Raw genomic sequence first — 88277 nt, 5'->3', positions numbered from 1 at the left:
TAGAGCACTGGATGGGCTAGGGGGGCCCAAAGCCTTACCAAACCTAACCAAACTCCGAATACCGAGGAGTATGAGCACGGCAGACAGACGATGGGTGCTAAGGTCCATTGTCGAGAGGGAAACAGCCCAGACCACCAGCTAAGGCCCCTAAATCGTGGCTAAGTGGGAAAGGATGTGGGGATTCCAAAACAACCAGGAGGTTGGCTTAGAAGCAGCCATCCTTTAAAGAAAGCGTAATAGCTCACTGGTCTAATAGAAACCCTGCGCCGAAAATGTAACGGGGCTCAAGCCACGTGCCGAAGCTGTGGGTGCATACATTGTATGCGCGGTAGCGGAGCGTTCCGTAAGTCTGCGAAGGAGATGGGGTGACCCTCTCTGGAGATATCGGAAGTGCGAATGCTGACATGAGTAGCGACAAACAGTGCGAGAAACACTGTCGCCGAAAGTCCAAGGGTTCCTGCGCAAGGTTAATCCACGCAGGGTAAGCCGGCCCCTAAGGCGAGGGCGAAAGCCGTAGTCGATGGGAACCAGTTGAATATTACTGGGCCTGCCAGAAGTGACGAATGCGAGATGTTGTCTGTTCTTAATGGATTGGACAGGCTTTTGGAGCATTCCGGGAAAGAGCTCTGGCATATAGACCGTACCCGAAACCGACACAGGTGGACTGGTAGAGTATACCAAGGCGCTTGAGAGAACGATGCTGAAGGAACTAGGCAAATTGCTCGTGTAACTTCGGGATAAGCGAGACCCGTATGTGGGCAACCATGTGCGGGTGGCACAGACCAGGGGGTAGCGACTGTTTAGTAAAAACACAGGGCTGTGCGAAGTCGAGAGACGACGTATACGGCCTGACGCCTGCCCGGTGCCGGAAGGTTAAGAGGAGATGTGAGAGCATTGAATTAAAGCCCCGGTAAACGGCGGCCGTAACTATAACGGTCCTAAGGTAGCGAAATTCCTTGTCGGGTAAGTTCCGACCTGCACGAATGGCGTAACGACTTCCCCACTGTCTCCAGCATCGGCTCAGCGAAATTGAATTCCCCGTGAAGATGCGGGGTACCCGCGGTCAGACGGAAAGACCCTATGAACCTTTACTGCAGCTTTGCAGTGGCATCAGAGACATTCTGTGTAGGATAGGTGGGAGGCTATGAAGCATGGGCGCCAGTCTGTGTGGAGCCATCCTTGAAATACCACCCTGACTGTCTTTGATGTCTAACCGCGACCCGTAAGCCGGGTCCGGGATCCTGCATGGTGGGCAGTTTGACTGGGGCGGTCGCCTCCCAAAGTGTAACGGAGGCGCGCGATGGTGGGCTCAGGTCGGTCGGAAACCGACTGTCGAGTGCAATGGCATAAGCCCGCCTGACTGTGAGAGTGACAGCTCGAACAGAGACGAAAGTCGGCCATAGTGATCCGGTGGTCCCACGTGGACGGGCCATCGCTCAACGGATAAAAGGTACTCTAGGGATAACAGGCTGATCTCCCCCAAGAGTCCACATCGACGGGGAGGTTTGGCACCTCGATGTCGGCTCATCACATCCTGGGGCTGGAGCAGGTCCCAAGGGTTCGGCTGTTCGCCGATTAAAGTGGTACGTGAGCTGGGTTTAGAACGTCGTGAGACAGTTCGGTCCCTATCTGCCGTGGGTGTAAGAGACTTGAGAGGATTTGTCCCTAGTACGAGAGGACCGGGATGAACATACCTCTGGTGCACCGGTTGTCGCGCCAGCGGCACCGCCGGGTAGCTAAGTATGGACAGGATAACCGCTGAAAGCATCTAAGCGGGAAACCTACCTCAAAACAAGGTCTCACAGGGCCGTGAAAGACCATCACGTCGATAGGCTGGGTGTGAAAGCGTGGTAACACGTGCAGCTGACCAGTCCTAATCGCCCTTGATTATTCACATCAACGCCGCTCTCCCTAACAGGAAAGCAGCATGCACATACATAGCAGTCATCCACGCATCCAAAGCGTGTCTCTCATCTCATCCTCCTCATCCTCCTCAACCCGTCTCACTCATTAAGAGAGACAGGGCATGCACCAGCCTCTCCACCCTGCAAAGGGTGGGCCAGATGACCTGGTGGCCATGGCGGGAGATTTCCACCCGATCCCTTCCCGAACTCGGCCGTGAAACGCCCTAGCGCCTATGATACTGCAGCTTAAGCTGCGGAAAAGTCGGTCGCCGCCAGGTCTCCTGATCCACCCAAATCAAACCTGTAACAATAGGGGGTCAAGTCACTCATCCCCCACCAGCGCGGGGTGGAGCAGCCCGGTAGCTCGTCAGGCTCATAACCTGAAGGCCGCAGGTTCAAATCCTGCCCCCGCAACCATCACAATCATACTCAATCTGACAGGCTCCTCTGCTCATAGGCCACAGGTTTCAACCGTCACGGTTGCCTGGCATCGGCGTCACTTTCGTTGAGACGAAAGTCACATTCGGATACTTGGCGCTATCAAACCACGCATCCCCCTTCAACTCACGATTGAGGACATTGTTCGATGTCTCGATTGAAGAAACTGGCACAGTAACGGTGAGAGTCGATTTTGAAGGATCAGCGCTGTCGAGATGGAGCTTCCCGCTGGCCTGTCTGAACATCCCGGAAAAGGGCGTGAAACCAAAATGCAGGACCGAAAAAACGATCTGCGTATGGGCAGGCTCAACTTTGTAGTCGCCAGAAGCGACCTTCGGTGAGTCGGATAGTGCATAGGGTGCAGACAACATTGTGCATGAGGCGACGAGCACGGCGCCTAAACGGTTGAATCGCGTCATAAGATTTCCTCGATTATTGATCGCTTAACATTGGCATAAGAAATAGTTGATCATATGCTGTTGGAAAAGCGTTCCACAATGTTTAGACCTGCCGAAGTAGGCGCGTCAATCCTCCAATGATCGCAGTAAGCCCATAGCCTCAATACGTGCGTAAGCCGCTAATGAAACCATGCAGGTGATTTCCTGCCGCGTAATCATGTCTCGAAACCGCGACAGAGTTACGGTGTGGCAGTTCAGATCGTCCTCCGTCTCCTCCCGTGAAACCGGGCCTTGTGTCAGGTTTTTCGCGAGATAAATGTGGCCCTTCTGCGTCGAATAACCGGCCCCCTGCCACATGGAACCCGCATATAGGAGGTCCTTCGCGACGAGTCCAGTTTCCTCTCGAAGCTCCCCAGCGGCCACAACCTCCGGCGCGACGTCGGGACGTGTCTCCCACATGCCCATCGGCAATTCGCACAAACGCGCATCAATCGGGTAACGATATTGCCAGACAAGTGTCACAGTGTGTTCAACGCCATCATGCCCCAATGGCAGGATGACGACGAATTCCCCCCCCGCTCAACAACACCATAGAGCCCCTCTTTCCCGTTCGGACGACGGATAATGTCCTCTCTGACGGCTGTCCAAGGGTTTTGATACGCCATTCGCGTCGAAAGAACCTCATATTTCGGTAGGGGCGCTTCGTTTCCACACATTTGTTTGCTTCCGCCAAAGTTCAGCTTCTGTTTATCAGACTGCCACTCCCCTCGATATCAATCAATATTCGTTAAATATTGTTGGCGGACCTCATTGCCTGATCAAGGTCGTAAATCAGGTCATTCTGATGCTCGATTCCAACGGAAAGACGGAGGAGCGCGTCCGTAATTCCTGATTGCGCTTTCTCTTCTGCGCTTAAACCGATGTGAGTCGTGGTGGTGGGGTGAGTGATCATCGTTCGAGTGTCTCCGAGGCTCGTGGCCCGAGAAATAAGTTTAAGATTGTGAACGAGAGCCCAGGCGGCATCTCGATTTCCTGCGATTTCGAAACTAAGGACGCTCCCCCCCCTCCGAATTGTTGCTTCTTAATTAATTCGGCTTGCGGGTGACATTGACTACCTGAATAGAAAATCGATTTGACGTATCTTGAGTGATGAAGGAAGTCTGCGATTGCACGCGTGTTCTGTTGGGCTTTCATGACTCTGATTGCCAAAGTCTCAATACCCTTCAAAATGAGCCACGCTTCGACAGGTCCAAGACAGGGCCCGAGGGAACGCAAGACCTCTTTCAAAGGATTGATCAATAATTTTGAGCCAGCAATAGCGCCCGCTACGCAGCGACCTTGATCGTCCAGATATTTGCCCGCTGAGTGCAATACGAGGTCAGCCCCCAGAGATATTGGATTCTGAAGAACGGGTGTCATCAATGTATTGTCAACGACAAAGACACTTTTGTTCGACCGCGCGCATTGTCCGATCATTCTTATGTCAGCCACAGTTTGCCGTGTATTTGAGGGCGTCTCCGCAAATATAATCGCGGTCTGCTTATCGATGGCTTTAGCCCATTGATCATTGTCGGTGGGGTCGACAAAGCGAGTTTCCACGCCGAGTTTACCAAAATAATGTGAAAATACGTGCTTAGTTGTGCCGAAAACGTCTCGGGAGCACACGATATTGCTCTCTCGAGTTAGAAAGGCATGCCCTAAAGCCGTGATCGCACTCATTCCTGAGGAGAACATGACGCCCTCCTCCGCATGCTCCAAAGCAGCAATTCGTGCGCCCAGAGCGTCGACCGTGGGGTTGGATAAACGGCTGTATACATTTCCGTGATCGCGCTCTGAGAAACGCCTATGGGCCTGGTCTGCGTCGACGAATCTGTAGGGAGAAGTAAGTGAAATCGGCTCGCAATGAAAATCCTCACATAGGGAGTGCTGACCATGTCTCACTGCGCGCGTTTCGAAATTGGCGCGATCTTTAGAACATCTCTCGACTAAGTGGTTCATCTTCTTATTACTCCATTTCTGCGGGTTCGGAGGGAAGGGCTTAGGGGATAGCGGGTTGCGAAGCAAGCAAGCGCTGCGATGAGGGTTAGAGAGGAGAGAATGAGGATGTGGAGGAAGAAAGCGTGCAAATTTCGGATGGTCATAAAGCCGAAGCCGAGAGCGATTACCCCTCCGATCTGATGGATGAGGAAGAGCATTCCGAAAATGGAACCGTGCCGACGCGAGCAGAAGACCTCAAGTGACACGGCCGACGTCATCACGACTGAACCGAGAAAGCTCACCCCGAAAACGATGCAAAAGGTCATCGCGGTCAAAGGAGAATAAAGAAATGCGAAAAGTAAAAAGCTCAGTCCTTTAAGAGAATAAAAAGCTCCAAGATATTTCAGTTTATGCAATCCGTCCGCAAGATAACCGGCGATGAGTCCGCTGATGATTTCGAGAAGTCCCAGAACCGAAAGACTTGATGCCATGACCCATGATGTTGCGTTCTGCATCTGCCATGGCGGGACGAGTAAAGCGTCGATAAAGGACATCGTCGCGCCGCAACAGAAAAATCCAGCGCCTAAAATGGCGAAAATGCGTTTTTCGTGAGAATTCCAGTGCGCAGAGCGTGGAAAAAGGAACTCTCGTTTGAGGTCGTGGCACGGCGCTTCGTTCGGCCTCCACGAAAACTCTCTGAATACAAAAAGTAAGATGATACCGAGCGAGGCAAAGGCCGCCGATTCATAGCGAAAACTATCCTGCCAATGAATTGAAGTCTGCGCTAAGATCCAGACCGGAGCGAATATAACGTAACCGACGGCCGCACCATTGATAACAAGAGCGTAACTGAAACCGGTCTTCCCGCGCTCAGATACTTGATCGATTAGCACGGATAATGGAACGTAGCTGATGCATGTGAGAGCGAAAGAGGCGCAAAATCCATAGAGCAACACAAATGATATCGGATTTTCAGAACCTGGAAGGGCAAGCAGCACGACTGAAGCGAAAAATGTTCCAAAAATCAATATCCGTGCTGTGCCCCACCGATGACTTAGTGACCCGATCAAATAAGAAAATAGACCTTGGGACAAAGCGAAAATTGTCGGAGCGGCATCAATAAGATGTGTTCGACCGTAATCATCAGATATGCGGGAATAATACGCGAATATCGGAAGTTTCATATTACTTGACATGAGCATGATCAGAAAACCGCAAAGGATGAATTTTATTATCATGCTCCCACTAGATTGGGTTAATGTGTCAATGATGGGCGCCAAGTCGGGCATTTAAAGCGAAGTTTTTCTCGAATCATCGAAGATGACTTTAATTCGTCTTCGACACTCTTCACAGCAACAATCTGCCATAAACCACACGCTCAAAGCCACGTAACAAGCTTGTGTTCACCGCCCACGGCATTGATGACTTGCCTTCATGGTTCGGCACGAAATTCCCACGCCTGCCCTCAAAATATGCTAAACTCGTCACCCAACATATTTCACATGCAGTCAGACGAGATTGTTCAGCTCATCGCCACAGCCAGGTGTTACGTCTCGGCGTATTATCCACATCGATATGGATGCGTTTTACGCATCGGTTGAACAGCGTGACCAACCTGCACTTCGTGGGCAGCCCCTTGCTGTTGGGCGGGCGGAGGAGGGACGTGGGGCGGCGGCGGCCAGTTATGAGGCGCGGGCTTACGGGGTGCGGTCAGCCATGCCGTCCATCGTGGCGCGACGCGCTTCCCCGTCTATCATGCCGTCTCCGCGCAGATCCATGAGATCTTCCGACGTTATACCGCCATCATCCAGCCTCTTTCCCTTGATGAGGCCTATCTCGACGTTACGGAAGCCGCATCGAAATATGGTTCCGCCACCGCAATTGCCGAGGCGATACGTGAGGATATAAGGCGTGAGACGGGGCTGACCGCATCGGCCAGCGTCTCATATAATCGTTTTTTGGCAAAACTCGCATCCGACTGTCGCAAGCCGGATGGTTTGTTTGTCATTACCCCCGCTCAGGGGCCGGACTTCGTCGCCCGTCTTCCCGTATCTCAATTTCATGGCATCGGCCCGGCGACAGCGCGGCGCATGGAAGCCCTCGGGATCCACACGGGGAAGGACCTGCGCCAGGTTTCCCGAGACATGTTGCGTGCCCATTTCGGCAAGGTCGCGAATTTCTACTATAATATCGCGCGCGCGATTGATGATCGACCTGTTGATCCGCACCGCGTCCGGAAATCAATCGGCAGCGAGACGACCCACGCGCATGATATTCACGATCTTCCCGCGGCGGAGGAAGCACTCTCGGATGTAGCGGATCGTGTGTGGGTTGCTTATATAGAGAAAAATCTCCACGCGCGCACCGTCACACTGAAAATCAAATTTTCCGACTTTCGAATAATTACGCGTGCGACTTCCCTCAAGGAATTTGTCAGCGAAAAATCCATGATGTGGGAAGCTGCCCTGCATTTATTGCAATCAGAAGCCCCTTTTCGCATGGGGATCAGGCTTTTGGGCTTTACTCTTTCCTCCTTTACCGGAGCGGAAGCCACGCACAACCCGCAAATGACGTTATTTTAACCCGGAAGCCGCCTGCCGCGTTACCACGGCGCCTTCATCGGACTCTCCTTGGTCCCGGCATCAGGGACGCCGCTATCATGTTAAGATTGCAAGACGTATTCGCCCCTGTGAAGCCGAGATTGATGTCATCATGAAACAGGGTATAAGTTTTTGATGCTTTCCCGACGTTTACCGTTTTTGCGCTTCTCCCGGCACAGCCTTGTGCCGGTCGTGAGTTTCAATTTCATTGCTTATCTGATTGTCGGCCTTCCCATAGCTGTCATTCCTCTTTTCATGGTTGAGATCCTGCATTTCAACACCGTATGGGCGGGGCTCGCTGTCTCCCTCCAATATTTCGCGACGTTCGCCTCCCGGCCCCAGGCAGGTAAGCGCATCGATTTACGCGGTCCCAAAACAGTCGTGATCGCCGGGTTGGTGCTCTGCGTATTTTCAGGTGTTTTATTGCTCCTTTCCGGACTCATGGCACATCTCGCATTTTTATCGCTCTTCACGCTCTTCGCCAGTCGATGCGCGCTGGGCTGGGGGGAGAGCTGGACGACGACGGCCCCCATCATCTGGAATATCCGCCGGGCCGGGCCATCACGTACCGCGCAGGCTATTTCCTGGAATGGCGTCACCTCCTACGGGGCATCGCCATCGGTGCGACGATCGGCGCGCAATTCTACCATTTTGGCGGTCATTGGGGTGGGTTCATCCTCATCGGCACTGTCTCCATCCTCCTACCCCTCATCGGGGCTTTTTATGCGCAGGGCATTCCCAAAGTGATTCCGCTTCCGACGGGTAAGGCGCCGATGCCGTTCTGGCAAGTTTTTAGGCGGGTGCTCCCGCTCGGTGGTCTCCTGTCCTGCGGGGCGGTCGGGTTCGGTGCTATATCTTCGTGTCTCCACCTTTATTATGCGGCCCGGCAATGGCCCGGTGCGTCCCTGGCGCTTGCGATCTTTGGCCTGGTCTTTGTCTGTGTGCGCTTCATCTTCACGCAGCAGATCGCGCGCTTTGGCGGGGCGCGCGTGGCGATGATCTCCCTTCTGGTAGAAGCGATGGGCCTGTTGGTGCTCGCTTTCTCCGGCACCGTCATCTCGGCATTTTTTGGTGCGGCGCTGACGGGGGTCGGTTTTTCCCTCATTTTTCCGGCGCTGGGCGTTCTCGCGGTGGAAAGCGCCGGCGCGGAAAATCGCGGGGCGGCGCTCGGGGCTTATTCGGTCTTCTCCGATCTGGCCATCGGCCTGTCAGGTCCCATTCTTGGCCTGGTGATCGCGCTCGCGGGATATGCGGCGTTGTTTATCCTCACAGCCACCATCACGACACTCGGTGCCGTCACCCTTCTGGCTTTGCAGAAACATTTAAACCAGCGCATGGCCTGAGAGCGCGTCGCTTCATCCCGGCTCATTCCGCACCCCTGTTTGACAGGTTTTTTGTTTGCGTGCTGCAATAAGCGGTGTGAACGCGCAATTTCGGAGGGTGCCTCATTATGGTAAGGTCTGCTTCTGTGTTTTGTGGTTCCCGCCTGAGTGTCGGGAGCGCGTTCGCAGATCTGGCGGCGCATCTCGGCGCAGGGCTGGCACGGCAGGGCATCACCCTTATTTATGGCGAGGCAAAAAGTGGCCTGATGGGCGTGCTCGCTGACGCGGCTTTGCAAGAGGGTGGGGCGGTCATCGGTGTGATCCCGACTTTTCTGCATCATCGGGAAGTCATGCACGAGGGTGTGTCTGAATTGATCCTGACGCCATCTCTGCACACGCGCAAACAGGTCATGTTGGACCGGGCGGAAGCCTTCATCATTCTTCCCGGCGGTATCGGCACTTTTGATGAGTTATTTGAAGTCTTGACATGGCGGCATCTTCGACTACATGACAAGCCGATCATCATCCTGAATTATCATGGATGGGCCGATCACTTACTCGCAAGTCTCAATGGTGCCATCGCGCAGGGTTTCGCGGACCCGGATATACAGACATGCTATGAAGTCATGTCAGATGTCGACGCGGTTCTTTCACGCCTCAGCACGGTCTGACACGCAAAAACATTGCCGATCATTTAAGAAATCAGAATGATTAAATCGCGCCCGGCCTCTTGCACTTCGCGCCCTGGAGTTATATAGCCCTGCGACATGTCGGAGTGTAGCTCAGCCCGGTAGAGCACTGTGTTCGGGACGCAGGGGCCGGAGGTTCGAATCCTCTCACTCCGACCATATCTTCTCTCGGTGAGTCGCCCCAGGAGGTCAGTACCCTACCGAAGCGGGAGGTTTCTTCCGCGGCCCTCATCCTCAGACGCCGCGTCGGACGATTTGTGACGTCGGCGCGTTTGTCTTTTTGATGAAAATTGGAGGGCCAAAATGAGTGGAAGCGTTTTGTGGTCGCTGACGCTTTACGCGGTGGCGTCTCTTGTGACGCCTGGACCAAACATGCTTCTGGCCTTCGCCTCAGCCGTGCATTTCAGTATAAAACGCCTGTGGCCGCAGATCCTTGGCGTTGTTCGGCTTCCTCGTCGAGTTATGGGCCTGTGGCCTCGGTCTGGACGCGTTGTTCAATATGGTGCCTGTCGCCCGGCAAGTCCTTAAATTTTTGGGTGGTGGCTATCTGATCTTCCTCGCCATCCGCATCGCGACATCGCCTGTGAACCCGACGGTGAATACGGCGCGCAAGCCACCAATGACGTTCATTCAAGCGGCAATGTTCCAGATCGTCAACCCAAAAAGTTGGGTGATCGTGTTGGGTGGCATCGCGCTTTATGCAGATCCCGCGCATCATTATGCGTCGATGTTGATCATCAGCCTTTTCCTCGGGCTTGGCACAATTCCGGCGGTTGTTATCTGGGCTGTCGCCGGGATCATGACAAAATCCTATCTTTCCCGCCCCCGCCGGTTACGTTATTTCAATATTGCCATGGGCCTGCTGCTGATCGTCGCCGTAGTGCCGATGCTCTATGAGCCCTGAGGCAGGATAGCAGGCACGGTGCCTGTCACGCTGAGTTTCCGGGGATATTGACGTCCGCCCGTTGAACCGTGTCAAATCACGGATGGTCAGTTCTGCTCGGAGGTCATCAGCGAAATAAATGTCTCAGAAGATCATACCTATTGTACTCTCTGGCGGTTCCGGGACACGTTTATGGCCTGTTTCCCGATACAGCTTCCCAAAGCAATTTTGGCCCCTCATCTCGCAGCAAACCCTGATACAGCAAACCGTCCTGCGTGGGCGGGCGGTGAGTGACGCCGCGCCATTGATCATCTGCAATGCCGCGCATCGTTTCATCGTAGCGGAACAGATGCGACAAATCGGCATCTTGTCACCACGCATTGTACTTGAGCCGGAGGCGCGCAATTCCGGCCCGGCCATCGCCGCCGCCGCTTACCTCCTTGCGGAGGAAGATCCAAATGCCATCATGTGGGTGATGGCCGCCGATGCCCTGATCCGTGATGAGAAAGCCTTGAAAGACAGCCTCGACCTGGCCGTCAAAGCGGCTCAGCAAGGCTATATCGCCACATTCGGTATCACGCCGGACAATCCGGAGACAGGTTATGGTTACATTGAGACGGGCACGCCCCTTTCGATACACGCCTCTAAAAAAGATGCCTCCGTTTTTCATGTCCGGCGCTTTATCGAAAAACCGACCCGCGACGCGGCAGAGGCGTTGATCCGCAGCGGTCACGTGCTCTGGAATTCCGGCATGTTTGTCACGAGCGCGGCCACATTTATTCGGGAAATCCAGCGCCACGCCCCGGCCATTGGGGAGGCGACGGAATCTGCGGTGCGGGGCCGCAAGCGCGACCTTGATTTTGAGCGTTTAGATGCCGAAGCTTTCGCACGCTGCCCCTTGATTTCTGTCGATTATGCAATCGCGGAAAAAACGGAATGTGCCGCTGTTGTCAAAAGCCATTTCGGCTGGTCGGATATCGGGAGCTGGGACGCCGTCTGGAAAGCGCAAGACAAGGACGCGGCGGGTAACGCCACGCGCGGCGACGTTATACTTGACAACTCCCATGATTGCCTGGTTCAGACGGATGGCCCCCTGATCGCTCTTGCCGGGATGGAAGATACGATGGTTGTCGCCACGGAGGACGCGGTGATGGTGACAAGGCGGGGCCAAGGGCAGGAAGTCCGGAAGATTGTTAAAAAGCTGGAATTCCTGGGACATCGCGCCGCCACATCGCACAGGAAGATCTACCGCCCCTGGGGGCATTATACGTCTCTTGCTAGAGGGGGGGCGTTTCAGGTCAAGCAGATTTTCGCTCACCCGCGTGGAAAATTGTCACTTCAGAAGCACCAGCATCGCGCGGAGCACTGGGTCGTTGTCAGCGGAACGGCGACGGTAACGCGCCACGCCGATATTCTGACAATTTCAGCGAATGAAAGCATTTACATTCCCGTCGGCACGCCCCACCGGTTGGAAAATCTCGGCGCGGAACCCTTGATTGTGATTGAGGTGCAGACCGGCCTTTATCTGGAGGAAGATGACATTATCCGCCTCGACGATATTTATACACGCGAGGAAGCACAGAGAGACTGAAGAAATCGCCCGTCACAATGTCGCTTATGGGGCCTCAAGGTCATAGCGCAGAAACATGAAAGCGCCGTGATCCTTTTGCCCGGTGGCCATGACAAGCCGAGCGCCGTCACCTTCCTGATAAGTGAGAGGATGACCCCCGGCGCCATATTGTCAGGGTGCGACGATGCCCACGACCAATCGTCAGCTCCGCGCCGGGAGTTGGTGTCGATTGCGGCGTAAAATTCAGAGCGCCCTGCAGGGACGGCACGAGAAATACCAGCCCCTCCGTCGATTTGAGCATAAAATGGAGGCGCCGCCCGGCGCAGAAAGCGATAACCGGCCGATCGGGCGCTTCTTCAGATGTTTCAATGACACGCTCCGCGGCATGATACCGCAGGTGAAATTCCTGATCCGTCACGATCACCCAGCGATGCCATAAGGGGATGGCGGTCTCTGCGCGCTGATAATCGCGGGCGGCATACATCTCTGCGAGGAACACAGCGCGTTCGGCGTCATTCCGCCGTGCGGCGCGGTAAAGCTGGTCATGTCGGATCTGAGACCAGATCGCGCCACTTCGGGCGATTTCTTCCTCCGGCAGTTCGGTGCGCCGTTCCGTCACCTCAAGCGAAGACTGAATGAGGAATGGGCAATGAAGACGCGCCTCGCCCTCATCTTTCACAAGGCCGCCAAATCCGGTTTCGGTCATGCGTTGCGTGTGCTCAGCATGTTCATATCCGTAACCTGTGAAGCGTGAGTCCAGATAACCGACATGATCAAGCGCCTGCTGATGGAAAACGGCGCATTGCCCGGAGACATTCGTCGCGACAAAAAGGTCCGCGCCCGTGCCTGCGCCGCAGATAATATTCTCCCCCGAAACGTCCGGGAGGTAGAGATTTGCGTGTCCCAGCTTCTGGCCAGCCTCAATCCATGGGGTTTCCCAACCATCCGCTGTGGGGAAAGTATCGTCTTCAAGCAGGATGATGACCTGACAGGATTGCATGACTTTCAGGTAATAGAGCGCACGATTTTTGTTCCAGGCGATGCCGCGGTGGCCACCGAGGATGAAATCGCAATCAAGTGCGCGCAGCGTTTCGGCGGTCTCGTCAGCGGAGCCGTCATCAACGACGACCAGATGGTGATCCGCCTGCGTGTGTCGACGCACGGCCGCCACCGTCTGTTTCATGCGCTCCGAGCGGTTATAGGTCGTGATGCCGATACCCAGTTTTATCGAAATGACCCGGCTCCTTTTTTCATCCGTTTATGCCGTGCGCTAGCCCGCCCGCTTCGTGCTTGATCGTCGCGCTGAAATCAAATTCGCTGCCAGCGAAAATGAGGGCGTCCGGTTCCGCCTTATAGATAACCTTCGACGAAGGCACCGATCAGTTTGAGAAGCTTTCAATCGCCGGACGGGCTAGAGAAGTGATGAGGGATATCGCCGCCTCATCCGCATTGAGACATGGCACCACGCTGAAATCCTGCCCTCCGGCCTGAAGGAATTGGTGGCGGAGTTCATTGCCGATTTCGTCAAGCGTCTCAAGGCAATCTGCGAGAAAGCCGGGCGTGATGACGGCGATACGGCGTACATTCTGTCGTGCGAGGGCCTCAACGTAGGGCGCTGTGTAAGGTTGAAGCCACGCCATCGGCCCGAAGCGCGATTGAAACGTCATGGGCATGAAGTCCGCCGCCGCGCCCATCTCCGCCCGCAAGGCGTGTGCCGTGCGTTCACAATGCGCGGCATAAGGATCACCCTGCGCGATGCATTTTTGCGGCATACCATGAAACGAGATCACGATGCGCTCCGGTTTATAAGTGAGGGCCGCGAGATGCGCGCACAGGCTCGATGCAAGGGCCTTGATGTAAAGGGGATGATCGGGAAAAGCCGGAATTGTGCTGATGGCGGGCTGATTTCGCCGCTTCATGAGCGTGCGGAAGAGGTGATCATTCGCGGTTGCCGTCGTGGCGGCGCTGTATTGCGGATAAAGGGGAAAAGCGACAATACGCGTGCACCCCGCCGTCAGAAGGGCGTCGACGCCTTGGCTTATCGATGGTGTGCCGTAGCGCATGGCGACTGAAACGGCGACATCCGGCCCCAATCTCGCCGCGACCTTCTGCACCTGCGCGGCGCTGATGACACGCAGCGGGCTTGCATCCTGCGCCTTATCCCAGATGCGTTTATAGGCCGCGCCACTTTTAAACGACCGCCGGGGGAGGATGATACCATGGAGCAGAGGTTGCCAGATGGCAGCCGGCGCCTCAATCACGCGGCGATCGGAAAGGAATTCACGCAGATAGCGCCTGACGGTGAAATATCCTGTCCCGTCAGGGGTGCCGAGATTAATGAGCAGCAACCCGACGCGATGGGTCGGTGGAAAATCGTCTTTAAGTCGCGCTGATGTCTCCATGACGAATATCTTGCATTGACCTGAACATTAGGCAAGTCACGAGAGGGAAGGTATTATGCCAACGATGACGCATGGTTGTTTAAACGGCCAGGCGCGGCAACCGCTCCGCTCACGGTGCCATGACCTGTAAACGGGGCTAAGTGTGATGATTTGACCGGTTGCGCATGTGGCCAACCATCAATGTTTCACAAGACCCATAGATATAAGGGTTTCAGCAATCTGAACGGCATTCAAGGCCGCGCCTTTTCGCAGATTATCTGAGACGCACCAGAGCGCCAGGCCGTTTTCAACCGTCTCATCAATACGAAGACGCGAAATATACGTCGCGTCCTCCCCCACACATTCAATCGGCGTGACGTAACCGTCATCCTCTCGCTCATCACGGAGGATGATCCCGGGGGCGGCGCGCAAGGCTTCCCGTGCGGCTTTAAGATCGATTTTATTTTCAAACGCGATATTTACCGCTTCAGAATGGCCGATAAATACCGGCACGCGCACGCAGGTCGCCGTCAATTGAATATCCGGGTCGAGAATCTTGCGCGTCTCGACCGCCATTTTCCACTCTTCCTTCGTCGCGCCATCCGGCATGAATTTATCAATATGTGGAATGACATTGAAGGCGATCTGCTTCGTGAACTGGCTGATACGCGGTGCGTCGTCGACAAAGCTGCCTTTGGTCTGCACAAACAGTTCATCCATCCCTTCCTTACCCGCGCCGGAGACAGCCTGGTAGGTTGAGACGACGACGCGCTGGATCCTGAACAGATCATGCAGCGGTTTCAGCGCGAGCACCAATTGGGCTGTCGAGCAGTTCGGGTTTGCGATGATGTTGCGGCGGGCTTTCTTGAGTGCCTCGGGATTCACCTCGGGCACGACCAGCGGCACATCCGGCTCCATGCGGAAATGTGACGTATTGTCGATCACGATGCAGTCAGCCGCGGCCGCGCGCGGGGCATGAAGGGCGGAGATGGCGGCGCCGGGGGAGAAGAGCGCAATATCCCAACCCGTAAAGTTAAAAGTTTCAAGGTTCTGAACCGTGAGGATCTTTTTATCCCCGAATGAGACTTTCTGCCCCGTAGAGCGCGCGGAGGCGAGTGCGGCGACTTCCGACGCCGGGAAATCGCGCTCAGCAAGGATACGAAGCAATTCCCGCCCGACTGCGCCGGTCGCGCCGACGACCGCGACTTTATATGTCATGATCTTAAACCTGTTTCCTGAGTCGACCTCGGCCAACTTCCCAACGTCAAAATGACGGGCCCTTTATGAGGGCTTAGAGATAATGTCGGCGCGATTCATAACGGGCTTTCACGCGCCTTGCCATATATTTCGGCGTTTTTGCCTATCGTCGCACCGTGCATAACTGCATGTGTCCCATCCGAAAATATCACCCTCAGGGGAGAGGGCTTAACGTTCAGTCACGGGGGTTTTTATCGCTTGACCTCAGGCGCAAATCTCAAAAACACGTTACGTTACTGTGAAGCGTTATGGTATCGCGCGGTAGTCTTGCAACGACCACGTGTTACAATAAAGGCGATAAAGGGCGGGGACCTCACGGGACCTGTCGGAACGACGGTTAAAACAGCCAGGGAGGGCTGACTCAAATGGGCAGGGATGGGTTTATACCCGATGCGCTTAATGGTGCGAATGCATCCTATCTTGCGGATTTACATAATCGCTGGCTGACAGATCCTGCGAGTGTCGATCCTTCCTTCGTCCCCCTCTTTGGCGCTTTGGGGGGCGGCAAGACTGAAACCGTCGCCAATGGTCATGGCGACTCCGCACCATCCATGGTGCGTCTCGTCCGTCCGGACACAGTGTGGGACGCCTTGCCGGACTGGGCGGAGAAGCCATCTCTTCTGGATGAGGAAGTCGTTAAAGCGCAGGAAGCCGCCCCCGCCTCACCCGATGGCGCGCTCATCAGCGCCGCCCGGGACAGCATCCGCGCGATGGAGCTGATCCGCGCTTACCGTGTTCGCGGGCACTTCCAGGCGGTTCTCGACCCGCTTAATCTGAAAACAGCACCCGTCCATGCTGATCTTGATCCGGCCTCATACGGGTTCACGGCGGCCGAAATGGAGCGGCCTATTTATCTCGGGCATTTCGCGGAAGATCTTCTGCCGGACACGCCTGCGCCCACCATGCATGTCCTCCTCGCCGCGTTGCGTGAGACATATTGCGGGCCGATCGGGTTTGAATATATGCATATTCAGGACCCTGAGAAACGCCAATGGCTCCAGAGCCGGGTTGAGGCTGATAACTGGCATCATCTCTTCAGTGCAGCACAAAAGCAGGAAATATTATCCCAACTGACCGCGGCTGAGGGGTTTGAGAGCTTCTGCCACCGACGATATAGCGGCACGAAGCGTTTCGGGCTGGAAGGGAGTGAAGTCACGATTCCGGTCCTCCATGGATTGATGGCCCGTGCCTCCATCCATGGCACGCGCTCCGTCTCATTGGGGATGGCGCATCGTGGTCGCCTCAATGTTATGGCGAATGTCGTGCAAAAGCCTTTTGCGGCCGTCTTCTCGGAATTTGCGGGAGGGTCATTCAAACCGCAGGATGTGCAGGGTTCAGGCGATGTGAAATATCATCTCGGCACGGCGGCGACATTGCAGGTTCAAGGGCGCGATATGCGCGTCACACTCCTGCCGAACCCCTCACACCTTGAAGCGGTCAATCCGGTTGTTGTCGGACGCGTGCGCGCCTTGCAGGATCTTGATGGCTGTGTCGGGCGCGAAAGCCGCGTCGCCCACCTTGCCATCCAGATCCATGGCGATGCGGCCTTTGCCGGCCAGGGCGTTGTGTATGAGACGATGGCCATGTCGGAGTTGGTTGGTTATCGCACGGGTGGCACTGTTCATCTCGTCATTAATAATCAGATCGGTTTTACGACGATGTCCGCCCATGCTTATTCGGGCCTTTATTGCACGGATATCGCCAAATCGGTGCAGGCGCCGATTTTGCACGTCAATGGAGATGAGCCGGAAGCGGCGGCTTATTGCGCCCGCCTTGCGGCGGATTTCCGCACGCAATTTGCCAGTGATATCGTGATTGATCTCGTGACCTACCGGCGTCACGGTCATAATGAAGGTGATGAACCCGCCTTTACGCAGCCGACCATGTATAAAGCGATTGCCGCGCGTGAAACGACGCGGGCACTTTACGCGAAGCGCCTCGTACGTGAGCGCGTCGTTACGCAGGAAGAAGCCGACCGTACTTTGTCCGACTTCTTCACGCGGATGGATCGGGAATATGAAGCGGCGAAAAGTTACACACCCCGTCGGGAAGATTGGCTTGATTGCCGGCAGGACCCGACGCGCCTTTCCGACACGCCGTTGCGGGAGCAACCTGTTACCGGGATTTCCGCCAAGACGCTGAAAGCGATCGGCGCTGCCCTGACGCGTGTGCCGGATGGGTTTTCGATGCATCCGCGTCTGAAACGAATCTTTGACGCGCGCCGCAAAGCTTTTGAAAGCGGTGAGGGTTTCGATTGGGCCACGGGGGAAGCCCTGGCTTTCGGCTCTCTCTTACTCGAGGGCCATCATGTTAGACTCTCGGGAGAGGATTGCCAGCGTGGCACATTCAGCCAGCGTCATGCTGTGCTGATCGACCAGCTCAATCAAGAGGAATATGTTTCCCTCAACCATATCGGGGGCGAGCAGGCGCGCATTGAAATCTATAATTCCCTGCTGTCCGAATTCGGCGTGCTGGGATTTGAGTATGGTTACACATTGGCGGCGCCGGACTCGCTTGTCCTGTGGGAGGCGCAGTTCGGGGATTTCGCCAATGGGGCACAGGTTATTATTGACCAGTTCATCTCCTCGGGTGAGGTCAAATGGCTGCGCAGCTCCGGGCTGGTGCTGCTTTTGCCACATGGATATGAGGGGCAGGGGCCGGAACATTCCTCAGCGCGGATTGAAAGATATCTTCAACTCTGCGCTGAAAATAATCTGCGCGTCTGCGTGCCCTCAACCCCGGCCAATTACTCCCATGCGCTGCGGCGGCAGATCATCCGGCCATGTCGCAAGCCGCTGATCATCTTCACGCCGAAATCCCTTTTGCGGCATAAAAATGTCGTTTCCTCTGCGGCCGATTTCTCAGCGCGTCAGCGCTTCAGGACGGTCATCAAGGATGAGCTGCGCGATGTTAAGGCTGCGGACGTCAAACGCGTCATTCTATGCAGTGGGAAAATTTATTACGACCTCGCCGCCTATCGGGATGAAAATGAGGTCAGGGACGCGGTGCTGGTGCGTGTTGAGCAACTTTACCCCTTCCCCACAAACAGGCTCGCGGAAGCGCTTGCGCCATACCCCCATGCGCGCATCGTCTGGTGTCAGGAAGAGTCGCAGAATAGTGGTGCCTGGCACTTCGTTGATCGCTATATTGAGTCGGCAGCAAATGGTGTCGGGTACAGTGCCCCGGGCCCCATTTATAATGGGCGACTTCCCAGTGCCTCTCCGGCGACAGGGTTACTGAAAGAGCATGAGCGCCAGCAGAAAGAACTCGTTGCCAGCGCCCTCTCCGCGCCGATTGATGGGTAAATAGATCGGGCAACCTCACGGCTGCTCGTTCACTCCCGATTCAAGCGTGTCAGAGGTGGCGCAGTGGTGCCTATAGGTTCAGAGGGCGATCGAAAGCGAAAGCGGCGAGGGCGGCTTCTTTTACCGCCTCCGACAAAGTCGGGTGCGCGTGGCAGGAAAGGGCGATATCCTCGGCACTGGCCCCGAAATTCATGGCTAAAGCCGGTTCCGCAATGAGTTCGCCCGCAGACGGGCCGATAATATGGATGCCGAGCAATGTATCTGTCCGCTCACATGTCAGGATTTTGACGCTGCCCTCTGTGTCGCAATTGGCGCGCGCACGGCCATTCGCCATAAACGGATAGGTCCCGACGCGATAAGTGGCGTTCTGCGCTTTCAGCGTTTCCTCTGTCGCGCCAATCATGGCGACCTCCGGGTGCGTGTAGATTACGCCCGGGATCAGGTCGCGCCGGATGTGGTGGGGATGACCGGCCAGATGGTTGGCCAGGGCGTAACCTTCTTCCTCCGCCTTATGTGCCAGCATGGGGCCAGGGACAACGTCGCCGATGGCATAAATGCCGGGGCAGGACGTGTTGAAATTCTCGTCAATAATGATGTGCCCGCGCTGATCGCGCTTGATGTCCAACGCCTCAAGGCCGAGTCCTTCCGTGACGGGCCGACGACCCGTTGCGATGAGGAGCGTATCGCATGAGAGCGCCTCCTCCCCTTCCGAGTCCGTGGCGGCGTCTGAAGGGGTGACGCGGACAGTAAGCCCATCCGCGCGTTTTTCCACCTGCGTGACCTTGGCATTGAGGCGGAAATTAATGCCGAGTTTCTGCAGGCTGCGCGCCAGTTGCTTGGACATATCCCGGTCAAAACCCGGCGCAATGTGATCCTCAAATTCGACGATGGTGACGTCCGCGCCGAGACGGCGCCAGACACTGCCCAGTTCCAGCCCGATCACGCCCGCGCCAACGACGATGAGGTGACGCGGCACGTGAGGGAGCTTCAGCGCGCCCGTGGAGGTGACAATCTGTTTCTCATCGATGTCAATGCCGCCAAGCGTGGCGGGCGCACTGCCTGTGGCGATCACGATTCGCTTTGTGCGGACCTCCTCTCCATCAAGGACAATGCAATTTGGCGACTTGATGGTGGTGTGGCCGGTCCGAAACGTCACCTGATATTTCTTGAACAGGAAAGCAACGCCTTGAACGGTTTCCGAAACGATGCGGTCCTTATTTGCCATCATCGCGGCAAGATCGGCTTTAACCTCGCCACATTGAATACCCATTTTAGGGAAGAGATTGCGCGCTTCAACAAGGCGTTCCGTCACGTGGAGCAGCGCTTTGGAGGGAATGCACCCGACATTGAGGCATGTCCCGCCCGCCTCCTCGCGTTTATCCACGCACAACACTTTGAGGCTCAGCTGCGCGGCACGAATGGCGCAAATATATCCGCCCGGCCCCGCGCCAATCACAGTGACATCAAATTCCTCACGAAGGCCGGGGATGGTCGCGGACGGTTTTTTCACGTCTGCTTCGATGCCTTTTTCCTGAACGCGCGCCATCGGTCAGATATCCAGCAGCAGACAATGCGGATCCTCAACCAGCTCCTTGACCCGCACGAGGAAACTCACCGCCTCACGCCCGTCAACGATGCGATGATCGTAGGAGAGCGCGACATTCATCATGGGCCGAATGACAACCTGCCCATTGACGGCGATGGGGCGGTCCTGAATGACGTGCATACCAAGAATGCCCGATTGGGGGGTGTTGAGTATCGGCGTGGAGAGGAGGGAGCCGAAAACGCCGCCATTTGTGATGGTGAACGTGCCTTCCGCCAATTCATTAAGTTTGAGATTACTGTCTCGCGCCCTCTGGCCGTAATCCTTGATTTTGCGTTCAAGCTCGGCAAAATCAAGTTGGTTGGCATGGCGGATCACCGGCACAACCAGGCCGCGTTTACTCCCGACCGCAATCCCGAGATTAATATCCTGACGGTAGATGATGTCGTTACCCACGATCTCCGCATTTAATACCGGGAAGGTTTCAAGCGCCTTGATCACCGCACGTGCGAAAAACGACATATATCCCAGTTTAACGCCGTGCTTCTTCTCAAATGTTCCACGGTAAGTGTCACGAAGGTCACGCGCGACGCTCATGTCGATTTCATTGAAAGTCGTCAATATCGCGGCGGTATTCTGCGCGTCTTTCAGGCGGCGTGCGATGGTCTGGCGCAACCGGCTCATCGGCACGCGCTTCTCGCGGCCCATCACCGGGTCTCTGGCGGATGTGACCTCTATATCGACGGGTCTTGAAGCGGCCTCAGCACGCGGCAGTGAGGGTGCCTGCGGCGCAGCGTTCAATGTCTGCGCGGGCGGTATCTGCTCCTGTGACTTGTCCAAATGGGATATGACGTCCGCTTTAGTGATACGGCCATCTTTGCCAGTGCCTGTATCCATTGCCGCGGCCGCAACGCCATTGGCTTTCATCATTTTCTCAGCCGCCGGGAGGGGGGCTTTGCCCGCCTGAGGAAGTCCTGCGTCACCGGTCGATTCAGGCCGTGATGGCGGTGCAGAATGTGCCGTTGACGCTTTTTCCGTGCTGCTTTGCGCCTGCTGTGAGCGCGGCGAGAGGCTCAGCCCGTCCTGCCCTTCCATATGGCCCAGTATGGCGCCGACCTGCACATCATCGCCGGCTGCAACGCTGACGGTTTTGAGGACGCCGCCACATGGCGCAGGCACGTCAATGCTGATCTTGTCCGTTTCCAGTTCAGCAATCGGTTCGTCACGCATGATGGCGTCACCGGGCTGTTTGAGCCACCGCGTGACAGTCGCGGAAACGACGCTCTCTCCCAAGACCGGAACCCTGATTTCCACCGTCATAACCCCTCCCTTTGCGACGCACCTTGTTGATGATCATTCATCCATGTTTCGGGCTTTTAACGCGCAAGATAACCGATATGGCAAGACACTACATCGCGCACCGTCATTTTACCATCATTGGAGGCGGTGCGGCGGTAAACTCGCCGATATAGGTGCGATGTAAAATCGATTTCAAGTGATTAAGCAAATCTTCCACATTTACGGGTTCAGCGCGGCGATGAAATTTTTCATTGCGTCGAAACCGCCATTTTCCAATACGGAGGAGTGGCCGCCCCTGCGCGCGACAAAAAGATGTTTTGACTCATTGGCGGACTTGAAAACCTGTTGAGCCTGTGATGGCGGAACCGTCCTGTCATGCACGCTGTACATAACCAGAAGCGGCGCATTGACACGCCCGATCAGGCCCTACGTATTCATCCGGTCCGTGATGAGTGTACGCACGGGCAAAAAAGGAAAGCGCTCCGCCCCGACATCCGCCACACTGGTAAAAGGCGAGTCGAGCGTCAGCGCGCCGACAGGGCAGTGCGCGGCGACATAAGTTGCGAGATAAGTGCCCAGAGATTCACCGACAACAACGATATCGGCGGATTTGACGCCCTTCTCCCGAAGATGACCATAGGCGGAGACCGCGTCAGAGGCGAGTTTGACCTCGGAAGGTTTGCCCGGATTAGTGGCGTAACCGCGATATTCCGGCGCGAAGACGCCGTATCCCATTTTCGCGAAAGTCGCAAAACGGTCTGAGCGCCTGTCCAACGTCCCGGCATTACCGTGAAAATAAAGTATGACCGGCCCGTGGTCACGCGGTGGGTGATACCAGGCTGCGAGTTCCAGCCCGTCAGATGTCACGAGCTTGTCCTGCCGGAAATCCGGGCCGACGGCCATCGGGTCCGATAACGCATCATGGGAGGCTGGAAAAACAAACATGCTTTGCTTCATGTAGAAATACCCGATGATTGCCGCGTAAAAAGCGGCCGTCAGGGCAAGAAGTTTTGAGACGAGTCTGATCATGATTGCGTCCTGATTTTGAGGGACAATCATATTGCCTGGGGCGCGCCTCTAGTGAGATCTGACGGCGATACCCCGGCATCAAGATGGGGCCTAAATTTCATGCATCGGCAGCGGATTGACCTTGAGGGCGCGCCGCCGCACGACGTCACAAAGTAAGATTGCGGTGACGCCTACCAGCATACCAATGGCTGTGGAGGATACTTTCTGGGGATTGAGAAAAGCCATGAAGATCCCGCTACTCCCACCGAGACCAAAATTGAGCGTGCCCAGCAGGGCTGCATTGGGACTGATAAAGCCGAGGAAGAAAGTGGTGGCCACTAGTGTGACGCAGACAGGCCAAAGGTTATGCGTCCCGACTAGAGGCTTTCACTCGCGGCGAGAAGGGCCAGGGCGCTGAAAAGGCAGAGGAAGATACCCGCTTCCATGACGCGGACATAACTGAAGCGCCGGGTCAGCTGCCCGTTGATCTGGGTTGCGAGAATGAAGCCCTCCGCATTGACGCCGAAGAAGATCGCAAATTCCCGCGGGGTGAAGGCCAATATATGCTCAAATAACTGAGGTGCGTTGGCGAGATAGGCGAACATGACAAAGCTGCAGAAACTTGTCAGCAACGTGGTGGAGAGGAAAACCGGCTCCCGCAACAGGGACAGATAGCGTTGCAGTACTTCCGACGGCATGATGGCGAAGCGGCGTTCCAGCGGGAGGGTCTCGCGCAATATGTAAAAGGAACCCAGCAGCAGGAGTGACGCGGCGATGACGCAGGCCCAGAAAATCAGCCGCCAATGGCCGAGGGCCAGAAGGAGGCTGCCGAGACTGGGCACCAATATCGGCCCGACCCCGAAAACGAGGGTCAGTTGCGACATCAGCTTCACGGCCTCCCTGCCGGTCGCGACATCTCTGACAATGGCGCGGGGTGCCACGCTGCATATCGCGCCGTCCAGCGCGGAAATAAAGCGCATCAGGCAGAACGCCCCGTAATGATGCGTCATCGCGAGAATGATCGGTGAAACGATATAGACACCCAGCCCGATTTGAAGGGGTCTCAGCCGCCCGAACCGGTCAGAAAGCGGGCCAAGGCAGAATTGCCCGAGAGTCAGCCCGACGAACCAGCAGGTCAAAGTAAGTTGTGCACTACCCGGCAATTGGCCGAGATCGTGCTCAATCTGCCGGAAGGCCGGGAGATACATATCCGTCGATATGGGCCCGACAGTGAAGATCAATCCCATCAGCATGATCTACGCGGTCGAGAATTGACGGGTTTTCTCTGCGTGACCCAGGCTGCTGACAGCGTCCTCGCGTTTAGCAGCTTCTATTTTTCGATTGGGAAGAATCGCGCGGCGCGCGACGTGCTTGAAAAGCGACGGCATGGATCAATACGTATCCAGATATGAGCGGTTCGTTTTATCTGAACGGCGAAGAGGACCGTTCGTCCGTCAGTTGACAGGCATCGGGAAGAAGTCTGCCAGTTAATGATGCGCTGCGCCACTGTTAAAAAAGCTTTCGCTGGTTTTTTGACAAGGCCCGGTCAAGATCAGCGGGCGAGCTATACAAGTGTCATGGGAAGGTGAATGCCATCAATGCGTGACGGGTTGACATCCTCTCAGCGTCACATTTCTCTTGACACGGCATGGAGGCTCGGCAATCTGCGCGGGTCTGGCAGGGTAAAAAGTGCTACGGCGCTGAATATCCGGGCGAAAAGGGGAAGGCTCAATGCGTGTTGCAATGATCGGTGGCGGTTATGTCGGCCTCGTTTCCGGTGCCTGTTTCGCTGATTTCGGCAGTTCGGTCACGGTGATCGAGCGTGATCCCGCCAAACTTGCCATGCTGCGTGACCATAAAATTCCGATTTACGAGCCGAGTCTGGATCAGATCGTGGCACGGAATGTCCAGGCCAGGCGACTCGCCTTCACGTCGGATCTCAAAAGCGCGGTCGATGGCGCGGATATCGTCTTGATCGCGGTGGGTACGCCGACCCGACGGGGCGGCGGCCATGCGGACCTCACCGCTGTGTATGAAGCGGCGCGCGCCGTGGCAATGGCTGCGACAGCGCCGCTGCTTATTGTCACCAAGTCAACGGTGCCGGTCGGTACAGGGCGTGAGGTGGCGCGTATTTTACGTGAGACGCGGCCGGATATTTGTTTCGATGTGGCGTCAAATCCGGAATTCCTGCGGGAAGGGAACGCGATCACCGATTTCATCGAACCGGACCGCGTCGTGATCGGCATTGACCTGCTCGATACTGAAGGCGCGGCACGCGCAGAGGCGTCCATGCGTCAGGTCTATGCGCCGCTGATGGCGAAGAACACACCTTTCCGTTTTGTTTCGCTCGAATCCGCCGAGCTTGCGAAATACGCCTCAAATGCCTTCCTTGCCATGAAAGTCGCCTTTGTGAATGAAATGGCTGACCTGAGTGAGAAGACCGGTGCGGATATCGCGGAGATAACGGCGTGCATGGGGCTTGATCGCCGTATTGGTGACAAATTTCTACGTGCGGGGCCGGGATTTGGGGGGTCGTGCTTCCCGAAAGATACACGCGCTCTCGCGGCAATTGCACAGGATGCTGGTGTGCCGTCGCGCCTCGTGGAGGCGACGATTGCCGCGAATGAATATCGCAAGGAAGCGGTGGCGCGTCGCATTCTCGCACTGGCAGGGGGCGAGATCGCGGGTAAAGTGGTCGCCTTGCTGGGACTGACCTTCAAGCCCGACACGGATGATATGCGTGAGGCAACATCATTACCTGTTATGCGCAATCTGCTGACTTACGGCGCGCGCATACAGGCCTATGACCCGGAGGGCATGGCGCAGGCGAAATCGATGGTAGCTGGCGATGTCACCTTCATGCCCTCAGCGCGCGATGCCATCAAAGGAAGCGACATCCTCGTTTTGCTGACGGAATGGGATTGCTTCCGGAAACTCGAACCTCAGGATGTGATGGGACACATGCGCGGCGATATCATTCTCGATATGCGCGATATTTGGGACGGACCTGCATTTACCGCGGCGGGCGCGGTCTATCATGCAGTCGGGAGGTCACGCGCCGCGTAACGATGAGAGACCGTTCATCCCGTCCAGATTTTAACTGAAATAACCGATTTTGAATGTGTCCACGCGTTGCCGTCATGTCAACAACGTGGCATCATTAAGGGAATATGAGAGGCAGGCCTGAGTTGCTGCGTTGCCGCCCGGCCATCGGGCGGCATGATGACGCAGGCTTTTTAAGTTGGCGTTTGATGAGGAAAACGTAATGTCTCGACGGCGTACCTTCGTTTCGATTCCAGAGTTTAGGATCCGTCGTGCCGGGGTGGTCGTGCTCCTGGGTAGCCTTGTGGCGTCACATCTCACATGGCAGGGGTGGACCTTTGCGCAGGACTCATCCACCTGGGCGGTGGAGGAGGTTACCTCAGCCTCCCATGCTTCGATCGTGTCGCGATTCAGGTCGATCCCAAGCATCCGTGCGCCGTCGCCATTGAAGGGCCATGCCATGGCGTGACGGTTTCATCCCGGGTCGTTCAGGATCAGGGTGCATCGCGTGGGCGCTCACCGCACCGGCATGTCAGGTAGGCCATGGTAATAACACGCTGTCGCTGCGCGTCGGTGGCGATGTTGGCGTGACATTGCATGACAGTCCGCATACGCGCTTCGTCGTAAGCGGGTGTCTGGCATCGCTGGAAGCGAACTTGTCGGATGGTTCCGTCTCCGCGGTGGAGATCGCGTCTCTCGATATCAGCATCCAATGGGTCGGAAAATGTTGCGATCGGATGGTTGGAGCGTGCCTGGCAGGTCGCCGCGTCCGGCGCTACACGGCTTACCGTCAGGGAGGCCGCCCTCGAACGCGCTCTCCGCGACTTTATCCGACCATGCGTCATTGCAGATTGATGGCGGCAAGATTGTCGCTCTGACGCTCACAACGCAGGACGCCGCCTCTGCCCGTGTAAACGGGTCGCTCGATACGGCCATCGTGAGACGGCGAATGGTTCCGGTACGATATCCCTGCCGCTCACGACCGCCCCGTTAGTGCGACATGGGACGGGGAGCATCATACAGTCAAAGCCGGAACCGGCATCTGATGCGGCACACAAGCCAATGGAGGTGGTCGCGACGAAATCCGATCGGGTCCAGTCGGCTGAATCCAAAGGTGAAAATTCCAAATCTGAGGTCCTTATCAAAACGACCGTCGCGAACGATGTTCCGACGCAGGATGACGCGGCGTCACACGCGGCCCACAGACCCCCAGCACTACGCCTCAGGCTTCTTCAGGCCCCGCGTCATCCCAGGACAACGAATCGCCGATCAATGTGTCGGCGACCTCAGCTGTCGCGCCGGTCTGGAATGCGCTGCCGACGACAAATACGCCTCCCGCCGTCAAGGCCATGCCGGGCGAAGCCATGATGCGGCAGGCCCTTCCCGACACGGCGCGCCATGACGCGAAACCTGCGCAGCAAAGTGATGGAAAATCCGTAACGGTGACTGACGGAGCCGCGCACGCGGATCCCGGCAGCGCCCCGGCGTCCGATCCTGCGGGTCGTCATCATTCTGTGACGGTGACGGGGAAAGCGGAGGCGACACATGGGGACGGGCCGCAAACCCCTCCCTCATCCGTGCCGGTAAAGTCTGCCACAGCGGTGGAAAAGCCCCCGGCCAATGCGGCGGACAAGAAGGCGGCATCGACCCGCCAATAAATGCCTGACGCGCGATCACCAGACTGTCCAATTTTCCACAAAAAGGGCCGAGACTTTATCAGAAACATGGCTGATACATGCGCCGCGTGTCGCGTGATCATGCGTCTCCCAGCATGCTGAAGCGTTGAAGGGCTGACGCGCTAGTGAGTTTATTTCACTGCAGGCTTTGACGTCGTCGTGCGGGCGCGTTAGGGCTAAAACAGCATCTCGACTGAAATTGGGGAAACATCATTCTCACCGACTTTGTCTCAGCAATCGGGCGCGCAACCATTTCCATGGTACGTGACGTTGGCGCTCTTGCCATTTTCGCCGGGGGCGGGCTGAGTGGCCTTTTAAGACGACCCTTTTACTGGCGGGTTTTCCTGACGAATTTCTTCGAAATCGTTTATTATTCGCTTCCCGTCGTGGCCTTGGCGGCGATCTTTTCCGGCGGGGTGATCGCGCTGCAATCCTATACCGGTTTTGCACAATATCACGCGCAGGGCGCCATTGGCGGCATCGTGGTGCTTGCCGTCACGCGGGAATTAGGGCCGGTTCTGGCCGGGCTGATGGTGGCGGGGCGCGCCGGCGTGGCGATGGCGGCAGAAATCGGGACGATGCGCGTGACGGATCAAATCGACGCGCTTAAAACCCTTGCCGTTGAAACCGATGCGTTACCTCGTGACACCACGCCTGCTGGTCGCGACCTTGGCCCGGCTTCTTACGTCGTGACGACGCTGAATGTGGTCACAGCGCTGGATGTCTGGGTCGGGCTGGCAAAAGCCGCCGTGTTCGGGTTTCTCATCGCCTTGCTGGGCTGTTATCACGATTACAGCAGTCGCGGCGGGGCAGAGGGTGTCGGCGCGGCGACGACAGCTGCTGTCGTTGGGGCTTCCAACCTGCTGCTGGCCTTTGATTACCTCCTGACAGATCTGTTTTTGACCAATGACATCTCAACCTAAAATCCGCGTGCGCGGCCTCACCAAACGCTTCGGCAATAAAGTCGTGCTGGATGGCATTGACCTTGATATCGCGCGGGGGCACGTCCTTCGTCGTGATTGGTGGGTCGGGCAGTGGCAAATCCGTCCTGCTGTGCTGCATACTCGGTCTGTTGACGCCGGATGAGGGGGTCATTGAAATTGACGGGGAAAATCTCCTGACCTCCACCCGCGCCCGTCGGCGGGAGCTTGTCGCGCAGATCGGGATGTTGTTTCAGAACTCGGCGCTCTTCGACAGTATGAGCGTGCGTAACAATATCGTCTTCGGGCTGATGGCGAAGGGGCGCGTTGCCCGCCAGCGCCCGATCCGCAGTGAGGCAGCCCGCCAGGCGGGGGATATTTACGGCAGGTCGGGTTGAACCCTTCCGTCGGATGCCTGTCCCCCTCCGAATTATCGGGCGGTATGCAAAAACGTGTCGGTTTGGCCCGCGCCATTGCGGGCACACGGGACATTTTGTTTTTTGATGAACCCATAACAGGGCTCGACCCGATTACGGTCGCGATCATTGATGAGTTGATTGTCGATTGCGTGAAGCGCCTCGGCAGTACGGCCCTCGCCATTACGCATGATATGGCGTCAGCCCAGCGGATCGGTGATAAGGCGGCCATGCTTTATAATGGGCGGCTTGTCTGGCAGGGGCCGACATCAAAGTTGCTCGAGAGCGGCAATGCGATGGTCGATCAGTTTACCCATGGTCGGACAGAAGGGCCGATCAAAATGGAATTGCGGCGTTGAACTTATGCGCTTCCAGTAAATGGGGCTGACGCGTCAGATCGGGATGCGGTGCGAAAGGATGTGACGGCTCATGGCAAAAAACCCTCAGCACGGTTTGTCTGCCGAGAATGCGGCGCCGTCTCGCCGAAATGGTCCGGCAGGTGCGATATATGCGGGGCCTGGAACAACATCGAGGAAGAATCGGTTGAGCCCACCGCGCGTGCGCGGCGCGGCAACACCCATGTCGGGCAGCTGCAAGTCACGCAGCTTGATGGCGATACAGCCCCGCCGCCGCGCGTGGAAACGCAGATGGCGGAATTTGATCGCGTGCTCGGCGGTGGGCTTGTTCCCGGTTCAGTCGTGTTGATCGGTGGGGATCCGGGTATCGGCAAGAGCACGTTGCTGCTTCAGGCGACATGTGCCCTCTTCCAGGCGGGGAAGAAAGTCATCTATGTTTCCGGGGAGGAGGCGGTTGACCAGATCCGCCTGCGCGCGCCGCCTCAACCTCGCCGCGCCGAAGCTTGACCTTGCCGCAAGCATCAATGTCGCCGAGATCTCCGCAAAGCTTGAGCATGATCGTGACCATCAAGTCGTCGTGATTGACTCGATTCAAACAATGTGGCTCGACACGGTGGAAAGCGCCCCGGGCTCCGTCGCGCAGGTGCGGGCCAGCGCGTTTGAGCTGATCCGATTGGCGAAAACAGTGGGATTCTCGCTGATACTTGTCGGGCATGTCACGAAAGAGGGCGCTTTGGCCGGGCCGCGCGTGCTGGAGCATATGGTGGATGCCGTGATGTATTTTGAAGGGGATCGCGGCCATCAGTTCCGCATTTTGCGCGCGGCGAAAAACCGTTTCGGTGCGACGGATGAGATCGGGGTTTTCGCCATGACGGATGAGGGTCTCGTTGAAGTGCCGAACCCTTCCGCGCTCTTTCTTGCGGCGCGGCAATATTGCAGGCTCCGCCAAAGCCGGAGATGGCGCGCCGCGCGGTGGTGGGGTGGGATTCCGGTCGACTCAATATGCTTCTCGCTGTAATGGAGGCGCGCTGCGGCCTGCGCTTTATGGGGATGGACGTGCATCTCAATATCGCGGGCGGCCTGCGCGTGACGGAGCCTGCGGCGGATCTCGCGGTTGCCGCGGCCCTGATTTCCGCCCTTTCAGGTAAGCCGACCTCCGCGGGCACGAGTTATTTCGGTGAAGTCGGATTATCCGGCGAGGTGCGTCAGGTGGCGCAGGCCGATCTACGCCTGAAGGAAGCTACAAAGCTCGGCTTTGATGCTGCCGTTCTGCCCCGGCGCAGCTCCGCCGCCGCAAAACGCGCCCAACCGCTGGAGGGGCTTTCGATCCATGAATTCGGCCATCTGAGTGATCTCGTTGCGCGGTTTATTTCGCCTTCCGAAGCCGCGGAGGCGATAAAGGCTGAAGCGACTTGAAAATGACGCTACTGAATGACGTGCCGCGTGGCGGATGACGCGCAGAAATGGCGTTTATGCGCGCTGATACAAATCGAGATGACGGTCAAGAAAAGCCTTTTCCGCGCCTATGCCGCTCCGGTGGCGTCAGAGGATGAGGCGATGGCATTTATCGAGTCCCATCGTGTGCCCGACGCCACGCATAATTGCTGGGCATGGTTGGTCTCGCCACGTTACCGGATGTTCGATGATGGTGAACCAGGTGGGACAGCGGGCCGCCCGATCCTGACCGCGATTGAGGGGCAGGGTTTTGAAAATGTAGTGGTCCTCGTCATACGCTGGTTCGGGGGCATCAAGCTTGGCGCCGGTGGATTGATACGGGCTTATGGCGGGACGGCGTCTCAGCGCCTGCGTGCGGGGGACGCCACGATCTGGGTGAAAAAAACGCGCATCGTGTGTCGCATCCCTTTCAATATTTTCCCTATCATCCAGGCACGTCTGGCAGATTGGGAGGCTGACAGCCTGGAGCAGACGTTCGAAGCTGACGGTGTCAGAATCTGCCTCGCAGTGCCGGATGCCCTCCTTGCGGAGGTGACGACAATCATGAGCGACCTGACCCGCGGCGATATCGCCTTCACTTACCCCGAATAGGCGGTGTTGACACTGATAGATGCTCTGCCTGGCGCATCACTTCCTTAGGACAATAAAGAAGGTATCATAACAGAATATTGATGCTCGGAAAAACAATATTATGGGCGGCGTCGCGCCGTCAGGTTTTAAATTCCCGGTTGAGCGTCAGAATTTTTACTGATTAAAGTTTGTCATGTCACATCAGGTCAGGGCCGTCATGGGAGGCATCCCCGGATCATGCAAGCTCATATGAAAGCGACTTGACGCGTCAGAAGCCCGCGCGCAGATTGGTATCAACAAACTCACATGGAGCAGCAAAAAATGACGACGGCTTTGGTGACAGGCGCAAGTGCAGGTTTCGGGCGGGAGATCGTGCGTCGCCTCGTTCGGGAAGGGATGCGAGTCATCGGTGTCGCGCGTCGTGAGGCACGTCTTGATGCGTTGGCGGCAGAACTGGATGCATCTTTTCTGCCCGCCGCATGCGACATGCGCGATATCACGGCGATCACAAATTTTGAAAATTCCCTGCCCGCGTCCTGGCGTGACATCGACATTCTCGTCAATAATGCCGGTCTCGCTCTGGGCATCTCGAAAGCGCAGGACAGTCATTGGGCCGATTGGGCGCAGATGATTGAAACCAATATTACGGGCCTGACGGCGCTCACCCATGCCCTTCTCCCCGGGATGGGGGCGCGGCGGCGCGGGTATATCGTCATGATGGGGAGCGTCGCCGGGCGATATCCCTATCAAGGCGGTAATGTTTATGGCGCGACGAAAGCCTATGTCGTGCAATTTGCCGCAAATCTTCGGACCGACCTGCTCGGCCTGCCCATCCGCGTGACCAATGTCGCACCCGGCTTATGTGGCGGCAGTGAATTCAGTTCCGTGCGCATGGCAGACGCTGAAGCCGCGGCCGCTGTCTATGCGGGGACGACGCCGATCACCCCTATCGATATAGCTGAAATCGTCTCATGGGTGGTGCAGCAACCCGCTCACGTCAACGTCAACGAGATTGAAGTTATGCCCGTCTGTCAGGCGGCGGGTGGCCTCGCAATTGATCGGAGCACAAACCATGTTGACTGATAAAGAAGCGCGCCAGCTCTCACTGAAATACAGGATTGAGGACGGGAAAACATTCAATCTCCGCAATTATGACCCCGCCGAGCATGGCGACTTCTCCAAGCATGATGCCAAAGCTTGGATGCGCAAGCGGAAGAAGCGCCTTGCCGCGTTTCAGGAAGCGATGGCCGCCGGGAAGACACAATCCGTGCTGATGATCCTGCAGGGCATGGATGCGGCGGGGAAGGATGGCGTCATCCGTCATGTAATGGGCGGTATTAACCCGCAGGGTGCGCGCGTATCAGGCTTTAAACAGCCGACGCCGGTTGAACGTGATCACGGATATTTATGGCGCGTTTCCCGTGCGACTCCCTTGTTGGGCGAGATCGGCATCTTCGACCGCAGCTATTATGAAGACGTGCTGGTCGCCCGCGTGCACAAGGAAAATTTGGACCGTCGCGGACTGGCCGGTAACCCCGATGACCCGTCATTCTGGGACGATCGCTTGCGAGACATCCGGCATTTTGAGACTTATCTGCATCGGCAGAACGTGCATATCGTCAAAATCATGTTGCATATTTCTCCGGAAGAGCAGCAGAGGCGCCTTCTAAGACGGTTGGAAAGGCCGGAGAAACTCTGGAAATTCTCAGCGAGCGATTTCAAGGAGCGTGGTTACTGGAACGTCTATCAGGACGCTTATGCGGCCGCCATTGCCGGTTCCGCCATAGCGCGGGCACCTTGGTATGTGGTGCCGTCTTGATAAAAAAAATGGTTCTCCCGATTGGTCGGGCTTGAAGCGCTGATCGATGTTTTTGAACGCCATCCGCCCCGCATGCCCGAAGCCGCGCCCGAGATCGTCAAAAATCTGGATGCGTTGAAAAAAGCGCTGAAGGAGAGTGAGATCCCCAAAAAAGGTGTCGCGAGGCCGGACAAACTTCTGCCCGACGTGAATGCATCTCGGAAGCGTGCGGCATCATCCAGTCGCAACGTGTTGGCGCACAAAGTGACGTGACGTTTTTTGCGGGCGATGTTCTGCGTTATCGCGCAGGATATCGCCCTGACGGTCAAAGGCCATGCCCATTGAAGGAAAAACCGGGCGCGTGGCGATAAACTCCCTGCGGGGAGAGACACGCATTCATGTAAGGGGCGACCCCATCCTTTGAACGTTGCGCCTTTGGGACGGTGGTGCTGCGTCTGATTTACTTTAAAGCGCGCTTCGCCAGGTGCGTTCAGCGCGCCTTGCCTCGGGTCACTTCTTCCGCAGGGCGCGGACCTTGTTCATGATGTCACTCTCCGACATATAGCCGGGCACGACGCGTTTATGATTGAAGATGAAGGTGGGCGTGCCAGACAGGTCAATATCGTGCGCCTGATCCAGATTGACCTGAATGGCGGCGATAACTTCCTTGCGCGACATGTCCCTAATCAGTCGATCCGCATCCAGTCCGTTCTGTTGCGCAATATCGCGTAAATAGCTGTCAGTCGGCGTCGCATTATCCGTCATCAAGGCGCGCTTCATTTTATCATATCCACCCTGAAGCGCGGCGGCGATGATGGCGCGCGCCTCTGTGAGGCTTTTATCGCTTAGCACAGGCACGATTTTTTCAACAAAACGAATGTTTTTATCTTTCTTCAGCAAGGCGTCGATGATGGGGATGGCCCGCTTGCAGTAACCGCATCGCGGGTCAAAAAATTCGACGATCGTGACGTCCCCATGCGGGTTGCCCCGTACGGCATAAGCGGGTGCGTGTTCGAGCGCGTCTTTCTGCGCATCCAACTGGCTGACCGTTTCTGAGCGCTGCTGCTCCTGCGCTTTGGATTTGAGGCTGACAATGGCATCACTGAGGATAGTCGGATCATCCTTGAGGGCCTGACGCAGAATTTTTACGACTTCCTGCCTTTGAGCGGGTGTAAATATGTCCTGCTGAGGCGCGGCACAGGCGAGGCTGCCCGAGAAAAAGGGTGCGAGGAATAAGGCCGGGATGGCGGTCAAAGGACGACGCATTACGATCCTTGCTTCAAACGGGAGGAGAGATATTTATGTGCCTTGCAGCACAGCGCAATTTTGTTATGGACGGACCTAGTTTAGCCCATTTATCGGCGACAAGCAAAAACATCCGGCGCGCGGCGTGAGTTTAAGTTGCCGACCGGCGCGTACGCCGTTAGACCTGACTCTGTAGGGTGGAGAGTGCATGCGGACCTGCCTGGGTCGGGATGCAGCTTTTTGAAGAATCCCTGCCGGATATATCTGCCATAGCCAGGAGTGAAGCCCCGGTGACGTTCGTAGCGCCTGCACCTTCAAATCGAATTTCTGCCCGAGGGGCCATGCGCCGCGCGCTTGTTGGCGTGACAAGTCTCTGCGTTGTTTTCGGGGTCGCGGCCTGTCATTCAGTTTCCCCGATTGGCCACGCGCTTTTCGGGCATACGACGCCGGAACTCCCTTCCCAATTCGGGTCCGTCGCGGCCGATGAGCCGCGCGCGGCAATGATCGGGCGTGATGTCTTGCTGGCGGGCGGCAATGCGGCTGATGCCGCGGCCGCCATGGCGCTGACCTTATCCGTCACCCTGCCCTCCCGCGCTTCACTTGGCGGCGGGGGTGCCTGCCTCATCGCCCATTCCGGTCAGAAGCCTCAAGCCGTGACTTTCCTGCCTGTTGCGGGGGGCGGTTCAGGGGCGTCGCGGCCCGCCGCCGTGCCCATGATGTTGCGCGGCATTTATCGCCTGCAGCGAGATCACGGGCAGATCCAGTTTGAAGACCTTATGGTGCCCGCCATCACGCTGGCGGAACGCGGAATAAGTGTCAGCTCGCGCCTGGCGGAAGATCTTCAGGCCGTGCACGGCGCTCTTTTCGCCGATGACGCCGCGCGAAATATCTTCATGCGCGGGGAAGACGCACCCCTCAAAAAGGGTGACCGACTGGTGCAGCCGCGTCTCGCACGGTTTCTGGAGCGCACACGCCGCATGGGAGTCGGCGATTTCTATAATGGCGCGTTGGGGACGTTCTTCCTCACGGAAGCCAATCTTGCTGGCGGGGGGCTGAGCCGCGCCGCGATGCGGGATGCTTTGCCAGCGGTGCAAACCCCGATCCGTGTGCAGGGAAAAGATCATATTGTCTGGTTTCTGCCACCTCCGGCCGATGGCGGCCTCGGGGCGGCGGTGGCGCTTCGGGGGGCGGAGTCGGCGCAGGCGGCTGTGGCGGCCTGGCGTGCAACACCTTCCGCGCAGGCCAACGCGGCTTCAGCCCAAGCCTGGGTGGATCAGGCGCAGAATTTTACCGGCGCGTTGCCTGCGCTTCCCGCATCAACATCTTTTACGGTCATGGACCGTTCCGGCGGAGCCGTGGCGTGTAGCCTGACAAATAATAACCTCTTCGGCACCGGGCGTGTCGCGGCCTTGACCGGTATTGTGCTGGCACGATCACCCGAAACCGCACCGCAACCTATGCTAAGTGCTGCCATCGTGACGCGCCAGAAACAGGTGCGCGCAGCACTGGCGAGTTCCGGCCAGAATGACGCTGCGGATGCCTTGGCCAAGGCGGTCAGGGCCGTCAATGAAGGGGCCGCCCCGGCACCGGAGACGGTGCAGGGGCGCGTCAATTTCTCACATTGCGACGGACGTGCCTGCATGGCGCAGACTGACCCGAGGGGCGGTGGCCTGGCTTTGGGTGATACTGTAAAAAAAACGCCGTGATGCGACAGGGAAATCGTTAAAGTTTAGCTTGCGATTAAACTTTTTTGTTTAAACTTTTTTGTTCGTATTTTGTTCTAGATCTGTTGATCCGGTGCAGCTTGATAGATCAGCCTAAGGAAAGGGATTGACCAGGATGGACAAAAACAAGGCTCTGGAAGGCGCTTTAAGTCAGATTGAGCGTGCTTTTGGCAAAGGCTCCATCATGCGTATGGGTCAACGCCCGCATGAGCAGGTTGATGTGATTTCAACGGGTTCGCTCTCCCTTGATATTGCACTGGGCATTGGCGGGCTGCCGCGCGGTCGGATTATCGAAATTTATGGACCGGAAAGTTCCGGCAAGACGACGCTCGCGCTCCACGCCATCGCGGAAGTGCAGAAAAAGGGCGGTGTCTGCGCCTTCGTGGATGCGGAGCACGCGCTCGATCCGGGTTACGCACGTAAATTGGGCGTCGACCTTGATAACCTCCTCCTCAGCCAGCCCGATGCGGGGGAACAGGCTTTGGAGATCGCGGATACGCTCGTGCGATCCGGCGCGGTGGATGTGCTGGTGGTGGATTCCGTTGCGGCCCTCGTCCCAAGGGCGGAGCTTGAAGGCGATATGGGGGATAGTCATGTTGGCCTCCATGCAAGGTTGATGAGTCAGGCCCTGCGGAAATTGACGGGCACAGTCTCCCGTTCCAACACGATGGTGATTTTTCTCAACCAGATCCGCATGAAAATCGGCGTCATGTTCGGTAATCCGGAGACGACGACAGGCGGGAACGCACTGAAATTCTACGCTTCTGTGCGGCTGGATATCCGTCGGATCGGTGCGATCAAGGAGCGTGATGAGGTGACGGGAAATCAGACACGCGTCAAAGTTGTCAAAAATAAAATGGCGCCGCCTTTCAAGCAGGTCGAATTTGACATTATGTATGGTGAGGGTATCAGTAAAACTGGTGAATTGATTGACCTTGGTGTCAAAGCCAATATCGTTGAAAAATCGGGTGCCTGGTTCTCATATGATAGTCAGCGTGTTGGGCAGGGGCGGGAAAATGCCAAGCAGTTCCTGCACGACCATCCTGAGGTTGCGGCTGATATTGAGCGCCGCATTCGGGATCAAGCCGGGGTTGTCTCCGATGCCATGATGGGCACGCCGGAGGAGAAGACAGAGGCCGTTGAAGGGGAATAAGTCCCCCTCACTGATGGATGTCGGCGCTGCTTAGCCTGTCAAGCACGCTTTGAGAGCTCGGGTTCTGTTCTCACGCCATTAGGTGTGCGTACTCATCTCGGAGGGGTGTCGCAGCGCGCTGCAATCAGTGGGACAATTTCAGTCCCTACCTTGCTTCACGGCGTTGGATGTCTTTAAGTGAGAGGGCCGGGGTGCCCGCCTGACGTCATCGCCGCGCCAGCGTGTTTTATCTCAAAAATCAAACGAAATAAGGTGAGATATGACGATGCCTACAAGTCCACGCCTGGCTGCGCTGATCTGCGTCATTTTATGGAGTATGATTGCCGTCGTCGCGAAGACAGGTCAGTCCAGGCTCGATTTTTACCAGTTTCTTTTTCTTTCCAACGTCATTTCTCTTCTCGCAGTGGGTGCCGCGTGCCTGATGACGGGACGACATGTTCGTCGCATTTTGCGTCCCGGATGGCGCGGGATTTATCTTCCCGGTATCCTTGGCATTATTGAACTGTCTTTTTTACCTGGCCCTTTATCGTGGCTATGCGCGCTCTAACGGCGTTATCGTCCTTGTTGCGCAATATAGCTTGCCGCTCATGATCGTCCTTCTCTCTTCGCTTCGGGACGCGCAATGGCCCGGTCGCGTCAAAGCTCTCGATCTCGCCGTGGGTAGTTTCGCCTTTCTCATCGCGGTGACGAAGGGGCACATCACGTCACTCAATATCTCCGACCCGATATCCATCCTGATTGTGCTGGCCGGGGCTTTCTGCTTTGCGCTGATGTCGACCCTCAGTAAGAATTTCGTCTCGGACGCGTTTATCGGGACATTCTGGCTGTTTTTTGCGTCGATGATTGGCTCTCTCATCCTGATGACGTCGTTAAGCCAGCTTCCGCATCTGGAAGACGTCAATCTCGTGTCTGTCCTGACGAATGGTATCTTTATCAATGGTGTCTCTTATATCCTCTGGGTTCTCGCCTGTGCCCGCGGTGATGCCAGCGAGACGGCCGCGCTTATTTTCCTCTCCCCGATCTTGTCGGCGATCTAGCTGGTGATGTTTTTCGGGGAGGTTTTTGTGCCCGCCTATGGCGTCGCTCTCATTCTCATCCTCATTTCGGGATATCTTTGCATGATGCCGCCAAAGCGGGTCGGCAGCCCCGCCGAACACCCCCTTAAAGAATGGTGGGAGGGCGAGCACCTGTGCCCGGCCCCTCAATTGAGGGCTGGACTTTTAAGTATAGGATGATTTAACGAAACTGACGAGGGCGGGGCGCTTCCCGCCGCGCACTTCAGGCTACCAGGCGCCGCTTCCGCACTTTGCGGCTGATTTTATCCCAGGCGCGATAGGCCGCGAGGCCGGTACGGACCAGATTGGGCATGGTGGTTTGACGGCGTAAACGATGGTCGTAATACGCAAAACGCCGGTCATTTTCATCCAGACAAAGCTGCATGAGCGCCGGCAATTTGATGTCGATATCCGTCATCTCTTTCGCGCCACTGACGGTGAAATTATTGTCCTGCGTATATTCGTTGCCGTCCTGATCCATCGATTTGGCAAGGTCCATGCGCTCATAAGCCAGAAAAGCCCAGACTGCCGCTACCCGCGCCTCAAACCAGGGGCGTTTCCACCACGGCATGACGGCGCGATGCCAGGCCAACCAATTCGCAAATAGGAGGATATGCCGACATTCCTCCTGCATTACCGGTTCAAATGTTTCGACCAGCTCCATGGGGAAAAGGCCAGCCTGTTCCGCCAGAGCGAAGAGACCGAAAGCAAAGAAACTATCCACACATTCGGAGAAACCTGTCACCAGATAGGCCCACTCCGTATCTTTAGGGGTGATGTAAGGTGGCTCCGGCGCCATCTTGATGTCATATGCCGCGACGAGGTTTGACAGCACTTCCTTGTGACGATTTTCCTCTCACGCATTGCGTGAGAGCGCATCTTTCATATCCGGGTCATCAATCATATCGGCGTAGGCTGCCATACGCAGCCGCGCCTTCCCCTCTGTCTGGGCGGCAATATCCCAGATCGAGAGGGAGGTGATGCGTTTCAGCGTCACGGGGTCAAGCTCAGGCCATTTGATGACGGAGGGCTTGTACGGATTAAACGTCTCGCGGAACATATCCGCCACTACCTTTTTATGCGCCGCCGACCCGGGTTTAAGGGGGCCTTGCACAGGGCTGCTCCAGTGCCGCGCTTCATAATCCGCTTTAGCAAGCGTCTTCTCAGTCGGTGCATCCGGCAGGTGGGAATAAATTTCTTCAAGCTTACTCATGCGGTGACTCCCCGGTTTGATCAGCGCGGGAGCTCTGACATCTGAGAGATAACGCGCGAGACAAGTCCGTAAGAGATCGCCTCCTCAGCAGAAAGCCAGTGATTGCGATCCGTGTCTTTGACGATTTTTTCATAATCTTGCCCGGTGACCTTGGCAAAGAGATGATTGAGCCTCTCGCGCATTTTTAAAATCTCCCTTGCCTCAATTGCAATATCCGAGGCCGGTCCCCGCACCCCACCTGCGGGCTGATGCAAAAGAAAACGCGTGTTCGGTAGGCAGAAGCGGCGGTCACGATGCCCGGCAGCAAATATCAAGGCACCTGCGGACGCGACCCAACCCGTGCCAATCATATTGACCGGGGCCTTTTCATCCACAAACTTGATGACGTCATGGATCGTGTCACCACTCTCCACATGGCCACCGGGTGAATTGACGTAAACATCAATGGGCTTATCGGACTCGCTGGCCAGAGCGAGAAGGCGCGCCGTCGCGTCCCGCGCAATCTTATCGTCAATGCCGCCGAAAATGAGAACCGTACGCTGCTCAAACAGTTTGTTCTCAACATTGCTCGCGCCCGGGGCGGGGGCGGCTTCCGTATTGCCGCTATCCGGTGTGGCGGGCTCCGGGTCAGCCGAACGAATGGAGGTGGGAGAGGCGCCTTGAAGTCGCGCGACATTGAACTGTGAAGGGAAGTCGGATTTTGCCTGCATACGCACTGGTCCTATCTCACGGTCGGCGGTTGAGCTCGCCATTGTGCCTTCCATGAACGCAGCTCACAAGCCCAAACTCGTTTGCGAAGCCCTGTCGAAGTTCTCATGACGCCATTTAGGCGGGTATGTGGCGCCTCTCAGAATAGTTATCGAGCGGTTAACGGTTATTTTTGCGGGAATTACAAGAACTTTCAACATAGTTTTAAGAAAACCTGATATAATGACTATCTTAATATTGTTGAAATAATATAATTACGCTCTCTAAGCCTAATACGATTCGGTAATAATAATAGGAGGAAGTATATGTCCGTTCCAAAGTCGGGGACCTACACCTTCAGTATCTACGCTCTTCAGGATGGTCATCTGGTGAGTTCCGAAAGTGGCGGTGTGCGCCTTCGGTATCGAATCGATGAAGACACCAATTACAGTTGGAAAAACATCCCCGTTACTTTTAAGGACAACATTATGTATTTTGTGGATGATCGTGGCGTTACTCACGCGATCTCCTACGAACCTGACAAACTTTTCTGGCAGCTTGATTACACCCATGATTCCGTCATTCTGGAGTCCACGAACAGCCCGTTTCGTCACTTCATCCTCTCCGCAGAGCCTTTAGGCGCGCTGCCGCCGTCCCAGATCGTCGATTACGACATGAACAACCATTCATGGACGGCCGGGCCACGTACGTACACCGACCATTACTCGACTGAGGACGCTTTCAGCTCCATCGTCTGCTTTCTCAAAAACGCGCGCATCGCTGTGCCGGGCGGGTTCAAGCTTGTTCAGCATATCCGTCCCGGAGATTGGGTGACGGTGGCGTATAACGGGTCCCGCAATGCAGATCGTGTCATCTGGGCAGGTCGGGCCCGGTGTCACGTTCGCTCCTCCTTGCCGGACAATTTTTCCGGCGCGCCTGTGCGGATCCGTGCCCATGCATTCGGCCCGGGTGAACCGACGCATGACCTTCTAGTGACGGCGGATCACTGCATTTTCTGTGACGGTGCTTTCATCCCTGCAAGGATGCTGGTCAACGGAATCACGATCTCCTATGAGAAGGCCCTTCGCGCCTACACATATTGCCATATTGAGACAGAGGAGCACGCTATTATCGAGGCGAACGATTTGCTGACGGAGAGCTACCTCGATACCGATAACCGCGCGGCTTTCCGGGACTATGAAACTGAAACCGCCCATCACGCGCCTATCAAATACTGGCACAGCGCATCGGCCGCGCCGCTTATTGTCGCACGTAACGTTGTCGAACCCCTCTATTACAGGCTGCAACAAAGGGGATTACAAATGTCCCTCTCGCATCCGTAAGGCAGCGGGCTTTCCCCGCGCTTCATGGAGGGGCATGATACGCATGAAGCGCGCGGTTGCAGACAATATTTGCTCACCCCGCGCTTCATGCGTATCATGCCCGATGTGTGGTGCGCCTGCTGAGTGGCCACGCGCTTGGTTTGGCCGGGAAGGGGCGTGATGTGCGCAAGTCAGAAGCCATGATTAGGCTCCGTTTCTGTCTGATGCTGGGAATGACCGCGCTGTCAGCCTGTGGGCAGAAAGACGCCGTCGAGAATTTTTCCGACCTGACGCATGATTTACAGGGCAGGGTGATTGCCGGCCCCTTATTGCCGCCCCCCGGTTTCGACAAGCCTTACCCGAAAGTCGGGCGTGTGCCTCGCCACACAGTGACCTTTCCGAGCACTGAAGCCCGCAAAACGTTGTCGGAAAAATTGATCGAACAGAGGAATGATGCGCAATATCTGGCCGTGCGCGATGGGTCACTTGTGCTGGACCCGATCTCTCCCTCACCATCAGCATCGCGAAATGCCAAGCGGCAATCGGGTCATCCGGGCGGTTCGGGGCAGGCGGCGTCATCGACCATGCCGGTCGCATCCCCCGAAACACCTCATACTGCGCCGACGCAGGACGCGACAAATGATGATCTGCCGCAAGTGACGCGTTTCGCGCCGCCCCTCATCACGGCTGGTGAAATACCACCCATCCCTGACGCGCCGCCGCCGCCCGTTTTCGCGGGCTTCGCCATTCCCGATACAAAACTTATCATTCCCCCCCTCCCGCAATCCTTCCGCGCGGACCCGCCCGGGGGCCTTGTCCAGTTTCAGGCGACATCGGACGTTCTAGATATGGAGGGGCAGAAATCCATCAATCGTTTGAAGGGACAACATCTCTCCGGCCAGGTCATGCGCATCACCGGTCATGGAGACGCGGTTTCTTTCAGTTTGTCGGACCAGATGGCTGCAATGCATCTCGCTATTCTGCGCGCAAAACGTGTCGGGGAGGCTTTTATGCGGCTGGGCATCCCCGCGCGGGAAATCCGGCTCGCGGCAACGCCGCTTGGCCATGGCGCGCGTGTTGAGCAGGCCGGAGGGTAAGCGCCTGCCTTCCACGTTGCTTATCTTTCCGTTGACAAATGTCCATTGTGATCCCGCTATCAAGGGCAAGCCTATCGCATTTTAGCTGAGTACAGAGAACAGAGCGTTATGACCGAAGAATTTCACCGTATCCGCCGCCTGCCTCCTTATGTTTTTGCGGAGGTCAATAAGGCGAAAGCTGCCGCACGTGCCCGTGGGGAGGATATTATCGATTTGGGCATGGGCAATCCGGACAGCCCGACACCGCCCCATATCGTCAAGAAACTTGTCGAAACGGTGCAGGACCCGCGTACCCATCGCTATTCTGTCAGTCGCGGCATACCGGGCTTGCGGCGCGGGCTCGCTTCCTATTATCAGCAACGATTTGATGTGGCGCTGGACCCGGAAGAAGAAGTCATCGCGACATTAGGCTCAAAAGAAGGTCTCGCCAATCTCGCTTCTGCCATTACGTCGCCCGGCGACACGATTCTGGTGCCGAACCCGTCTTACCCGATCCATCAATTTGGCTTCATGATTGCCGGGGCCTCCGTGCGCGCCATCCCCGCGACACCGGATGACGAGATGCTGCGCGCGCTTGAGCGCGCCGTGCGGCACTCAATACCCAAACCAACAGCCTTGATCGTCAATTTCCCATCCAATCCGACCGCCTATGTTGCGAGCCTGGATTTTTATAAGGAGCTCGTCGCTTTTGCCCGGCGGGAGGAAATCTGGATCATGTCCGACCTGGCTTATTGCGAGATCTATTTTGGCGACACGCCACCACCGTCCATTTTGCAGGTTCCTGGCGCGAAGGATATCGCGGTCGAATTCACTTCCCTCTCGAAAACCTACGCCATGGCCGGGTGGCGGATGGGTTTCGCCGCCGGAAATTGCCGCCTGATCCACGCTCTGACGCGGATAAAATCCTACCTTGATTACGGCGCCTTCACGCCAATTCAGGTCGCGGCCGTCAGTGCCCTGACGGGCCCGCAAGATTGTGTCAGCGATATGCGCGCCATGTATAAGGAGCGTCGGGACGTGTTGATCCGGGGCTTGACGGCAGCGGGTTGGGACGTCCCACCACCGGAGGGCTCAATGTTCGCCTGGGCGCCGATTCCGCCACAATTCGCGCATCTCGGCAGCGTGGCTTTCAGCAAGATGTTGCTGAGTGAGGCCGGGGTTGCGGTTGCGCCAGGGCTGGGCTTCGGGGAATATGGCGACGGGTTCGTGCGGATCGGCCTGGTAGAAAATACGCAACGCCTCCGCCAGGCCACCCGCGCCATCAAGGCATTTCTGCACAAGCATCAAGCGGAAACTTAAGCTAAAAGGCCACCAATCCGGCGCGCAGGCATCATCCTCCCCAATGCCATTCAAGGCGTCGCGGAGTTGATGCGTGCTGGCGGCAGGCGTATGTCAGTGGCTGGTCAATCACGATGGACGCACCTCGCATATGCCGGACGTCCCTTCATTCTCAGGTAAGAGAGCCAAGAGCGTGTCAAACGGGAAAAAAGAACTGCGTCTGGCAATCGCCGGGTTGGGAACTGTCGGTGCCGGAGTCGTGTCACTTCTGCAGGAGAATGCGGAGCTGCTTGCGGCGCGCGCCGGGAGGGTCATTAGGATCGTCGCCGTGTCCGCGCGAGACAGGAAGCGCGATCGCGGGGTAAAGCTGGAGGGTTTCACATGGTATGATGACCCTGTTTCCCTTGCGACCGCCCCGGATATTGATGTGGTGCTGGAGCTGATCGGCGGTGCTGAGGATGCAGCACGCGCCCTTGTTGAGGCCAGCCTTACGCACGGACGGGATGTCGTCACCGCCAATAAGGCGCTGATCGCGATCCATGGCGCGCAACTGTCCCATCTGGCGGCGACACATGATGCGGCGCTTTTATTTGAAGCGTCGGTCGCGGGTGGTATCCCGGCGATCAAGCTTGTCCGGGAAGGGCTCGCCGCTGACCAGATGGAGGAAATTGGCGGAATTCTTAACGGAACATGTAACTATATCTTGACAAAGATGGGTGATTCGGGTGAGGACTTCTCCGAAGTTCTCGCATCGGCTCAAAAGCTGGGCTATGCGGAGACTGATCCTTCAACGGATGTTGATGGATGGGATGCGGCGCATAAGCTCGCCATTCTCGCGGGCCTCGCCTTTGGCCAACCTGTCAGTTTCTCCAGCATCCGGGTGGAAGGGATACGCCATGTCGCATCCTATGACCACCAGTTCGCACGGGAGATGGGATATCGCATCAAGCTGCTGGGCATGGCGCGCCGCCTCGACAAATCGGGTGCCATAGAAGCCTCCATGCGGCCCTGCATGGTGCCGCGTCACGCGCCCATTGCCAATATCAATGGTGTCTTTAATGCGGTCAGGACGCAAGGGCGCTTTAGCGGTCCGATGCTGATAGAGGGCCGTGGCGCGGGTGCTGGCCCGACCGCTAGCGCTGTCATGGCCGATGTGATGGATCTTGCACGTGGGACGGCCCTGCCTGTCTGGGGGACCGCACCACAGCCGGAGCGCGCTTGCGCCCCGATTTCCGCTTTGAGCGGCGCTTATTACCTTCGTCTGCTCGTGCGGGACAAGCCGGGCGTGATGGCCGGTATTGCCTCTGCCCTACGGGATGAACATGTCTCCATGCGGGCCATGTCGCAGCATAATTTCGTGACGCATGACAGTGATGCGCCCCTGAGCGCAAGCGCCCCTGAGCCGGTCGCGCCACTGGCCATCATCACGCATCAGACACAAGAAAGCGCGATGAAAAACGTCGTCGCGCGACTGTCCGATATGCATGAGGTCTTAAATGACACTGTGCTGATGAAAATTGAAAGCTGAAGAGATGCCGAAGCCGTGAACAGTCAACTGCTTGAAAACACGTAATTATTATGTCTACAACGCATGCTGACATGGCCCGGCTTAATGGAAAGGTCCAACATGACTTATTCACCCAATTACAAGGTCACTGACCGAAACCTCGCCCTTGAGCTGGTGCGCGTGACGGAAGCGGCTGCCATCTCCGCCTCCGCCTGGACCGGACGCGGCATGAAGAATGAAGCGGACGGTGCTGCTGTGACCGCGATGCGTTCAGCGTTTGACACAGTGGCGATTGACGGCACCGTTATCATCGGTGAGGGCGAAATGGACGAGGCCCCGATGCTGTATATCGGGGAAAAAGTTGGTAGTGGCGGCCCGAAAATGGATATCGCCGTGGACCCGCTTGAGGGCACAAATTTATGTGCCAAGGATATGCCGAATGCGATGACAATGGTCGCCCTCGCTGAAAACGGCAATTTCCTGCATGCGCCCGATATTTACATGCAGAAGCTCGTTGTCGGCCCTGGCCTGCCCGAAGATCTGATCGATCTCGACGCCCCGATTGAGAAGACACTTAAAGATGTTGCCAAGGCAAAAGGTAAAGACATCACCAACCTGATCATGTGCGCGCTTGAGCGTGATCGGCATCAGGAGCTGATCGCCCGTGCCCGTGAGGCGGGTGCCCGCGTGGTTCTGCTGACCGATGGCGATGTGGCGGCGGCGATCGCGGCCTGCATTGATGATAGCCGGGTTGACCTCTATGCGGGTTCAGGCGGCGCGCCGGAAGGTGTTCTGGCGGCTGCGGCGGTGCGGTGCGTGGGTGGCCAGATGCAGGGCCGTTTGATGTTTGAGGATCAGAGCCAGATCGACCGCGCGAAGGAAATGGCGCCGGGCAAGGATCCAACCCGTAAACTCGGCCTCCATGATATGGCGGCGGGCGACGTGTTGTTCTCTGCCACCGGCGTCACGACAGGCACGCTCCTGCGTGGTGTCCGCTTTATGGGCCCCTCCCTGGCGCGGACGCATTCCATCGTGATGCGGTCAAAATCGGCGACCATCCGCTTCATCGAGGGACGTCACGATTTCTCCACCAAAACCTGGGCCTCGCCTGAAGGGATCTAATTCCGCATTCTATGCGGTTTATTGTCCTCATTTTAACGCTCACTTTAGATGCGGCTCTCCAACGTGCGCATGGCGTCATCTCGAAGATGCTCTACGTCTCGGTCGTGAGGGCAAGGACTTTATCCCGGCGGGCGTCAGAGGATAATCTCATTTGCGCGATCCTGCCTCGGCACATGATGCAGGTCGGCACATTTCTCCATGATTTTTGAGAGCTTCCCACAACGGTTTGAAGACCGTCGGTGCGTCATCGTCTATTTCCCGGGAAAGCCTCACCATTGTCGCATTTCGACAATCCCCGAACCATAAAAACAACCTGAGCGTATGCGAAGGCGCCATCCAGTCTCGTGCCTCCGATTTTGCTTCGTTGGCAAAGCGGGTCGATACCGGGCGGAACGTCGCTGAAGCTTCTGACGTTCCGAGGCAGCCAATGTGAGATTGGTCTTCGATCCCGAGCGTTTATACGTTATACCGTGACGATGTTAATGCAGGAAGATACCGCCCCATCGCCCGCGCGCAACCATGTCCTTGATGTTACGCATAGTGGGCAGGGAAAGGCCTGGGTGTGGCGGCATGAGGCCATGGATGACGCCCTGACGGAACGCGTTAGTTTCGCGATGGCGCAAAAGCTCGGCCTTTCGGAGCTCACCTGCCGCCTCCTGACATCGCGTGGCATTGGCATTGACGCGGCGGAAACGTTCCTCTCGCCACGTCTGCGCGACACCATGCCTGACCCACTCTGCCTCCGCGATATGGATCGGGCCGTCGCCTGCCTGACGTATATCGTCCTGCAACAGAAAGATGTGGGCATCCTGGGTGATTACGATGTGGATGGCGGTTGCGGCACCGCCCTTTTGACAGAGACATTACGCGAGTTGGGGTGCCAAGTGCACACCCATATACCCGACCGCATCGCCGAGGGTTACGGCCCGAATGCGCCGGCCATTGAGGCACTGCTGGAGAAAGGCGCCGCCACCATTATCTGCGTCGATTGCGGCACGGCGGCGATGGATGTGCTTGACCCTTTTTCAGGCAGAGTGCCGATGATCGTGCTGGATCATCATAAGCCGGACGGCGCGCCCTTGCCGCAAGCCATCATCGTCAACCCCAATCGACTGGATTGCGACTCTCAGCTTGGCACGTTATGCGCTGCGGGTGTGGTGCTGATGACGCTGATCGCCGTTTCAAGAAGCCTGGCCGCCGCCGGTTTTTTTGAAACGCGCCGCCGCCCCGACCTGATGTCGAAGCTCGATCTGGTCGCGCTCGCGACAATTTGTGACGTCATGCCGCTTCAGGGACTTAACCGCGCTTTAGTGGCGCAGGGTTTGAAAGTCATGGCGCAGGGGCGGCGTCTCGGCCTGTCCACTCTCGCTTCCGTGGCCGGTGTGGACACGCCGGGAAGTGCGACAGCGTGCGGATTTTTCCTCGGGCCGCGGCTTAATGCGGGGGGGCGCATTGCGCGCGCCGATCTCGGCCTGAAGCTGCTCCTGTCTCAAGACGTCCATGAGGCGTGCACTTTGGCGACGGAACTGGATGACATCAATGCTCGGCGCCGCGATGTGGAATCCGCCATTCTCACCGCTGCGGAGGCGCAGGCTGAGGCACAGATCGCAGGAGGCGCGCGCTTCATTTTTGTCCATGACCCATCATGGCATCCCGGTATTGTCGGGATTGTGGCCGGGCGGCTCAAGGAGCGCTTTAATTGCCCCGTTTTTGTCGGGGCGGAAAAAGATGGCGTTATTAAAGGCTCGGCGCGTTCCGTCCCTGGATTGGATGTAGGCCTGGCCGTCATCAATGCGCGGCAGAAAAATCTTCTCACCACGGGTGGGGGGCATGCCATGGCGGCGGGTTTCGGCCTCCTTGCAGGCCGGGCGGCGGATTTGCACGCCTTTCTGGACGCGGCTTTCACCGCGCAGGCCAGTCAGCCGCGCGTCGCTGTCATGCCGATCGACGCCGTGATGCCCCTCCGCGGTGCCCATGCCGCTCTGGCGCATGAAATTGCGCGTCTCGCACCTTTCGGGGCAGGTAATGATGAGCCTGTTCTGGCCATCCCGCGCCTGCGCTGCGTCAAATGTGATCGCATCGGTCGCGATGGCAATACGCTGCGCGTGATTATGCAGGATGAATCCGGCAATCGGTTGAAAGGGCTTGTCTTCCGCGCGGCGGACAAGGCTTTCTGCGCTTTGCTGGAAGATCGCAGCATGAAGCCCCTCCACATCGCCGGGCATCTGAAATGCGATATGTGGCAGGGTCAGGAAAATCTGACATTTTTTATTTGCGATGCAGCCCCTGTCGGGGCTTGACCCGCAGCCGCGTCTACGATACTCACCCTCACGTCTCAAGTCCCGTTCGTCTAGAGGCCTAGGACACCGCCCTTTCACGGCGGCAACACGGGTTCGAATCCCGTACGGGACGCCATTTTGCGGAGCTTCGGCCGATTTGCGGAAGCCTGCGAAATAGATCGTGCAAGCAATCGGACAATCAAGCAAAGCGTGACGCGGTTGGACATCTGGATCGGACTATTTTATACTTCGTTCCGTCTCAAAGGGATATAATCGGGCGTTCGCGCGGTGCAGTTTTGGGAGGTATGGCGTGGCAAATTCCTACCCATCGCTTGCTTTCGCAAATGAATTCATCAAACGCGCAGAGAAAGAAGATGGCGTCACCCACCTGAAGCTCCAAAAGCTTTGTTTCTTCGCTTATGGCTGGTGACTTTCTGAGCATGAGACACCGATCATGACCCGCCCGCCGGAAGTGTGGAAATATGGTCCGGTTTTTGATGATCTGTATAACATCCGCTCCGGGCATGGTGGCCGAGAAATCAGAGAGTCTCAGAAACTGCGTCCATTTCAAAGAGCGCCTGGTGTCCCGGAAGACGAGAGAGACACGCATCAGCTCATCAATTTCGTATGGGAGCGTTATGGTGGCTACAGCCCTATCAAACTATCCGATATGACGCATGAGCCAGGGACGCCTTGGGAAATCGTAGCCCGGGAAAATAAATATCGCGTCCCGAAGAACACGCCTATACCCGACAATATTATCGCGGACTACTTCAAGAAAATCAGCGCGTCGGCGGGGAGAATGGAGAAGAGGGCGAAGTTCTCATCGATAGTGACCCCAAAGGGACGAAGGAAGATAACCTCTTCTCAAAGGATGACGAACGCAAGTACAAGCTGGAATGCGATTTTCTAGAACAAGTTATTCTTCAACGAAGAAGTTTTGCCGGATAGGTCCTTCCTCGTTACGGTGGGATGGCTGGTAGGCTTAGCCGTAATTGTCCCCGCCCAATATGTTGCGCGACTTTGCGGAAGTGGCCTTAATGCATCGGAATTCATCGCTTTGGTGACGACGACAAGCGGCACCATACTGGGATATTGGTGGATGGTTGGAAGGTTGTTATACGATCGCGACATAAGCAGAAGCTTCTCTCAGGACGCGAAAGGGAAGTGACAGGGTGCAATGTAGCTCTGAAGCAATTTTTCGTGTCGAAGCCATTCTTCATTAAGCTGCATCGACCGTCGAATTTTGTTCAGGCTGCGCCACTTCATGGGCAATGCATCTCCCACGATATTCTGCATCTGAGCTGTGATCTCACCGAAATCATTGGTTCGATCACTCTACCAACTCGATCATTTTGTGCCATGTAAATGGTCAGTCACCTTGATGGTCATTCAGCTAAAAAACCGTCCCTAATCTTGGTATAGAAAAGTCAGCGTAAAGAATTTTAATCTTACACAGTCTTATGCTGATGTGTTAAGATGAATTATTGTATTATAATCCACACGATCCGCGCATAGATGCAAGTATTGAACAATAATTTGAGTTGGACTGATAATTTCGTGTGATGTGAAGTGACAAAAAATATAAAATTCGCTCACCGGGTAAAGGATATGACTGTGTTGAAAACAAAAAAAGTAATCAACGTCAGACCACATTCAGGTTCACGCAGATATGACGATGATGCCAACCCCCGAACGCCTGCGGAAGTCTGATTTCGCGGCTGGCCATCCTCACCGCGTGGTGACAACGCTAGATGCGCTTCTTAAATCCGGCGATATTTCGGATGAGGCTTACACGGCCGCGCGTAAATGGCGACGGGACTACCTTTTTGCCCGTTTTGGATATCAGGAAATCAGCAGTCAGCGTCTTGGCACGTCCTGGTATAAACATGATGAAATTTCATGGTGTATGACGCGCGCGGAAGTGTGGCGCACCCTTGCGGAAATTCGGATGGCAATCGGCGCGGAGGCGCATCGTCGGCTGGAGTGGGGGTTGATCGATGAAGTCAGTTTCACGCAAATAGCGGCCAAAATCATGCCGCTTCGCCGCGTGGATGATGCGCGCAAGCGTGTTTCCGCGCAATTTGCCCTTACCTTATCCCGCCTTGAAGAAGTATATCAGGAGCGTCGGCGTCAGGACGTACTGAAGCGTCGCCTCCCGAATGCGGACACTTGACGACACACCAGTATCGACGTAAAATTAGGTAGAATTTTACAATTGCGACCTTACAATGGGAGTCGCTGGATCAGGCGGCTTTCTTCATTTGTGGATGAAGCAGCTATGATCTCGAACTTCGATGTCTCGTCGATATTGCCGCATAAAATGGCATGCGCATCGTGAGCTGACTTTAATTCTCAAGCTGTCCTCTCGCAGGACTCCCTTTTTGGCGCGCCAGTGCCGCAACCGTTATTCCTGTCGCTACCACCGTCAGCTTCGGAACTCATGGACGTGTTGGAGCGTGCCCTTGCGTGCGTCGCGAAGGTGAGATGGCTGTCAGGACGTTAACGACTTACGCTGAGCGCCTCGTGTCAGACGGGCGGAAAATCGGGGTCTTTCCCCATCAATCCGTGGCGGGTGGCCCCGTTTCCAACGCGGCCGCACCTGACGAAGCCGGGAGGAAATACAGCGTACTCGCACAGATTGGCGGCGTAAATGCGTTTTTCACGCCGTTTGAACAGACACCCGCCTCGACGCAGATCGACGCGTTACAGATCGCGATGGCGCTCGGGCAGCTTTACGGTTTCCGTATCGGTCTGATGGCCTTGCGGGTGGATTAGGAAGGGCAGGGAAGCGTCACGCCGGAAACGGACACCGCGTCCGATAAAAGCACCACGCCCGATAAGAAAGGCAAATGACCGATGGCGATCACAGGTGCGACGTCGGGATACTCAGCCGGCGAACTAACAAACCTGACGCAAATCGAATATGCGCAGGAAGTAACTTATGGCGTCATGTCGACGGACGGCTATCAAATTCTGCGACATGCGGGCGAGACAATCGCGATGCAGTATGTGGTCGCCACGCCGGAAGAGATTAACGCCGCGTCTGAGGATGGCGCGACTTTTCTGACAAGCCGCTCAGCGGGTGGCTCCATATCGGGCCTGCTTTCTTACGGAACTTATGATGATTTCATCGCCGCCGTGATGGGCATCGATTGGATTGATGAAAAATCTTATCGCGTTTCTGGCGGGAACCGCTTGCCAACTTTGCGGCAGGATGGCGACGAATTTGAATTCGAATTGCACGAAGAAACCTCGGTATTTCTTGATTGGCTATCTGTCGGTATCGTGAGCCTGGAGAATTTGTAAGGCGAGGAAATCAAAGTCCCTTATCGCATTCGCGATACAAATCATTCCGATGATTGGCGCGATATTCTCACTTTCGCGCGAAGCGATGGGTATAAAATCCTCTCCGCGACACAGGCCGATAAGTCGTTCACCGGCGGTCTAACAGAAATAATGGTTCAAAGGATTCGATTAGAAGCTGTTACAAACAGCAATATCGGGAAGTCCTTTACGATAAGGAAAAAGATTGGCAGCGCCTACCAGATATTTTCGTGCAATATTGTCACGAAATTGAAATTAGACTTTCAATTGCAGCAGACGCCGACGATCCAGATCGATTTTCTCGGCGCAATCATGAACATTGACGATGTTTCGAGTTACAAGAGCGCGGCACCAGCAACGACGACAGATGTCATGCAGGTAGGGAGTTTCCAACGACTTGAATTCAACGGAATGCCCTTCGACGGGCTGGTCCAATCCGCGACGCTGACATTGACCCGTAATGGCGCGACGTTGGAACAGGGTATTGGGAGCATCTATTCATTAGGGGTCCAATTCGGCCCCTTCAATGCGACACTCGATTTAGAGGTCTACTTCCGTAATGATGACCAGATGGCCCTGTTTTTTCAGGGATGGGCGGCCCCCTCTCATTTATGGTCGCCGGCATTACTGGATATTACGAATTCAAACTGCTCAATGCGGTACCCTATAACGCCTCGGCCCCGATCGACCAGAAAAACAAGTCGATGATCCTGCACATTCCCTTCACCGGCAACCCCTTCCTCGGTGGCGGGACGCTCACCATACGTCGCGTCGGCTGATCGACGCGCCTTTCAGCAAAATTTCAAACGCCGCATAGCACGGCCAAATCATCTGGAGAAAAACATGGTCACGATCAACGCGCTGGCCCGTGATACGCGCGCCATTAATGATGGCGAATGGTTTGCAAGCCCTGATTTCCCCGACGTCAAAATTATGACGCGCGGCTATACGGATAACTATATTGACGCACTCAATAAGCGTATGAAGCGCGCGACCGAAGCGCATCGTTGCACATCGGATACGCTGCCTCAGAATGTTTTGCGCAGCATAAATGCTGAACTCGTCGCCAAATATCTGCTCCTCTATGTGGAGGGGCTGACGGAGGCGGATGGCAAGACGAAACTCGATGTTGAGAAATTGAAGTCCCTACTGGCCCAGCCGGAATATAACCGCCTTCTCGCCCTCTGTTTCGAGGCCGCCGCCGTCACAGTGAGTGCGGATCAGCAACGCGCGGACGTTATGGGAAACTGACAGCCGCCCTCTCCTGGCATCTTCAATGGGACGCTTATCTCGATACGCCTTTGATCTCAGCCATCATTGAGGATCATCCGCGGACGGACCCGGAACCGGAATTTTTCTGGATCTGGCGAGCGTGGCATCGCCTGGCGGCGGACAGGCCACAAAACCCGTTCGGTGTCATCCATCCGATGAATGGCGGCATTATAGCGTCCCAACCCGGCGCAACCCCTTGGAGAATTGTCAGGTCGTGGGCGGATCATCACGGTTTGACACGGGAGGAATAGCAACTTCTCGACCATTGCATCGTCGCGATGGATCGCGTCGCGCGCGATCATTGGGAGCATGAGCGCAGGAAATATGCCCGGTGATAACGTGCACCACCTTGATCGCGGCGATACGGTCAGGCGCGCTTGTCTGGTGCAAGCTTCATCCCCGGCGAGGGCACTATATTGATGATCGGGTCCGACTGCGTCGCCTGACGTAGATCACATTCCCAAGCGTCGCCGTGATCGGCCGCGATGAAGGTGGCGTCACGCTGTAAGTCGAAAGGGCGTGCGGGCGTGATCAGATCTGACGCTTCCCAGGTGTCAGGCACGTCAAACAAACGCGCCCTCTGCCTCTGTTTCCTCCGCCTCGACACGGTCGTGTGATCGAACAATATCAAGAATAAGAAGTGAAAACCGCATCATGACCCAAGATGACATCACGCCTGACACGAAATCAACTGGCGAAGATCTGGATACCCTCCGGGGTAAAGCTGAAAATGTTGCCGCCAGTTTTGACGACATGACCCGCCGCGCCAGTGCTTCAGCACGCGCCCTATCCGCTGAAATGGGGAGTGCGGTCGCCACGCTGAGCGAGAAATTTGCAAAATTGACGCAGGAAGCCACAAATCTGCGCGCGCGTCTTCAGGAACTTGAGGCCCTGCGGGGAGAGATGAAGACGGCAGCTGGCGGGGGCGATGACGCCGATGTGCAACAAGTTGAGTCCCATCTTTTCGCCGCCGCGCTGAAATACCAGCAGGTGCAACGCTCCCTGGATAATGTGGCGCAGGCTCAAAATGCGGCATCAGGTCGTGTGGGGTCATTGGGCGTCATGTCGGGCGGTGCCGGGAAGATCGCGCCCCTGGCAGCGCAGGCTTTTCAAACGCAGAGTCTGCGGCAATCGACGCCGCAACCATCCGCGCGTGCGATGTCAGCGGGCGGCAATATGGCCGCTCTCGCGACACAACGCCAGTTCAGCGACATGTTGCCAAGAACCACGCAGAATTATGCCGGTCTGTCCGGCCGCCTGACACAAGAGACCGGCGACTTCAAGCAGCAGAAATCAGCCATTGATGAGCTCACAAAATCAGTGTCCTCAATGGCAACGACGCTGACAAATTCGGTTTCTCAGGCGTTGGTGAAGTCGTCAGGCAGCGGCGTCACATTTAAATCCGTTCTGGCGCAGATTCAGACGCAAACCATTTCCCTCATCGCGAAATTAAGTGTGGTCAATCCGCTTCTCAATAATATCGATGGCGGAACACGCGGCACGCTCCTTTCGCTCGCGAAGGCATGGGGAAGGGGGCGTCACGCCGCTCTTGACGCTGCGGGGGATTTCAGTGGCGCTGGAATGAATGCTGGCAGCTTTGATCTCGATGCCTATTTCCAATCAGTCCAAAAGGCGAATAAGCGAAGCGATGGCGAATTGCTTGGCGCGATTGACTCTGTCGTGCGCGTGCGCGGCAGTAAAAGCGAGGCGGATCTTACAAGATATCTGGAAGAACAAATGCAAGCTGGCGTTACGCTCAGCCATTCGCCCAGCCTCAATCTACCGAAAGCCACATCGGCATCATCCGGGATACTCGGCGCAATCGGGAATATTTTTGGCTCCCTTCGTCATGTTTTCAGCGGGATTGGGGGTGGTTTTTCGGTGGGTTCGGCTTTGGGGAACATCGGGGGTGGGCGATACGGCAATATGGGGTCGATCATCGGGGCCACGGCGGGGACGGCGATTGGGTTGGCTATTTTCCCCGGTGTAGGCACGGTGATTGGCGGCCTCTTTGGTGGGGCGGCAGGTGGGTTGTTTGGCGGGTTATTCGGGCATCGCAAGAACCCTTATACCATTGCCCAGGTCCAGGCGGGGCCGGATGGGTTCTCTGTCGGTAAAGTCTGGAACCAGGCGCAGACAGACAATATTACCGGGCCGCTGCGCAAGGATATTGACCGCCTCAACACGCAATTTGCGCGGCTCGGCATCCGCGTCGGCGGGGGTTACATTGGTGCGGTGCGGGATGACCGCAATAATAAAGACCCGATGCTCAAAAACGTCGCGCTGGTCGATATCATTAAAAACGCCACCCTGACTTCCGGCAATGCGACCTTCAATCAGGCGCTGCGTCAGGGCCTGACCGGCAATTACGGCGATCTCAATGATTATATGAGCACCATCACGCAGCTTAAGAACATGGCCAAAGTGGTGGATGATCTCAAAGCGCAGTTTGACACGATTTCAACCTTTGTGAACACCTCCATGCCCGACCTGCTCAAGGCACTTACGAGCGGTCAGAAGATGTGGGTCGATCAGATGGCGGCGCTTAAAAAGACCTATGAGGATGCGGCCCAACAGGCGGACTCTTACGGGCTGGATGGCGGCGCCCTGCGCCAGAAATACGAATCCCTCTATGATCAGAATAAAGCCGCGCAGGAAGGCACGCTGAGTCAGAACGCCAATACCCGTAAGGGCGCGCTATCTGAGCGCGACCGGCGATGAGCAGGGTGCGGCTTTGCTGAATTTCGACGTGTCGGCGGCGCAGCAGAGGCAGCAGCTCAAAACATCGTGGGAAAATTATCTCGGCGATACTTATGCGTCGCAGCAGGCCTATATCGACCAGGCGACGCAGCTTGATAAAACCCTCGCCGCTGAAAGGCTGAATATCCAGAAGCAATATGCGGATCAGGCAAAGCAGGCGAGCCTCTCCGCGGCGCAGTCACTGACGACAAGCTTCAGCAGCCTGACGGAATATGCGCGCGAGCTGGTGACGTCGGATTATTCACCCCTCTCAATTCAGGACCAATATAAGGTCGCGAATGACAATGTCGCGAAGGATTATAACGCCGCGATGGCGGGGGATACGGATGCGCTCGGTCGCTTTCAGGGCGATATGGAAGCGACCCTGCGCCTCTCCCAAAAATATTGGGGGTCCGGCACAGGCTATGCGGATGACTTCCAGCGCCTGACGGAGATGCTAGGCGGGCTTTCAGGCGCGGACAGTGACAAACTGACCGCCAGCCTGGTGGAGAAACTGTCCAAAAAGCAGGAGGACGCCATGTTGGCGCTGCGTGATAAAATGCAGGAACTGCTGCAGCAGGTTCAACTCATCCAGGCGCAGCAGAAACAGGCCAGCAATAATGAAGCGCTTCGGCCGAAGCGCGCCTGATGCGTGTGCAACTTGTTGAACTCCACCTCATTCGGAATAAGGCGGTCCTGCCGGAGATGGCGGGGCTTGAAGGTTGGAATGGCCGCCCCTGGGGGCGCTCTCCGCCTACCCGCAAGCGGTGGAAAGCTATGAGACCCTGCGATATTCCGATGCGGGCTATGTGTCGGACGATCATACGCCCTACCCACCTTACGTCATTCAAGGACTGAGCCTGACACGCGCGCTGACCTTCTCAGCCGAGGCGCTGGGCGGCAGTTACAGCGTGGGCGCGGTTGGAAATCGCGAACCCTGATGGCGCGCCCTCCGGCCTTTTGCAAAGCCGTGTCAATGATCACCTCCCCGTTCGCATTCGCGAGGGGCGGAAAGATTGGGACGGTTTGCGGCAGATCTGGCGCGACCCGCCTTATCACGAGACCTCTCCTGTTTTTGCCGGGCTCGGGCGCAACTGGCAGCCCGAGCCAACCGGTTTTGAGGTGCCGCTGCTGGATGCAACATACTGGCTTGATACAGCCATGCCACGCGCAGTTATGGTGGCGGGGGCGGTCTGGATGGGGATAAAAACGTTGTCGGCCGCAGCCACCCACGCCTACGCGGCATGTGCCGCAACATCACCCCGATTTTGATTGATGCCGTCAATCATGTCTATCAGCTCTCCGACGCGGAAGCCGACATCACAATGGTTTATGAAGGGGGTTTTGGTGGGGGGGACGCTTTTGGTGGGATGGTCCATGATATTTACGCCTCACTGCCCTCGCCCGGCCATTACACCATGCAGCGTTCACCCGCCGGCACGTGGCTGCGCCTGGGCACAAAACTCGTCTATGCCATTACGCTCGACGCCACGGGGCGCTTCCCCTCCGGCGCCGCGCCGGGCAAATTGCTGAGCCTTCTCAAACAGATGCTCATAGAAGATCTGGACATTGCCTGCAAACTTCATTGGCCCGGGCTGGGATGACGTCTCAGCCTCCTATGACCCACCGGGGGCTGGTATTGGGATGGCGGGGAGAATGTTTCAGGCCGGGGCGTCTGCAACACGCTTCTTTCCGGATTGGGCATCAGCCTGATCCCGACACGCACGGGCACGTTAAGGCCCTTTCTGATGAGGCGAGTCTGTGATGATGCACAGGGGCTGCTCTATCTCAGCGCCGATGTGATTGCCCGCATTGCCCCCATGCGTCTGGATGCATCGCTGGACCCACCACCCTAGCGCTGGCGCGTCGGCTATGCACATAATTTTACGCGGCAGATCAATCTGAATGACCTCCATCCCCAGATCACGACGGATCAGCGCAATTTTATTGCTGAGTCGGACCGTGCCGCCTTATGGGTGAGCACGACGGTCAAATCGGACTGGCGCGTCCCGTTCGACCCGCCTCTCCTGACAACCGCCCTTGCGCAGGAGAGTGATGCGGCCGCTATTGCCGATCACCTCGGTGACGTCTAGGGCCGACGGCGTCATATGTGGGCGATCGACGTGCCGCGCGATATTGCGATAGGATTTGAGCTTGGCGACATGATCTTCATTCGCGCACCGATACCGGGCGCGGATGACGGCGCGCGCAGCACGGTGATTGGCGAAATGTCGAACGCGGCCGATCCCACCACCACCCTCACCCTATTGGTCTGACAAAATGGAAAATTGTGGCTTTGGCCGGCAGAACCTTGTTCTGACCGGCTCTCTCAGCGCGTCTTCCCAACGCGCGCAATTGCCGGTGACCAACCTCAAACTCTCTCAGGGCGCGGCAAGCCTGGCCTGGCGGACAGCGCCGCAACTTACGTCAAAAAGGCCGGGGATGAGATGACAGGTCAACTTGCGGTGACGGTTACGTATTCCGGCGGGCGTGGGATGGGTGGGCAGTATGATGGCGGTCTGATCAAGCAGATGGGGCCATATCAGCAGATTGGTTCGATCACGGGCCCCTATGATATTAGCAGCCTCTATTGTGGTTATCTCATCCGTCTATACGACGCCACGGGAAGCGAGCACAAATTCTCGTTCAGAAGCGATAATAATGTGTATACGCAGAATGGGCGTCTCTTGAACTTCGATGAGGATATGAAGACGATCACCGCAAATATCAAAAGCCGCGTGGACCAGAAGAGCTACGATGCCAAGGTCGTCGATCTGCAAAATCAGCTCTATCAGCGGCCCGGTGTTTGGGAATATGACTCTACTGATAACCGTGTGATCTGGCTACCCTTTGGCGGGATGATCCAAAGCTTCAAGACGGGGTCCGTCAATATCTTTGATCGGATCAATTTCCCGCAGGTTTTCTCGAACATAACGAGCATCACCTGCACGCTCTTTTCAAATACGGGACAGAGAAGGGATGTGACGATCGGGCGCTTGGATAATGGAGGGTTTTTCGTGATGTCAAATATCGATGGCGGTGAGCTTTTTGTTCAGGTGATCGGGCAGAGGTGACGTTGTTTTAAGGGGAAGGGTGACAAGTTTAACTTTGAATCAGGCCACGCAAACTTTCATCGTTTGGCGACCATGAGTCGAGCTGCCATGACGCGCTCACCCCATCTGACGGAAAAGGTCTCGTTGATATCAAACCACGTTCCATCGTCACCTTGACCATGATTGGCACCCATACAGGAACATTGACATTCGTGACGTAAAGCATGCCGACATCGGTAGGCGCAAACCCCCCTTTCTCTATAAGGCTGTATCACATATAATCTTCGATATTTGTGGAGAGCACGATCAACAAGGTCGTTGAACCAACTTTTTGGGGTTTCCCAATCCCCCTTACTCTCTCGCCAATAGAGTTTATTTCAGTGCTTTACTCGTAACCAAGCCCTATTGTCCTTGGCGTAAGGTAAACGCACGAGAAGTTTCTGTTTTATACCCGTTTGCCGAATGATCACCGGGATTTGAATTTGTCTTGACCAAATACGATTTATGTGAGAGCCCTCCAATTATAAATCCTTTATATTTCCTTAGGACGAGGCATTGGCTTATTTACCCGGGTGGTGTTTGGGACGTCGTAAACATTATTGGAGAAAGCAGATAAGAGGCAGCGGTCTAAGAGAGACGAGATTATATCTTGACAATTTTCACTAGTGCAAACAATTTTCCCTTCACCATTAAACAGTAGTCTTAAATCAAGTCTGGAATATTTTTTTCGCAACTTTTCCATAAAATCAGCATTTTCATAATGCTTTTTCTGACGAATGGAGCACATTCGGCGAAGATGGATTTTGTTTGTTCCAACGAATTCTTTTAGGGGGCCAATATCTTCGAAAATTTGCTGTAAGGTGCTTTCCGACAAAAGTTGCAGAAACTCATTTTCGTGTGCTTGCCGATAGTCCATTATCGTTTCAAAATTCGTTTTGTGAGGAATAATTATTTGATCGTTAAGTATAAAAAAACGATTGTTTTCTTCAGTAATAAACTTGGACTTTTGTCTAAAGTCATTGAGGAGTCTTTGAACACCATATGTATAAAACCTCCTCTTCTTTTCGCTTTCCAATAGCCATTCGTTTTGCTGACAGACGGCAATAATCCATCTTCGCTGACGATTCGATTGACAGAGAATTGTGAATCAAGGATCTGTTTTTCATCTGAGATCTGTCTATGAGGTAACGGATCTGCGGATTGCGATACGACAATGTCAGCGTTCGTTTCGATAGTATCTAGAAGCAGAGCGCTGGTTTCGTTATTCTGCGCCAACAGGCCGTATTCTGATACCTCTTCGATCCGATTGAGCGCTTCGCCAATCGAAAGTTTGAGCGCTTGCTCGAGGTCAGACTCGGTAGCAATCCATCGTTTCGTGAAAGTTGGCGCTTTTCCTCCGGAGTCGCCCTTCTTCCTAAAAACCCACAATGTCAAGTTGGCATTCGTGACGTCAAAATTTTTCAAAGTTTCCAAGATCGTCATCAAAATCTACTCGAACTGATTATATTGATGTTTTGAAATGCACATAGTCTGTAGGTTCCAATCTGCAAGTTTTCCCTCGCCAGAGCGCGTCCTTTAACAGTATTATCGCTGCCTGAGAATTTGTAAGTGACATTGTGAAGCTGCCAACCCAATATGATCAGGAGAGGATTCAGAATTATTTGACCCGATTTGTAGGTAATCATAAAGAGCCAAGCCAGAAAGACACACAAACTCAAAAATTTGCTAGGTGCAGTGTAATCAGTGTCTGTGAAAGATACTATATATGGAAAGGTGTGACTCATGAACTCAGCTGGTGCGCATTCCACCGAATACATGACCACTTCCTGTTTAGCCTTGACAGTTTTCAAAATGATAACAGTTATCACGAAGCACAAGAGCGCGAGGAATGTGCACCATGCGCCGACATCATGAACTTTAGGTTTCCAGAATTCGGCATTAAAGACGCCTCGGAAACCATGATCATTCGATCCAAATTCTAGAGTTCTCAGAAACATGACTACGGTGACGGGAAGATATGAGCCGAGAAAAATGACGATTGCCGTCAAAATTTTGGGCTGCACCATACCCCCTCATGTCCAATCAGAGGTTCATTGCATGAATTCGTTAAAATAAAACAAAATATTTTCTCATAACTGTGGAAAGTTTTTCGTATCGATCATTGCCCACGGACGTGGAGCACTCAACGAACGTCATCACATACAAATTCCGCAATTAAATTCCGATTGCCGATAAAATATACCTCTATTTTTTCTCTTATTAGATGATGACAAGATAAAAAAACGATATATATACTAATTAATCTAGAACAATAAAGCATAAGCAAAAATATTACCATTTACTTTATGGCGTAAATATGCGAATCATATCAAGGTCAATGCTTTCGCATTTTTGACCTGATATTATGTTTATGAGCGAGACGTCCTATGTTTGATAAAGAAGTTGCTGAATTGCAGCGCAAGCTCGTCGATCATGAGTTATATAGTTATATCAGAACACCCGCGAATTTGCGGGTCTTCATGGAGGCCCATCTCTTTGCCGTCTGGGATTTCATGTCGCTCGCAAAGCGTCTGCAGAGGGAACTGACAACCATCACTCTACCCTGATTTCCGCCGCAGGATCCCTTCAAGGCGCGCTTCATCAATGAGATCATCCTGGGAGAGGAGACGGATTTCGGCGTTGATGGTAAACCAGCCAGCCATCTTGAGATGTATCTCGCTGCGATGAAGGACATGTCATGTTCAAGCGTCGCTTTTGAGACATTTTCCGCGTCTCTGCGTCGTGGTGAAACGCTTGATGCGAGTTTCGACCAGGCCGCGCTTCCCGAATATGTCAGGGATTTTGTCCGTTCCACCCTTTCCATCGCGTTGAAGGGGCGTCTGGAGGAGGTGGCGGGCAGTTTCTTCTATGGTCGCGAAGATTCCATCCCGAATATGTTTCAGGCATTATTGGATCATTGGGGCCTGGATCAAGGCAAAGTGCCGCGCCTGGTGCATTATCTGAACCATCATATTGAGCTGGATGGGGAAGATCACGGTCCGGCCGCGAAGAAAATTCTGTCTGATCTGGTCCGCGATGACGCCAGCCGCGATCGCGCCATCCGAACCGCCCGGATGGCGATTTCCATGCGCCTGCATCTCTGGGACGGCATATTGCGCGACCTCAAGGCGCAGGACGGTAGCGCGTCAGAACATGCCGCGAAGCGAGGCCGTCCTTTAGAAGCGCCTTTCAATTCTGCCACGTGGCGGGAGGGGGGGATGTCCTGCTCCCCTCTTCCCGTCTCCATCCAGCAAGTCCGACGGGCCTTCAAAGTTAGTCCATCGACTCGCACATCCTGACTTTATCTTCGCGGCAGAATTTTCTTCCGGGTCAGGGCCGGAGAGGCGTTGCGCCTGACGGAAAACGCTGTGGACATGCGTTGTGACGACTAAAATGAAAAGTTAACGATTGGTTTATTTGATATTGACGGTCGGGAGTGGCGCGGTTTAGCCTGCAACTCAAATAATAATCGGGAAGGAGTTGTTAAGGCTCATGAGTAAAGACAGCAATGTTCTGACAAGTGATAATGTCAGACCAGATCCTTCCAGACGTTTCGGGATGCTTGAACGCCTCAAACTGGCGGCGCTTCGCAGCGAACTTCAGGAAATCTCACGCAACGTCGCATGACGTCAGAAAAGTCATGATTGCGGCGAGCAAAGTCGGTCCCGCCCTTAATTCCGTCGATCGGGCCAATCAGCGTATGTCCTCCCTTGCGGCGCTCGTTAAAAACGGTTGGCTACCGGCTTTCAAACGAGAAGCTGAGTCGTCGTGACGCCCGTGCGCTTTCGGAAGCCTTGAATAAACTCGCCGTGCTTCTGGAGGAACACGGCACGGAAATAAAACGCGCTCTCAAAGAACTATGAATCACGTCCGGTGACGTATCGGGATGCCGATACGTCGTTGCGCCTAAGTCAGGCCCGCTACGTGTAGAGGGCGGCAAAGCGACTGGGCGAACGCAGTAACTCGACCGGCCCTGAAGAGGGGGTGTGTACGGCTGTCATTGCCCTGCTGTAATAACAAGAAGAAACTGCATTTACGTTTCTTAAAGTAAAATCGTGTTTTCGGTACAGTCGTAAAGCCGTAATAATGTGGCATCGTCAATCAACAAGCGGGATGAAGCTTGTGGATCACAGGCGTCGCCATGCAAAAACTGTAAAAGCCGTCCTGATGATCGGCCTTGTGCCGGGCACTCAGATGTTGACGCGTAGCGCCAGTTCTCTTCTCCTTCCCGAGATACAACGTCATTTCGTTGTTTCTGACACGCGGAATAGGACATTTACAGGGCACGTTCGACCTGTTTCTCGCAAGTTTCCTCGCGCTGCCCTGCGCCTTTTTTGTTGATCGTTACGGAAGTCGGTGCGTCCTCAAAAACCTCATCCTGATTTGGGTCATCAGCCACTTAACATGCGGTTTGAGCGCCAGCTTCAGTCAATATTGTTTCTTCAAAATCATCATTGCGGCGACTGAGATTGGTATGGTCCCCGTGATTTACGCCATGACGCCGCAATATACTGGCGCGACAAACTTGATGCTCATTAATGCGTCGGTCGGTGCGCTCATCACTCTAGGTTATGGCGCCGGATATTATTTCAGCGACGCGCTCTTCACGGTGGCCACCCTGTTTGCACCCGCGCGAGGCGATGCGCTTTGGCGCGGGGTAGAGACGGTCAGCGCCCTCTCGGGCTTGATCCGTCTTCTTGCCGTTATGGGTCTTCCCCGGCCCGGCATTGTTTCCGCGGGGTTGAGGCTGACAAGTCGACATATTCCTGGCCGCACGATGCGTCGGGATTCGAAGCGTCGTTTCCTCACCCTTACCCTGCTAGCGGGCCCGAATGCTTTTGCCGCACAAGGCACCATATCCATGATGACTCTGGCTTTCACCGGCGCTTCGGGCTCGACCTCCCCTCTCTGGGACATCATCTTGGCACGATGAGCTGGTCCATCGGCTTTCTTGGCTTTTCCGGTCGCTGCGGCAATAGATAGCGTCGCCCGCCGCGTCTTCAAAGCAAATATCAGGCTTGAAATCATGTTGATCTGCCTGGCTCTGGCCCTACCCTTTATCGGCGCAGCCAGTGCGGTGAGCGATGCGCGTCTCGATATTATTATGATCGGCGCTTTCCTGTTTTTTCCCGGCGTGGCCAATGTTCCGATACCGACGGTGATTCAGGAGGTCACACCGCCATGTCTTCATGCGCGCGTTTTCGCAATATGGTCGCTTTTCATGTCGGCCTTTGGCGCACTTGGCGCGGTGACAATGGGCGTCATCTCGGACCGCCTTTTATCCGGCAAACTCCTCCTTTCCATCTCCATCCTGGCGACCTACGCCCTGGCAATGGCGGTAGGGCCGATGGCGCTTTACCTCTTACATGGAAAAACGCGCGCGGCGGCATCGTTAACAAGTTATGAGCAATAAGGTAGAATTCTACCCGAAATCGACTGAAGAAAATCACTATTTATTGCCGTAACATGGTAAAACCATATTGCGTAGTGATGATTCTCTGCATATTATTTCATCAACCCTCCATAGAAGGAATGCCTCATGCTCAGCAAACCCCCTTCGGTCAGTTTTGAGTCACTCTGCGCGGATGATGCTCTGACGGAGATCCTTATTGATCAGGAACTGGATCGCGTCGTCGGTGGGGCGGAGAGGGCACTATGCATCAGGCAGTATATGGTGGCATACGCGAATTGCTGCGCCGCACGCACGGTGAAGTCCTCAAGCCAACGGTGAAAGCTACGTTTCGCGATGGCGCGGAGGGCGACGATTCGGCATCTCTCCAGATCATTGTAAAGCACCGGGCGGTGGTCCAGCGGCACATAGGCGCGATTCTGGAGAAAATGCGCGGGTCTGAGAAGGGGCTTGCGAAAAAGCAGCGCCCCTTTGCCGCCCTGCCTTCGCCAGGCAGCGAGGTCCGCCACCCTTTCATCAAATTTGAAGTCAATTCCTGTGATGGCGAGGCCGTAAATGGGGCACGCGCCATATGGCAGGATCTTATCCACCAACATGGAGAAAACGATTTCAATCGCGGCCTGGTCAAGCAGCAGGCCGCCATAGTGATGCGCGGCACGACCGGCAAGACCGGCCAGCGGGTTACGTCCGATACCTTTGATTTGCACGTGGTCATCCAGATTGCCGACCCGCACCCCCTCCCCCTACCATTGAAACTGCCCCCGATCCCGCCGTAACTTTCGGCGCCGAGCGTGACGGGCTGTTGCGTGAGGTCGAAGGCGCGCGGATGAAAGTAAGGCCCTCCAACGCGCGCGACCATATTGCGATTTATGCGCGCGATGATACCGCTTTGACCCTGAGCCAAGCGTGACGTCCAGATCAGGGAAGTCGCTGAAAGTGGATAAGCAAGGAATGATGTAAGGGGGGGAGATCGATATCCCGGCTCATGCTTAAGGCCGCTTATAACGGCGTAACTGCCTCTCACGGAAAATATACAGGTGGCGTTCCTCCCGAAACATCGTCTTCTGCATTGTCAGCATCAGGGCGCAATGGAAGCGGTAATGCGGCAAAATAAAGCAGTAAAAGATGCAGATATGCGGGCCGTCATCCCATTCATAGATATAAGCGGGCAGAACACCTTCACGCCGCAGGATTGTCAGGCTCTCGCGGCACAGATGGGCCCAGCACAGATAACCAATGACGTCACCTGTTCCATCTGTCAGAAAATGAATCTGCTCCGTTATGCAGAAAAACCAGATCCCGTTGCGCAAATTCTCCGGCATCTCTGTTTGAGAAGCGATATGAAGGTAAGAGACTCTCCCCATCCGCGTTAATGCACCGTCATCCGGGTTGCCCTCCCGGAGAAGTCTCATAACGCCGCCTCATCTCTGCCCAGGCAGAAAGCGTAGGGAATAATGCAGTCAACGCCATTAATGCCGAGATCAGCAAAAGCGCTTTCGGTGACAGCGCCACAGGGGCAGCCCCGCCAGTCCCGTGCCGTGATCAAGGAGCCACATCGTCATGAGCACCGCGCCGGAGGCGGTGTAGAGAAGGCGCAGCGCGTGATTGCCCAGCCGGGCCGCACCACGGAAAAATCAATCACGGGAAGGATGATCACGGGGCGGCGGCCAGCGTGCGTTGCGCGATGACCTCCGAGGGGAGCTCCCGGCACACGCCGCGCGACTGTGTCTCACCAGTGACGGGCTCAAATAATGTTCGTGTCACGCGCGCTTCGCGATCCTGATGCAGAATAATCAGGGAAAAGAGGCCGGTTTGACATAGAGCGTGATGAACACGGAAAATTTCACTGACCAGCATCGCAATCTCCGCCACGGTGAGTGGCTCTGCGAGATGACGCGCACTTTGCCGCCTATCCAGAAGGTCATAAAGGTCCTAACTATATTTTTCCGTCAGTAATCGCGCCAAACAATCTGCGTCCGGTGGGAAGAAATCGGGGGCATCCTCGCTGATCATCGCTTCCATCAATTGCGAGGTGGTTTGGATATCGTCCTCCTGCGTCGTGGTACGCATGATGTCCAGCGTGAGGGAAGGGTAATGATGGTCGGACGAGACTTCGAGATCCCGGCTGAAATCGATATGCAGGTCGGTGCGTCGTATGATGAAAGGCTTCTGATGGTCATCCAGTGCGAGAAGCAGAGACGTCATCACGACACCGCAATCGAGCATACTGATCCGGTAGGAGAAATCCCCATATTTCCGCTGAAGTCGCTCAATACTGCCGATTACCAAAATCTGCGTCACGCCGCGCTGCTCTAATTTTTCAAGGTGCAGGAAGCGCTCACTAAAATAAGTGAGACCTGTATCATGCGCAGTGTACAGATGGAGGCGTCGAATGGCGCGGTCAGCCCGCTATTCGGCAAGATAGATGAGGGGAGAGGTAATATTCCCCCCACTGGGGGTTCGGCTTCACCCCGTGGTGATGTTCGTGCCGAGGGCCATGTGCAAAACGTCACGCAGCATATCGTCCTGAAGCGCCTGATGGACATCATGTCCCTCCGGCGTAGCGCGCGTGACGGGGTGGGTCTGGCCGGAGGATAAGGCGACATTTCGCGGATGATAATGGCTGAGATAATCCCGCGCTGATCGATAATAAGCCGGTGGCCGTAACGTGGCAGCAAGGTAGAGCCGCGTCTTCTCAAGACTTGAAGATCGCGGGCCGGAGTCTCCCCACATGGGGGAGGTCGCTGCGCGGCAATATGGATCGGCAGCTCGTGAAATGACGGTAATGCGTGCTTGTCAGACGGAAACATCATGCACTTATTGATGGGCAGAAAATCCGTCTTCCGCGCCGCGTGATGGCAGGCAATGATGTCGAGATAATCGAAAATCATCTTTTCAGGAACATCCATGACATCACTGACGCCGAAGGATTTGAGATAGCGCAATGCAGCTTCAGGATGACAGCCGAAATGGGGGATCAGTAACGGTCCGACGATATTACCCTGCAAACAACGCGTCAGAGGGAGAACGGACCGACCTGCATCATGATAGGCCGCGATGCCGCGTGTGGTGCCTTCCGCGTCCCTCAAATCGACGTGCCAGATGATGAAATCCAGAGCCCTTCCCGCAATGTCATCAATGCCACACGCTGTAAAATGATGGTTCGGGCGGGCCAGGGCCGTGTTTCGCAGCATGTCTGACGCCGTCTGAAGGCCGATTTTGCGTTGTTTAAGGGTCTGGCTCAGCGCCTCACCGGAGGACGCGTCGGATTGCTGACTGGCGAGATGACTGAGATAATTTTTCTCAAAAATTTCGACGTGATTTGCGGCGTCGTCTGCACAGCCATTTTCCAACATGCATTGCTGGAAGAGAAGGGCCTGCACCCCGAAAATCGCTGTGGGAGAGAATTCCGGATGGTCCTGAATGATCTGGTCCAGCGATCGCCTGCCGTCAAATAATGCCACGATCCCTGCAACACGATCCCGCAAAATCGGTGCCTTTCAACGAGAAGTGCCCGGCATCGCCGATAAAGCGCAACCCGTCCGGTGGCAGATCAACAATTTCGATTGTTCGGGTGAGACGGGAATATTCCGGCAGCATCAACAATAATTCCCGATCACGGGAGTAAGGTGTTGCAACCTGAAGAATGGATCTGTTTTCAATCATGCTGAACCGTCTTCTTACAGAAACTGTGAGAAATCCTGCGACGGCGCGCAGGCGCTGGGCGCGCGGCACGCGCATCGGTGCAGGGGTGAAAATGCCAGACGCCGGACGCTGCCATCGAAGAAGTGATAAAGGAGGGAATTTTTCCGCGACGCATCCTCATCCCTGACAGCGCGGCGCAGAATGGCGGAAAACATGGTGAGGTGCGATGGCAGGAAGGAAGCGTAAAATTTGCCGCTCAAAGCCGCGCTATCCTGCGTCCAGAGATGATCTTCCAGCGATGACAGATGCGCGAAAAATTTCCTCTCAAAACAGCTTGCACATTCCACTGCATGGGCTCCCTCCAGAAGCGGACTGGCAGCAATGCTCATTTTGGTCAGGAAAATGCAGATGAGCCTTTCGCAGAGGTGCTGTTGACTGAGCTGCGCAAGATGCACGGCCTTGCGATAGGATGATGAGATGATAATCGCGCGATCGCGCAGGACGTGATCCGCATCTTCCGGGAAATCTGTAAGAAGCGCCCGGCGCATGTGGGTCGCAAACAGGTCCTCATCTTCCATGAAAAATCTCATTTCCGACCTCATGCGAAGGGTTGGGGCATCGGGTTGACGTCTCCTAAAGTGAAGGGCCTTCCCAAGACGACGCTGGCTTTCTGAAACAGGCGTGGCGTGCCGAGGTAACGCCCCCGATGCACGCAGGAAAAAGGCATGAGTTCCGGTATCAAAGCGCGCACGACATGAATGCCGGCATCCGATATGTCGTCAGGCGTGATGTCGCAGAGATAGAGGGAGAGCCCCGCCCTCTGAAGCGCGCGGATGAGTTCTTTGAGGCCTGAAAATGACGACTTGGAAGCGCGTAAAGTTGAGAGACGCGTCGATTGTTTCGTTTTCAGGAGGAAATCAAATGCGTCCATGCGGGATGGCGCGGCCATGTAGAGCGCGCCATCCGCAATGGTTGTGCAATCTTCCGGTGACGCGACGGGCGATTTGGTCAACAGATGGTTCTGAAGGGCAAGCTCGACCGAAAAAACTTCGGAGATTGCTTTTCTGATACCTTCCACAGGGTCAAGCTTGGTGGCGCAGCCGACCATTGTCGTGATGTCGTCGCGCAGGGGAAATTGCCGGATGGCGTAGAAACTGGGCGCACCGAACTCACCGTCAGAGACCAGGATGGTAAGGGGGGAGGACGTTCTCTGCGCTTGTCGGACCGTTTCGGCAATATTGATCTGATCGGGATATCATCATCCATGATCAGCTTGCGCAAAGGCAATCGTGCAAGCCAGGTCGTGGCGATGACGTCTCTTTCAATGACCTCCAGAATCGCGGCGAGGATGGCCTTGTCACGTTTAGTATGCGCCGCGACACCGGTGGAAATCGGGAGGCAGAACCGTTCCGTCTCAAGAGGATGGGCGACGAAATGGGTCATCACGAGCGGGACGGATACGATCCTTCGCGACTGACAGCAAAAACCTTTGATCCATCTGATTTCAGCGCCTGCATCGTAATGTCCCAGCAAATCCGGTGATCGGGCAATTTCATCCGCCGAGAAGCGGGGAAATTTTTCAACCGGAATGGCGTCACGGAGCGCTGCGCCTTTCACCAATTTAATATCGCGCGGTGCGCAGACGGCACTTGCGTAGCGCTCGGCACATTCAATGATCGCCTTCAACGCGGCCTGCTGCGTGGAGAAATCGGCACCCCCATCCAGTAATTTGAAGCGGAACTGACCGAATGTCTGATCCTCGATCGATTGCCCCGCCCATCTGGCTCGGGATTCGCGGATGTAACCATATCGGCCGGAAAAAGGGTGACGCCGTAAATCAAACGGACGGTCCACAATGGGGGCGAGGCTTTCCTCCGTCAGGTTTTTTTGATGATTTTGACATCATCCGACCGCCTGTTCTGCAATCTCATTACCCCCGAAACATGTCACCATCGGCAAGTCAAAACTATGAAAATCCAGGAATTTCTGTCAATTTCAAGACCAAAACCAAGTCCCGGAGCGGAAAGAATTTTGATTCAAGCGATTCGGTGCGATATATCCATAAAATAACACTTTTTACCTGACGCATTTTTATGTAAAAGCATTTTATTAGCGTTTTATCAAAATTTTTTATTGCAGATCCTCGGCAGAGAATAACGATGGCGAAACAGGAATCGAGGCCGCTTTTCCGGCAGGAGGCGCTTCAATGGCGTCAGGAAAGCTGGATGGGCGCGACGTGCAAACTGGCGCCGATCTCCGGAATATGGGCCGCGCTGGGGGCAGGCCTGTTTTTCATCGTCATCTGTCTTTACGGCGCGTTTGGCTCGTACACGCGCCGCGTCCACGCGGCGGGCGCTTTGGTGCCAACGGACGGGGCTGGTCGTCATGACGGCTGATCAGACCGGCATCGTCACGCAAATTCATGTGCGTGAAGGCCAACATGTCAAAGCGGGGGACCGACTCTTTTCCCTCGATGTGGCGCACCGGTCAGAAATCGACGTAACGGGCCGGAACGCCCTTGAAACACTCCGGGCGCAATACCGGCTTCTGCAGGAAAAGCGCTGCCTGGCTGAAAAAGACGCCCCGATCGCGCTCTTTACAATCAAGGCGCGTCTGGCCACGCTCGACAGGCAGCGCGCCATGTTGAAAGCCCAGATTGTGCGGGATGAAAAAATCCTGCCCCTTGTTGATCATGCGACGAAGCAGATGCAGGACGCGATCGGGACGCGCCTTGTGACGCAGACGCAGTTTCAGAGCCAGCTCAATGTGTATTTCCAGTCATTCAACGTCCATGCGCAGATGGTGAGGGCGCTGATTGATGTTGAAGGGCAGAGATCCGCGGATCAGCTCAAAATCCTGCAATATCCCATTGAATGGGCGCGCCGGTTGAACGAGATTGACACGCAATTGGCGGATTGTCGTCGACAGATCTCTCAGGCAAGCCGGGAGACTGAGGCCATCCTGGAAGCACGCATTGCCGGGACAATTGACGGGATGATGTCCCATATTGGTCAGCAGGTCGGGAATGACCTGCCATTACTAACCATCCTGCCGGATCACGCCACTTTACTGGCGGAGCTTTTCGTCAGCAGCCGGGCTGTGGGCTTCATCCATGTCGGGCAACCAGTGCTGCTGAAATACGCGCCTTACCCCTATCAGCGTTTCGGTCTTTATCGGGGGCGCGTTGTGGAAGTCACGCGATCCCCGATGCAAGTGCCCTTCGCGACAATGCTGCCGAAAGGGGGCGTGCCGCCGGATGCGCCCGATACGGATCAATATCGCATCCGCGTCGGGCCGGAACGTGGCATTGCCATGGTCTACGGCAGGCGAGAGAAATTGAAGCCCGGCATGAAGTTGGAAGCGGAGATCGCCGTGGATCACCGCCGCCGTTACCAGTGGCTTTTCGACCCCTTCATCTCCAGCGCTATGAAGTTGCGGCAGATCTCCCAAGCGGATGGCGGGGGCGTGACGACGTGAAATTCAAGGCGCTGCAATTCGGGTTCGGGGGGCGCACGCCGGTCATTCTGCAATCGGAGGCTTCCGAATGCGGGCTCGCCTGTCTGGCGATGATCATGTCTTACCACGGCCATCAGATTGACCTCGCGACGTTGCGGCGGGACACGGCGACATCCCATGCGGCCACGACACTCAAATCCCTGATCCAAAAGGCGGGGCGGGAAGATCTAAATGCCCGCCCCTTGAAGCTGGGTCTGCCTTCCCTGGGGCGTTTGACTCTTCCCTGCATCATTCATTAGGATTTCAATCATTTTGTGGTGCTGGTGAAGGTTACGGAAGGCCGGATAACGCTTCATGACCCGGCTTACGGCAAACGCGCCCTGTCGCGAGAGAAGTTTTCACGCCATTTTACGGGCGTCGCTGTTGAATTCTCACCGACGACACGTTTCACCCGGCGTGATGACCGTCAGCTTCTTGATTTCTTGATATACGGGATATGCTGCGCTATGTCCCACGGCTGCCTCTCTCGCTTCTCGCACTTGGCGCCCTCTCTCTTGGGCTGGAAGTCATTGCGCTGATCAATCCCCTATTGACCCAGATCATCATTGATGAAGTGCTCGTGACAGGGGATCAATCCCTGCTCTGGACGATTGCTATGGCACTGGCGCTTCTGCTGGTTCTTCAAGGTGTTTCGCGACATTTCGCGGCTGGTCAATCATGATTTTATCGACACGCATTTCCGTGCAATGGAATTTCAGCCTGTTTTCCCATTTGCTGAAATTGCCGCAGGAATTTTTCACCCGGCGGGGCGCGGGCGATATCCAGTCGAAATTCGGAAGCCTCGCGACCATTCAGCAGACACTGACAACCGATCTGATCCAGAGCGTCATGGATGGGCTTATGGCGGTCGGGATGATGATCATGATCATCATCTATGCGCGATGGTTGTCGCTGATCATCCTCGCTTTTTCCGCGCTGGATTTTCTTCTGAGGCTTTTTCTCTTCAGCCCCTACCGGGATTTGTCCGAAGAGTTGCTTTCCCGGAATGCCGCGCATCAAAGCCATTTTCTGGAAACATTGCGCGGGATGCGCACCATCAAGCTTCTAGCGCTGGAGGGGCGGCGGCGATTTGCCTGGGGCAACCGGCTGATTGACAGCTTCAATACGAATCTGCGTCTGCAACGCTATGACCTGTTTTTCAGTCGTTCTCAGAAGATTTTATGGGGGGCGGATCGTGTGCTTCTGCTCGTGCTCGGCGCGCGCATGGTGCTTTCAGCCGAGATGTCGATCGGGATGCTGATCGCGTTTCTGAACTACCGGGATCAGTTTGCCCATCGTTTTGGCAATCTCGTCAATGCGGCTTTTAAAATCCGTAATCTGAAAGTCCAATGCCACCAGATTGCGGATATCGCCCTGACCCCGATTGACCCTGCGACGGAGAGCTTTCCGTCGCCGTGCATGTCTCGCGTATTGTCCGAAAAAAACGTTCCCGTCATTGAGTGCCGCAATATCGGGTTTCGATATGCTGCGCAGGAAAACTGGGTTTTTCGCAATCTCAATCTGACCATCCCCGCGCAGGCCAGTTTTGCGATCGAAGGGCCTTCGGGGTGCGGCAAATCGACCTTGATGTCTGTTTTGATGGGGTTGATCCCGCCGGAGGAGGGACAAGTTTTCTGGAACGGCGTGGCTCTCACCCCTCAGAACAGGCAGGTTTATCGCGCCCGGATTGCAGGCGTGATGCAGGATGATATCCTCCTCTCAGGCAATATCGCGGAGAATATTGCCAGTTTCGATGAGGAAATTGATTTCACCCGTGTCATGACATGTGCCGCGCAGGCGCAGATACTGGATGACATTGAAAATCTGCCCATGGGTTTTGAGGCGCGGGTCAGTGAAATGGGTGGGACAATGTCCGGGGGCAGCGCCAGCGCATCATTTTTGCCCGGGTCCTCTACCGCCAACCCGATACACTCTTCCTCGATGAGGCAACAAGCCATCTCCGACCCGACAGCGGAACGCCGAATTGAAGCCACGATTGACGATCTCGCCGTCACGCGGGTGATTGTCACACACCGACAGGAGACAGTCGCGCGCGCGGTTCCGCTTCTCGATGGGCGCTGATGCTTCAGGGATCTTGCAGCATTGAGGGAATGGTGCGCCGTGCTTCAAAAGCGTCATGACCCGGCCAGCATCGCGGCCAACCTTGCGGAAGCCTCCTTGAGGCCTTTCGAGGACACAACGAGAATCACATTCTGATCCTTCGGTGTCGATGCCTTGACCTCAAGCTTCTTCGCGGCCTGCAGGCTGAAGAACTGATCTCGCGTCAGACTGAATGGAACGAGGCAGCCATTCGGCATACAGGTGCTGAACGGCACGGAGACAACCTGCCCACCATCGGCATTGATCGAAATACCCTTTGACAAAGCAAGGCCGAAAGGCATGACGACGAGGCTGGCGATCTTATCCTTCTCCGGCTCAAATTGTAGGGTCAGGATCTTCTGATGGCTTTTCTCATCCGCCAATTGCTGCACGAGGGCGCATCTCGGCCCGGTTTTCAGTTTCTGGCAGCTTACCCGCCAGTCCTGATATGTCTCGTTCAGGGCGGTTACCCCGTCCGGCAGGCGATATTCCAGCTTGGATATATCATGAGCGACAGGTTTGGGATGAATGGGCGCCTTCCGGCTGGAAGCGACACTCATCGCCGCATAACCCACGATGCTTGTCACTGTGACAGCGATCAGCAAAGCGGCGATTTCACGCTGTTTTGAATTTTCTCCTTTTCGTCTCCTGTTAATCAAATGAGGGGTCTTCATCTTCAGAATTTGATGACCAGATTGTCTCCGGATGCCGCTATCAATGGCTTGAACGCCATACTGACTGAGGTAGAACAATCCGACATCAATGCGGTCAGTCATTTTCAGACTGATTCCAGCATCCACGACCGCGACATCCGAGGCGAGGCCGGTGCCAAAGACGCTCATATTTGCGTCACTGGATGTCGCGAAATTGAGGGAGGCATGCGGCGTGAGCGGGCCGAAACTGTGACGGTAGCCAATCATCAGTCGCAGCATGATGATGGCATGGCCGATCCGATAGGTCGCTGATGACCGGAGCCCGAAGGTCGAGAAAGTGACGCCCGCCGTCGAGGCCCGCCCGTTGACCGCTTCAGGGCCATAATGCTCACGGAAGCTGCCATTATGGACATTGACGTAAGAGATCCCCGCAAATGGCTCAAAGATCGTCCGGCGGCGGCGGATCCGATATCCGACCTCCCCGAAGGCCTGGGCCGTGCCGGAAAGATATCCCGCATTTAGATGCGAGCCCTGATGAGGCGCGTCCGTTTAAAATATGGAAGGAGGAGTTGCTGTAACCAAACAGGGCGCCAATACGTGCTGTCTCAAAGATCGGCGCATCCGCCCCTATCATGAACCCGGCTGTCGTGTGGTTCATGGTCGCGACATTCTCATTGCCGAAATTGCGTCCGAGACTTCCATAAGCCCGATGCCAGAGAACGGCGCGATCCCGGTAGCAGTGCGGATCCGGCGCGTCGCTTTTCAGTGTTGCGGTCTGCATGGACCCGGATGAAAAAGCCCCCTCACAATCCGCGCTGGCGAGCCGTTCCGCCACGGTCTCGCGCGCTTGATAGGCGTCTTCCACCAAGGCGGTGACGATAGAGGCATGGATTTCACCCGACACAGTGTTTAAGGCATCCCGTGCATTATTCTGATTCAATCCTCTCAAAGCGAGCGCAAGCGGGTTGGTTTCAGGCAGTTTATCCAGTGCGCGGCCGATCGCGATTCCGTTTTGCGCGCGGCTGACCGCGGCAAAGCTGACGCCGCTGCCATCAAGCTTGATACTAACGAGGTTGCCCGCATAAAAAGGCTGGGCTTGAGGAATAAATATTGCTCGCTAATATTGGACTCGAGACGGTCAAACTGGCCGGACAGGGAACCTGTCGCTTCCAATATCGTGTAAGCATTCCGGGCTTTAAGAACGGTGCGTCGGGCAACATTGAAATTGACCATCCTGCCATTGAGACTGACATTTCCGGCCGCTTGGATGCGGTCACTATTGAGGCCACTATAGGTCTTTCCGCCGTCCGTGATGGTCGTGCCGGAAGATTGACCGTTCCCCTTTGCACGGAAAAGGGTGCCGCGGGCCATGGTCAGGTTCTGATTGACCGTCAGCGTTCCGATGGCGCCATCATTGCCGGGAGCGATAATGCCGCCCTGCGTAATCTGCGTCGCTCCGATCGTCCCCACACCTGATAATGTGCCGCCATCCTGCACATTTAAACGGGCCTGCGCCATGTTCCCATTAATGCCGAGGCCGCCTTCTGCACATCGACCTGCCCGGTGAAGCCGGCATTATCACGATTAATGGTGATGTTGCCCGCGCCCGTTTTTGTGAAGCGCCCCGCGCCGGAAAGCGCATTGGCGAGCAAAGCCGCTTTCTGCTGATTAACAATCAGGTGACCCTCTTGGCTGACATCAATGCCGCCCGCGCCGAAGCTGCTCGCCGTGCCCTGTAGGGTGCCATGCGTCACAGCTGTGCCGCCTATGTAATTATTGCGGTCATTCACCGTGGTTGTGCCTGAGCTAGCCTGCTCGACACGGCCTTTGCCATCGATGGATTGCGTCAAGACCAAATCATTGCTGAAATTGACGACGAGCTTCCCGTTATTATGGATGACCGCGCTGCGTGTGATCCGGCCCGAGGTACCACCATCGCCCAATTGCAGCGTGCCGCCGCTGATGGATGTTTCGCCGCGATAATTCTGGTCTTTGGTGAGAATGAGGGTGTCCGCATCTGATTTCACCAGATTTGTGCCGTTAGCGACGAGACTGTCATTAATCACCGTATCAAGAACGGCTGAAATGGAAGCGCCCTGTTGCGTGCCATCCCCCACCCGGATCGTCGTGGTGGCGGTTGTGGCGTAGAGGTCATCGCCCGTGACTTTGTAAACGCCGCCATCATTATTTGCGAATTGCATACCGCGCGTCAGAACATTTGACGCTGCACCATCGTGAGTCGTGTTCCGGACGGTGACCGTGCCAGCCTGCGCGGCGAAGAGCGCGAACGTGCCCTGCATCCATGCGCCATCGCGCCCGCCATTAACATCCGTCCAATTGCCATTGTCGGTCGTCCAGGTGCCATTACCACCATTAACGGTGTTATTGCCTTCCATACCGCCGGGCCCAGGGGAGACAGTGTCGCCATCATCCCAGAAAGTCAGGACATTGTCGCTAACGACGAGATTGATCTGGTGATCGATCGATGTCTGAAGCAGCATTGTCGTGCCGGGAGCGGTCTCGACTGAACCGAGGCGACCATTCGGGCCGATCGTTTCTCCGGCGCCATTGGCGGTGGCTCGATAACTGGCGGTCGGCACGACTCCGGAGAATGACCCTTCATAAGTGTAAATGCGGTAGATCCCCTGGCCCAAGGGCTCCGATCCCTTATTCGGACCTGTGACGTTGATCGTGCCGCTGAAAACGAGATCGCCCTTGACGGCGACGAGGTCATTATTCTGCCCGACCTCAGCATTGGCCTGGCCCAGATTCCAGTTCTGCACCGCATTATAAGCGAGGTTGAGATTGCCGTTAATTTTCAGCGTGCCGACACTGTTTGTGCCTTCACCGGGGGAGAGGGTGGCATTGTCAGCGATGGTGACGTTGCCGCCAATCACGCCCTTACCGCTAAGCTGCGCGCCGGACTGATCACCATCAACCTGCAAAATGCCGGAGGCAACTCTCGTGCCGCCCGTGTAACTATTATTGCCTGAGAGGATGGTCGTGCCGCTGCCGACCTGTGGTTCAGCCGTCCCGCCTCTGAAATGGCCCCGTGCAACGTCACTTTGTCACTGTGATTGATCGTCAGTTCGCCATCATTGGCGATGCTGGCCGTATTGCCGATAAAACCCGATGTGCCCCCATCGCCGAGCGTCAGATGCACGCCGCTGCCAATGGATGTCGCGCCCGTATAGGTGTTCTGCCCTGAGAGGATCTGGGTGCCTGCGGCGATGATCAAGCCACCTGTGCCGGACATGACCTCGGCATAATTATTGCCGAATGTGCTGTTGGCATTCGACAGGGTCAGAGTTTTCTGCCCCAAAATGGTGTTGCTCGTGCCGTCCAGAGCTTTGATGGAAGGCGATAATGTTGTGACATTTGAGATATCGAGCGTGCCATTATTCGCGTTGACATTATCGATCCAGCCGGATGTGCCGCCCTCTCCCAATTGAAGCGTCGCGCCTGAGGCAATCGTCGCTTTCGTCTGGCTGGAGGATTCGTTACCCGCAAGGACCAGTGTCCCGGCATTGACATTGACGGTGACATTTGAAGCGAGACCTGACAGGCGGGAGGGGCGCCGACGATCCAGGTGCCGCTGCCGTTTTTATTGACTGTGCTGAAACCAGTCACCGTATTATTGAGCGTGTCCGTGGCGTCATCGCCAGCGAGGGTCAGGACTGCCCCCGCCAATGCTCCCTGTTACGGTTGAGCCATTAAATAATGTGATCAGATTGACGTATGAGCCGTGTTGTGGTCAGGGCGATATTGCCTCTGACCACCGCTCCCTTATTATTGGTGAAAACAATACGGCCATTGCCTGAGTTGCCGACGACAGTGCCCGTGCCCTGCGTGCTCGCCCGGATCGAGCCATAATTATTGATAGTGTTGTTGCCGCCCGTCGGATTGAACGTCTCACCATTATTGGCGCCGCCTGTCTGGATGATGCGCCCCGTTGATTTGATATTGACGACGGTATTCCCGCCAAATTCAATGACGTTTGGCCCGGTATTATAGAGGCCGATGCCGATACCCGCACCCTGGACGGTGCCGCCGATATTCATGACATTAGGGTTGCTTGACGTCCCCGTGCCCATACTGATGGACACGTTAGACGTGTTGATGGTCGCGCCTTCCTCTAAATTAAGTGTTTTGATACTGTCATTTCGGCCTGCTCCGACCGTACTCGTGATCGTGCCCGCACACGTGACCGTTCCTGACGTGCCGTCACAGGCCGCGAGTGCGGTTGATGCAAGGCAGGTGAGGGAGAGAGATAAGTGCCGTGTGAAAAAAATAACGATATCTATATGTTCCGAAGATCATATTTTCGGATACCTCGAACTTAATGCAAAATATAAAAATTTTTTATGTTAAGTAGCGATAATTACCTTCGTGTGATGTGAACAGTCGAGTCTTCGCCAAGCAAGGACAGCTCGACTGACGTAAGAGTGAAGGCGTCAATGCGATTTGTGAACGACTAATTTCGAAATAAGTGAAAAAATTTCGTTCATCAATGATTAATACCTGAAACTTTTTAAATATAAAAAACGAAAACTTGTATATCATCAGTCGATTTCACTTCGATTTCACATCGACTTCAAAATTTTCCACAATGATGGAAGGGCAATTTTTATTAACCTATAAACTTCGTTAAAGCGGAGTTGAGGCGCAATGATCGGGTTAAATTTGATGGTTTTGGCGCATGATTATTGATGGATCACGCTGTGAATGCGGCGTCGATAAAATCGGGAGTCGTTGCGCGGACAGTCATCGATTTTTTTACCGTGAATGGCGCGGTTAACGCATATAGTCCGCTCGGAGCGGGAGCAAGGCCCGGATATGCCGGATCCACAATGATCTCCGTCCTGTTTCGGGTTAGAGCGTCGCAATGGTTCGCTTTGTTAAACGGCGTGATTAAACTGGTTAGTTACGAAAAAAACACCGTTCAAATTAACATGATGTGGAACGCATGTTCGCGGAGAGTTTGAAGTCCGGCCCACCAGCATCGCCCGAATTTTTTCAATCCGAGCAATTATGTCCGCTCCCGAAGCTGAGTCGAGCTGAGGGCAATATGACTATGGTTTCCAGAGAGCTGTTATATGTCGGTAAAGACGGTGCTCAGGGCGTCGCCGCAGAAGAGCTGAAACCTTCAAGGTCCAGCTCTGCGACCATATCATATTGATTGTAGCCGCGAGCCTTCCGGAGGCTCCTCAGCTTTTCACCGACGTCATGCATCGCAATATAAAATCACAAAAAAAAGAAAAGGAAGTTCCATTGCAGCAATTTTACCCCTTGCGTGAAATGTTCCACTCTGGCACAAAAACAATTGTCGTATTTTTGGTTGTTGGATGCGGGTAATTCTCTCCTCCAATTTCAATGAAGCAAAGCTCTTTAACGAGTTATCAGTCATGGTTTCACTCATTTATAGATACAAACTCTCTCTATCATCGCATCCATTGAGATTTCCTCAAAAATTAAGATACCGGCAGGACGCAAAGCCGGGTGTTTATGCCTTGTCGCATATGCGCGGCGTGGACCATCCGGTTCAATGTCTGAATTCTTCACGCGACGCGGCGTGCGGCATGAGACCGGCCCTGAAATGCGCATCCCGATGGCGCAGGACGGCACGGACGTTGTCAGGGGCGTGCTTTCAGCGGGATGCTGCGGGGGTTTGTGATTTCCTGCGGCCCCATATCAGGGCCTGCGCGCATCACTGTTGATGTCTGCCGCCACCGGCAAAAGCCTGTTGCGCGGTGCAGGGCGCGATGGATGTGTCGAGAAAGTGTCGCTTTGATCTGTGTCGAGTCCTTACGCGCCCGCATAGAGGTGCAGCGCGGGCGCTCTAATTGTTCAGCAGGTGCGGCATCGACAGGGTGCGGATCTCATATTTCAATTAACAAGAAAAGTCTGGAGAGCTAAAAATGAGTTCGGACCTGAAGCAGCGTATCCCGGAAAAAGAAAAAGCCATTTCATCATCCGAGCCGATTACGCCGACAGCAGAGCGCCTCAGTAAATCCGTCTTTACGCGCAAGGCGCCCTTTCGAGTGATCTCAACGGTAGAGGCGCTGTTTAATGCCGGTGCGATACAGGATGCTGAAGTTCAGGCTTCCTGTCGGCTAAGGCGGGATTGGCTTTATGCGCGTTACGGCTATTCCGAAAATCAGGATCCGCCTGTGCGCAGCACGCATCTAGTGCATAACGTTCTCTCATGGCGTATGACGCGCGCCCAAGTGGGCCTGGCTCTGACGGAGCTTCGGCACGCTGTCAAAGTACCGATCTTCAACCTGCTGGAACTTATGTTGATCGATGAGCTAAGTTTTTCAGGCATGGCGCGGGTTTTGATGCCGCAGCGCAGCGATAATGCCGCGCGCAACAAGGTGTCCGCACAATGTACTCTGGCTTTAAGCACGCTGGCGGCCGTTTATGAGGATATGGACCGTGCGCGCAAAATGGGTGCGGCTTTTCGTCACAGCACAAAGGCGCCAATACCACCTCGTTGCGCCCCCCAGATGACACATAAGTGATGTTGATCGCCGAAAAGCGGCAATGGAGGTCGGCGCAGCATGTCGTTTCGCATTTCCGAAATGTCGGGTGAGACGGTGCAGCTGATGTGCGATGTCGCCAGTAGGCGCGCCTTAGCTGGAACGTCCCGCAGCCTTTTGTGCCATGGGCTGATAATAGCCGGCGAAATGCCTGATGCGATACGCGCAATACCGGTTCGGCATCACGAGTTTTCTCTTTGGCGCGCGCGATAACGATTATTTTTAACAGCTCCTAAGCATTTCTTAATTTTTGTTGACCGCGCATCAATCAGCATCTTAATTTTGCGTTCAGCCCTCAGAGCTGAATATGTCTGGAGAAGCAAATTGGACAAAAAGTTTAATTATAAGCCTTCTGCCCATCGGGACGAAATCAGACGGATCATGCGCAGAGCGATTTTGACGCGCTCATCGATAAAAATGGCGATCTAAACAGGTCCGATGTTCTCTCCGATCTCCATGCAATCCGCGAAACGCTCGAAATTTTTTCCAGCGCGCCGAAGAAATCCGGTCGCAACACGATGAGCTGGCTCGCAAACCAGTTGGAGGAAGCATGCGAGCGCCTCGCCGTCATCAATGCGGACGCCAAATGTCCTCTCAACGAGTAGGGACGTGTCACCTCAAAATTGCGGGCGGTTAGCCGGGCATTTTTGACTTGTGAGTTCTCGTCAGTTTTTCATCGGTCACTCAGGGATAGTCGAGGCACGTCGTCGCCTTCGAGATGAAGACGCGACGTGCCGTACGGCAGCGTCAAAGGCCGCCTGCACCCGCCTTAAAAATCCCCGCAATTGCTTCCTGCGCCTCGTCCTGAATCTGTTTCAGATGCGCTTCGCTGACGAAGCTTTCAGCGTAAATTTTATAGACGTTTTCCGTGCCGGAAGGGCGGGCGGCGAACCAGCCTTGGGCGGTGCTGATTTTCAGCCCGCCAATCGGGGCGTTATTGCCGGGCGCGTGGGTAAGTTTGGCGGTAATCGGGTCACCTGCCAGCGCGGTCTCCGAATATTGTTCCGCCTTCAGCGCGCTTAAAATACGCTTTTGATCCGGGTCTGCCGGCGCATCGATGCGGGCGTAAAAAGGTGCGCCAAGTTCACGCGTGAGGTCGGCATAGATCTCGCCGGGCGTCTTGCCCGTTTTGGCGGTGATTTCCGCCGCAAGCAGGCAGAGGATAATCCCATCCTTATCCGTGCTCCACGGCTTGCCCGCACGGTTGAGAAAGGACGCACCTGCGCTTTCCTCGCCCGCAAAGCCCAGTGTGGATGCGGCCATTCCATCCACAAACCATTTAAACCCGACTGGGGTCTCGATAATGTCGCGCCCCAGTTTCTGCCCGACACGGTCAATCAGGGCGGAGCTCACCAACGTCTTGCCGATTTTACAGTCTTTCGGCCAATCAGGCCGGTTCTGGGAAAGATACCAGATGGCGACAGCAAGATAGTGATTGGGGTTCATCAATCCTGCAGGTTTGCAGACAATGCCGTGACGATCCGCATCCGGGTCGTTCGCAAACGCAATGTCAAACTGTCCCGCCATGTTGATCAAACGTGCCATGGCATAGGGGGAGGAGCAGTCCATGCGGATTTTACCATCCCAATCCGCGGTCATGAAGCCAAATTGCGGGTCCAGCTCCCGACTGACGATTGTCGCATTGATACCGAAACGTTCAATAATCGCCTGCCAGTAATCCATGGATGCGCCGCCCAGCGGGTCAATCCCGATGGAAATCTCCGCCGCGCGAATAGCTTCCATATCGATGACGGACCCTAACGCGTTCACGTAAGGCGCGACGAAATCAAAGGTTTTGACGCAACGCGCGGCGCGTGCCGCGTCATAGGGAAGGCGTTTGACGTCTTCCAACCCCGCCGACATAAGCTGATTGGCCATGTCCTGAATCTGCCCGGTGGCTTTGGTATCTGCCGGGCCGCCATGCGGCGCATTATATTTGATGCCGCCATCTGAAGGAGGGTTGTGCGAGGGCGTGATGACGATGCCATCTGCGCGCGGGGCGCTTTCATCGGCATTATGGACGATGATGGTGTTGGAAATGACAGGGGTCGGCGTTAGACGATCATGGGCGTCGATGTGAGTAACGACATTATGCGCCGCCATGACCTCAATCACGGTTTTTTGAGCGAGGGCGGACAGCGCGTGAGAGTCGATTCCGACGAAAAGCGGGCCGGTGATCCCTTCGGTCGCGCGATAACGGCATATGGCTTCCGCGATCGCGGCAATATGGGTTTCGTTGAAACTGCCATTAACCGATGTGCCACGATGGCCGGACGTGCCGAAGCTGACGCGCTGCGTGGCATCAGCCACGTCAGGGTTACGCGCGTAATAAGCGTCCTGCAGGGCCTGAATATCTGTCAGTTCTTCAGGTGGAAGCGTATGACCGGCCTTCGGGCTGATTTGCGTCATGGCAATCCGTCCTTAATATCGGGGGAAGGGAAGGCGCAATCGACAAGCGTCATGGGCGCCGCAACCTTGAATGCCATAATTGCCCGGCAAGCGAAACCCCGCCGGTTGCGCTTGAAATACACCTCATTATTGCAACGGCGGACGCGGCAAATCGTTAAAATCGGGCCAATTTATAGGAATATTGCCATGAGAACGCTTGACGCCCGGAAGTCGGGCACGTTCAAAATCAGTGGAACGATGGAAGTCGTGCGCCTCGGTTTTGGAACAATGCGCCTGACCGGGAAAGGCATTTGGGGCCACCCGCTGACCATGCACGCGCGATTGCCGCGCTTCACCCTTACCGTAAAATCGTCATTGCCACGAAAGGCGGGCTGACACGTCACGGCCCGGACATCTGGAAGCCCGTCGGCAACCCGGATTATCTGCGGCAATGCGTCCTAATGTCGATGCGCCGCCTTGGGGTCAAAACCATTGATTTGTGGCAATTACACCGTATCGGCTCGGACTGCGAAATGAAGCACCAGTTTGAAGCGATAAAATCCATGCAGGAAGAAGGGCTGATCCGGTATGTTGGCCTGTCGGAAGTCGATATCAAAACCATCAAAGCGGCGGAACGGTATTTCAAGGTCGCGACGGTCCAGAATCGCTTCAATCTCGTTGACCGGACATCTGAAGACGTCCTCGAATTTTGTCAGAAACACCATATCGGGTTCATCCCCTGGGCGCCTCTCGCCGCGGGCGCCTTGGCGGATAAGGGCTCTGTCCTTGATCAACTCGCCAAGGAGAAGAAAGCGCACGGCGGGCAGATCGCCCTTGCCTGGCTTCTGGCCCGCTCACCCGTGATGTTGCCCATCCCTGGTTCTGGCGATCCGTCACATGTGGATGACAATATCCGCGCCGTCGATATAAAATTATCGAAAGCGGATATTGAGGCCCTCGACGCGCAAGGGCGGGATGCCTGGGGAAAAATCTCGCAAGGAACGTAAATCCTGATGGTGCCGCCTGATCCGCTCCGCTGCCCTGCCGCGCATAGACGTGGCATGGCGGCGCGCAACACACGGATATTTGCCCCACCCGCCTGATTTTGCTAGTGAGATCGGCCCTGCGCGGCGCGCTCAGCCCAGCCGCTTTTTTGGATAAGTGACCCATGCCGTCGGACCCCGATCGCCTTACGCCGAACCGCAATCCGCGTCGAGACGTCTTTGATCCGCACCGTCTCGGGCCGCGTCAGCGCACATGGCGACGATTTGTCGCCGGGTCGGGTGCGCTCATCCTGGCTGTGGTTATTGGCGGTGCCGTTTTCGTCATTGGCAAGATCTCCCGCATGACGACGGGTCTGCCCAGCGTCGCCAGTCTTGAATCCTATCTTCCACCGACCGTCAGCCGTATTTATGCGTCAGATGACCGTATCCTGGCGGAGTTGGCGGCGGAAAGGCGTCTTTACACGCCTTTCAATGCAATCCCGGACCGCGTCAAAAAAGCCTTTATCGCGGCCGAGGATAAGAATTTTTACGCCCATCACGGCGTTGACCTCAAAGCGATCCTGCGTGCGGAGTTTGGTAACATCACGCGCCCGAAAGGCCGGCGACCTGTCGGCGCTTCAACCATCACGCAGCAGGTTGCGCGAAATATGATCCTGAACAGCCGCGCCCCGACCCTGGAGCGGAAGGAGCGTGAAGCGCTTCTGGCGATGCGGATCGAGCGCGTCCTGTCAAAGCAGAAAATCCTCGAAATCTACCTCAATGGAATTTATCTAGGTCAGGGCGCTTACGGCGTGGCGGCGGCGGCGCAGACTTATTTCAACAAACCGTTGGACGAATTAACGGATGCGGAGGCGGCTTATCTCGCATCCCTGCCCAAATCGCCGTCAAATTATGACCCCTACAAACATGTGGATCGAGCGGTTTCCCGCCGTAACTGGGTGCTGACCCGCATGGTCGAGACCGGCGCCCTCAGCGCTGAAGATGCGGCGGCGGCGCAGAGATCTCCCCTCATTGCCAAAGACACAAAGCGCTTCGGCCCGATGCCGAACGGGGAGTGGTTCGCCAGTGAGGTGCGGCGTCAGCTCATTGATGATTACGGAGAAACGCGTGCTCTGGAGGAGGGGCTTGAAGTGCATACCAGCCTCGACCCCCGCCTTCAGGATGCAGCAACGCACATCCTACATGAAGGGCTGATGGAATATGACCGACGGCGGTCCCGTTGGCGTGGCCCGGTGGGTCATGTCAATCTGGCCGCGTTTCGGCAGAATGACCCTGAACTGATTCAGAAGTTAACGCCCCCCTCAGGCATATTGCCGCAATGGCGCCTGGCTGTGATGACGGATGCCCGGCGGGGTATGGTGACGTGGCGCGATCAATACCGCCCCGACGCGTCAAAAAAAGCGACGGTTTCGCAAATTCTGTCCAAAGATTTCGCATGGATGAAATCCGAAGACCTCCGGCTCGGTGAGGGTGACCTCGTCATGATCGAGCCGATCAAAAACAGCCAATTCGTTGCGATCCGGCAAATCCCGGAAGTGCAGGGCGCGCTGATCAGTCTCGATGCACACACAGGGCGCGTCCTGGCGATGGTGGGGGGGTGGTCCTTCAAACAGTCGCAATTTAACCGCGTCACCCAGGCATTGCGCCAGCCCGGCTCCTCCTTCAAGCCCTTCGTCTATCTTGACGCGATGGAAAATGGCATCCCGCCCTCCGAGAAATTCGATGATGCACCCATTTCCTTGGGGAGATGGCACCCCATGAATTACGAGAAGGATAATTGGGGCCCGACAACATTGCATGATGCTTTGCGTGAAAGCCGCAACCTCGTTACCATCCGCCTCGCTGCCTATCTGGGCATGAATTCCGTCGCGAAAATGGCGCAGGATGTCGGACTTGTGGATAAAATGCCGCACGTCCTGCCCGCCGCGTTGGGCGCGGTTGAAACCACGGTATTGAAGGAAGCCGGGGCTTACGCGTCACTCGCTGCGGGCGGTAAGCGCGTCACCCCGCATCTGATCGATACGGTGTTGGATCGTGACGGCAGCGTGCTTTACCGCGCGGCGGATGCCACGCTTGAAACCGCCCAGCAGGCCGCCGACCCACAAAAAACCCCGCTTGGCAAAACGGACCAAGCAGGGCATCAGAACGAAACCTCTGACGCGGACGCGCAAAATGTGTCCGTGCCGCATATTGTCAGCACGCAGCCGCAGATCGCCAGCCCGGAAAGCGCTTATCAGGTGACGTCCATGCTTCAGGACGCCATCCGGCGTGGGACGGGACGACGCGCCGCTGCAGATATTGACCGTGAAATTGCGGGCAAGACCGGTACATCACAGGATTTCCGTGATGCCTGGTTTGCCGGTTTTGCGCCGGATATCGTGACGGTCGTCTGGGTAGGGTATGATACGCCGCGCTCCCTGGGGTGGAATGAGACAGGTGGGCGCGTTGCCGGGCCGATCTGGAACCGCTTTATGAAATTCGCGCTGGAGGGGCGGCCGACATTGCAATTCCGCGTGCCGGATGGGATCACCCTTGCGTGCTATGATACGGGGCGGTTGATGGCCGTCGACGGTTTCAAAGCCGATGAAGCGCCCGGCGCGTCGATTGCGCTGCATGGTTATGGCGCGGGCACGGAGCCCCTTAACGCGTCCGATACGGGTGCGGACATCCCCACATCTGAGGATGACATGATACCCTCAGGTGAGACCGAGGCGACCGCGCCCCCGGCAAAGGCCTTGCCGCCGCCCTCACCGCCATCCGGCACGGAAACGGCACCGACAACGCAATCTCAGAGTGACATCGGCCTCGGGGGGCTTTATTAACACGGCGCGTGGTCTGGTCGGGCCTTGCGTGATAACCGCGCCGAACCATGCTGACACCGCCTGACGGGCGATTGATGGAGAAATTTTATGTCCGCGGAAAGCGATGCGCTTCATGAGCAGATCAAGCAGTCAGTGGCACTGCTGAGGAGGCATCTTTGACTGGGATGCTGTCCAAACCCGCCTCGCAGAATTGAATCACAGGTCGGAAGACCCGGATTTATGGAATAACGCGGAGGCCGCGCAAAAGCTGATGCGGGAGCGCACGCTTCTTTCCAATCAGATTGAAAATGTCCTTCAGATTGAGCGTGAGGCGGCTGATATGGTCGAACTCACCAGTATGGCGGAGGAGGAGGGCGACACTGACACTGTCGCCGAAGCCGTCGCGACCCTGAAAAACCTGGCGGAACAGGCGCATATGCGTCAGATCGAGAGCCTTCTGTCGGGCGAGGCGGACAGTAATGACTGTTACCTCGAAGTCAATGCCGGGGCCGGTGGCACGGAGGCCCAGGACTGGTCAGAGATGATGCTGCGCATGTATATGCGATGGGCCGAGGCGCATGGATATAAAGTGACGTTGATAGAAAGCAGTGAGGGGGAACAGGCCGGAATTAAATCCGCCACCATCCTCGTCTCAGGCCCTAACGCCTATGGATGGTTGAAGACAGAGGCGGGCGTGCATCGTCTGGTGCGTATTTCACCTTTCGACTCTGCGGCGCGACGTCATACATCATTTGCTTCCGTCTGGGTCTATCCCGTCGTCGATGACACGATCAAGATCGCGGTCAATGATGGGGATCTCAAAGTTGATACGTTCCGCGCCTCGGGTGCGGGGGGGCAGCACGTTAATAAGACAGACTCCGCGATACGTATTACCCACATCCCGACCGGCATTGTCGTTGCCTGCCAGACGGATCGCTCCCAGCATCGTAACCGCGCCACGGCGATGGAAATGCTGAAAGCCCGTCTTTATGAGGCGGAATTGCAAAAGCGGGAGGCCGCCGCCGCCGCGACCGAAGCCGCCAAGACGGATATTGGATGGGGTCATCAGATCCGCTCTTATGTTCTGGCACCCTATCAGCTTGTCAAGGATCTGCGGACAGGTGTCGAGAAAGGCAACCCGGATGCGGTTCTTGATGGGGCTTTGGATGACTTCATGTCCGCTTCCCTGGCACAACGGGCGGGCGCCACGCGCTCTGCCGCGAGTGCGGCCGCGCAATAAAGGTGAGGGGGTGAAGCTGTGTTGAACATAGCTTCGCTCATCCCGGATAACTATGACCACAAATCATCGTGTCAAACGCGTGA

At 55.7% G+C, this 88277-nt stretch carries 79 protein-coding genes, 3 tRNA genes, 2 rRNA genes and 11 pseudogenes (1 of these 95 running past the window's edge); 61 read left to right on the top strand and 34 right to left on the bottom strand.

Features of this window, described 5'->3' with window-relative positions; translation table 11 throughout:
• From AAYR33_08450 to AAYR33_08440, 3 genes are all read left to right on the top strand, one after another.
• A 23S ribosomal RNA gene (locus AAYR33_08450) occupies positions 1-1898 on the top strand (it extends 841 nt beyond the left edge of the window).
• A gap of 169 nt (positions 1899-2067) precedes the next feature.
• Positions 2068-2182: ribosomal RNA gene (gene rrf, locus AAYR33_08445) — 5S ribosomal RNA — on the top strand.
• A gap of 62 nt (positions 2183-2244) precedes the next feature.
• Positions 2245-2321, top strand: a tRNA-Met gene (locus tag AAYR33_08440).
• Positions 2322-2371: 50 nt separating this feature from the next.
• Here AAYR33_08440 and AAYR33_08435 read toward each other — a convergent pair.
• The 4 genes and pseudogenes from AAYR33_08435 to AAYR33_08420 form a co-directional block, all read right to left on the bottom strand.
• Positions 2372-2761 carry a YceI family protein gene (locus AAYR33_08435; protein XAO71030.1) on the bottom strand — a complete coding sequence of 130 codons (390 nt, stop codon included), beginning with the start codon at positions 2759-2761 and terminating at the stop codon, positions 2372-2374.
• A gap of 105 nt (positions 2762-2866) precedes the next feature.
• Positions 2867-3456: pseudogene (locus AAYR33_08430) on the bottom strand (NUDIX hydrolase).
• Positions 3457-3688: 232 nt separating this feature from the next.
• A complete protein-coding gene (locus AAYR33_08425) occupies positions 3689-4738 on the bottom strand; it encodes a PLP-dependent transferase (GenBank protein XAO71029.1) in 1050 nt (349 codons plus the stop codon).
• Positions 4735-5955, bottom strand: a complete 1221-nt coding sequence (locus tag AAYR33_08420; protein XAO72442.1) for an MFS transporter — start codon at positions 5953-5955, stop codon at positions 4735-4737. Before AAYR33_08420 ends, AAYR33_08425 begins: the two co-directional genes overlap by 4 nt.
• A gap of 337 nt (positions 5956-6292) precedes the next feature.
• Between AAYR33_08420 and dinB the strand changes: the two are divergent.
• The 7 genes and pseudogenes from dinB (at position 6293) to AAYR33_08385 (ending at position 11802) form a co-directional block, all read left to right on the top strand.
• A pseudogene (gene dinB / locus AAYR33_08415) lies at positions 6293-7299 on the top strand (DNA polymerase IV).
• Positions 7300-7452: 153 nt separating this feature from the next.
• Entirely contained in the window at positions 7453-8064 is a 612-nt protein-coding gene (locus AAYR33_08410; protein XAO72441.1) for an MFS transporter, read from the top strand.
• Positions 8065-8090: 26 nt separating this feature from the next.
• On the top strand, positions 8091-8660 hold the full coding sequence (locus AAYR33_08405; protein XAO71028.1) for an MFS transporter: 570 nt from the start codon (positions 8091-8093) through the stop codon (positions 8658-8660).
• A gap of 107 nt (positions 8661-8767) precedes the next feature.
• A complete protein-coding gene (locus AAYR33_08400; GenBank protein ID XAO71027.1) occupies positions 8768-9310 on the top strand; it encodes a TIGR00730 family Rossman fold protein in 543 nt (180 codons plus the stop codon).
• A gap of 100 nt (positions 9311-9410) precedes the next feature.
• A tRNA-Pro gene (locus AAYR33_08395) sits at positions 9411-9487 on the top strand.
• Between the two features lie 274 nt (positions 9488-9761).
• Complete coding sequence (locus tag AAYR33_08390) at positions 9762-10232, top strand: LysE family translocator (protein XAO71026.1); 471 nt, start codon at positions 9762-9764, stop codon at positions 10230-10232.
• A gap of 118 nt (positions 10233-10350) precedes the next feature.
• On the top strand, positions 10351-11802 hold the full coding sequence (locus tag AAYR33_08385; GenBank protein XAO71025.1) for a mannose-1-phosphate guanylyltransferase/mannose-6-phosphate isomerase: 1452 nt from the start codon (positions 10351-10353) through the stop codon (positions 11800-11802).
• Between the two features lie 106 nt (positions 11803-11908).
• Here AAYR33_08385 and AAYR33_08380 read toward each other — a convergent pair whose 3' ends face one another.
• From AAYR33_08380 to AAYR33_08370, 3 genes are all read right to left on the bottom strand, one after another.
• Entirely contained in the window at positions 11909-12991 is a 1083-nt protein-coding gene (locus AAYR33_08380; GenBank protein ID XAO72440.1) for a glycosyltransferase, read from the bottom strand.
• A 169-nt stretch (positions 12992-13160) separates the two neighbouring features.
• Positions 13161-14183, bottom strand: a complete 1023-nt coding sequence (gene hemH / locus AAYR33_08375) for a ferrochelatase (GenBank protein ID XAO71024.1) — start codon at positions 14181-14183, stop codon at positions 13161-13163.
• A 177-nt stretch (positions 14184-14360) separates the two neighbouring features.
• Positions 14361-15380 (bottom strand): aspartate-semialdehyde dehydrogenase, encoded by a 1020-nt coding sequence (locus AAYR33_08370; protein ID XAO71023.1) that lies wholly within the window; start codon positions 15378-15380, stop codon positions 14361-14363.
• Between the two features lie 404 nt (positions 15381-15784).
• Here AAYR33_08370 and AAYR33_08365 point away from each other — a divergent pair, with 404 nt between their 5' ends.
• A complete protein-coding gene (locus tag AAYR33_08365; GenBank protein XAO71022.1) occupies positions 15785-18724 on the top strand; it encodes a 2-oxoglutarate dehydrogenase E1 component in 2940 nt (979 codons plus the stop codon).
• A 70-nt stretch (positions 18725-18794) separates the two neighbouring features.
• On the opposite strand, the gene lpdA is transcribed toward AAYR33_08365, so the two are convergent.
• The 6 genes from lpdA to AAYR33_08335 form a co-directional block, all read right to left on the bottom strand.
• A complete protein-coding gene (gene lpdA, locus AAYR33_08360; protein ID XAO71021.1) occupies positions 18795-20234 on the bottom strand; it encodes a dihydrolipoyl dehydrogenase in 1440 nt (479 codons plus the stop codon).
• A gap of 39 nt (positions 20235-20273) precedes the next feature.
• Positions 20274-21587, bottom strand: coding sequence for a 2-oxoglutarate dehydrogenase complex dihydrolipoyllysine-residue succinyltransferase (gene odhB, locus AAYR33_08355; protein ID XAO71020.1), 1314 nt, complete (start codon positions 21585-21587; stop codon positions 20274-20276).
• Between the two features lie 198 nt (positions 21588-21785).
• Entirely contained in the window at positions 21786-21947 is a 162-nt protein-coding gene (locus AAYR33_08350; protein XAO71019.1) for a hypothetical protein, read from the bottom strand.
• A 45-nt stretch (positions 21948-21992) separates the two neighbouring features.
• The gene (locus AAYR33_08345; protein XAO71018.1) at positions 21993-22595 is read right to left on the bottom strand and encodes an alpha/beta hydrolase; all 603 of its coding nucleotides are present in this window, start codon (positions 22593-22595) and stop codon (positions 21993-21995) included.
• A gap of 90 nt (positions 22596-22685) precedes the next feature.
• Positions 22686-22913: a hypothetical protein gene (locus AAYR33_08340; protein ID XAO71017.1), complete on the bottom strand. Its 228-nt coding sequence runs from the start codon at positions 22911-22913 to the stop codon at positions 22686-22688.
• A 38-nt stretch (positions 22914-22951) separates the two neighbouring features.
• Entirely contained in the window at positions 22952-23827 is an 876-nt protein-coding gene (locus AAYR33_08335; GenBank protein XAO71016.1) for a Bcr/CflA family efflux MFS transporter, read from the bottom strand.
• A gap of 478 nt (positions 23828-24305) precedes the next feature.
• On the opposite strand from AAYR33_08335, the gene AAYR33_08330 reads away from it, so the two are divergent.
• The 10 genes and pseudogenes from AAYR33_08330 to AAYR33_08285 all read left to right on the top strand — a co-directional run bounded on the left by AAYR33_08330 (position 24306) and on the right by AAYR33_08285 (position 33080).
• Positions 24306-25640 carry a UDP-glucose/GDP-mannose dehydrogenase family protein gene (locus AAYR33_08330; protein ID XAO71015.1) on the top strand — a complete coding sequence of 445 codons (1335 nt, stop codon included), beginning with the start codon at positions 24306-24308 and terminating at the stop codon, positions 25638-25640.
• Between the two features lie 431 nt (positions 25641-26071).
• Complete coding sequence (locus AAYR33_08325; protein ID XAO71014.1) at positions 26072-26494, top strand: hypothetical protein; 423 nt, start codon at positions 26072-26074, stop codon at positions 26492-26494.
• 396 nt (positions 26495-26890) lie between these two features.
• Positions 26891-27274 carry a hypothetical protein gene (locus AAYR33_08320; protein XAO71013.1) on the top strand — a complete coding sequence of 128 codons (384 nt, stop codon included), beginning with the start codon at positions 26891-26893 and terminating at the stop codon, positions 27272-27274.
• Positions 27275-27549: 275 nt separating this feature from the next.
• Positions 27550-28215: an ABC transporter permease gene (locus tag AAYR33_08315; protein ID XAO71012.1), complete on the top strand. Its 666-nt coding sequence runs from the start codon at positions 27550-27552 to the stop codon at positions 28213-28215.
• A pseudogene (locus tag AAYR33_08310) lies at positions 28199-28987 on the top strand (ATP-binding cassette domain-containing protein). Before AAYR33_08315 ends, AAYR33_08310 begins: the two are co-directional and overlap by 17 nt.
• A gap of 60 nt (positions 28988-29047) precedes the next feature.
• Positions 29048-30400 (top strand): annotated as a pseudogene (locus AAYR33_08305) (ATPase domain-containing protein).
• 15 nt (positions 30401-30415) lie between these two features.
• Entirely contained in the window at positions 30416-31030 is a 615-nt protein-coding gene (locus AAYR33_08300; GenBank protein ID XAO71011.1) for a YigZ family protein, read from the top strand.
• 300 nt (positions 31031-31330) lie between these two features.
• Complete coding sequence (locus AAYR33_08295) at positions 31331-32092, top strand: SDR family NAD(P)-dependent oxidoreductase (GenBank protein ID XAO71010.1); 762 nt, start codon at positions 31331-31333, stop codon at positions 32090-32092.
• Positions 32082-32828, top strand: a complete 747-nt coding sequence (locus tag AAYR33_08290) for a PPK2 family polyphosphate kinase (protein XAO71009.1) — start codon at positions 32082-32084, stop codon at positions 32826-32828. Before AAYR33_08295 ends, AAYR33_08290 begins: the two co-directional genes overlap by 11 nt.
• A 21-nt stretch (positions 32829-32849) precedes the next feature.
• Positions 32850-33080, top strand: coding sequence for a hypothetical protein (locus AAYR33_08285; protein ID XAO71008.1), 231 nt, complete (start codon positions 32850-32852; stop codon positions 33078-33080).
• 237 nt (positions 33081-33317) lie between these two features.
• Here AAYR33_08285 and AAYR33_08280 read toward each other — a convergent pair whose 3' ends face one another.
• Positions 33318-34073: a DsbA family protein gene (locus tag AAYR33_08280; GenBank protein XAO71007.1), complete on the bottom strand. Its 756-nt coding sequence runs from the start codon at positions 34071-34073 to the stop codon at positions 33318-33320.
• A 320-nt stretch (positions 34074-34393) separates the two neighbouring features.
• Here AAYR33_08280 and AAYR33_08275 point away from each other — a divergent pair, with 320 nt between their 5' ends.
• From AAYR33_08275 to AAYR33_08265, 3 genes are all read left to right on the top strand, one after another.
• Positions 34394-35758, top strand: a complete 1365-nt coding sequence (locus AAYR33_08275; protein ID XAO71006.1) for a gamma-glutamyltransferase — start codon at positions 34394-34396, stop codon at positions 35756-35758.
• Positions 35759-35891: 133 nt separating this feature from the next.
• Positions 35892-36929 (top strand): recombinase RecA, encoded by a 1038-nt coding sequence (recA, locus tag AAYR33_08270; GenBank protein ID XAO72439.1) that lies wholly within the window; start codon positions 35892-35894, stop codon positions 36927-36929.
• 434 nt (positions 36930-37363) lie between these two features.
• Positions 37364-37966 (top strand): DMT family transporter, encoded by a 603-nt coding sequence (locus AAYR33_08265; GenBank protein XAO71005.1) that lies wholly within the window; start codon positions 37364-37366, stop codon positions 37964-37966.
• 241 nt (positions 37967-38207) lie between these two features.
• Here AAYR33_08265 and AAYR33_08260 read toward each other — a convergent pair.
• Both AAYR33_08260 and AAYR33_08255 read right to left on the bottom strand, forming a co-directional pair.
• Positions 38208-39197: pseudogene (locus AAYR33_08260) on the bottom strand (ferritin-like domain-containing protein).
• 20 nt (positions 39198-39217) lie between these two features.
• On the bottom strand, positions 39218-39949 hold the full coding sequence (locus AAYR33_08255) for an ATP-dependent Clp protease proteolytic subunit (GenBank protein XAO71004.1): 732 nt from the start codon (positions 39947-39949) through the stop codon (positions 39218-39220).
• Positions 39950-40210: 261 nt separating this feature from the next.
• Here AAYR33_08255 and AAYR33_08250 point away from each other — a divergent pair, with 261 nt between their 5' ends.
• From AAYR33_08250 to AAYR33_08180, 15 genes and pseudogenes are all read left to right on the top strand, one after another.
• Positions 40211-41227, top strand: a complete 1017-nt coding sequence (locus tag AAYR33_08250; protein XAO71003.1) for a Hint domain-containing protein — start codon at positions 40211-40213, stop codon at positions 41225-41227.
• A gap of 56 nt (positions 41228-41283) precedes the next feature.
• A complete protein-coding gene (locus tag AAYR33_08245; GenBank protein XAO71002.1) occupies positions 41284-42303 on the top strand; it encodes a hypothetical protein in 1020 nt (339 codons plus the stop codon).
• Positions 42304-42411: 108 nt separating this feature from the next.
• Positions 42412-43602: an LL-diaminopimelate aminotransferase gene (locus tag AAYR33_08240; GenBank protein XAO71001.1), complete on the top strand. Its 1191-nt coding sequence runs from the start codon at positions 42412-42414 to the stop codon at positions 43600-43602.
• 130 nt (positions 43603-43732) lie between these two features.
• The gene (locus tag AAYR33_08235; protein ID XAO71000.1) at positions 43733-45109 is read left to right on the top strand and encodes a homoserine dehydrogenase; all 1377 of its coding nucleotides are present in this window, start codon (positions 43733-43735) and stop codon (positions 45107-45109) included.
• A gap of 84 nt (positions 45110-45193) precedes the next feature.
• A complete protein-coding gene (glpX, locus tag AAYR33_08230; protein XAO70999.1) occupies positions 45194-46210 on the top strand; it encodes a class II fructose-bisphosphatase in 1017 nt (338 codons plus the stop codon).
• Positions 46211-46221: 11 nt separating this feature from the next.
• On the top strand, positions 46222-46419 hold the full coding sequence (locus AAYR33_08225) for a hypothetical protein (protein XAO70998.1): 198 nt from the start codon (positions 46222-46224) through the stop codon (positions 46417-46419).
• A gap of 267 nt (positions 46420-46686) precedes the next feature.
• On the top strand, positions 46687-48510 hold the full coding sequence (recJ, locus tag AAYR33_08220; protein XAO72438.1) for a single-stranded-DNA-specific exonuclease RecJ: 1824 nt from the start codon (positions 46687-46689) through the stop codon (positions 48508-48510).
• A 39-nt stretch (positions 48511-48549) separates the two neighbouring features.
• A tRNA-Glu gene (locus tag AAYR33_08215) sits at positions 48550-48625 on the top strand.
• Positions 48626-48934: 309 nt separating this feature from the next.
• Positions 48935-49402 (top strand): annotated as a pseudogene (locus AAYR33_08210) (type II toxin-antitoxin system antitoxin SocA domain-containing protein).
• Positions 49403-50161: 759 nt separating this feature from the next.
• Positions 50162-50665, top strand: coding sequence for a hypothetical protein (locus AAYR33_08205; GenBank protein ID XAO70997.1), 504 nt, complete (start codon positions 50162-50164; stop codon positions 50663-50665).
• A 311-nt stretch (positions 50666-50976) separates the two neighbouring features.
• Positions 50977-51267 (top strand): hypothetical protein, encoded by a 291-nt coding sequence (locus tag AAYR33_08200; GenBank protein XAO70996.1) that lies wholly within the window; start codon positions 50977-50979, stop codon positions 51265-51267.
• 81 nt (positions 51268-51348) lie between these two features.
• Positions 51349-51798: a phage tail tube protein gene (locus AAYR33_08195; GenBank protein XAO70995.1), complete on the top strand. Its 450-nt coding sequence runs from the start codon at positions 51349-51351 to the stop codon at positions 51796-51798.
• Positions 51799-52427: 629 nt separating this feature from the next.
• Complete coding sequence (locus AAYR33_08190) at positions 52428-52595, top strand: hypothetical protein (protein ID XAO70994.1); 168 nt, start codon at positions 52428-52430, stop codon at positions 52593-52595.
• Between the two features lie 64 nt (positions 52596-52659).
• Entirely contained in the window at positions 52660-53067 is a 408-nt protein-coding gene (locus AAYR33_08185) for a hypothetical protein (GenBank protein ID XAO70993.1), read from the top strand.
• Positions 53068-53117: 50 nt separating this feature from the next.
• On the top strand, positions 53118-53339 hold the full coding sequence (locus AAYR33_08180; protein ID XAO70992.1) for a hypothetical protein: 222 nt from the start codon (positions 53118-53120) through the stop codon (positions 53337-53339).
• Positions 53340-53455: 116 nt separating this feature from the next.
• Here AAYR33_08180 and AAYR33_08175 read toward each other — a convergent pair whose 3' ends face one another.
• Complete coding sequence (locus AAYR33_08175) at positions 53456-53650, bottom strand: hypothetical protein (GenBank protein ID XAO70991.1); 195 nt, start codon at positions 53648-53650, stop codon at positions 53456-53458.
• Positions 53651-53742: 92 nt separating this feature from the next.
• Here AAYR33_08175 and AAYR33_08170 point away from each other — a divergent pair, with 92 nt between their 5' ends.
• From AAYR33_08170 to AAYR33_08135, 8 genes are all read left to right on the top strand, one after another.
• Entirely contained in the window at positions 53743-55809 is a 2067-nt protein-coding gene (locus AAYR33_08170; protein ID XAO70990.1) for a hypothetical protein, read from the top strand.
• Positions 55810-55822: 13 nt separating this feature from the next.
• The gene (locus AAYR33_08165) at positions 55823-56476 is read left to right on the top strand and encodes a hypothetical protein (protein ID XAO70989.1); all 654 of its coding nucleotides are present in this window, start codon (positions 55823-55825) and stop codon (positions 56474-56476) included.
• Positions 56477-56549: 73 nt separating this feature from the next.
• Positions 56550-56768 carry a hypothetical protein gene (locus tag AAYR33_08160; protein XAO70988.1) on the top strand — a complete coding sequence of 73 codons (219 nt, stop codon included), beginning with the start codon at positions 56550-56552 and terminating at the stop codon, positions 56766-56768.
• Complete coding sequence (locus AAYR33_08155) at positions 56749-57099, top strand: hypothetical protein (protein XAO70987.1); 351 nt, start codon at positions 56749-56751, stop codon at positions 57097-57099. Before AAYR33_08160 ends, AAYR33_08155 begins: the two co-directional genes overlap by 20 nt.
• On the top strand, positions 57072-57431 hold the full coding sequence (locus AAYR33_08150; GenBank protein ID XAO70986.1) for a hypothetical protein: 360 nt from the start codon (positions 57072-57074) through the stop codon (positions 57429-57431). Before AAYR33_08155 ends, AAYR33_08150 begins: the two co-directional genes overlap by 28 nt.
• A 504-nt stretch (positions 57432-57935) precedes the next feature.
• Complete coding sequence (locus tag AAYR33_08145; protein ID XAO70985.1) at positions 57936-58103, top strand: hypothetical protein; 168 nt, start codon at positions 57936-57938, stop codon at positions 58101-58103.
• 4 nt (positions 58104-58107) lie between these two features.
• Positions 58108-58278: a hypothetical protein gene (locus AAYR33_08140; protein XAO70984.1), complete on the top strand. Its 171-nt coding sequence runs from the start codon at positions 58108-58110 to the stop codon at positions 58276-58278.
• Positions 58275-58901 (top strand): hypothetical protein, encoded by a 627-nt coding sequence (locus AAYR33_08135; protein XAO70983.1) that lies wholly within the window; start codon positions 58275-58277, stop codon positions 58899-58901. The genes AAYR33_08140 and AAYR33_08135 overlap by 4 nt, the downstream gene beginning before the upstream one ends.
• A 927-nt stretch (positions 58902-59828) precedes the next feature.
• Here AAYR33_08135 and AAYR33_08130 read toward each other — a convergent pair.
• Positions 59829-60362 carry a hypothetical protein gene (locus AAYR33_08130; protein ID XAO70982.1) on the bottom strand — a complete coding sequence of 178 codons (534 nt, stop codon included), beginning with the start codon at positions 60360-60362 and terminating at the stop codon, positions 59829-59831.
• A 944-nt stretch (positions 60363-61306) separates the two neighbouring features.
• Between AAYR33_08130 and AAYR33_08125 the strand changes: the two are divergent.
• The 4 genes and pseudogenes from AAYR33_08125 to AAYR33_08110 all read left to right on the top strand — a co-directional run bounded on the left by AAYR33_08125 (position 61307) and on the right by AAYR33_08110 (position 64332).
• Positions 61307-62218 (top strand): annotated as a pseudogene (locus AAYR33_08125) (DUF3050 domain-containing protein).
• A 193-nt stretch (positions 62219-62411) separates the two neighbouring features.
• Positions 62412-62546 carry a hypothetical protein gene (locus AAYR33_08120; GenBank protein XAO70981.1) on the top strand — a complete coding sequence of 45 codons (135 nt, stop codon included), beginning with the start codon at positions 62412-62414 and terminating at the stop codon, positions 62544-62546.
• 622 nt (positions 62547-63168) lie between these two features.
• Positions 63169-63852 (top strand): hypothetical protein, encoded by a 684-nt coding sequence (locus tag AAYR33_08115; protein ID XAO70980.1) that lies wholly within the window; start codon positions 63169-63171, stop codon positions 63850-63852.
• Between the two features lie 18 nt (positions 63853-63870).
• Positions 63871-64332 (top strand): hypothetical protein, encoded by a 462-nt coding sequence (locus tag AAYR33_08110; GenBank protein XAO70979.1) that lies wholly within the window; start codon positions 63871-63873, stop codon positions 64330-64332.
• A gap of 200 nt (positions 64333-64532) precedes the next feature.
• On the opposite strand, the gene AAYR33_08105 is transcribed toward AAYR33_08110, so the two are convergent.
• The 9 genes and pseudogenes from AAYR33_08105 to AAYR33_08065 all read right to left on the bottom strand — a co-directional run bounded on the left by AAYR33_08105 (position 64533) and on the right by AAYR33_08065 (position 69828).
• Entirely contained in the window at positions 64533-65063 is a 531-nt protein-coding gene (locus tag AAYR33_08105) for a hypothetical protein (GenBank protein ID XAO70978.1), read from the bottom strand.
• Between the two features lie 255 nt (positions 65064-65318).
• A complete protein-coding gene (locus AAYR33_08100; protein XAO70977.1) occupies positions 65319-65741 on the bottom strand; it encodes a hypothetical protein in 423 nt (140 codons plus the stop codon).
• Between the two features lie 241 nt (positions 65742-65982).
• A complete protein-coding gene (locus tag AAYR33_08095) occupies positions 65983-66186 on the bottom strand; it encodes a hypothetical protein (GenBank protein XAO70976.1) in 204 nt (67 codons plus the stop codon).
• 75 nt (positions 66187-66261) lie between these two features.
• Positions 66262-66630 carry a hypothetical protein gene (locus AAYR33_08090; protein XAO70975.1) on the bottom strand — a complete coding sequence of 123 codons (369 nt, stop codon included), beginning with the start codon at positions 66628-66630 and terminating at the stop codon, positions 66262-66264.
• An 11-nt stretch (positions 66631-66641) separates the two neighbouring features.
• Positions 66642-67793, bottom strand: a complete 1152-nt coding sequence (locus AAYR33_08085; protein XAO70974.1) for a hypothetical protein — start codon at positions 67791-67793, stop codon at positions 66642-66644.
• Positions 67780-67995: a hypothetical protein gene (locus tag AAYR33_08080; protein XAO70973.1), complete on the bottom strand. Its 216-nt coding sequence runs from the start codon at positions 67993-67995 to the stop codon at positions 67780-67782. The genes AAYR33_08085 and AAYR33_08080 overlap by 14 nt, the downstream gene beginning before the upstream one ends.
• 14 nt (positions 67996-68009) lie before the next feature.
• The gene (locus tag AAYR33_08075) at positions 68010-68552 is read right to left on the bottom strand and encodes a hypothetical protein (protein ID XAO70972.1); all 543 of its coding nucleotides are present in this window, start codon (positions 68550-68552) and stop codon (positions 68010-68012) included.
• A 20-nt stretch (positions 68553-68572) separates the two neighbouring features.
• Complete coding sequence (locus AAYR33_08070; GenBank protein XAO72437.1) at positions 68573-69160, bottom strand: YcaO-like family protein; 588 nt, start codon at positions 69158-69160, stop codon at positions 68573-68575.
• A gap of 74 nt (positions 69161-69234) precedes the next feature.
• Positions 69235-69828, bottom strand: a pseudogene (locus AAYR33_08065) (YcaO-like family protein).
• 305 nt (positions 69829-70133) lie between these two features.
• On the opposite strand from AAYR33_08065, the gene AAYR33_08060 reads away from it, so the two are divergent.
• The 5 genes and pseudogenes from AAYR33_08060 (at position 70134) to AAYR33_08040 (ending at position 73551) form a co-directional block, all read left to right on the top strand.
• On the top strand, positions 70134-70370 hold the full coding sequence (locus tag AAYR33_08060; GenBank protein ID XAO70971.1) for a hypothetical protein: 237 nt from the start codon (positions 70134-70136) through the stop codon (positions 70368-70370).
• Positions 70360-71451: an HlyD family efflux transporter periplasmic adaptor subunit gene (locus AAYR33_08055; GenBank protein ID XAO70970.1), complete on the top strand. Its 1092-nt coding sequence runs from the start codon at positions 70360-70362 to the stop codon at positions 71449-71451. The genes AAYR33_08060 and AAYR33_08055 overlap by 11 nt, the downstream gene beginning before the upstream one ends.
• Positions 71370-72008 (top strand): annotated as a pseudogene (locus tag AAYR33_08050) (cysteine peptidase family C39 domain-containing protein). Before AAYR33_08055 ends, AAYR33_08050 begins: the two are co-directional and overlap by 82 nt.
• On the top strand, positions 71927-72151 hold the full coding sequence (locus tag AAYR33_08045; GenBank protein ID XAO72483.1) for a hypothetical protein: 225 nt from the start codon (positions 71927-71929) through the stop codon (positions 72149-72151). Before AAYR33_08050 ends, AAYR33_08045 begins: the two are co-directional and overlap by 82 nt.
• Entirely contained in the window at positions 72148-73551 is a 1404-nt protein-coding gene (locus tag AAYR33_08040) for an ABC transporter transmembrane domain-containing protein (GenBank protein XAO70969.1), read from the top strand. The genes AAYR33_08045 and AAYR33_08040 overlap by 4 nt, the downstream gene beginning before the upstream one ends.
• A gap of 53 nt (positions 73552-73604) precedes the next feature.
• Here the strand turns inward: AAYR33_08040 and AAYR33_08035 are convergent, their stop codons facing one another.
• From AAYR33_08035 to AAYR33_08010, 6 genes and pseudogenes are all read right to left on the bottom strand, one after another.
• Positions 73605-74129: an invasion associated locus B family protein gene (locus tag AAYR33_08035; protein XAO72436.1), complete on the bottom strand. Its 525-nt coding sequence runs from the start codon at positions 74127-74129 to the stop codon at positions 73605-73607.
• Positions 74130-74354: 225 nt separating this feature from the next.
• A pseudogene (locus AAYR33_08030) lies at positions 74355-75210 on the bottom strand (autotransporter domain-containing protein).
• Positions 75168-75740 (bottom strand): hypothetical protein, encoded by a 573-nt coding sequence (locus AAYR33_08025; GenBank protein ID XAO70968.1) that lies wholly within the window; start codon positions 75738-75740, stop codon positions 75168-75170. Before AAYR33_08025 ends, AAYR33_08030 begins: the two are co-directional and overlap by 43 nt.
• Positions 75722-77167: an autotransporter-associated beta strand repeat-containing protein gene (locus AAYR33_08020; GenBank protein ID XAO70967.1), complete on the bottom strand. Its 1446-nt coding sequence runs from the start codon at positions 77165-77167 to the stop codon at positions 75722-75724. Before AAYR33_08020 ends, AAYR33_08025 begins: the two co-directional genes overlap by 19 nt.
• Complete coding sequence (locus AAYR33_08015) at positions 77116-77670, bottom strand: hypothetical protein (GenBank protein ID XAO70966.1); 555 nt, start codon at positions 77668-77670, stop codon at positions 77116-77118. The genes AAYR33_08020 and AAYR33_08015 overlap by 52 nt, the downstream gene beginning before the upstream one ends.
• A gap of 265 nt (positions 77671-77935) precedes the next feature.
• Positions 77936-78328, bottom strand: coding sequence for a hypothetical protein (locus AAYR33_08010; protein ID XAO70965.1), 393 nt, complete (start codon positions 78326-78328; stop codon positions 77936-77938).
• 1439 nt (positions 78329-79767) lie between these two features.
• Here AAYR33_08010 and AAYR33_08005 point away from each other — a divergent pair.
• Together AAYR33_08005 and AAYR33_08000 are read left to right on the top strand one after the other, a co-directional pair.
• Positions 79768-79896 carry a hypothetical protein gene (locus AAYR33_08005; protein XAO70964.1) on the top strand — a complete coding sequence of 43 codons (129 nt, stop codon included), beginning with the start codon at positions 79768-79770 and terminating at the stop codon, positions 79894-79896.
• 244 nt (positions 79897-80140) lie between these two features.
• Positions 80141-80743: a hypothetical protein gene (locus AAYR33_08000; protein XAO70963.1), complete on the top strand. Its 603-nt coding sequence runs from the start codon at positions 80141-80143 to the stop codon at positions 80741-80743.
• Positions 80744-81508: 765 nt separating this feature from the next.
• Here the strand turns inward: AAYR33_08000 and pgm are convergent.
• Complete coding sequence (gene pgm / locus AAYR33_07995) at positions 81509-83170, bottom strand: phosphoglucomutase (alpha-D-glucose-1,6-bisphosphate-dependent) (protein ID XAO70962.1); 1662 nt, start codon at positions 83168-83170, stop codon at positions 81509-81511.
• A gap of 186 nt (positions 83171-83356) precedes the next feature.
• On the opposite strand from pgm, the pseudogene AAYR33_07990 reads away from it, so the two are divergent.
• The 3 genes and pseudogenes from AAYR33_07990 to prfB all read left to right on the top strand — a co-directional run bounded on the left by AAYR33_07990 (position 83357) and on the right by prfB (position 88194).
• Positions 83357-84156, top strand: a pseudogene (locus AAYR33_07990) (aldo/keto reductase).
• Positions 84157-84317: 161 nt separating this feature from the next.
• On the top strand, positions 84318-86975 hold the full coding sequence (locus tag AAYR33_07985) for a PBP1A family penicillin-binding protein (protein XAO70961.1): 2658 nt from the start codon (positions 84318-84320) through the stop codon (positions 86973-86975).
• An 87-nt stretch (positions 86976-87062) separates the two neighbouring features.
• Positions 87063-88194, top strand: a protein-coding gene (prfB, locus tag AAYR33_07980) for a peptide chain release factor 2 (protein ID XAO70960.1) whose coding sequence is annotated in 2 segments (ribosomal slippage) — positions 87063-87131 and positions 87133-88194 — 1131 coding nt in all. Because the reading frame shifts where the segments join, the coding sequence is not laid out codon by codon here.
• Positions 88195-88277: the final 83 nt, after the last annotated feature.

The sequence above is a fragment of the Acetobacteraceae bacterium genome (genome assembly GCA_039613835.1).
Taxonomy (GTDB): Bacteria; Pseudomonadota; Alphaproteobacteria; order Acetobacterales; family Acetobacteraceae; genus Sorlinia.
This window is presented reverse-complemented; position numbering and strand designations above follow the sequence as displayed.

Coding starts and splice junctions, on each gene's coding strand:
- AAYR33_08435 (XAO71030.1), bottom strand. CDS start 2,761: ATGACGCGATTCAACCGTTTAGGCGCCGTGCTCGTCGCCTCATGCACA.
- AAYR33_08425 (XAO71029.1), bottom strand. CDS start 4,738: ATGAACCACTTAGTCGAGAGATGTTCTAAAGATCGCGCCAATTTCGAA.
- AAYR33_08420 (XAO72442.1), bottom strand. CDS start 5,955: ATGATAATAAAATTCATCCTTTGCGGTTTTCTGATCATGCTCATGTCA.
- AAYR33_08410 (XAO72441.1), top strand. CDS start 7,453: ATGCTTTCCCGACGTTTACCGTTTTTGCGCTTCTCCCGGCACAGCCTT.
- AAYR33_08405 (XAO71028.1), top strand. CDS start 8,091: ATGCCGTTCTGGCAAGTTTTTAGGCGGGTGCTCCCGCTCGGTGGTCTC.
- AAYR33_08400 (XAO71027.1), top strand. CDS start 8,768: ATGGTAAGGTCTGCTTCTGTGTTTTGTGGTTCCCGCCTGAGTGTCGGG.
- AAYR33_08385 (XAO71025.1), top strand. CDS start 10,351: ATGTCTCAGAAGATCATACCTATTGTACTCTCTGGCGGTTCCGGGACA.
- hemH (XAO71024.1), bottom strand. CDS start 14,183: ATGGAGACATCAGCGCGACTTAAAGACGATTTTCCACCGACCCATCGC.
- AAYR33_08370 (XAO71023.1), bottom strand. CDS start 15,380: ATGACATATAAAGTCGCGGTCGTCGGCGCGACCGGCGCAGTCGGGCGG.
- AAYR33_08365 (XAO71022.1), top strand. CDS start 15,785: ATGGGCAGGGATGGGTTTATACCCGATGCGCTTAATGGTGCGAATGCA.
- odhB (XAO71020.1), bottom strand. CDS start 21,587: ATGACGGTGGAAATCAGGGTTCCGGTCTTGGGAGAGAGCGTCGTTTCC.
- AAYR33_08345 (XAO71018.1), bottom strand. CDS start 22,595: ATGATCAGACTCGTCTCAAAACTTCTTGCCCTGACGGCCGCTTTTTAC.
- AAYR33_08335 (XAO71016.1), bottom strand. CDS start 23,827: ATGCTGATGGGATTGATCTTCACTGTCGGGCCCATATCGACGGATATG.
- AAYR33_08330 (XAO71015.1), top strand. CDS start 24,306: ATGCGTGTTGCAATGATCGGTGGCGGTTATGTCGGCCTCGTTTCCGGT.
- AAYR33_08325 (XAO71014.1), top strand. CDS start 26,072: ATGCCATGGCGTGACGGTTTCATCCCGGGTCGTTCAGGATCAGGGTGC.
- AAYR33_08315 (XAO71012.1), top strand. CDS start 27,550: ATGGTACGTGACGTTGGCGCTCTTGCCATTTTCGCCGGGGGCGGGCTG.
- AAYR33_08300 (XAO71011.1), top strand. CDS start 30,416: ATGACGTGCCGCGTGGCGGATGACGCGCAGAAATGGCGTTTATGCGCG.
- AAYR33_08295 (XAO71010.1), top strand. CDS start 31,331: ATGACGACGGCTTTGGTGACAGGCGCAAGTGCAGGTTTCGGGCGGGAG.
- AAYR33_08290 (XAO71009.1), top strand. CDS start 32,082: ATGTTGACTGATAAAGAAGCGCGCCAGCTCTCACTGAAATACAGGATT.
- AAYR33_08280 (XAO71007.1), bottom strand. CDS start 34,073: ATGCGTCGTCCTTTGACCGCCATCCCGGCCTTATTCCTCGCACCCTTT.
- AAYR33_08275 (XAO71006.1), top strand. CDS start 34,394: ATGCGCCGCGCGCTTGTTGGCGTGACAAGTCTCTGCGTTGTTTTCGGG.
- recA (XAO72439.1), top strand. CDS start 35,892: ATGGACAAAAACAAGGCTCTGGAAGGCGCTTTAAGTCAGATTGAGCGT.
- AAYR33_08265 (XAO71005.1), top strand. CDS start 37,364: ATGTTCGTCGCATTTTGCGTCCCGGATGGCGCGGGATTTATCTTCCCG.
- AAYR33_08255 (XAO71004.1), bottom strand. CDS start 39,949: ATGGCGAGCTCAACCGCCGACCGTGAGATAGGACCAGTGCGTATGCAG.
- AAYR33_08250 (XAO71003.1), top strand. CDS start 40,211: ATGTCCGTTCCAAAGTCGGGGACCTACACCTTCAGTATCTACGCTCTT.
- AAYR33_08240 (XAO71001.1), top strand. CDS start 42,412: ATGACCGAAGAATTTCACCGTATCCGCCGCCTGCCTCCTTATGTTTTT.
- AAYR33_08235 (XAO71000.1), top strand. CDS start 43,733: ATGCCGGACGTCCCTTCATTCTCAGGTAAGAGAGCCAAGAGCGTGTCA.
- glpX (XAO70999.1), top strand. CDS start 45,194: ATGGAAAGGTCCAACATGACTTATTCACCCAATTACAAGGTCACTGAC.
- AAYR33_08225 (XAO70998.1), top strand. CDS start 46,222: ATGCGGTTTATTGTCCTCATTTTAACGCTCACTTTAGATGCGGCTCTC.
- recJ (XAO72438.1), top strand. CDS start 46,687: ATGTTAATGCAGGAAGATACCGCCCCATCGCCCGCGCGCAACCATGTC.
- AAYR33_08205 (XAO70997.1), top strand. CDS start 50,162: ATGACGATGATGCCAACCCCCGAACGCCTGCGGAAGTCTGATTTCGCG.
- AAYR33_08200 (XAO70996.1), top strand. CDS start 50,977: ATGGCTGTCAGGACGTTAACGACTTACGCTGAGCGCCTCGTGTCAGAC.
- AAYR33_08195 (XAO70995.1), top strand. CDS start 51,349: ATGGCGATCACAGGTGCGACGTCGGGATACTCAGCCGGCGAACTAACA.
- AAYR33_08190 (XAO70994.1), top strand. CDS start 52,428: ATGGTCGCCGGCATTACTGGATATTACGAATTCAAACTGCTCAATGCG.
- AAYR33_08185 (XAO70993.1), top strand. CDS start 52,660: ATGGTCACGATCAACGCGCTGGCCCGTGATACGCGCGCCATTAATGAT.
- AAYR33_08170 (XAO70990.1), top strand. CDS start 53,743: ATGACCCAAGATGACATCACGCCTGACACGAAATCAACTGGCGAAGAT.
- AAYR33_08150 (XAO70986.1), top strand. CDS start 57,072: ATGTGCCGCAACATCACCCCGATTTTGATTGATGCCGTCAATCATGTC.
- AAYR33_08145 (XAO70985.1), top strand. CDS start 57,936: ATGTGGGCGATCGACGTGCCGCGCGATATTGCGATAGGATTTGAGCTT.
- AAYR33_08140 (XAO70984.1), top strand. CDS start 58,108: ATGGAAAATTGTGGCTTTGGCCGGCAGAACCTTGTTCTGACCGGCTCT.
- AAYR33_08135 (XAO70983.1), top strand. CDS start 58,275: ATGACAGGTCAACTTGCGGTGACGGTTACGTATTCCGGCGGGCGTGGG.
- AAYR33_08130 (XAO70982.1), bottom strand. CDS start 60,362: ATGACGATCTTGGAAACTTTGAAAAATTTTGACGTCACGAATGCCAAC.
- AAYR33_08120 (XAO70981.1), top strand. CDS start 62,412: ATGAGTAAAGACAGCAATGTTCTGACAAGTGATAATGTCAGACCAGAT.
- AAYR33_08100 (XAO70977.1), bottom strand. CDS start 65,741: ATGAGACTTCTCCGGGAGGGCAACCCGGATGACGGTGCATTAACGCGG.
- AAYR33_08095 (XAO70976.1), bottom strand. CDS start 66,186: ATGCTGGTCAGTGAAATTTTCCGTGTTCATCACGCTCTATGTCAAACC.
- AAYR33_08080 (XAO70973.1), bottom strand. CDS start 67,995: ATGATTGAAAACAGATCCATTCTTCAGGTTGCAACACCTTACTCCCGT.
- AAYR33_08075 (XAO70972.1), bottom strand. CDS start 68,552: ATGGAAGATGAGGACCTGTTTGCGACCCACATGCGCCGGGCGCTTCTT.
- AAYR33_08060 (XAO70971.1), top strand. CDS start 70,134: ATGGCGAAACAGGAATCGAGGCCGCTTTTCCGGCAGGAGGCGCTTCAA.
- AAYR33_08055 (XAO70970.1), top strand. CDS start 70,360: ATGACGGCTGATCAGACCGGCATCGTCACGCAAATTCATGTGCGTGAA.
- AAYR33_08045 (XAO72483.1), top strand. CDS start 71,927: ATGCTGCGCTATGTCCCACGGCTGCCTCTCTCGCTTCTCGCACTTGGC.
- AAYR33_08040 (XAO70969.1), top strand. CDS start 72,148: ATGATTTTATCGACACGCATTTCCGTGCAATGGAATTTCAGCCTGTTT.
- AAYR33_08035 (XAO72436.1), bottom strand. CDS start 74,129: ATGAGTGTCGCTTCCAGCCGGAAGGCGCCCATTCATCCCAAACCTGTC.
- AAYR33_08025 (XAO70968.1), bottom strand. CDS start 75,740: ATGGCGCAGGCCCGTTTAAATGTGCAGGATGGCGGCACATTATCAGGT.
- AAYR33_08005 (XAO70964.1), top strand. CDS start 79,768: ATGTCTGAATTCTTCACGCGACGCGGCGTGCGGCATGAGACCGGCCCT.
- AAYR33_08000 (XAO70963.1), top strand. CDS start 80,141: ATGAGTTCGGACCTGAAGCAGCGTATCCCGGAAAAAGAAAAAGCCATT.
- pgm (XAO70962.1), bottom strand. CDS start 83,170: ATGACGCAAATCAGCCCGAAGGCCGGTCATACGCTTCCACCTGAAGAA.
- AAYR33_07985 (XAO70961.1), top strand. CDS start 84,318: ATGCCGTCGGACCCCGATCGCCTTACGCCGAACCGCAATCCGCGTCGA.